Source organism: Dialister micraerophilus, assembly GCF_947090205.1.
Lineage (GTDB): Bacteria > Bacillota > Negativicutes > Veillonellales > Dialisteraceae > Dialister > Dialister micraerophilus.
The window spans coordinates 1-115,343 of record NZ_CAMUNF010000003.1; the positions used below are offsets into that span (position 1 = coordinate 1).

The following is a 115,343-nucleotide window of genomic DNA, read 5'->3' on the forward strand; positions in this document are numbered from 1 at the left end:
ACAAACGTCGAAAGTACTTGGTTGGAAGCGACCTGGGAGGATAGAAAGCCGCTGATTAGAAAAAGCACATGTGATGAACATAGTGCTTTTTTTATTTGTCGTAATTTAAAGGAAAGCAAGCAGAGATGCTTGCTTTTTTGTTCATTATTTTTTATCCGAATATTGTGCAGTTTTTTCTTATTTATTAATATGTTAAAATTATTTTAAGGAGATAACTATGAGAGAATATAAAATTTCATTTTGTGATGAAGGACAAAAGCTGATTAAATTTTTGTTTAAACTTCTTCCAGGAGCATCTAAAAGTTTAATATATAAAAGTTTAAGAAAGAAAAATATTTTGTATAATAATAAGAAAGCAAATGGAAATGAAATTATAAAATCAGGTGATGTTATAGAGATTTGGTTTTCTGATGAAACTTTGGAAAATTTCAGTAAAAAGGAATCTAAAGAAATATTAAAGGGGAATATTGAAAATTTTTCATTTAAAGACATTATTTTGTATGAAAATGAAGATATTATTGTTGTTAATAAGCCTAAAGGCATGTTATCTCAACGAGATATATCAAGGCAAAAATCTTTAAATGATTATCTGTTGGAATATATAAAAAATAGTAATTATTCAGGATTTAAACCATCTATTTGTAATCGTCTAGATAAAAATACATCAGGGACATTAATTTGTGCAAAAACATTTAAAATTGCACGAGAAATAAATGAATTAATTAAAAATCATGTTATAAATAAAAAGTATCTTTGTTTAGTTTTTGGAGATATAAAAGATGATTTATATTTAAAAGATTATTTATTTAAAAATGTTGAAAATAATAAAGCTATTGTATCTAATGAAAAAAAGGAGGGGTTTTTAGAAATAAAAACAAAAGTTCATGTAATTAAAAGTTTTAAATTACATGAATATCCAGTAACTTTTTTGGAAGTAACTTTATTGACAGGTAAATTTCATCAAATTCGTGCACATTTAAGTTACATCGGTCATCCTATTTTGGGAGATAGAAAGTATGGAAATAATGAAAGTTTGGAAATTTCCAAAATCTTAGAAATTGGTAGACAATTATTACATTCGTATTCGATTGAATTTCCGGAAAATCATTGTTTGAAAGAATTATCAGGAATGAAAATAAAGGCACCGATTCCAAAGGATATAATGTGTATATTGAATAAAACAAAAATGCCCACATTATCTTAAAATGTGAGTATTTTTGTTTTCATGTTTTATTTTTAAAATATGTAATTGTTTCAATCAGACCTTTATCCAATGAAATTTTTGGTTTCCAATTTAATTCAGCAACAGCATTTTTATTAGACAAGCAAGATCTGTAAATATCACCGTTTCTAGGTTTTTTATAATGAATCAAATTTTTATCTTTTTTTGAAAGATTAATCATTTTGTTTGCTAATTCATTTAATGTTGTTTCGGTTTCTGTGCTTATATTTAATATTTTTTCATTTCCGTTAGTAATTGCTGCTATGTTTGCCTCGACAATATCATGAACGGAAATAAAATCTCTTGTTTGGTTTCCATCTCCGAATATATTTATCGGTTTATTTTCAGCTAAAGCTTTCGCAAAAATGTATATTACGCCACCTTCACCATTTGCACCTTGTCGTGGGCCATATACATTGCTATAACGTAGTATTGTGTAATGTATTCCGAAATATTCAAAATATAGATTTAAATATTTTTCACTTGTAGTTTTTGTTAATCCATAGAAAGAGGTAGGAAACAAACTTTCGTTTTCAGATAAAGGTAAATTCGAATTGTTTCCGTATACCGCTGCAGATGAAGAAAAAATTATTTTTTTTACACCCGTTTGTCTGCAAGATTCCAATACATTTATTAATCCCATTATATTTTCATCTGCATCTTTATATGGATTTTTTATAGATTCAGGTACAAGTGTTTGTGCCGCTTCATGAAAAACTAAATCAAATTTGTGATTTTTAAAAATGTTGGCTATAGATGAAGTTCTTATATCTGCTTCAATAAATTCAGCTTCAGACGGTACATTAAACTTTGTTCCGGAAGATAAATTATCAATTATAGTAACATTGTGATTAAGTTTTATTAATGCATCTGCCAAATGGGAACCTATAAAACCGGCACCTCCGGTAATTAATATATTCATTAATTAACAAACCTTCTCTCTTAGATATCAATCAATATGAAAACGATATCCGGCACCCCATACAGTCTCAATTTTTTCATATGGTCGTCCTGATACACTTTTCAGTTTATCACGAAGTCTATTTATATGCACTGTAACTGTGGCAGGTTCTCCTATAGGATCTAAACCCCAAATTTGTTCGAAAAGTTGTTCCTTTGAAAATACTTCATTGGGGTGTTCTACAAGAAATAACAGTAAATCAAATTCTTTTCCGGTAATAATAACTTCTTTATTATCTAATAAAATTTGACGAGCTTTCGGACGAATTGTTAATTCACCTATCGTTAAACCGTCTTCTATGCAAGGTTTGTAATTGTTTTTATTAATCAATCTTTTGTGTGTAGCCAGTTGAGCTTTTAAGTGAGCAACTAAGACGGTCCCTCTGAATGGTTTAACAAGGTAATCATCAGCACCCAATCCGAGACCTCTTACTATATCTGCATCATCATCTCTTCCTGTTGCAAAAATAATGGGGGAATCTGTTAAATCTCTTAATTTTCTGCAAAGAGAAAATCCGTCTTCTTCAGGTAAGTTTACATCTAAAATAATGGCATCTACATTTACATTATTCATTATTTTTAGAGCTTCTTCTCCGTTTTTTGCAACATGTGGAATATAACCTGAACCCTCCAAAAAATCACGTTCCATTTCCGCCATGTTTTTATCATCTTCTATAATAAGAATATTAGTCATAAGAATCCTCTCTTTCAATTAAAGGAATACGGGTAATAATAGTAAGTCCATTATCAGATTTAGCCTCATAGGTTCCTTTATGGGCTTCGATAATCTTAGCAACTATTGCTAATCCTAATCCGCTTCCTTGTATAGTTTTTTTTGTTTCAGGATTTCTATAGTATGCTTCAAATAGGTGAGGTAAATTATCTTTTGATACACCCGGACCGTCATCACTGTAAGAAAAAACAGCAAAATTACCTTCTTTATATGTTTTTAAAGTAATTTTTGAAAATTGTTTTTTTCTATAACGTATGGTATTTGCAAGAAGATTTAAAAGTATTCTTTTAAATGCTTTTATATCTAAATTTATATAAAGATTTTCAGCTAAATTCATTGTAATAGAGACATTTTTTAAGGCTAATGAATCTGCTACAGGATTTACTATTTTATGAATCGTTTGGCTGAAGTCTAGAGGCTTGGGATGTAGTAAAGAATTTGTTTTTGATATTTTATTGAATACAGATAAAGTTTCATTAAGTTCACTTAAATCTTCTGCACATGAATAAATACCTGTTATATATTTTTCTTTTTTTTCAGTTGAAAGGTTTTTATTCATTTTTAAAGCTTCAGAATAACCTAGAAGAGTAGTTAATAATGTTTTATTATCATGAATAATACCAGAAAAAATAACTTTTCTTTTTTCATCATTTATATTATTTTTCAATTCTTTTTCTTTTATTTTATCAGATAGAATTTTATAGATTTTACATAATTGTCCAAATTCATTTTCATTATTATAATAAATTTCTATAGGTTTAATTCCGTGATGAATCTGGTGTAATCCCAGTTTAAGTAAATTTGTAACAGCCAATATTTTTTTTATAAAATCGGCATTTTTTTTGTAAATAATAATAAAAAATATACAATGTAATACAAAGAAAAGTGATATTAAATAAACAAAAAAATAATCAGAAAAATTATTATTATTGTATATCTGGTAATATAAAATCATTGAAAACAGTAAAAATAAAGAAATTGAAAATAAAAAAATTTTAATTATTAAACTTTTAAAAAAAGACAATAAATTATCTTTTTTTAAATTATCTTTTTTTGTTTTTTCGTTACATGAACATGAGTTGAAGTTTTTTTCATTCATAGTTTTAAAAACCTTTTAGCAGTCAAAAGTGAGTTCTACGGGACAATGATCACTTCCCTGTATTTCGGGGTGTATTTTTGCATCTTTTATCTTATTTTTAAGTTTGTCGGATACTAAAAAATAATCTATTCTCCAACCGATGTTGCGTTCACGTGATTTTGCAAAATAACTCCACCAAGAATATGCATCTTTCTTATCAGGATATAAATATCTAAATGTATCTGTAAATCCATTTTCCAAAAGTGTAGAAAATTTTTTACGTTCATCATCGGTAAAACCTGCATTTTTATGGTTGGATGAGGGGTTTGCAAGATCGATTTCTTTGTGCGCCACATTTAAATCTCCACATAATATTACGGGTTTACTTTCTGTTAATTTTAATAGGTAATTTTTAAAATCATTTTCCCATTTCATTCTATATTCCAGTCTGGCAAGTTGCCTTTGGCTGTTTGGGGTATAACACACCACCAAAAAATGATTTTCGAATTCAGCTGTAATTAACCGACCTTCTTGATCATGTTCTTCAATATTCATTCCGTATGATATAGATATAGGTTTTATTTTTGTAAAAAGGGCTGTACCGCTATATCCTTTTTTTATTGCACTGTTCCAATATTGGTAGTAACCCGGAATATCTAATTCAATTTGATGAGGTTGTAATTTTGTTTCTTGAAGACAAAAACAATCAGCATTTAAATTTTTAAAAGAATCCAAAAAACCTTTTTTTATACAAGCTCTTAATCCGTTTACATTCCATGAGATATATTTTAAATTATTCATATAAGCTCCTTTTTTATTATAGTCTTAAAACATTTTACACTTATTATCGAATTTAATCAATTATTCAAATAAATAGAAAGAATATTTAAGTTTTAAATATAGCGGTTTATCACATATTACATGTGATGCAATATAATCCGGCTTTTGATACAATTAATAATATATGAATTATCTCATTTTTAATCGATGAAATGGTTGAAGGAGGAGTTATGAAGAAAATTGCAGTTACAGTAATCGGGGCAGATAAAATAGGTATTGTTGCCGGAATAGTAACAGAGTTGGCAGACATGAATATTAATATATTGGATATTTCACAAACAATTTTGGATGGAATTTTCAATATGATTCTTATTTGTGATATGGAAAAGTCTAATGAAGAGTTAAAAGTTGTACAAGAACGTATAGAAAATTTAGGCAAAAAAATGGGTGTTGATGCACGTGCTCAGTTAACGGATATTTTTTATTCGATGCATCGTATTTAGGAGGATATATGCTTGATATAGAAGAAATTTTAGAAACTGAGCGAATGTTTGATCAAAATAAATTGGATGTTCGTACTGTAACTATGGGAATATCTCTCTTGAATTGTGTATCTGATGATGAGAAAAAACTTTGTAGAAATATATATGATACGATTTGTTCAAAAGCTGAAAAATTAACTGGAGTTACGCATGAAATTTCCAGAGAATATGGAGTACCTATTGTAAATAGACGCGTTTCCGTTACACCGATATCCTTGGTATGCGGAGGCCTTAAGTCTTCAAATTATGTATCAATTGCAGAAACTATGCAAAAAGCTGCAGATATAATAGGGATTGATATAATTGGGGGATTTTCAGCATTAGTTGATAGTGGAATCAGTAATTCAGATGAAGTTTTAATTAATTCTATTCCTGAAGCTTTAGCATCTACATCAAGTGTTTGCAGCTCTGTTTCCGTAGGTTCAACAAAAGCAGGAATTAATATGAATGCAGTAAAAAAGATGGGTGAAATAATAAAGAAAACTGCGGAATTGACGAAAGATAATGATGCATATGGCTGTACAAAGCTTGTTGAATTTTGTAATCCTGTAGAAGATAATCCTTTTATGGCAGGTGCATTTCACGGAACTACGTTAGGAGATTCGGCTATACATGTAGGTGTATCAGGTCCCGGTGTTGTAAAGAAAGCATTGGAATCTGTAAGAGGGGAACCTCTTGATGTAGTTGCAAATGTTATAAAAAATACTGCTTTTATGATTACACGTTTAGGTCAATTGGTTGCTAAAGTGGCATCAGATCGTCTTAATACTCCTTTCGGTATTATAGATTTATCATTGGCACCTACTTCAGATGTAGGAGATAGTGTTGCGCAAGTTTTAGAAGAAATAGGATTGGAGAGTTGCGGAGGACCGGGCACAACAGCTACACTTGCATTGCTTAATGATGCAGTAAAAAAAGGCGGATTAATGGCATCATCAAGAGTAGGAGGACTATCCGGTGCATTCATCCCTGTGAGTGAAGATTTAGGAATGATCGAAGCCGTGAAGAGAGGTAGTTTAACTCTTGAAAAATTGGAAGCTATGACTTGCGTATGTTCAGTGGGATTGGATATGATAGCTGTTCCGGGAGATACTTCTGTAGAAACTTTATCTGCCATTTTGGCTGATGAAGCGGCTATAGGGATGATAAATAATAAAACTACGGCAACAAGGCTTATACCTGTACCGGGTAAGAAACCGGGTGATATGGTAAGCTTTGGTGGACTTATGGGATATGCTCCCGTTATGAAAATAAGTAAGTTTAAGGCAGATAATTTTATTAAGCGTGGCGGGCGCATACCGGCTCCGATTAGGTCTTTAACAAATTGATTTGCTATAAAATTAATACCGATTTGATATTTTCTCCTTAAAGTAATATATATAAATTACTTTAAGGAGAATTTTATATATTACTTTATATATAATTAAAATACTTTTTGATATTTTAATGGTATTTTTTAAGTATAAAATGAAATATAAAACTATTTACAAAATGAATTATTATTTGTAATGTTCAAGAAATATAATTTTCGGAAATTATTATATTTTTATAACTGTATTTAAATGTCTAAAATTTGATAGAATAAACATGAAATAGTGATTGTAATAGGTTATACTATAAAATAGTTTATTGAAATATTTGCAGTGTAAGATTTTTAAGATGTATTATATTGGTAGTAAAGTTATGTTTTTAAATAAAATTAAATAATATATGAAATTAATGAATAGGGTAAGCATTATTTGAGTTATAATGTATTTGTAAAGTTGTTTGGATATGTAGTTTTTTAAAAGGTGACAATGATATGAATCAAGATTGTGAAAGTTCAAATAAAAGAGGACATTGGTATTTATGGTTATCTGCTATTACTTTGGTTCCGTTTATATTTGAATTTTTTTTAAGTTGGGTATATGGATCCGCCGGAGGATATGCATTATTTTCCCAAGCAAAGATTTTTTTATTGTTTTTTGAAATTAGTGCCATTACGATTTATTTCATAAAGCATAAAATGAAAAAAGCGGCAATCCATTTATGGATTACTGTTTTGTGTTTAATTCTTTTTTCTTTAATCGTTCCTTATTTATCTACTCATGCAGGTGTTGTACTTGATATGACCGATGTGTCAGGGGAGTTAAGTACACCTTTATATTTATTTTTGTCATGCTTAATTGCTGCATGGGTTTTACCAGGTAAGATAAGATGGGTAATAAGAATAATATGTGTTTTGTTTATGCTGTTGTATATTTTTATTCAATGCACATATGTAGGTTATTTTGAATTGACAAATTCGCTTATATCGGTAAATATGCTACTTGCTCTTGCTCAAACAAATGTAACTGAGTCAATGGAGTATATAAGTGTAAATATTTCATATTTTAAGTTGATTTCGGCAATAATAGGCGTTTTAATAATAGGCGGTTTTGTTTTTTATACAAGTAAATTCAGTTTTAACAGAAAAGGAACATTTTCAAAGAGAATATATTTTTTTGTATTGATGGTATTTTTAGCAAATTGTTTACTTACAGCATGGAGTGTAAGCAATACAAGATTGGCACATGTTCTTTTTGAAACATCCTCAACTTTAAAAAGTTTTGCAGAATATCAGAAAATTTTAGAGTCAAGAAAACATATGAAAATTGAAGACTCAAAATTGTTGAATGAATTAAGAAGTGTACCTGATGGTGTATACGTATTAGTTATTGGTGAATCTTTGACCAGAGATCATATGAATGTATATGGTTATAACAGAGAAAATACTCCATTTCAATCAAAAGCCATTTTAGATCCTCATTATACATTTTTTAATCACGTTTATTCTTGTTATACTCAAACTGTTCAAGTTTTAACGTATGCTTTAACGGAGAAAAATCAATATAACGATATAAGATTGGCAGATGCATTTTCCATTATAGATTTAGCCAGACAGGCAGGTTTTAAAACAACATGGATATCAAATCAATCACGTTTCGGTATATGGGATACACCTATAGGTGCTATAGGTTCTCAATGTGATGATCAATATTGGATTAATAAATACATAGGCACAGGTGTTGTAACCAAAAATTACGATTCTGCTTTAGTTCCTTTTTTGCGTAAAGTGGATCCTACTAATAGAAGACAGTTAATAGTAATTCATTTGATGGGTAGTCATGTAAGTTATTGGGATCGTTATCCGAAAGAGTTTTATTTTTGGCCGGTTGATCAAAGCAAAAAACGTACAAAAGCTGAAATAATGACTGACGAATATGATAATTCCGTTCTTTTCAATGATTATGTAATGTCGCAAATTATGAATGAGGTTACAAATTATATACATGCGGATGGGTTGATTTATTTTTCAGATCATGGAGAATTGGTAGCGGAACGTCCGGGTCATAATGCAGATCAATTTGACTACACGATGGTTCATATACCTTTTTGGGTTTATACTTCCGATAATTATCAAAGAACTCGAAAGGATATTTTTAATAGAATGATTGAACGAAAAAATATGCCTTTTACAAATGACAAAATTTACGATACTTTGATGGGTATGATGGGATTGAAATTTGTACATTACGATGCGAGATATGATTTTTTCTCTGATAAATATGATGAAGATTATTCAGACTTATTAACTATGTATGGTAATATTTGGGTAAGAAATGATAAAGAACAGGTTGGAGAAAACAAGGATATTTTGGATAATGAATGGAATAACAAATATCCTCAGGGTAAATTGGGAGTAACTCCAAATTTAGATTTTAGTGCATATCCTAAAGTATTTATAACGGAAGCTCCTCTTCCGGATATAAAAAACGAAGGTTTAAGTCAAGAAAATAAATAAAATGATAATGTTGTTTAAGGAGGGTTTATGCGACTTCGTAAAAAGCCGTGGATTGAAGAAGCTATTAAAGAATATAAAGAATTTTTATTTTTGGATGAACCTAAAGATAAACGTGAAAAGTGGAGACAATGTTTTAAAAAACCTGAAAATCCGTTACATGTAGAATTCGGCACAGGAAAGGGAAAATTTATATTGGGAATGGCATTAAAAAATCCTGAAATAAATTTTGTAGGAATGGAAAAACAGCAAGGTGTTATTTATTATGCTGGAAAGAAAATTGCTGAATCAGAAACAAAAATAGAAAATGTCAGATTAATTTTGGGTGATGTAAGTGTTATAGAAGAAATTTTCGGCAAAGGAGAAGTTGATTGTATTTATTTGAATTTCAGTGATCCATGGCCGAAAAAAAGACATTTTAAACGAAGATTGACTTATAGAGATTTTTTAAATCGTTATAAAACTATACTTAAAAAAGACGGAAGGATAATTTTTAAAACGGATAATCGTGGTTTATTTGATTTTTCGATATCTGAATTTAAAGAAACAGGATGGAACTTGTCGGATATAACTTATGATTTACATTCAAATCCTGTAGAAGGTGACGTTGAAACAGAATACGAAGAAAAATTCAGCAGGAAGGGGAATTCTGTATGCCGTTTAATAGCACGGCGCCCAAACGAAGAGTAAAATACATTCCTAAGGCTCTTCGGTGGTTGCTTATAATTGTAAGTATCTTAATAGTACTTGGATTTTTTAACATTTACAGTGCAACATACTATATGGATTTACACTCAGGTGATAGTGCTTATTATCATATACTTAATCATAGTATATATTTGATATTGGGTATCATAGGAAGTGTAATAGTATCACGTTGTAATGATGTTTTTATACGTAAGCATTCATTGTTGTGGGTAGGAATAACATTACTATTGTTGCTTGCTGTTGTTGTAGCAGGGCGTACTGTAAACGGAGCAACGCGATGGATTCAAATCGGACCTGTTTCTTTGCAGCCTTCAGAAATAGCTAAGGTTTCAGGTATTATTTGGACGGCTTCATATTTGGCACCTAAATTGGACAAAAAAGAGAAAATAACTATATTTTATAGATTTTTTAAACCTTTTATACATTCAAGAAGTAAAAGAAAATCAGATTCTTTTAGTGCTATGATAGGTTATTTTAAGCCGTTGATTGCACCTTTTATAATGGCGGTTATGGTATTGATGCAACCGGATATGGGCACTGCCGGAATGATTATATTTTTTCCCGGATTTTTATATATAATGTCAGGTATGCCTATAAAAGAAATTATATGGGGAATTACTGCTGCCATAGGTGGATTTTTCTTACTGGCGTTGATAGAGCCGTATAGATGGGATCGTGTAATTGTATTATGGGATCCTTTTTCGCATGCAAGAGATTTAGGATATCAGACAGTACAAAGTTTAATCGCTGTAGGATCCGGCGGTATATTTGGACAAGGATTAGGTCAAGGATTGTCTAAATTTTTATATTTACCTGAACAATATACTGATTTTGCATATGCAGTTTTCAGCCAAGAGTTCGGATTTATAGGATCTGTTTGTATACTTATATTGTATGTAGCATTTTTATGTTGCGGATTTTCAGTGGCACGTCAGTTGAAGTATACATATCATGCTTTATTGGTATATGGGTTGACTATGCTTATATCTATACAAGGAATTATAAATATAGCAATGGTAATAGGATGTTTTCCGGTTACCGGGATACCGCTTCCATTTATTTCGTATGGAGGTACATCTTTATTAATTAATATGTTGGCAGTTGCTTTAATATATAATACTGTTACCAAAAGTCTTTATAGAAGTGATATGGAAGAACGTAGAATGTATATCGCTGCTATGGAAGGTAAGCTTGTATCTTTGGATAAAATTTCAGGCACAGTATTTCATCCGGAAAATAAGTGATTAATAGTATGGAAATTATTTTTTTATTAAAAGGTGAAAAAAACTATAAGATAGTTGAATATTCAAAAATATTTAATATGAATTGTTCTATATTTTCTTATTGTAAAAATTATTATGAAATTTTAAAAAAAATAAATAACAAAGACAATTTTTTTATATATACGAATATATTAGAATGTTTAAGCATATTTGCATATAATTTAAAATGTGAAAAAAAGAACGGATTTATTATTTATGATTCTGGATATAATAATTGGTTAGTTACGGAGTTTAGTGAAAATTATTCTGAATCATATTTTATAAGTCCTTCAGATTTTGCATTTGTGGGAAAAAATTCGAATATTAAATTAATGAAAAGCTGTTATTTGTATTTAAAAGACAAGACAAAATCTATTCATGAAGCTTCAGATTATGTAAGAAAAGAATGTATGAATAATTAAATTTTAAAAATTATTTATGCTATACTTATTTTAATTAAAAAAATGATTTTATGGAGGTATTTTATGTATATAAGTAACAATATATTGTTGTTACCTGTTTGTTTTTTTGGACTTTATTTCATACTTGAGGCAATGGATTGGGGACTTTGTATTGCATCATCATTTATATGTAAAAGTGATGATGAGCGTAAGGTAATTCTTAAATTACTTAGACCTGGGATTGATGGAAATGAATTATGGTTTTTGCTGGGAATAACTGCACTTATTTTTTTTGTTGATTCAGTATATAATTTAAATGAAAGCACAAAAATTTTAACAGGAATAATTATATTAGGATGTATTATAAGATTTATATTCTCATTGGGAATAGATATTTTTAAAAATAAAACTTCCTGTAGATTGATGACTTTATTTTCAATAATGAGTTTATTTTTTATCGGATGCTATTCATTTATGCCTTTATATAAGGAAAGTTATTTACTTTCCTTAGTAGGTGCTTTATCATCTTTTTGGATAATTTTTTCTTGTTTTCAAATCGGATGTATATATGGAGCGGTAAAAACTGTAAATCCGTTATCTGAACGATTTAGGGCAGGCTATTTAGTAAGTAGCTTAGTTTCTGTTTTTGCTTACTTGATATTTTCTTTCTTTTTAAAATCTTATTTCGATGATAATGCTATAAACAGCGGCTATTATTGGATAGGAATAGTCTCAACACTTATATTTTATGTATTATCTTTCTATTTTGTTCGTAGTCGTAATGTTAAAGTGGGACTTGTATTTGCTTATTTTTATTTGATTTGTTCACTTTCAACTTATTTTATTACATACGTATCTAAATTTTCTTGTTGGAAAATTTTAAATGTTATCTTAATAAAAAAAGAACTGGTTAATTTACATATATTAGAAATTTTATTAATTACAGTTATATGGACTTTTGTTTCATTTATATATAAATTAGTAAGGAAAAAACTTGTATATAAGTGGAATGATTATATTTGAAGGAGCTTTTTATGAGTGAAATTTTTAAGACAGAACATACAATTGATGAAATTCTCAATAAAATGGGAGCTAAAATAGTTTTAAATACTGAACTTCTTTCTGATGAGGAAAAAAATAAATTAAAAAAAGAAGGTAAAATTGTTATTTTAGATAAACCTGATGAACATAAAAAATAAAGAAGCAACAGTCATTTTTGATGTGTTGCTTCTTTATTTAATAAATATTTTTAAATAATAGAAGGGATGTGAATTTGTGGATTCGTTTGTTCATTTACATTCTCATACGGAGTACAGTCTTTTTGATGGAATAAGTCGCATAAAAGAATTGGTTTCATATGTAAAAGAATTAGGTCAGCAAGCTATTGCAATAACAGATCATGGTGCAATGTATGGTGCCGTTTATCTTTATAAAGAGTGTATTAAGCAAGGTATTAAACCTATAATAGGATGTGAATTATACGTAACTGCAGATTCAAGATTTAAAAAGGGTAATGCTTTCAAAGAAAAGTTGGGACATTTGATTTTACTTGCAGAAAATAATGAGGGGTATCAAAATTTAATTAAAATTTGTTCTAAAGCTTGGGTTGAAGGCTATTACGTAAAACCTAGAGTTGATCATGATTTATTAAGAAAATATAGTAAAGGGATAATAGCACTGACTTCTTGTATAGGCGGAGAAATACCGCAAGCGATTTTAAATGGAGATAAAGAAAAAGCACGTAAATTAACTGAATTTTATATAGATACATTCGGCAGAAATAACTTTTTTTTGGAATTGCAAAATCATGGAATGCCGGAAGAAGCTATAGTAAGGCAAGAATTGTCTTTAATTGCAAAAGAATATAATTTAGGCTTGGTAGCTACAAATGATTTTCATTATGTGCGCAAAGAAGATGCTAAAAGTCACGAAATAAAATTATGTATTTCTACAGGAAATACTTTAGATAATCCAAATCATTTCGCTTTTGCAAATAATGAGTTTTATTGTAAAAGAGGAGAGGAAATGAAATTGCTTTTGGGTGAATTTCCCGGAGCAATAGAAAATACAAAAATAATAGCTGAAAGATGTAATGTTAAATTAACTTTCGGAAAACATAAACTTCCTTCGTATGATGTGCCTTGCGGTGAAACTGCTGCAACATATTTACGAAAATTATGTTTTGATGCTTTGCCTAAACGATATCCGCATTTTAATGATAAAGAAGAAAGCCGATTGAATTATGAATTGAATATCATAAATCAGATGGGATTTTCAGATTATTTTTTGATTGTAATGGATTTTATACGGTATGCAAAAAATAAAGGAATTCCAATCGGTCCCGGTAGAGGAAGTGCAGCAGGAAGTATAGTTGCATATTTATTGGATATAACAGAAATAGATCCTTTAAGATTTGATTTACTTTTCGAACGTTTTTTGAATCCGGAACGTGTATCAATGCCGGATATAGATACAGATTTATGTTATAGAAGACGTGGAGAGATAATTGAGTACTTAAAGAGTAAATACGGAGAAGAACAAGTTGCTCAAATTATTACGTTTGGAACGCTTGCGGCAAGAGCAGTTATACGTGATGTAGGTCGCGTAATGAGCATTCCGCTTAAAGAAGTTGATAGAATTGCGAAAATGATACCCGGTGGTCCCGGTGTTACTTTAAAATCGACTTTGGAATCTTCACGTGATTTTTTAAATGAATATGAAAATAACAATACGGTACGTACGTTAGTAGATCATTGTATAAAATTAGAAGGATTATCACGTCAATCGGGTACACATGCTGCAGGTGTAGTAATTTGTTCAAAACCTGTTTATGAATATGTACCCATACAATTGACTCAAGATGATTTTATACAAACACAATATGAAAAAGATCTGGATGAAGAATTAGGTCTTTTGAAAATGGATTTACTTGGTTTGAGAAATTTGACAGTTATTCATGATACATTGCAAATGATAAAAGAAAATCGCGGAATAACTGTTAAAATGTCTGAAATTGACGATAGTGATGCAAAAACATGCAATATGCTTTGTATGGGAGATACTGTCGGGGTTTTTCAATCTGAATCCGATGGATTTACAAATTTGTTGATGCAATTACACCCGGAAAGATTTGAGGATTTAATTCCTATGGTAGCATTGTATAGACCGGGGCCGTTGGGAAGCGGTATGGCGGAAGATTTCATTAATAGAAAACACGGAAAAACAAAAGTGGATTATCCTCATCCGTCATTGGAAAAAATTTTAAAAGAAACATATGGAGTTATTCTTTATCAAGAACAAGTTATGCAAATTGCCTCTGAAATGGGAGGATTTACATTAGGCCAATCAGATTTACTTAGAAGAGCAATGGGACACAAAGAACCCGAGATACTTCAAGCACAACGCGAACTTTTCGTAAAAGGTGCTGAGGGTAAAGGTATAGATAAAAGCATATCTAATCATGTTTTTGATTTGATGGTTCATTTTGCAGGTTATGGATTTAATAAATCTCATAGTGTTTGTTATGGACGTATTGCATGGGAAACTGCATATTTGAAAGCTAATTTTCGCCCTGAATTTATGGCATCTATGATGACATGTTATATCGGTGATATAAATAAAGTAAATAGATACATTGAAAATACACGTAAAGCCGGAATAAAAGTTTTGGCACCTGACATAAATAAAAGTCAAGCATATTTTTCAGTAAAAGGTGAAAATATTATTTTCGGTCTTTCAGGAATTCAAAATGTTGGAGAAAATGCTGTAAATCATATTATAGAATCACGTAATAAAAAAGGTGATTTTAAAAATCTTATTGATTTATTGGAAAGAATTGACTCAAAAATTTTGAATAGTCGAGCATGCGAAAGTTTAATAAAATGCGGTGCATTAGACTGTTTCGGTTATGATAGAAGTCAGTTGTTGGCAGTTTTGGATGATGCTATAAATATAGCCGCATCAGGGAGATTTGACAGAGATGCCGGTCAGCAAAATTTATTTGCTGAATCTGAAATAATAAGAGAAATTGATTACCCTGATATAGAACCGATGTCGAAAAAAGAAAAACTTCATTGGGAAAAGAAATTGCTCGGGTTTTATGTAAGCGGGCATCCTTTAGATGAATATTCCGACATGATTGAATCGTTTGTGAAATCAAAAGTTTTTGATGATAATGATATTGATTATGATGGTAGAATTGTGACAATGTGCGGTATAGTTACAAGAGTAAAAAAAACTATTACAAAAAAAGGATTATCAATGGGGTATGCAACTTTAGAAGATTATGACGGAGAATTTGAATGTGTGATATTTCCATCGGTATGGGAAAATAAATTTCAGTATTTAGTTAAAGATAAAGTTATAAAAATAACAGGTAGAGTACAAGCTGATGAAAGAAATTTAAAAATTCTTGTTCAAGATATACGTGATATGGATGAATTGAAAACATCAAGAAATGGTGGGAAATTGCATTTATATGTAGATGAATCACATGAATCAAATTATGTAAGCAGAAGTTTAACGGAAATATTACAAAATAATCATGGAGAAATTCCTATATATTTGCATTTATTGAAAGAAAAAAGAGTAATAGAAATGAATAGGGAATATTGGATAGATTATACCGATTATACAGAATCCGCGTTAAAAAAGCTTTTAGGTAAAAATGCAGTTAAATATATAAAAAAATAGTTATAAGTAGGGGGAAAATATGAATTTTCTTGTTTGTGTAAAAAATGTAGTAGATACATCAAAAATGAGGATTGATCCTATAACCGGAAGATTAGACAGAAATGGTGCAAAAAGCATAATTAATCCGTTAGATTTAAATGCATTGGAAGCCGCACTTTCTTTGCGTAAAGAATTAGGCGGTACTGTGAGTGTTATATCTATGGGACCTCCTCCGGTTGAGGAAATATTAAGGGATTCTTTGGCGCGTGGAGCAGACAAAGCTTATTTGATAACAGATAGAAAATTTGGTGGTGCAGATACATTGGCAACGAGTTATACTCTTGCTGCAGGAATAGAAAAAATAGGTAATTTTGATTTTATTTTTTGCGGACAAGAATCTTTGGACAGTAATACTGCACAGGTAGGACCGGAACTTGCCGGCTTGTTAAATATAGAAAGTATTTGTTCAATTGTAGATTTAAAGTATAAAGGCGAAAATATAGTTGAAGTTAAAAGAAAAATGAATAAAAATGTTGAGATTTTGGAGGTCAAACTTCCGGCATTGTTTACTGTTTCTTCAGAGTTAAATAAACCCGGGTATCCATCAATCAAGGGAATTTTAAATAAGAAAAATTTTGAAATTATTTCATTGACTGCAGATGATTTAAAAGTGGATTCTGAACGTATAGGTATTAAAGGTTCACCTACACAAGTTAGAGGTATAAGGCCGATAATTCCTGTAAAAAAAGAAAATATATCTATAGATACACCGAATATGGAAGAAAGTGTAAATTTATTTTTAAAAGCAATGAAAAAAATTAAAGTTATATAGAGAGGGAATTATGGATTTTTCAAAGTACAAGGGTATATATGTAGTAGCTACATCTGTAAATGGAGAATTTCCAAAAGTTGTAGGAGAACTTATTGGAGAAGCAAAAAAAATTGCCGATAAATTAAACGATCAAGTAAATGTTTTATTTATTGGAAACAAAGTTAAAATTCATGCTGAAACTTTGATTCATTTAGGAGCAGATAATGTATATTTAGTTGAACATGAATTATTTAATTATTACAATGGAAAAGTTTATGAAAAAATATTGGTTGATTTTTTTAAAGAACATTTTCCGTCGGTAATAATTTTTCCGTCAACAGATGATGGACGTGATTTAGCACCAAGAACGGCATCAAAACTTGTCTGCGGAGTAACGGCAGATGTTACGGAAATGTCTGTAGATGAAAAAACAGGTATGGTAATTTGGTCAAGACCGGCAATGGGCGGAAATATTATGGCAGATATTGTAAGTCCCAATTTTAGACCACAAATAGGAACAGTTAGACCCGGAAATTTTTTGTATCCGAATGAAGATACAACACGACATGGTAAGATAATAAATATTGAGTTTAGTTTGAAAGAAAATGAAATAGGAACATTGTTAAAAGACATTATTACGAATTCTATTGAAGACAATCCTGTTGAAGATGCAAAGATTATTGTTGCCGGGGGACGTGGAATAGGTAAAAAAGAAAATTGGAAATATGTTAGTGAATTGGCAAAATTACTTAATGCAGCGATAGGATGTAGTAGACCGGTTTGTGAAATGGGTTGGGAAACGAGTGAGCATCAAATAGGTCAAACAGGGAAAAATGTTTCTCCGAAAGTATATATAGCTTTGGGAATTTCAGGTGCGATGCAGCATATTTGTGGAGTAAAATCAGATATTTTAATTGCAATAAATAAAGATTCTACTGCACCTATAATGAAAGAAGCTGATTATACGGTTGTTGCAGATTTAAATAAGTTTTTACCTATATTAATTAAAGAATTAAAAAAGATAAAAACCGATAAATGAAATTGAAAACAGGAAGTATAGTATTTTACTTCCTGTTTTATAATTTAAGTTTATACTGTGTTATAATAATCTCAAAGTTAATAAGGGAGATAAATATGCGTGCTTTAGGTATAGACCCCGGAACGGGAAGATGCGGTTTCGGTATTGTAGATAAAAAAGGTAATTCAATATCTGCTGTGGACTATGGGGTAATAGAAACAACAAAAGAATATAGTTTATCTGAAAGATTAAACATTATATTTACGGGAGTAAATGAATTAATAGAAATTTATAAACCCGATGTTATGGGTATTGAAACACTATATTTTAATAAAAATATAACAACAGCGATTTCAGTTGCACAAGCACGCGGTGTAATACAATTGGCGGGGTTTCAAAAAAATATAAAAATTTTTGAATGCACTCCGCTTCAAGTAAAACAACAAGTGGTAGGATATGGCAGAGCAGAAAAAAAACAAGTAATAGAAATGATTATGCAAATAATGAATATAAAGAAAAAGATAAGCCCGGATGATGCTGCCGATGCACTTGCCATTGCATTGACAGCAATTTATCGTACTGAATATGAAAATATTTACGGGAGATTATAATATGATAGGGTATATAAAAGGGACTGTAACAACTTTTGAAAAGCAATCATGCTTTGTTGAAACATCAGGAATCGGTTATCGTATTTTTATTTCTGATATAGATAAAGAAAAACTCCGTGTAGGTGAAAATATAAAATTATATACGTACATGGCTGTTAGAGAAGACGCAATACAATTATATGGTTTTATTGAAAAAGAGAGTTATGATTTGTTTTTAGTTCTTATATCGGTGTCGAAGATAGGACCTAAAGTTGCTATGGGGATATTGTCTGCAATAGATATAAATTCATTTTGCAATGCAATTCAAAAAAAATCTATTTCAGTTCTTACGAAGTTGCCCGGAATAGGTAAAAAAACAGCAGAAAGATTGGTACTTGAACTTAAAGATAAAATAGCAGTATCTAATGTGGAAAATGTAGAATCTGATACTGAGTCTTCAACTTCCGAAAAGGTATCGGAAAATGAAGCGGTGATGATTTTAAAATCATTGGGATATCAAGAATATGAGATTATGCCTGTTTTAAAAAGTATAAAAAAGGAATTTAAGGATCCTATGGAATTAGTTCGGGCGGTTTTGTTTGAAATGGGGAAAAAACATTCATGACAGAAAGGGTATCGGTTAAATGAATCAATTTATTAAAAGTGTACGTGATGATATTGATGAAAACAAAGACCGCATGGTAGAAGCTAATGAAATTTCGGGTGATAATTGGCAGCAAACTCTTCGTCCCAAGATATTTGAAGATTATATAGGACAATCTGAGTTAAAGCAAAATTTGAATATATATGTAAAAGCTGCAAAAAATCGTAAAGAAGCTCTTGATCACGTACTGTTATATGGGCCTCCGGGCTTAGGTAAAACAACTCTTGCAGGTATTATTGCTAATGAATTGGGTGTAAATTTCAGGGTTACAAGTGGACCGGCAATAGAACGACCTGGAGATTTAGCAGCATTATTGACAAATTTAAACGAGCATGATGTTTTATTTATTGATGAAATTCATCGTTTAAATAGAAGTGTTGAAGAAATATTGTATCCGGCGATGGAAGATTTTGCACTTGACATAATAATAGGTAAAGGTCCAGGTGCAAGATCCTATCATATGCCGATAGCTCCGTTTACTTTAATAGGAGCTACCACAAGAGCGGGATCATTGGCAGCACCGCTTAGAGATCGCTTCGGTATTATTTTTAGAATGAAATTTTATAATCCTCAGGAATTAAAACAAATAATTATAAGGTCTGCAAATATTTTACAAATTAAAATCGAGACTAAAGGTGCGGAAGAAATCGCTAAACGATCTAGAGGTACACCGCGTATAGCAAACAGATTGTTAAAAAGAGTTCGTGATTTTGCTCAAGTATTAGGTACAGGTGTAATAACCGAAGATATTGCTCAAAAAGCTTTATCGGCATTACATATAGATTGTTTGGGATTGGATGTTACGGATTTAGAAGTTATTCGTACTATTATAACTAAATTTGACGGTGGTCCGGTAGGTATAGATACTATAGCTGCATCGGTGAGTGAAGAAAAATCAACAATTGAAGATGTATATGAACCTTATTTAATGAAAATAGGATTTTTATCCAGAACACCAAGAGGACGTATTGCGACAAAAGCTGCATATAAACATCTTAATATTTCAATGGATGAAGATGAAAATTCGTCTGATTTATTTAATAAATTTTACGAGGACAATGAAAACAATTATGAATAGAAAGAATGTTGTTTTAGCAATGTGCATGGCAGGATTTTTTACAATAATACCTTCCGTAATATCTAATGTTTATGCAACAAATGTAAAGTATGAAAGAATAAATTTGACAAAAAGAATATATACCGAAGTTAAATTAATAAAGAAACCTTTAAAAAAGCATATTACTAAACATAAAAATAAGTCAGGAACGTGGAAACGTCATTTAAAAAAGCAAGAAGAGTTTACTTATGGTATTAAACAGCAAATATTGTCTGCTAAAATGCGAAAAAAATGGAGAGAAGATAATATTTCATATGAAACACAGATAAATTTAAATGATATAAAAAATAATTATACTAATAATAAAGTTGAGAAAAAACAAAAAAATAAAAGTGTCGATTTAGGTGTATCTGATTATAGATTAAATCAAGGTCCGGATGTAGAAGTCGGAATTATTTCAGGTGATCATGAAGTTCAAATTAATGCTATTGACAATTTTAAAATAATTGCCGACGGTAAATTGTTGAAAGAAGATTATAAAGGGGAAGCTTTGTTGTTTTCAAGAGATAACAATAAAGTAAAATTGAACGGCAAACAAGTAGGCTCAACTATATATTTGAAATCAGACGGGGAAGCTCCTTTTTCAGTAAAGGGTAACAGATATAGAGGTATAATGAAAGTAATTCCTGCCAGATGGAATTCGGGATTAACAATAATAAACATTTTACCTATGGAAAATTATTTAAGAGGTGTAATACCTAGAGAAATAATCCCGTCATGGAAAATAGATGCAATTAAAGCACAAGCTGTTGCAGCAAGAACATATGCTATATTTCATAAAAACGGATACCGCTCTGCAGGGTATGATGTAACTGCAGATACAAGATCGCAAATGTATGGAGGATATTCAGCTGAAACGAATTCTACTGATAAGGCAATAAGAGAAACAGAAGGAGAAATTCTTACATATAACGGATCGCCTATAGATGCTGTTTTCAGTGCTAATGCGGGAGGGTATACGGAAAATAGTGAAAATGTTTGGGGTTCAAAAGTTCATTATCTTCGTGGGGTTCCTGAAGTACCATATTCAGTTATTGATACACCGTGGACAAAAGAATTTACATTTCAAACATTTTCTGACAGTTTAAATAAACACGGAATAAATATAGGTAAATTAAAAAATATAAAATTGTCAAAATTAAAAAAAGGTCCTATGTCGGTTAGTGACAGAGGTATATCCGGAAGAGTAAAATATATTGAAGTAGAAGGTGAAAAAGGCACAAAACGCATCACCGGTGAAAATATGCAAATTATCTTTGATTTAGATAGTACTCTTTTTGATTTAAATGTTAAAAATAAAGGTAAAAAAATAGAAATTATCGGATATGGAGATGGTCATGGTTTGGGACTCTCTCAGTGGGGGGCACAAGCAATGGCAGAAAAATATGGTGATGGGAAAAATTATTATAGAAGAATTTTGTCACATTATTTCACTGATACGAAAATAGAAAAAATATATTAATGGAGATTATATGAAACTTGAAAATTTTAATTATGAATTACCTGAATCATTAATTGCACAAGAACCTGTAGAACCGAGAGATTCTTGTAAACTTATGGTACTTGATAAGGAAACCGGTCATTTGAGTCATCATGTGTTTACAGATATATTGGATGAAATAAAAGAGAATGACTTGATAGTTTTTAATAATACAAAAGTCATTCCGGCAAGATTGAACGGATATAGGAAACAAACAGGTGGAAAAGTTGAAGTTTTATTGTTAACTCCCAAAGGAAATGATGAATGGGAAGTTTTAGTAAATCCGGGACGCAAAGCACTTATCGGGCAAGAAATAATTTTTTCAGATAAATTTTACTGTGTCGTTTTAGATAAAACCGATTTTGGAGGGAGACGCGTAAAATTTTATTATGATGGAGATTTTGATTTATTGTTAGATGAAGTTGGAGAAATGCCTATACCTCCATATATTCATAAAAAGCTTAAAAATAAAGAAGAATATCAAACAGTGTATGCTAAATATAAAGGCTCCGCCGCAGCACCGACAGCTGGACTGCATTTTACATCTGAATTGATTAATAAAATAAAAGAAAAAGGTGCTGAAATTTGTTTTGTTACATTGCATGTAGGATTGGGTACTTTCAGACCTGTTAATGAAGAAAATATAGAAGATCATGAAATGCACAAAGAATGGTATGTAATATCGGAAAAAACCGCTGATGCAGTTAATAAAGCGAAGAAGGAAGGACGACGAATTATAGCGGTGGGAACAACTTCTGTAAGAACTTTGGAATCTGCAGGACAAAGTGGAAAATTAAAAGCAGGAGCAAATTGGACAAATTTGTACATATATCCTGGATATAGTTGGAAAATCGTTGATGCTATAATTACAAATTTCCATTTACCGGAATCTACTTTGTTAATGATGATGGCTTCATTTGTGGGTACAGATAAAATTCTAAATGCATATAAAGAAGCTGTGGCTAAAAAATATAGATTTTTCAGTTTTGGAGATGCCATGTTTTTAAGGTGATTTTTTAAAAATAATTGACAATACATCTAAAATTATGTATACTTGATAAGTCATGGTACATAGTGCTTTGACGCAACCGCACGAGAAAAGGTTTCAAATCCATCAGGTACCTTAATTGGCGAGTATAGTTATAGAGGAGGTGCACAATGTACGCAATTATTAAAACCGGCGGAAAGCAGTATTGTGTTGAAGAAGGAAAACAAATTACAATCGAAAAGCTTCCGATTGCTGAAAACGGTGAAGTAGTTTTTGATCAGGTTCTTATGGTATCAGGTGATACAGTAAAAATCGGTCAGCCTTTCGTAGAAGGTGCTAAGGTTACAGCAAAAGTACTTGAACACGGAAAAGATAAGAAAATTAGAATTTTCAAATATAAAGCAAAATCTAATTACCGTCGTCGTCAAGGTCATCGTCAGCCTTTTACAAAAGTTCAGATTGAAAAGATTGAAGGATAATGATTATTGTTAAATTGTCTTATGGTAAAGAAAGTTTATTTTGTGATAAATTCTCTGTTTCCGGTCATGCCGATGCATATTCAGATTCTTTAGGATACGATATAGTGTGTGCATCAGTATCCGCTATTGTGCTTACAACAGCATTGGGATTAAGAGATGTTTTAAAAATAAACGGGCAATTTGATTCTGACATCGGAATTTTAAAAGTTGATTTAAATAAAAAATCGACAAAAGAAAGTGAAATAATAATACAGACTATGTTAGAGGGATTGAGAGAAATAAGTCGTCAATACCCTGGCAGAATAAAGTTGATTGAAAGCAGGGGGTGAATTGAATGTTATTGTTTGATCTTCAGTTATTCGCTCATAAGAAAGGTGTTTCCAGTACAAAAAACGGTCGTGATTCAAATGCACAGCGTTTAGGTACAAAGATGCATGACGGTCAGATTGCGAAATGTGGAAATATTATTGTTCGTCAGAGAGGAACCCATATTCATCCCGGTAAGAATGTTTCTATCGGAAAAGATGATACATTGTTTGCAACAGCAGCAGGAAGAGTATCTTTCGAACGTTTAGGAAGAAATAGAAGACAGGTAAGTGTATATCCTGTTACGGAATAAAAATAAAAAATTCACCTATTGATTTAAATCAATAGGTGAATTTTTTATTTAATTTGAAACTTTAACTTCAATTTCAAATAATCTTTTCCATGGAAATCTGGTTCTTATTATTTTGTTCTTTAATTTAAGTTTTTTGTTTGCAAAATCCTGTAATTGATTGGACATTTCTTTTTCGATATCATCAGTAATGAAATTTTTATTTTTAGAATTTTTCAAAATTAAAGATATTTTTTTTCGGACATTTGCTTGATAAGCCCAGTTATCAATATATTGCTCAGTGAGCATATTGTCATGTTCTTTTTTTGACATATATTGAGAAAGTACAGCTTGTGCAATAGAATACCCTACAGTATTACTTGCAGTATTCCATCCGTTATAGGCACTAATATCATATAATAAATTATTTTTCATAAGACTGTTCATTAAAGTATTATCCGAACCGTTTGAAAAATATACATCTGCGATTGAAACCGGAATATTTTTCGATCTTATAAACTTAATCTTATCTACAAAATTATCTGTACTTGATTTGTTCATACCGAAGTTTATTGTTTCACTTGATTCTACAGTTGATTCAAGCGGTGTATTTACTGCTAAAACAAAGTCAGGTTTTTTATTTGAAACAATATTCCCGCCTATTGCAATAATATGATCCGATACAGTTTTTCCTATAGATTGATTTTCATATCTAGGTATAGTTTCTTCTCCACGACCTAATGGATAGATTACGGCGAATGTGGGGTTAAGTTTATGTAAATCAACATGATATTTAGCTATTAAAAGTAATGCCAATTGATCTGCTCCGGGGAAAGAACCGTAGACTTTAGGAGATAAATTAGCAAATTCATTTTTTAAATAACGTGCTTCGAGTGTGGTTTGAGAATTTTTACTGTTATCATCATATCCTAAACAGTAATAAGCAAATATACCTTTTTTTGCGTTATTAATCATAATTCTGTTTATGGAATCATTTTTTTGTCTTCTTTTAAACCAATCTTGTATATATTCACTAGGAATTGACAGTTTTAATGATAAAAGATTGGAGATTTCAGTTTTTGTTGCAGTACCACTGTCAACTTTATCCTGTAAAATTGATAAGTTATAAATTTTATTACCGTAATTTCCGTAGTAATACGGTTCTACATCATTATCTGATGCGTATGGGGTTCTCATTATTGTTCCGAATGCATAAATAGGGATATTAGGATATTCATTATGTAGTTCATTGATACGGTCGGCACGTAAATATAATTCTTGCATCGAATCATTATGCTTACGAGAGTCTACCAATCCGCCATAAATTAGTGTATCTGTAGATAATACACATGCATCTGCTGATGAAATATTGTTTTTTAACCAATTCCATATTTTATCCGGAGAGCCCTTGCGATTTCTTCCTGATAAATAAGATGTAGGTGGAGTTATTATAGTATATCCTGCTTTTTCTGCAGTAGAAACTGTATACGCAAGACTTACAGGCCGATCATCTTGTGGTATAAGTAATATTTTTTCAGCATATGAGCTAAAACCTATGCTAATTGTAAATGTCAGAAAAAATCCGAAAATAATTTTAGATAACTTCAAAATAAACCTCCTGATAAAATTGTTTAGTTATTAAGTATTATATCATGAAATAGTTGGATTTCTGTTTATAAATAATGAGGTGAATTAATCGAAATAAATTTAATTTTACATTACAATATTTATATAAATTTAAAAAGTAAATTGGAAATAATAAAAAAGTGAGATTTTGAAAATCTCACTTTTTATTATTCGAATTTACGTAAAAAAAGATTCATTGAAAGAAGTATACATAACAAAGTTACTCCTGTATCTGCAAATACTGCAATCCACATATCAGCCATACCAATCAATCCCAAAATTATGACTGCAATTTTTATAAAAATTGCTATGAAAATATTTATTTTTGTAGTAGTTATTGTTTTTTCAGCTATTGATATTGAGGTTGAAATTGCAGAAACATTATTATTTAAAAATACTATATCTGAGGCTTCAATTGCAGCATCGGAACCGCTGCCCATTGCAGCACCTATATCAGCGGTTGCCAGTACAGGTGCATCATTTATTCCATCACCTACGAATAATGTTTTTGAATTGTTTGTAGTGTATTTTTTTAAGATTTTTATTTTGTCTAAGGGTAATAATTCGGAATAAAATTTTTTAATATTTAATTTTTTTGCAATATTTTCAGCGACAGCATTATTATCACCGGTAAGCATAATTATATCTATATTTTTTTTAGTTAATTTTTGTAATCCATTAAATGAATCTTTTTTCAATGCATCAGAAATTTTAATTTTACCTAAAAGCTTCTTGTTTATTGCAACATATATTATAGTTTCAAAATCATTTGAATAATTATTATTATCTATTGTTATACCGTTTTCATTTAAAAGTTTCTTATTTCCTATAATTATATCTTTATTACCTAATTTTGTAATTATACCTTTTCCTGATATTTCATTTATAGCAGAAAATTTTGGAATATATAATTTTTTATCTTCAGCAGCTTGAATTATTGATTTTGCAATAGGGTGTGTTGAGTGAGCCTCTGCACCCGCAACAAGTGCCAAAAGTTTATCTTCGTTTATATTTTGGTATGTTTCAATTTCTCTTATTTTAAAACTTCCTTCCGTTAATGTTCCGGTTTTATCCAAAAGTATAACATTTGTTTTATTTAGTATTTCAATAATATTTCCACTTTTAAAAAGAATTCCGTGTTTGGATGCTACTCCAAGTCCTGAAAAAAATGATAACGGTACGGAAATAACTAATGCACATGGGCAGCTTATAACTAAAAATGTTAAAGCTATGTAAAGCGCATCTTTGTAGGAATTTGTTGTGAAAAAAGGTAAAAATATAATTAAAAAAATTGCAGCAAATACTACTATTGGAGTGTAAATTCTTGAAAATTTAGTTATAAATTTATCGATTGAAGGTTTGCCGGCCAATGCATTTTCGATAGAATCCAAAATACGTGAAACCATAGATTCGGATAATGTTTTTTCAACTTGAAGTTCAATGGTGGAGGATAAGTTTATTGTTCCGGAGTAAACAGAGTCACCTATAGTAACACTTCTTGGAATGGATTCTCCGGTTAATAGCGATGTATCTATTTGTGTTTTACCTTTTGAAATAATTCCGTCAAGAGGGACTCTTTCTCCCGGTAAAATTCTTATTATGTCACCGATATCAACATCTTCAGGGGTTATTGTTTCAATAATTCCATTTTTTAGTTTATGAACTGTTTCAGGGCGTAAATCTATAGTTTCGGTTATTTGTTTTCTACTTTTTTCAATCGCAAAATGTTCAAGATATTCTCCGATTTTATAAAAAAGTATAACACCCGTTGCCTCCGGATATTCTGAAATTGCTAATGCACCCAGTGTTGCAATGGACATTAAGAGGTACTCGTTGAAAACATTTTTATTAATGATATTTTTTATTGCTTTCATCAAAATATCATGCCCTAATAAAAAGTAAGAAATTATTAATAATGAGCTTGTAAGTAGATCCGAAAATTTAATTAAATCATAAAATCCTGATAATCCGATAACGTATAAGAAAAAACCTGTTGAATTTATAAATTTTGAATATTTGTCGGATTTTGATTTATTTTGCTCATTTTTATTGTAATTAATTTTTTTTACTATTTTTGTGCCGGGTTCTATTTTATTGCAAACATTTATAATTTCCGGTAATAATTTATCAGGGTTTTCTGCTGTAATTTTTAATTGTTTTGTGGAAAATGTTACAGTAGCAGAAAATACACCTTGCTGTTGATTTATATTTTTTTCTAATTTTATTGCACATGAAGGACAATTCAGTGTAGGTATTACATATAATTCAGTATTAAGTTTAGTGTTTTGTTTAGGTGGGAGAATATTAATATTTTCATTAAATGTTCTTGATATTTTTGTTATCTCGGGAATTAATAAATCAGGATTATTTTTAGATATAAGTCGTAATTCCTTTTTATTAAAACTTACAGATGCAAAAAATACAGAAGGGATTTTTCTTATTTTACCTTCCATCAATGCTGCACATTGTACGCAATCAAGGTTTTCTATGTGATATAATCCGCGCTTATATTCTTTACCTAAGAAATCACATTTGCAGCTTTCGATTTCTTTGCCGCAATATTCGCAATCTTCCTCAATACAATGATCACAATGGCAGTTTTGTTGATGTCCTGTCAGGACATGAAGATTTTTGTCTATTATATGGCCGAAAGCTCTTCTTTCATCTTTAGAAATTTCAGCTTCATTTTCAAGTACATGGTGAATTTCAATTTTTAAATTATTATCTTTTATATGATGATGTAAATTTTTATTGATTTTCATAAAATAAAACTCCTACATAGTAAATTCTAAATGCATTCTAGCATTGAATTTTTTTGTGGTAAATATGTAGGAGTTTAGACTTTAATAAATCAAGTAACATGTAATAAAAACTTTAAAAAATCAAGTTTTTTTTACCGATGAAGAAGTCCGGGGAGTGGGGGATAACTAAAATTGATTTTTCGTTTGTATAAGATACTCTACCTACTTTTGTATTTGGTATTCTTTTTACATTTTTTATGAATGTGTAATCTACCGTAATTTTTCCGGAATCTTTTCCGCTGCTGTAAAATGCTGCAACAGAAGCCACTTTTTCCAATGTTTCAATCGGTACAATTTGCTTTTCGGTTTTAATAATTACATGAGAACCGGGTATTTGTTTAACATGTAGCCAAATGTCTTCGCTTGATGATTTTTTAAATGTTAAAATTTCGTTTTCTTTACTGTTTTTCCCAATAAAAATTTTAAATCCATCAATACAAAATTGTAAAAAATTGTGATTCAAAGTTTTATTTTTAAATAATTTTTTTTCTATGTTTTTCTTAGCTTTTATACCTAATGTTTCAAGTTCCTTACTTAAAGCATATAATTCTTCATTTGAAGTTATGAGTGTTGAATAATAATATATGTGATTTAAAGCATCAATATTTTCTTTGCAGTTTTCAACTTTTTCTTTTCCTATTTGTATACGTGTTTTCATTTTATTGTATTTTTTAAAATATAATTGGCTATTTGATGACAAAGATTTTTCTTTGTTAATTGGAATTTTGATTTTGTTTTGTTTTGCGTCAAAAATATTGTTTAAAATTATAAAATCTTCATATGGTGTTTTTTCATATGCATGAATTGCCAGTAAATTTCCCCATAATTTGTAAGTATCCATCTTGGATGTTTCTTTCAGCTCATCTTCTATTTTTAATAATTTTCTTTTTTCTTTTTTTATCAGTGAATGAATTTCTTTTTGTAAAGACAAAGAAATATTGTTGCTATTATTTTTATGATTTTGTAAGTAATATAATATAGCATCATTTACAGATAATTTTAAAGGTGTTTTATCATTATTATTTAACTCTAAAGGTGAAAGTAAGTATTGATTGGATGTATCATATAAATTGATTACAGATATTTGTTTTATAGTATTTTTAAAATTACATATTACATCGACTATGAATTCTATATCTTTGGTATTTAACGTACTTGATTTTTTAGTAAGCATAAAACTATGATTTTTAAATATTTCTTGCAATAATAACTCACTGAATCCGTTAAAAAGAGTAAAAATAAGTTCTTTTAAGGTGTTAGAGGTGTTTTTGTTGTAAGTTAATATGTCAAGTAATTCGGATTTTGAAAATTGAGTAAAATCCATTCTGTTTTGACTTCCGGGGAGAATATATTTTTCTTTAGGCGAAATAATGCGGTCTTTTTTATTTCCTTTTAAGCATGCATCTAAAATTAAATTGTTTTCAGTTAAGATTATATTCGGTGCAGATGGGATAAGTTCAATATATAAGTTTTTTACCTTGATTTCTCCGGCAGTTTCAATTCTTGAAAAATTAATTTGTATGACTCTGTCCAAGTTAATTTGTTTTATATCTGTAATTTTACTTCCTTCCAAGTGTTTTCTAAGTGACATGCAAAAGTTTTGTGCAGGAGTATAATTTAAGTTTTTATTTTCATCGTTAATATATATAATTGGTGGATTATAACTTGAAATTATTAATTTTGCGGGAGATGAAGAAGGTTTAAAAATTTCCAAAACCATTGTACGGTTATTTATTTGATGAATTTTTCGTACTTGACCATATATAAGCTCTTTTTTTAGTTCTTTTGTAAGAATGTATATAATTGAACTGTCCAGTTGCATATAGATTCCTCTTTCATTTTTATCATTTGTTTTATAGTATAGCAGACAAATTTGAAATATGTGAAAGTTATTTAATACAATATATGCTCGACAGTTTTTACAAAAATCGTTTATAATATTTGTATTGTTAATTTAAATATTTGTACGAAATATGGTGATTTTAATGTATTTTTCAAAATGGCAAGCTTGCGGTAATGATTTTATTATTTTCAATTCATTTAAGAATAAATTTATTTTTTCTTCTGAATTTGTAAAAAAATTATGTAACAGAAATTTCGGTATAGGAGCGGATGGTATTATTTATGTTCTTCCTTCGTTAGATGCTGATTTTAAAATGCGTATTTTTAATAGCGATGGAAGTGAAGCTGAGATGTGCGGTAACGGAATTCGTTGTTTTGCCAAGTTCGTAGTTAATCAAAAATTGATAAATAAATCTTCATTTTCAGTTGAAACAGGAGCCGGAATTTTATTTCCTGAAATTTTAAAAAACGGGAATGTTTGTGTAGATATGGGAATTCCGAATTTGAATTCTGATGATATTCCTGTAAAAGGATTTTCTAAAAAGGTAGTAATTGATGAATTGTTAAATATTTCTCATGAAAATAAGGCATATAGAATTAATTGCGTATCTATGGGAAATCCTCATTGTGTTATTTTTACTGATAAAATTGACGGTATTAATATTGAAGCTGATGGAAGTATTATTGAAAATCATAAACAGTTTCCCAAAAAAACTAATGTTGAATTTGTACAGAAAATCTCAGATTCAATTTTAAGAATGAAGGTTTGGGAAAGAGGTGCCGGTATTACTTTGGCTTGTGGAACAGGTAGTTGTGCCGCTGTAGTTGCTGCAACATTAAATAATTTAGTAAACAATAAAGCTGATGTTATTTTAGATGGCGGTAAATTAAATATTTTTTGGGATAAAGATAAGACTAATCATGTGTTTATGACGGGTCCGGCTGAAAAAGTTTTTGATGGAAATATAGAGGTTGATTATGAACAGTATGACGGGATACGGTAAAGGGCAGGTAAATTCCGATTTAGGAGAATTGTTAATTGAAATTAAGACTGTAAATAGTCGTTACTTGGAGTTTAATTTTAAATCCGACGGTATATCTCCTCTTTTAGAAGAATTAGTAAAAAGAGAATTGAAAAAAGTTTTATATAGAGGGAAGGTTTCAGTCAGAATAAAATTCATTTCTGACAATTCAAAAAATATAAAATTGTCCGTTAATGAAGCTTTGTTGAATTCTTATATAGAAATTTTTAACGATATAAAAAGGAATAAGCTTAAATCGAATAAATTTGTAAATATTTCAGAATTGTTGAAAGTTCCGGAACCGTGGATTGAGGTAACTTTTGATAAAACTGATGAAGAAAAATTGCAAATTATGGTAAAAGATGCACTGAGTCAAGCAATACCTTTACTTTTGGAGATGCGCAAAGTTGAAGGTTGTAATTTGAAAAGTGATTTATTAAAAAGAGTTGAATTTATAAAGAAGGAATTATCTTACATAAAGGAACGTCAATATTCATTAAATGATCAATATAGGGAAAAGTTGCGAACGAAAATAAATGAATTTATAGAAGAAAATTCTTTTAAAGCAGACGAAAACCGTATATTGCAAGAAGTAGTAATATATTCGGATAAAACTGATTACACTGAGGAAGTCACCAGGTTTGAAAGTCATATTATTCAACTTTTAGAATCTTTAAATAATAAGGGGCCTTTAGGAAGACAATTGGATTTTTTGATTCAAGAAATAAATAGAGAGATTAATACTATTGCATCTAAGACGGATCAAATTGATGTAACGAATTGTGTTATAATAATCAAAACGGAATTGGAGAAAATAAGAGAGCAAATCCAAAATATAGAATAAGGAGATTTTTATGGATTTTTCATTAATAAATATAGGATTTGGAAATATGGCATCTACATCTAGGATAATAGCAATAATAAGTCCTGAGTCCGCGCCTGTAAAGCGTATGATACAGGAAGCCAGAGATAAAGGCTCTCTCATAGATGCAACATATGGACGTAAAACGAGAGCTGTTTTGGTTATGGACAGCAACCAAATTATTTTATCTGCAGTTCAACCGGAAACGATTTCTCATAGAGCAATAAATAAAGAAGTTATTTCTGCAGATTTGGCGGATGAGGATTAATTTTATGAATAATAAAAAAGATGAGGGAATACTTCTTGTAGTTTCCGGACCGTCAGGAGCAGGCAAGGGAACTATTTGTGAGGAAATTCGTAAAATGAATCCTGATTTGTTTTATTCTGTTTCGATGACCACAAGAAGTCCGAGAAAAAATGAAAAAGATGGAATAAATTACTATTTCAGAAGTGTTGAAGAGTTTGAAAAATTAATAAAAGAAGATGCTTTTCTTGAATATGCAAGAGTTTATGATAATTATTATGGAACTTTGAAACAAAATACTTTTGATTTACTCAAACAAGGAAAGTCTATACTTTTAGAAATAGATATTCAAGGTGCTATGCAAGTTAAGGAAAGATATCCGAAGGGTGTTTTTATATATATAGTGCCTCCGTCATTGGAAATTTTATCTGAAAGAATACATAAACGAGGAACAGATAGTGAAGAGTCAATTCGAAAGCGCTTGTCTCAGATAACTAAAGAATTATCGCTAGCTCATAAATATGATTACATAGTTGTTAATGAAGTATTGAAAGATGCTGTTTATAAAACTCAAGCGATATTGGATGCTGAAAAATGTAAGCTTTCGAGAAATGAATGCAGAGTAGAGACTATTTTTAAACAATATATTACTAAGGAGGTATCTTTAAAATGATGTCATTTCCTTCAATTGATGAATTAGTTAAAATTGTTGATACTAAATATACATTAGTTACTTTGGTGGCTATGCGTGCAAGAGAGTTGACAGATAATGAGGCTCAGTTAATAAGAGAAAAAAATAAAAAAGCAGTTACTATAGCACTTGAAGAAATTTATGAAAATAAAGTTGAACCAAAGAAAATCGGAAATATTTAAATATGAGTTTTAAGAATAAAAATATAATTGTAGGTATATGTGGAGGTATAGCATCTTATAAAACTGCCGATTTAGTAAGTAAGTTGCGCCAAAAAGGTGCAAATGTTAAATGTATTATGACATCTCATGCACAAGAATTTGTTAAACCTGTAGTGTTCGGTGAATTAAGTGGAAATCAAGTTTTTACCGATATGTTCGGAGAAATAAAAGAATGGGATGTTGAGCATATATCTTTGGCAATGTGGGCAGATATTTTTGTTATTGCACCTGCTACAGCGAATATTTTAGGAAAATGTTCCAATGGAATTGCCGATGATATGCTTTCTACTACATTGATTGCGACTAAGAAGCCTGTTTTATTTGTACCTTCAATGAATAGCAATATGTTTGAAAATCAAATAGTTCAGGAGAATATAGCAAAATTAAAAAGTTACGGTTATTACATGCTTGAACCTGATATTGGTCACTTGGCTTGTAATGTGACAGGTAAGGGACGTTTTCCTAATACGGAAAAAATTATTGAGAACATAGATAAAATACTTAGCGGGAAAAAATTACTTTCAGGCAAGAAGGTGGTTGTGACTGCAGGTGGTACTAAAGAAGAATTCGATCCTGTAAGATATATAGGAAACTATTCTTCAGGACTTATGGGCTATTCTATAGCAAAAGCTGCAGCGAAAGAAGATGCTGAAGTTATACTTATTTCTACCGAAAATTTTGAAGAAATTTATGAGAATCTGAAAATAAAAAAAGTTAAAACTGCAAATGAAATGCGGAGTGCTTCATTAACGTTATATGATGAAGCGGATGTATTTATTATGGCAGCGGCAGTTGCGGATTATCGGCCTGAGAAAAAGTTTACAAAAAAAGTAAAAAAAGAAAACATTGAGAATTTGTGTATAAATCTTGTTAAAAACCCCGATATTTTAATGGAGTTGGGGAAAAATAAGAAAACACAGTTTTTAGTAGGATTTGCAGCGGAAACAAATAATCTTATAGAAAACGGATTAAAAAAATTGAAAAATAAAAATTTAGATATGCTTATTGCAAATGATGTAACTCAATCAGGAGCCGGATTTGAATCTAAAACTAATATTGTTTCCGTAATTTATAAAGACGGAAAAATAGATTCTTATCCAAAGATGTCTAAAATTGAATTGGGAGAAATCTTAATAAATAAAATAAGTTCAGCTTTAGAATAATACATAGATTTAAATTATCGGGAAATATATATAATAAATTTAGTTGACGTTATAAAAAAATTATGCTAGCATAAAGCTATGCCCAAATAGGGCTATTAGTTATTTGTAGGAGGAATTTCCATGAAAGGTACAGTTAAGTGGTTCAGCGCAGAAAAAGGCTATGGTTTTATTGAAAGAGAAGAAGGCGGCGATGTTTTCGTACATTTTTCTGCTATTCAGACTGAAGGCTTCAAGACGCTGACTGAAGGTCAGAAGGTTGAATTCGATATTATCGAAGGTGCTAGAGGACCGCAGGCTGCTAATGTAGTCATTCTTTGATCACTTACTGAGCGATACAGCGTAGGTTTTTGAATCAGGAATTACTGAAAAAAGACTTGGATTTAAAGTTCAAATTTTGTATTTGTAATTTATCCGGGTCTTTTTTATTTTGAATTGTTTAATAGTTTATTATATAATATATATAGTAGATACATTCTTTGTAGTGTAATAAGGAGGACTATCATGGAATTAAAAATAAGAGGAAAGAATCTTGAAGTCACAAAAGCATTACATAGTTACGTTGAAAAACATACAGGTAAAATTCAAAGATATTTTGATAAACCTATAAAAATGAATGTATTGATGCGTATTTCCAATAAAACTAACACATGTGAAGTTACAGCTTTTGTTGAAGGCGTGATTTTACGTGGTGTAGAAAAATCTGATGATATGTATAAATCAATTGATTTAGTTTTTGATAAAGTTGAAAGACAAATACATAAATATAAAACCAGATTGGCAAGACGCTACAGAGAAGAAAATGTTTTCAGTAAGAAATTCAGAGAAGAAAAAGAAACTTTCGGTGAAGAAGAATTTGAAATTGTAAAAACAAAAAAGTTTAACATAAATCCGATGTCGCCGGAGGAAGCAATTTTACAAATGAATTTGGTAGGGCATGATTTCTTTATGTTCTTTAACTCTGAAACTTCAGATATAGCGGTAGTTTATAAAAGAAATGACGGAAAATACGGATTGATAGAAATGAAAAGATAGTAAATAAAATACCCTCTTTACTGGATAGTCAGTAAGGAGGGTATTTTTATATTAATTTTTTAAAATACGGAATTTTTTTTATAAAATATGTTATAACCGCTCCAAGAAAAAATCCTGATATAATCCATATAAATGCTGCAGTAAGAGGCCAGTTAGGTAAAAATTTTATTAAATATTTTTCGAATATAATACCGGTTAGTCGTCGTGCAATATCGTCGAAGAGCATTATTCCAAATGCCAAAGTGCTTAAGGAAAATATTGCTTTTTTATAAAATTGAGGAATTTTATGATGTATAAAAAACCATTTAAAAAAACAATATATAAATGCGGTGTTTAAAAATAGAAAAGAATCATAAAAGCGTTCTGAAATTGCTTCTGTTAATCCGTTTGCAACAATACCATGATAATATGTCATCAGAGCAGATATTATTGTTCCGCACATAGCTGCGATAAAAAGATAAAGTAAATTCTTTTTTGTCAGCCAATAATCAGGTAGAACATTTTCAATCCAATATCCAATAATAAAATAAAAAGACGGTTCACTTACAGCGAGTAAAGGATTTATAAACCAATTTATTTCAGCTGTTCCTTTGAAAATTAAAAATGAAAAAACAGGAATAAATCCTACAAAAAATAAATTAAGAGATATAAGATAAATAAAAATTTTATTAGTTAAGTTTTTTACTAAAGCTCTCCATATTGGAAGCATAAGTAAAAATGACATATATATATATAGAAAATAGTAAGCGGTTGCAAGTGTTTGTGAGTATAAAAGTGAACTAAAAAGGCTTATATTAAAATTTCTATAATTATATAAATAGTTTATAAAAGAAAATATTATAAGAACTTGAGCAAAACGCCAAATACGTTTTTTAAAAATAACAGATAACGGTTCTTCTTTTTTTAGTAAAAGAGCACCTGAAATCATAAAAAATATGGGAACTGCAGTTTTTATCCAAAACGGAATAATTATGTATAGCGGGAACCAATTTGAATTTATTTTATTTAAATACAAAGAAAATCCGGAAGTTGATGTATGTGTAAACATTACTAAAAATATGCACAATATTCTTAGGAAGTCTATGTGCAATAATCTGGTTTTAGTTTTTATTGATAAGTTCATTTATTATTACCTCTGTGTTATTTTACTTCAATATAATAACATGGATTCAATAATAAAGTGAATTTTATATTTACATATTATTTATATTTAAATTAAAAATAATATATTTTTGTGCTTGATAACATCGAATGTTTTTGGTAGAATTAAAAAGTATGAATACACATGTGCATGGATTTTATATTTGTGCCTTATGGTGGTTATAAAAGTAGAAGTGCACAGAGGTTAAAACAGGAGGATTTTAAAATGTCAGTAGTATCAATGAAACAATTATTAGAAGCAGGTGTTCATTTCGGTCACCAAACACGTCGTTGGAATCCGAAAATGTCCAGATTTATTTTTACAGAACGTAACGGTATTTACATTATCGATTTACAAAAAACTGTAAAAAAAGTTGAAGAAGCATACAATTTTATTCGTGAAGTTGCTGCAAATGGACAAACAATTTTGTTTGTAGGAACAAAAAAACAAGCTCAAAATGCAATTAAAGATGAAGCTTTAAGATGCAATATGTTTTATGTAAATCAGCGTTGGTTGGGCGGTATGTTGACAAATTTCCGCACAATTCAGAATCGTGTTGCAAGACTTAAAGAATTGGAAAAGATGTTTGAAGACGGAACTGTTGAACAATATCCCAAGAAAGAAGTTATTCTTATGAAGCGTGAATTGGATAAGCTTGAAAAGAATCTTGGCGGAATTAAGGATATGAAGAAACTTCCGGGATGTATAGTTGTTATAGATTCAAAGAAGGAAGAAATTGCAGTTAAAGAAGCACGCAAGCTTAATATACCGGTAATTGCTACAGTAGATACCAATTGTGATCCGGATGTAATTGATTTCCCGATTCCGGCAAACGATGATGCAATTCGTGCTGTAAAACTTTTAGCATCAAAGATGGCTGATGCAGTATTGGAAGGACGTCAAGGACAGCAGGAAGAACAAGGTGAACAAGAAGTGGCAGAAGATGTTGCTGATGAACAGGAAGTAACAGAAGAATCAGCTGAATAAGTCTTTGTTTTTATGGAGGTTATATAATGATTACGGCTAGTTTGGTAAAAGAGCTTCGTACACGCTCCGGCGCAGGAATGATGGATTGTAAAAAAGCACTTGTTGAAGCAGACGGTGATATTGAAAAAGCAGTAGATATTCTCCGTGAAAGAGGATTGGCAAAAGCTGCGAAAAAAGCAGGACGTATTGCAGCTGAAGGTATTGTAGGATCTTATATTCATGGAAATGGTCGTATAGGCGTATTGATTGAAGTAAACTGTGAAACTGATTTTGTCGCAAAGACAGATGCTTTCCATACATTGGTAAAGGATATTGCAATGCAGGTTGCTGCTACAAATCCTCAGTACGTGCGTCGTGATGAAGTTCCTGCAGATGTAATCGAACACGAAAGAGCGATATTCCGTCAGGAAGCTTTAAATGAAGGTAAACCTGAAAAGATTGTTGATAGAATGACCGAAGGTCGTTTAGAAAAAATGTATAAAGAAATTTGTTTAGAAGAACAACCGTTTATTAAAGATGGTGATAAAACTATTGAAAGAGTTATTACAGAAGCGGTTGCTTCAATGGGAGAAAAAATTTCAATCAGACGTTTTACCCGTTATCAATTAGGTGAAGGTATTGAAAAGAAACAGGAAAATTTTGCTGATGAAGTTATGAGTCAAATTAACAAATAATAAAATAAGAGAACACATTTGTGTTCTCTTATTTTGTAAATATATAGTATAATTATATAGCGGAGGGAATAAGTGGAACGGAAGTATAAACGTGTAATGCTTAAATTAAGCGGAGAAGCTATGGCTAATAAAAACGGATTTGGAATAGATCCTGAAGTTGTGTCAAGATTAGCAAGAGAAATAAAAGAGGTTTGTGAAAAGAATATACAAGTATGTATAGTTGTAGGTGGCGGAAATATTTGGAGAGGTTTAAAAGGTAGTCAAGGTGGTATGGATCGTGTATCAGCTGATTACATGGGAATGCTTGCAACTGTAATAAATGCTGTGGCACTTCAAGATTCACTGGAAAAACTTGGAGTAACTACACGTGTACAGACATCAATCGAAATGATGCAAGTTGCAGAACCGTATATCAGACGTCGAGCTATAAGGCATCTTGAAAAATCACGAGTTGTTATTTTTGCCGGAGGAACAGGAAATCCTTATTTTACTACAGATACTACAGCAGCGCTCAGATCCGCTGAGGTGGAAGTAGATGTAATGTTAATGGCAAAAAAACAAGTAAACGGTGTGTATGATTCGGATCCTAAAATAAACCCTGATGCTAAATTCTTTACGCATTTAACTTATGGAGAAGTTTTGCAAAAGGAATTAGCAGTTATGGATAATACCGCTATAGCTTTATGCATGAATAATAATATTCCGATAGTTGTATTCAATATAGATAAACCCGGTAACATTGTTAAAGCGTGTCTAGGTGAAAATTTAGGTACTATTATTGAAGGGAAGTAAATATGTATACAGAAAAAATAAATGAACTTAGAGAAAGAATGGATAAATCGATTCAAGCATTAAAAACTGAATTTTCTTCTATAAGAACAGGGCAAGCAAGTCCAAGCCTTTTAGATCGTATTTTTGTAGATTATTATGGTACACAAACTCCAATTTCTCAAGTTGGAAGCATAAGTGTTCCTGAAGCGCGTATGTTGGTCGTACAACCATGGGATAAAAGTGTTTTGAAAGAAATTGAAAAAGCTATTCTTCAATCCGACTTAGGATTGGTACCTATGAATGACGGTAATTTAATTAGAATGGCTATACCTCAACTTACAGAAGAACGTCGTAAAGATTTAGTTAAAATTGCGAATAAAAAAGCGGAAGAGGCTAAAGTTGCAATAAGAAATATTCGAAGAGACGGCAATACTTTTTTGAAGAAAGAAGAGAAAAAAGGCGATATATCTAAAGATATTATTTCTGAAGCGGAAGATGAAGTTCAAGATCTTACAGATATTAAAATTAAAGAAATTGATGCTGTAACTGAAAAGAAAATTAAAGAGATTATGTCTGTATGATAAATGATAACTTATATCCGGGTTTGTTTTGGGATAAATCAACAGAACATAAATTTAAGTTACAATATCCGTTTGCACAAATAATAAAAACTAAAGGTGATCATTATGCATTAGATGAAAATAATTTTTATTTAGTGCGTTTAGGAAAAAAATCTGTAATTATGCCACGAATGGTATATAGCAAAGAGGCCCATGAGGCCTTTCTGCATTTATATGGTGAGGAGTAAATTATGTATGACAAAAAAATAATACCTCAACATGTTGCGATTATATTGGATGGTAACGGCAGATGGGGGAAAAAGCATGGTAGAGAGCGTACATATGGGCATAAATTCGGTGCAGCAAATGTAAAAAAAATTGTTCGTTTTGCAGCTTCTTCGGGTATTAAAAAATTAACATTATATGCATTTTCTACAGAAAATTGGAAACGTCCTAAGTTGGAAGTTAAATTTTTAATGACACTTTTTAAGGAATATCTTATAGAGCAATTGCGTGAATTAACAGAAGATAATGTTCAGGTTCATGTTGTAGGAGATGTTTCAAAACTGTCAAAGTCATTACAAGAAGAAATTAAATCTTGTGAAAATGATACTAAAAACAATGATGGATTAATTTTGAATATTGCTATAAATTATGGAGGACGGCAAGAACTTATACATGCTTTTAGAAAAATTGCATCTGATGTAAAAGCGGGTATTTTGAATCCTAGTGAAATCGATGAAGAGAATATAAAAGATGCATTATATGCATCAGATGCGGATGATGTCGATTTGCTTATACGTACCGGTGGAGAACAACGGATATCGAATTTTCTTTTATGGCAAATTTCTTATAGTGAATTGTATTTTACTTCTGTTTTATGGCCTGATTTTGATGAAAGAGAACTTGAAAATGCAATTAAATGGTTTGTTAATAGAAACAGAAGATTTGGCGGATTGATGGTGAATAAATGAAGACTCGTATTATTACTGCAATTATCGGTATTATACTTGTATTAGGATTAATAATTTTAGGAAATTGGATATTAACTTTTGCAGTATTGGCAATTGCAGGAATAGCATTAACTGAATATGGATGTATGTTGGAACGTTTAGGGATAAAAATACGATTTAAAATCTCGTGTATTTTTTTAGCTTTAATTATTTTATCCGCCTATACCGGAATTTTGAAATTTTTTGTATCGGGATTATTCGGGTCGTTTTTAATTTTATGCTTTTCAATTCTTAAAATTTCAAAAAAATCAATTAACGATTTAATGTATACCGTTTTCGGTGTATTATATTTGGGTATAGGTTTCGGTTCTCTTCTCTTTTTGCGACAGAATAATGAATTTTTCGATATAGGGCTATCTAGTATAAATAATGGAGTTTTCACAATTTTATTTGCTTTAATCGGAACATGGGCAAGTGATTCTTTTGCTTATCTTGTTGGAAAACGATTTGGAAAGCACAAAATGGCACCTCATATAAGTCCAAATAAAACGTTAGAGGGTTTATTTGGTGGAATAGTAGGTACTATTGTACTTTGCAGTATTTTTTCGATATATTTCGGACTTGTATTGTGGAAAGGTGTGCTTTGCGGAGCAATAGTATCTGTAGTTGCACCGATAGGTGATTTATTTGAATCTTATTTGAAACGTGCATGTGATGTTAAGGATTCCGGTAAGCTACTTCCCGGACATGGAGGTATGTTGGATCGTTTTGACAGTATTTTATTTGTATCACCTGCGATGTTGATAGTTTTATATTTAATACAATAGGATAGTGAAATTAGTGAAAAGAATAGCGATCTTAGGAAGTACGGGATCAATAGGCAGACAAACTTTAGAAGTTGTAAGAATGTATCCCGATGATTTTTCTGTGGAAGCAATATCTGCAAACAGAAATGTTGAATTACTTTTAAAACAAGCAAAAGAATTTAATCCGTCTATTATAGCTATAACCGATGAATTTGCAGGAAATAAATTTTTGACCATGTATGAAGGTAATGCTGAAGTTATCATAGGCAAAGATTCAATTTCTGAAATAGTGAAAGCAAGCAGTATTGATTTGGTTTTAATTTCTGTAGTTGGAATTTCAGGATTAAAACCCACGTTGAATGCCATTAATAGTGGTAAAGAAATAGCTTTAGCAAATAAAGAAACTTTGGTTGCAGGCGGTAGCATTGTTATGAATGCTGCAAAAAATAAAAAAATTGTTATTAAACCGGTAGATAGTGAGCATAGTGCTATTTTTCAATGTTTAATGGGACAAGATAAAAGCAGTATTCATAAAATATTACTTACAGCTTCCGGAGGACCTTTTAGAGGTAAAACAAAAGAGGAATTAAAATTTGTAACTGTAAATGATGCTTTGAAACATCCTACATGGAATATGGGGTTAAAGGTTACTTTAGATTCAGCAACAATGTTTAACAAAGGTTTGGAGTTAATAGAAGCTCATTGGCTTTTTAACGTGGACTATGAAAATATAGATATATTGATTCAACCTCAAAGCTTAATACATTCAATGGTAGAATTTAATGATGGTTCTGTTATTGCACAAATCGGCAATCCTGACATGAGAATTCCTATTCAATTTGCATTAACATATCCGGATAGAAAAAATTCACCTTCAAGACAATATGTTGATTGGACAAAATATGGAAATATAATTCTTGAAAAACCGGATGTTGAATTGTTTAAATCATTAAAAATGGCTTATTATGCCGGAAAATCCGGTGGAAATATGACAACTGCATATAATGCTGCCAATGAAGAAGCTATAAAAGCATTTATTGACGGAAAGATTAACTTTTTACAAATATTTGATGTTGTTGAATCTGTTTTAAATAAATGGGATACAAAAATAATGAATTCTTTTGAAGATGTTTTAATTTCTGATAAGAATGCCAGGATAAATACCAAAAAGGAAATAAGCAAGATAAATTTATAGATAACAATATTATGATAATGTTATCTATATATAAAGCTTTATTAATTTATTTTGCTTATATTATTTTAGGAATAATTGTTAATTTATTTATAATAAAACAATATGGTGAAAAATATATGAAAATTACAAGACAGGTAAGGGTCGGAAAAGTACTTGTAGGAGGAGGAGCTCCTATCGCAATTCAGTCTATGAGTACATTTAATCCTGTTGATGTCTCATATGCTGCTGCACAAATTAATGCACTTGGGGAAGCCGGTGCAGATATAGTTAGAATGGCAGTGCCGAACAAACAAGCTGCAGAAGCATTAGCCGATTTAAAAAAAGTAACAAAAGTTCCTCTGGTTGCAGATATACATTTTGATTACAGATTGGCACTTACCGCTATGGAATCAGGGATAGATGCATTGCGTATAAATCCCGGGAATATAGGTAAACGTGAGAATGTAATAAAAGTGGTAAGTATGGCGAAGGAAAAGCAAATACCTATACGTATAGGTATAAATGCAGGATCATTGCCTATGCATATTTTAAAGGAACATGGTGGACATCCTACAGCGGAAGGTATGGTAGCCGGTGCATTAGAACATGTTAAAATTTTAGAAGAAGAAAATTTCTTTGATATAGTTATCTCTGTAAAAGCTACTGATGTGCCTATGATGGTTAAGGCTAATAGAATGCTTTCCGAAAAAACTATATATCCACTGCATTTAGGTGTAACAGAAGCGGGTACTTTGTATAGAGGTACTATAAAATCTGCTATAGGTATAGGAACATTACTTTTAGACGGAATTGGTGATACAATTAGAGTATCATTAACTGATGATCCTCTGAAAGAAGTTAAAGCTGCAAAAGAAATTTTAAGTTCTATAGGTAAACAATTATATGGGCCGGTTATGATTTCCTGCCCTACTTGTGGAAGAACACAGGTAAATTTAATTAAAATGGCGCAAATAGTTGAGGAAAAATTGCAGCAATTTAAAAAACCTATAAAAGTAGCCGTTATGGGTTGTCCTGTTAATGGCCCGGGAGAAGCACGTGAAGCCGATTTCGGTATAGCAGGAGGAAAAGGGTGTGGATTACTTTTTAAAAAAGGAAAAGTTATAAGAAGTGTACCTGAAGCGCAATTGATAGATGCATTAATGGAAGAAATTGAAAAATTTGAAAAAGAAGGAGATATATAAATGAAAGCATCAAAATTATATGCACCAACATTAAGAGAAATACCGTCTGAAGCTGTAGTAATAAGTCATAAATATATGTTGAAAGCCGGTATGATTCGTAAAATTTCAAGCGGGTTTTATTCATATTTGCCATTAGCATGGAGAAGTATAAAGAAGATTGAAAATATTATTCATGAAGAAATGGCTAAAATAGAATCACAAGAAATATTGATGTCGATAGCACAACCTGCTGAAATATGGCAGCAAACAGGACGTTGGGATGTATATGGGGAAGAAATGTTTAGACTCAAAGATCGCCACGAAAGAGATTATTGCCTTGCTCCTACACATGAAGAATTAGTAACTACCTTGGTTCATATGGATACTTTTTCTTATAAACAATTGCCTGTAAGTTTATATCAGATTCAAAATAAATATCGTGATGAAAAAAGACCTCGTTTCGGACTTATGAGAAGTCGTGAATTTATTATGAAAGATGCATATACTTTTGATGTTGATGAAGAAGGTTTAGATAAACAATATCATGATATGTATGATGCATATACAAATATATTTACAAAATGCGGTTTGAATTTCCGTACGGTAATTGCAGATTCAGGTGCAATAGGTGGAAGTTCATCTCATGAATTTGAAGTTCTTGCAGAAGCTGGAGAAGCAGATATTGTTTACGAAGTTGACGGTGAATTTGCAGCAAATGTAGAAGCCGTAATACCTGATACTATATCTTGTAATTTAAAAAACGATTTGGAAAAGGAAATAGTTGCAACTCCAGGTCAAGAAACAATAGAAGATGTATGTAAATTTTTAGGACTTCCTGTTACACAATCAATAAAGGCCGTTATTTATAAATTAGATGATAAAATTGTGCTTGCATTAGTACGCGGTGATCACGAAGTAAATGAAGTTAGATTACAAAACATTTATAATGCCATAAATGTAAGTATGGCAACAGAAAAGGATTTGAAAAAAGTAGGACTGGTTGCCGGATACATAAGTCCGATAGGATTAAAGAAAAACAAAGATTTTGATATTATAGTAGATAAGACTGTTATGGAAATGAAAGATGCATGTTGCGGTGCAAATATTAAAGACAAACATTATATACATGTAAATCCGAAACGTGATTTTGATTCAGTTCGTATAGAAACTATAAGATTAATTGATAAAAATGATGTGTCTCCATGGACGGGAAAAGAAATTGAATTTAAAAAAGGAATTGAAGTTGGTCAAGTATTTAAATTGGGAACTAAATACAGTGAAAGTTTAAATTGCACATATTTAGATAAAAACGGAAAATCCAAACCAATGGTAATGGGATGTTATGGTATAGGTGTAACAAGAACAATGGCAGCTTCAATTGAACAAAATCATGATAAAGACGGTATTATTTGGGCGGTATCAATAGCGCCATATGAAGTTGTTATAATTCCTGCAAATAACAAAAATTCCGAAGTAATGAAAGTCGCAGAAGAATTATATAGAAATATGTCAAAAGAAAATAATGAAATTGTATTTGATGATAGAAATGAAAGAGCAGGAATAAAATTTAAAGATGCTGATTTAATCGGATATCCGATTCGCGTAACAATTGGTAAGAAATGGGAAGAAAACGGAAAAGTGGAAATAAAAATACGTAGAACCGGAGAAGTAATTGAAATTGATTACAAAGATTGCAAAGCAAAGGTTGAATCTATACTTGACGATTTACGTAGTAAAAATTTGTAAAATGATAAATTTAATAAAAACAGTTATTGCATTAAGATTATTATTAAATTAATTTATACCGGAGAAAAATTTATGGATGATTATATTAAAGGAATAGTAAAGGTGGTAATATTTTCGTCAAATGATGAAACATTTTCGGTATTTAAAATTGAAAATGATATTAATAATGATGTAATAACCGTTGCCGGAAAAACAGGTAAACCTTATATTGGTGAACATGTTAAAATCAGAGGATGCTGGAATCGGCATCCTCGTTTTGGTATGCAATTTAAAGCAGAAAGTTTGGAGAGGATAAAGCCTGAAAAAAGTGAAGAAATTTATAATTTTTTATCTTCAGGGCTAATTAAGGGGATTGGTCCTACCGTTGCACGACGAATTGTTAATCATTTCGGTAAAAAAACTCTGAAAATATTTAATGACAATATAGATATGTTATTGACAATACACGGCATAGGAAATAAAACTTTAGAAAAAATTCGTAATTCATATGAAGAGGTAAAAAGTTTGCAAGAAATTATTATTTACCTTCAATCTATAGGTATATCACATAAAATTGCCACACAAATGCATAAGGTTTACGGGGATAATGTTATAGAAGTCATAGAACACGATCCTTATCGTATGATACATGAGATTACAGGATTAAGTTTTGAAAAAATAGATAAAATAGCTTTAGAAAAAGGTTTTGATAAAAACGGGGAAGAACGTATAATCAACGGACTATTTGAAATTTTATTCAGGGCTGGCATACAAGGACATACTTGTTTACCTGAATCTGTTGCGTATAGCGAAACTTCTTGTTTATTGGGCGTAGATGTAAATACGGTAAAAAACAAGATTGAAAGTTCTATAGAATCCGGAGAAATACCATCAATTACATTTAATGGAGAAAAATATTTATATAATATAAGACTTTATGAATCTGAAACTGAAACTGTTCATCATGTAAAAGAACTTTTAAAATTACCTAAATTAAATAACTTGACTTTATCTATAGAACAATTTGAAAAAGAAAATAAAATTAATTTAGATTTATTGCAAAAACAAGCAATTAAAGAATTATCAAATTCCGGATTTTTAATAGTAACCGGTGGACCTGGAACCGGTAAAACCACATTGATTCGTGCATTTATAAAAGCGGCGGAACAAGAAGGACTTAGAATTAAACTTATGGCGCCTACAGGAAGAGCAGCCAAACGAATGTCTATTTTGAGTGGTAAAAATGCTGAAACTATACATAAAGCACTGGAAGCTGAACTTAGAGATAATAATAGAATTTTTTTTAATAAAAATGAAATGAATACTTTGAATTCAGATTTAGTTATTATCGATGAAGCCTCAATGGTGAATATATCAATGTTTTATCATTTATTATGTGCACTAAAACCGTCATGTAGATTAATTCTTGTTGGAGATGTGGAACAATTACCGCCGGTAGGACCGGGAATGCCTTTAAAAGATTTAATTATGTGGGGTAAAGTTCCAGTTATTAAATTGGAACATGTTTTCAGACAAAAAGAAGGCAGCGGAATCATAAAAAATGCTAATTTAATTAAAAAGGGGAAACTGTGTATTGATAATAAAGATGAAGATTTTGAAATTGTTTTTGTAAATAACGAAAATGAAGCATTTAATAAAATAAGTGAATATTGTAAAAAACTTAATTATATAAATTCAGATAATTTGTTAACAATGCAAGTTTTATCTCCGGTATATAAAGGAATTTGTGGAGTTGATTCATTAAATAAATTAATCAGACAATCAATTGTAGAAACTTTTAATTCCGATAAAAAAATTTTTAAAGTTGGAGATAAAGTTATGCAAAGTAAAAATAATTATGAAAAAGATGTATATAATGGTGATATAGGTACAGTTTGGGCAATAAGTGAAAATAAAATATTTGTTAAATTTTTTGAAAAAGAAATTGTTTATGATTCAGATGAAATTAGTCAACTTAAACTTGCTTATGCTATAACTGTTCATAAAAGTCAAGGTAGCGAATATAATACGGTAATTATGATATTATTACCGTCACAATACAATATGCTACAAAGAAATTTATTGTATACCGGTATTACAAGAGCTACAAATAAAACTATTTTAATAACAACAAAATTTGCAATGAAAAAAGCAATTGAAACATATAAATCAAATATAAGATATAGTTTGTTTTTACCATTATGCAAAGGAGATGTAGAATTATGAATTTTTTAAGTTCATTAATTTCTTTGTTGTTTCCTTTCACATGTCCAGAGTGTGGTAAAGCATTAAAAGAAGGGGATTTTTGGTGTGATATTTGCTTAAGGAAAAATTTAAACATTCATTTAATTAATAGTTCTTTTAATGAATATCTTGATGGCTGTTATACGTTGTCGAATTATGATAAAGGTATACGAAGAGCTTTGATACAACTGAAATATAATAACCAAAAAAGCAGAAAAAAATCTATTGAATATATGGTAGAGTCATTCAATTATTGGGATAGATTAAAAAAATATAAATTAGTCGTTCCTATTCCTCTTTCAAAACAAAGATTAGAAGAAAGGGGTTATAATCAAGTGGATTTAATTTTTAAAGATGTTTTTAAACGCAAAAATTTTTTCTATCAGTCAAATTTATTGATAAAAAAAAGAAATACAAAAGTTCAATCAAAACTACGCAAGAAAGATAGAAAAGAAAACATGAAAAATGTATTTATAGTAAATAAAAGATTTAATATAAAGGATAAAAATATTTTGTTGTTGGATGATATATATACCAGTGGAGCAACAATGATGTATGCAGCAAAAGCATTAAAAAAAGCTGGTGCAAAATCGGTTATGGGCTTTGTTGTATCAAGCGGAGCTATATAAAAATGTTAATTTTGAGATGTTTAATAAAAACTTGTTTTAATTCTATTTAACATTAACCGTTTTGACTATAAGAATAGCTTTTGATAAAATAAAACAGATATATTATCAACAAAAATATAAGATTGATTCAACGAGGAGAATTCGATGTTTGATAAATTTTTTGACAGATTATTTAATGGATCAAATGAAAAAGAAATAAAAAAAATTCGTAAAATTGTAGAGAGAGAAATAAACCCATTGGAAGAGTCATTAATGAAATTAAGTGATTCTTCTTTGTCGTCGAAAACGGTTGAGTTTAAAAACAGATTACAAAAAGGCGAAACTTTGGATGATATTTTACCGGAAGCTTTTGCCGTTGTAAGAGAAGCTTCAAGACGTGTTTTAGGTATGCGTCATTTTGACACTCAGCTTATCGGCGGTATAGTTTTACATCGTGGAAATATTGCTGAAATGAGTACAGGTGAAGGAAAAACTTTAGTAGCGACTGCACCTGTATATCTTAATGCACTTGCAGGTAAAGGTGTTCATGTAATTACTGTAAACGATTACCTAGCTAAACGTGACAGTGAATGGATGGGTCAGGTTTATAAGTTTTTAGGATTATCAGTCGGACTTATTATTCATGATTTGGATTTTAATCAACGTAAGATTGCTTATAATTCCGATATTACATATGGAACAAATAATGAATTTGGTTTTGATTATTTAAGAGATAATATGGTTGTCAGTTTGAATCAAATGGTTCAGAGACCTTTGCATTTTTGTTTAATAGATGAAGTAGACAGTATTTTAATAGATGAAGCTCGTACTCCGCTTATTATTTCAGGACCGGGACAAAAATCAACGGATAATTATTATGTTTTAGCTAAATTGGTACCGAAACTTAAAGCTGAAGAAGATTATACAATTGATGAAAAACAAAAAACTGTTGCACCTACAGAAAAAGGTGTTGCAAAAATGGAAAAATTATTAAATGTTGAAAATTTGTATGATCCTGAAAATATTGAATTGAATCATTTGTTTGTACAAGCATTACGTGCACAAACTATGATGATTAAAGATCGTGATTATGTAGTTAAAGATAATGAAGTTATAATAGTCGATGAATTTACAGGTCGTCTTATGTATGGAAGACGTTATTCTGACGGATTACATCAAGCTATAGAAGCAAAAGAAGGTTTACAGGTTGCAAGAGAGAGTCAAACTTTGGCAACAATAACATTCCAAAATTACTTTAGAATGTATAGTAAATTGGCGGGTATGACCGGTACTGCAAAAACAGAAGAACAAGAATTTATAAAAATTTACGGTTTACCGGTTCTCCAAATACCTACAAATAAACCGATTCAAAGAAAAGATTTGCCGGATGTTGTTTATAAAACTCAAAAAGGTAAATATAAAGCTGTTGTAAGAGAAATACAAAGAAGACATGCAACAGGTCAACCAATGCTTATAGGTACTACATCAATAGAACAGTCCGAACAATTAAGTCATATGTTGAAAAATGCCGGAGTTGTTCATAATGTTTTGAATGCAAAATATCATGAAAAAGAAGCAATGATTGTAGCTCAAGCCGGTCAAAAAGGACAAGTAACTATTGCAACAAATATGGCAGGTAGAGGTACAGATATTACATTGGGAGAAGGCGTACCTGAATTAGGTGGATTGGCTATAATAGGTACGGAAAGACATGAGAGCAGACGTATAGATAATCAGTTGCGTGGTCGTGCCGGACGTCAAGGTGATCCCGGAAGCAGCCAATTTTTCTTGTCTTTGGAAGATGACTTAATGAGAATTTTTGGCGGAGATAACATAAAGAATTTTATGGACAAGATGGGATTGGAAGACGATGAAGAAATTAAAAGTAAAATGGTTTCCAATGCAATCAGAAAAGCACAAAAACGTGTAGAAAACCGTAATTTTGATATACGTAAATATGTATTGGAATATGATGATGTTATGAATCAACAACGTAAAGTAATTTATGAACAACGTCACAAGGTTCTTATAGGTGAAAATCTCAAAGAACAAATATTAGCAATGATTGATGGATTAATATCAGATGCTATGAATATTTACGTTGATCCTAAAGTTTATCCGGAAGAATGGGATTTTGAAGAATTAATAAAATATTGTGAAAAATACTTTTTAATTCCCGGAGAAATTACTGTTGAACAAGCAGAAAATTTATCACGTGAAGATGTAGAAAAAACGTTGATTGAATTTGCACATAAAACATATGAAAATAGAGAAAATTCTATAGGTGCTCCTTTGATGAGAGAACTTGAAAAAGCTGTAATGCTTAAGGTTATCGATTCAAAATGGATGGAACATCTTGACGATATGGATATGCTTAAAGAAGGTATCGGATTGCGTTCATATGGTCAGAGAAATCCAATTATCGAATATAAAGTGGAAGCTTTTGATATGTTTGAAGAAATGCAACATGCGATGGTTGAGATGATAATAATGTATCTCTATCATATTCAAGTTCGTGTGGAAAATGATCAAAATAACATAACTAATGTGCCTAAAACGGAAGATCATTTAAAAGATGCCACAGAACATTATGTTGATGAAAATTAATAAAAATAAAAACTCGAAAGAGAGATGATAAATATGTTGGAAGATTTGAAAAAAAACCTTACCGAACTTCTTAATCACGAAAAAGAAATCAGGGATTCACTTTGACTTGCCTAGATTAAAAGAGACAATTAGAAGTTATGATATTCAGATGAGTGACCCGTCTTTTTGGGATGATTCCGAAAAAGCCAGAGCAATATCGCAAAAAGCCACGCAAGCAAAGGATGCATATGAAACGTATACAAAACTGTTTGAACGAGCAGAATCCTTACAAGAGTTATTAGACATGGCGATTGAAGAAGATGATCAAGGCATGGAAGGTGATTTAAAACAAGAGATTGAAGAGCTTTCAGCTATTTTAAATAAAAAAGAAATAGAACTTCTTTTAAATGAAGAATATGATACGAATAATGCCATTATTACCTTTCATGCAGGTGCCGGAGGAACTGAAGCTCAAGATTGGACAGAAATGCTTATACGTATGTATATAAAATGGGCAGAATCTGAAGGGTACGGAATTGAAGAACTTAATATGCTTCCCGGTGATGAAGCAGGTATTAAAAGCGCAGAATATATTATAAAAGGTGAATTTGCATACGGTCTTTTGAAATCTGAAAAAGGAGTTCATAGATTGGTAAGAATTTCTCCTTTTGATGCCGCTAAGCGTCGTCATACTTCGTTTTCTGCGGTTGATGTAATGCCTGAAATCAGCGATGATATAGAAGTAGATTTGAATATGAACGATGTTCGTGTGGATTATTATAGAGCCAGCGGTGCCGGTGGACAGCACGTTAATAAAACAAGTTCCGCCGTTCGAATGACTCATTTACCTACAGGTATAGTAGCTGCATGTCAAAATGAACGCTCTCAAACTCAAAATAAAGAGCAATGTTTACGTATTTTAAGAGCCAAGTTGTTTGAATTGGAAATGAAAAAACATGAACAATTAAAAAAGAATATACAAGGAGAGCAACAAGCTATTGAATGGGGAAGTCAAATTCGTTCATATGTATTTCAACCATATACTCTTGTCAAGGATAATAGGACCGGAGTGGAAACAGGAAATGTACAGGCAGTGATGGACGGCGATTTGAATCCATTTATAGAGGGATTTTTAAAGAGTAAAATTAATAAATAATTCATAAAGGTGAAAGAATAATGAATTTTGTAGAAAAATCTGCATTTAAAATTTTAAGTTTTTTTGTGATAATAGGAATTTTGGCTGCAGCTTTAATATCATTTCAACGATATACCGTTGAAAATAATGCAAAAACTGTCGAGATGGTTTATGACTATAAAAATATTATTGAACGAGCATCAGTAGAAAATACATCTACTGATGATTTGTTTAGATTATATAAAAATAGCGGAATCACATCATTGGCAGTTTATGAAGAAACAGTAGAAAATTTACAAAACAACGGTAAAATTTTTGTTTATAAAGGGAGTCAATTAATAAATCCAGATAATGATAATATAATTGAATCCGATCATATTTATCTTCAACAAGGTACTTCTGAAGATAGCCTAAGTGTATTTGATGATTTAAAAAAATCGCTTAAACTCAGAATACCTTCTGAAAATATTAAAATTATAAATTTGAATAATAAAATAACAATTGATGTAAAGGCAAATTACAGTCAATTCATTCATTTGCCGTTAGGAATATTTAAAACAGATTTGGATTCGGTAAAAAAAGCCGGATTTATGGCTGTAATACGTCCTCTTAATGTTCCTCATATGAGTAAAGAAATAGCGGAACAACTTATTGAAACTATTGATTATTCTCAAAATATCAGTGCTGTATTGTTTCAAGGAAAGCAAGCATTTGGATATAAAGATCAATTATCTTATTTTACAAATGAATTGAAGAAAAGAAATATTCCGGTTGCTTTAATAGAGGCTCAAAATCAATTGGGATTTGAACGTCAAGACGGAATACTTAATATGGCTAAAGATACGAATTATAATATTATTCGTGTTTATGCAATGCCGAAGGATGAACTTATAAAAATTACACCTGATGAAGCGGAATCAAGATTTTATATCAGTGATATAGAACGAAATATAAGAATGAATTTGTTTCCGTCTTATAAGTTTCCAAATAAAGAAAAAACTTTATCCGAGACCAATGCATATTATATCAGCGGAGTAAGAGATAGACTTTTAGAACATGGATTCAATATAGGTAAAGCATCTGTTTTTGATTTTTATTTTCCAAATATTGTTTTGCGTAGTATAGCACTTTTAGGGGCTATTTCATTATGTGTTATTACATCTATTTTTGTATTACCTAAAATTCGTAAATTTTGGTTTATTCTTGAATTACTTATTTTTATAATATTCGAAGCAATGTATGTTATAAAAGGTAGTGTAATTCCCTTGCAAATTGCTGCATTAGGCTCAGCTTGTTCGGTGCCTGTAGTAATAGTAACTTTGTTTATTCAATATTGCTTAAATATAAAAGAAAAAAAAGAAAAAAATTGGTTTAAATTATTTACTGAAAGTTTGATTATACTTTGGATATCAGGGATATTATCTCTTTTGGGTGCTTTATTTGTAAGCGGATTATTAGGTGATGTTCGTTTTTTGGTAGAAATGCAAATATTCAGAGGTGTAAAATTAACATTTATTTTACCAATCATATTAATTTCAATAATTTATATACAAAAATTTCCGTTTTTCGGTAAAACAATTACGAATACGGATGAATTTACAGAATTTTTGAAAAAATTCTGTAATGTACCTATAAAACTAGGAATATTAGGAGTTTTAATGCTACTTGCACTTGCAGCATATATGTTTATAGGTAGAAGCGGAAATAACGGTGCACCTGTATCTAATATAGAAATTCAATTTAGAAGATTGTTGGAAAATTTATTATATGCAAGGCCTCGACAAAAAGAGTTTATGTTTGGACATCCTGCAGTGTTATTGGCATTAGCAGCTGTTTATAGAAGATGGCCTCAAGTTTTACATTACTTGTTCATAGTTGCAGTTACTATAGGACAGGGTTCTATAGTTGAAACATTTGCACATATGAGAAGTCCCTATATATTAAGCCTTATACGTGGATTGAATGGATTATTATTCGGGTCTTTGTCTATTTTTATTATTTCAATTTTATTAATTTTTTTAATTCAAATTACAAAATTTTTCGGAGAAAAATATGCAAATAAGTAATATTGTTATTTCCGGTTATTACGGGTTTAATAATGCCGGGGACGAAGCTATGCTTTTTTCAATACTTCGTTCTTTAAAAAAAGAATATCCTGAAGCCGGAATTACCGTTATATCCGGAAATCCGAAAAATACAACTGATTCTTTTAATGTTAAATCAATTTTCAGATTTAAAATGGTAAGCATTTTTAAAGAATTAATGAAATCACAATTATTAATAAGTGGAGGCGGAAGTTTACTTCAAGATGTAACAAGTTCAAAGAGTATACTGTATTATCTTTCAATTATTTTGATTGGAATTTTATGTAAGTGTAAAGTTTTTTTATATGCTCAAGGAATAGGTCCTGTAAAGAATAGATTTACTAAATTTTTTTTGAAATGGTGTTTATTACATGTAGACGGTATTACTGTGCGTGATCCGGAATCGTATAAATTTTTAAAAAATTTAGGAATTAAAAAGAAATTGTTTCTTACTGCGGATGCCGTGTTATCTCTTGAACCTGTACTTTTAGATAAGGGGAGCGCTATTTTATCTGCTAAAAAAGTTGATTTAAAAGCAAAAAAAATCGGTATATGTGTGAGAAATTGGAATAACTCGGATAATTGGATAAAACAATTCAATATTTTATTAAAAAAACTAAAAGATTATCAAATTATATTCATACCTATGCAATATCCTGAAGATTTTAATATAGGGCATAAAATAGATAATCTTGATTGCAAAAATATTTTTCATTTAGATAGAAATTATACGTCTGAAGAATTAATGTCTATAATAGGTAATATGGATTTATTAATAGGTGTAAGGTTACATGCACTGATTTTTGCAACGATTATGAAAGTTCCTGTGATAGGGATTTCGTATGATCCTAAGATAGATAATTTTTTAAAATCAATTAAAGAAAATTCTATAATTAAACTTAGTAATTTTAATGCCGAAGAAATTTATAGTAAAATTATAAAAAAACTAAGAAACAAAAATGATTATAATATCGAAATCCTAAATTCTCTTAACCAAAAAGCAAATTTAACTGTTAAATTATTAAAACTTGTTACAAGTGAAAGGGGACTTCCTAATGAACACACTAACCTCTGAGGAAATTTTATATTTAGAGGAAAAAGCAAAAGAAATACGAATAAGCATTTTAAAAATGATAACTAAAGCAAAATCCGGACACACCGGAGGATCTCTTTCCATTGCAGATTTAGTAACACTTTTGTATTTCAAAGAGATGAATATTTTTCCAAATGACATACATAATAAATATCGTGACAGACTTGTATTATCTAAGGGACATGCAGCTCCGGCGGTATATGCCGCTTTGGCAGAAAAAGGTTTTTTTGACAAAGAAGAATTAAATCATTTAAGGCAGGTAAACTGCATGTTGCAAGGTCATCCTGATATGAAACATACACCGGGCATTGATATGACAACCGGATCGTTGGGACAAGGATTTAGTGCTGCATGCGGAATAGCATTATCAGGTAAAATTGACAATGGCTCATGGAAAGTATTTTCTATATTAGGTGACGGTGAGCTTGAAGAAGGACAAATTTGGGAAGCCGCAATGTATGCAAGCCATTATAAATTAGATAATTTAATTGGATTTGTAGATAATAACGGATTACAAATAGATGGAAAAATTACAGATGTAATGTCATCTTTGCCGATTAAAGAAAAATTTAAATCTTTCGGTTGGAATACAATTTGTGTTAATGGACATAGTTTTGTTGAATTGCATTCTGCTATTGTGGAAGCTAAAAAAAATAAGAATAAACCAACTATGATTATTATGAAAACTGTAAAAGGTAAAGGAATACAGGAAATTGAAGGATTGGCAAGTTGGCATGGAAAGGCTCCGTCAGAAGAACAATGTGAAAGATTTATTAAAATATTGGAGGGGAAATGATGGCAAAGGCTACTAGAGATGCATATGGTGAAATTTTAAAAGAATTAGGGCATCGAAATAAAGATATTATAGTTTTAGATGCTGATTTATCATCATCAACTAAGACAATAGTTTTTGCAAAAGAATTTCCTAATCGATTTTTTAATACCGGAATTGCTGAACAGAATATGATGGGTGTTGCTGCAGGATTGGCAACTACAGGAAAAATTCCCTTTGCATCTACATTTGCAGTTTTTGGAGCCGGGCGAGCTTATGAGCAAATTCGTAATTCTGTTTGTTATCCCAATTTAAATGTTAAAGTTGCAGTAACTCATTCAGGTCTTACTGTAGGTGAAGATGGTGCAACACATCAAATGCTTGAAGATATAGCATTAATGCGTGTACTTCCAAATATGTATGTAACTGTACCTGCAGATGCTTGTGAAACAAAGGCAATTGTATCTTGGGCAGTTGAACATAAAGGACCTGTTTATATAAGAATGGGACGCTCAAAAGTTGGTGAAGTTATGCCGTCAAACACAGTGTTTGTTCCTGGGAAAAGTACCGTTTTACATGAAGGTAAAGATATTACGGTTATAGCTTGCGGTATAATGGTTGAAAAAGCTGTTCAAGCTGCTGAAGTTCTTGAAAAAGAAAATATTTCGGTAAGGGTTATAAACATGAGTTCAATAAAACCTATTGATAAAGATGCTATTTTAAAAGCTGCAGTCGAAACCGGAGCAATATTGACTTGTGAAGAACATTCTGTCATCGGTGGATTGGGTAGTGCAGTTTCCGAAGTACTATCTCTTGAAAAACCCACTATAATGGATATGATAGGTATTAATGATACATTCGGTGAATCAGGTAAAGCAAATGATTTACTGGAAAAATATGGATTAACATCTTCAAATATAGTTGAAAAAATAAAATTGTTAATTCAAAAAAAATGAGGCACTTATGATTACTTTTGATAATGTATCTATGCAATATGATAGCAAGCATACTGCACTAAGGAATATTAATATAAAAATAGATAAAGGTGAATTTGTATTTATTGTAGGACCTAGCGGTGCTGGAAAATCAACTTTTGTTAAAATGTTGACACATGAACTTACACCTGCAAGCGGAAAAGTTATTGTAGACGGTGTGGATATTACAAATCTTAACAGAAGTGAAGTACCGTATTATCGCAGAAAATTAGGTATAGTTTTTCAAGATTTCAGACTTTTACAAGAAAAAACTGTTTTTGAAAATATTGCATTTGTTCTCCGTGTAACAGGAACAAAAAGTAAAGAAATAAAAGAACGTGTAGCGAAAGTTTTGAGTCTAGTAGGATTGAAAAATAAAGCTAATGATTATCCTTCTAAATTATCCGGCGGAGAACAACAGCGTATAGCTATAGCAAGAGCATTGGTAAATCAGCCGTTGCTTCTGATAGCAGATGAACCTACAGGAAATCTAGATCCTGTTATATCTGAAGAAATCATGGAACTTTTTAATCATATAAACCATATGGGTACCACTATAATTATGGTTACACACAATAAAGAATTAGTTAATTCCATGCATAAAAGAGTTGTGAGTATTGAAGATGGATTAATTGTAAATGATGTAAAGAAAGGTGGCTATGACATTCATGTTTAGTTCTTTAGCTTACTTTTTAGCAGAAACAACAAAGTCGTTGTTTCGAAATAGATTTATGACGATGGCGTCGATTTTAACTGTAACTTTATCCATGTTTATATTAGGAACTTTTTTGTGTGTAGTTTTAAATATTAATCATATGGCATCTTATTTGGAAGATCAGGTTGAAATGAGTGTATATATGAAAGATGGTCTTACCACCTCACAAGTTATGGATATTGGTAAAAAGTTAAAAGCTCTACCTGAATTGAAAGAAATAAAATTTACAAATAAAGATCAAGCAATGGCAGAATTTAGAGAACGTATGGGAGAACAGTCAGGATTACTTGACTCAATAAATGGAAATCCCCTGCCTGCATCATATAGAATATCTTTTTCAAATCCTGAAGCACTTAAAAAATCTGTAGACATTGTAAAAAAATATCCTGGAGTAGACGGAGTACAGTATGGACAGGATATTATTGAGCAATTATATAAAATTGCGCAGATTATTCGTATTAGCGGAATTATTTTAATGGGATTTTTGGCGGCAGCCGAATTATTTATTATTTCAAATACTATAAGATTGACAGTGTTTGCAAGACGTAGAGAAATACAAATAATGAAATATGTAGGTGCAACTAACGGATTTATAAGATGGCCTTTTATTTTCGAAGGAATAGTAATAGGATTTATAGGTTCAGTTATAGCATCAATTATTTTATGGCAAGGGTATCAGTATGTAGTAAATGCTATTTTTAACGCCGGACTTGTGTTTGTTCCGACAATTAATGTTTTTCCTTTTATGTTTTATGTTGCAGGTATAATTATTTTATTTGGAATAATTATAGGTGTATTGGGCAGTGCTATTTCTTTAAGAAAATATATGAAGGTATAATATGAATAAAAGAAAGAAAATATTAATTGCAGTATTAATAGGTTCACTTACATTTTCATCTTCAATGTATAGTGTATTTGCTGATGATTTAGAAAACGAATTATCAACAATACAGAGTCAAATTGATGAATCAAGATCGACTCAAGCTTCTTGGCAATCTATTATTGAGGAAGTAAGTACAAAATTACGTGCAATACAAGCTGAATTGGATAGTGCAACACAAAAGCTTAAAGATATAGAAAAACAAAAAAATCAAATTAATGAACAAATAAAACAAACTGAAAATGAAATACAAAAAGCACAAAATGAATTGGTAAAACGTCAAAATATTTTAAATAAACGTGTACGTGCAATTTATATGAACGGACAATTGAGTTATTTGGAAGTAATTGTAGGATCGAAAAATTTCAGTGATTTTGCCAATCGTGTTGAATTGTTAAAACGAATAATACGTGCAGATTTTAATCTTATAAAAGATATACAACAACAAAAAGCAGGAATTGAAGCCAAAAAATTTGAACTTGAACTTAAACATAATGAGCTTGAAAAATTAGCACAAGAAGCGAAAAAGACTACAGATGAGATAGCAAAGAAAAAGAGTGAACAGCAGGACGTATTAAATGAAGCAAAGACTCATAAAGATGCTGCACAACAATTAGAAAACGATCTTTTGGCACGTAGTGAACAAGTTAGAGAGATGATTAATGAAAGAGTTCGTCAAAGACAAACTCAGTCGCAACAATCAGGCGGTAGTTATACTCAAGGGACAGGTGCTTTGAGTTGGCCTTGTAACGGTCCGATTACATCTCCATTTGGATATCGTGTACATCCTATATTCGGTACGACAATTTATCACTCCGGAATAGATATAGGTGTAGATTATGGAACTCCTATACATGCTGCAGATAGCGGAACCGTTATTTATGCGGGTTGGATAGATGGATACGGAAACACAGTAATTATCGATCATGGAAATAATATTACTACGTTATACGGGCACAATAGTTCACTTGCAGTTAGTGACGGTCAAAGTGTATCTAAAGGTACTGTAATAGCATATGCAGGTTCCACAGGTAATTCTACAGGACCGCATTGTCATTTTGAGGTACAAGTAGGAGGATCGGCAGTAGATCCTATGGGATACCTATAATGATTAAATTTGCAAAAAAATATAATTCTTTATTTAATTTTATTTTAGGAATTTTAGGCGGAATACTAATTTCATTATGTATTATTTTTATCAGTGTAGGTAATCCGAAAGAACTAGTTGAATTTCTGAAAAATTATAATATTATAAAAAGATACTATTATCGAGATGTTTCAGATAAAGAATTATTTGAAGGCGCATTAAAAGGTATGACGAAATCTTTAAATGATCCATATTCAATATTTTTAAATAAGGATGAATATTCAGCTTTATTACAAGAAACAAATGGAGAATATTCCGGAGTTGGAATAATTTTAGGAAAAAATAAAAATGAAGATATTGTTGTTATGGGAGTTCTTGAGAATAGTTCGGCAAAGCAAAATGGTATATTAAACGGAGATATTATTTTAGAAGTAAATCGGAAAAGTATATATAAAAACGATTTGTCACAAGTTGCATCTAAGATAAGAGGTAAAGCAGGAACTGAAGTTTTTTTGACTGTAAAAAGAAACGGTATTGAAAAAGAGATTAAATTAGAACGAAAAGATATAAATTTACCTACCGTAAAAAGCAATATGGCAACTGATACTATAGGATATATACATATTTATTCTTTTGGAACAAGAACATCGGATGAAGTTAAATCAGCACTATCAGATTTAAAAAGTAAAGGTGCTAAAAAATTTATTATTGATTTACGCATGAATCCTGGAGGGATAATAGATTCCGTTGTAGATGTTTCAAATCAATTTCTTCATGAAGGGACTGTTGTAAGTTATTGTCCTAAAAATGGAAATGAAAAAATTTATAAAATAGATGGTGTAAAAACTTTTTATCCTATTGTCGTTTTAATTGATAAATATAGTGCAAGTGCTTCTGAAATTTTTGCAGGTGCAGTTCAAGATAAAAAAGAAGGTATTGTAATAGGAGAAAAAAGTTTCGGAAAGGGAACCGTACAATCTATAATAACCAATTCTGACGGAACAGCACTTAAGGTTTCTATAGCAGAATATAAAACTGCAAAAGGTAGAAAAATTGACAAAATAGGAATTGAACCGGATGAAAAGGTTGAACAAAAGGGAGAAATTTTTAATTTTGAAACTGATTCGGTTTATAAAAGAGCTGTTGAAATTTTAAATAATGAGCCTTAAAAATATAAATAAATATTTTTCTGAAGGTATTCAATGAATATCTTCAGTTTTTTTATATTGATAGCGGAAGTATAGAATATTTGTGATAAAATATAATTATAAGAAGTGATAATAATACATAATTACAATAATAAATATGAAGGAGTTAATAATGTTTATAGATAGAGCACGAATTTTTGTTGTATCAGGAGCCGGTGGAGACGGAATGGTTTCATTTCGTAGAGAAAAATATGTTCCACGTGGAGGTCCTAGCGGTGGAGATGGAGGTAAAGGAGGTTCTGTAATTTTACGAGCTACCTCAAACATAAATACGTTGATGGCATTCAGACGTCGTAAAAAATTTGTTGCCGAACGTGGCGAAAGAGGCGGACCGAAAGATATGTTCGGTAAAATGGGTAAAGATTGTATAATTGAAGTTCCATTAGGAACTGTTGTTTATGATGCAAAAACAAATGAATTGCTTGCAGATATGACTAACGAAGGACAAGAAGCAATTTTAGCTAAAGGCGGTCGCGGAGGAAGAGGCAATTCTCACTTCGCAACAAGTGCCGTACGTGCACCTATGTTTGCAGAAAAAGGTGAACCGGGAGAAGAAAAGGAACTTAAACTTGAGTTAAAAGTTCTTGCAGATGTAGGATTATTAGGATTTCCAAGTGTTGGTAAATCAAGTTTAATTCGTAAAGTTTCAGCCGCGCGTCCTGAAGTTGCAGAATATCATTTTACTACTTTAACTCCTGTTTTAGGTTTGGTAAGTTTGGATGAATCTCGTAATTTTGTTATGGCGGATATACCGGGTTTAATTGAAGGTGCAAGTAACGGAAGCGGATTGGGAGATCAGTTTCTTAAACATATAGAACGCACAAAACTGCTTATTCATGTATTGGATGCTGCCGGAAGTGAAGGTAGAGATCCTTTTGATGATTTTCACATAATTAATAAAGAATTGGCAATGTACAGTTCAGTATTAACAAAAAAGAAACAAATTGTTGCTGCTAATAAAACAGATTTAATTCAAGATAATAAAAAATTGGATGATTTATGTTCAAAAATCAAAGCTGAAGGATATGATATTTTTCCTATTTGTACATTGACCGGAGAAGGTATATCCGAATTGATGGAAGCTGTTTGGAAGATGTTGCAAGAAATACCTGAACAAGAAATACCAGCTCCAAACAGAACAATAGTTTATGAAATTCCTAAAATTGAATTTACAGTGGAATGTGTCGATAATGTATATAAAGTAAAAGGAAAACGTTTAGAAAAATTAGTTTCTATGACAAATTTTGATAATCCTGTATCATTACGTCATTTTGAACGCAGTTGGCATTTTATGGGACTTGACAAATTGCTTATAAAAGAAGGCGTAAAAGAAGGCGATACTGTAGATTTGTATGGATTTGAATTTACATTTTCAGAAAATAATAATGAAGATAAAGAAGGAGAATAAAATGCTTACTGGAAAACAAAAACAGTATTTAAAGGGTATTGCCTCTAAATTTCCGGCGGTAGTACAAATAGGTAAAAACGGTATTGAAGAATCTGTGATTGAAAGTATTTTTAGTGCACTTAAAGCAAGAGAGTTGATTAAGGTAAAAATTAATCAAAATTCTGTAGAAGATATAAATAATACTGCAAAGTTTTTATCTGAAAAATTATCCTGCGAATTAGTGCAAGTTATAGGAAGAAATTGTATTTTATTTAAGCAAAAAAAGGAAAAAAGTCATTATGAACTACCATGATGAATTATCAAGGCAGCGAATAAAAACCAAAAAAAAAATTGTCATTAAAGTTGGAACAAGTTCTTTAACTTATAAAAACGGTAAAGCAAATTTACAATTTATTGATCATTTAGTTTCTCAAATTGTAGATTTAAAAAATAGGGGTAATCAAGTTATTCTTGTATCTTCAGGAGCAATAGGAATAGGTTTACCGATACTCAGATTTGAGAAAAAACCTGATTTCTTACCCTATAAACAAGCTGTTGCTGCAGTTGGACAATGTGCATTAATGGGATTGTATGAAAACTATTTTCATAGATATGGACAAATTATAGGTCAAGTATTAATGACAAAGGGAGATTCTTTAAGTAGTAAAAGATATCTTCACATGAAGGGAACTTTAAGTTCTCTTCTTGAACTTGGTATTGTACCGATAATTAATGAAAATGATGCCGTAAGTGTTGATGAAATAAAAATAGGAGATAATGATACCTTATCTGCAATTGTTGCGAGTATATGTGAGGCGGATTTATTAATCATTCTTTCGGATATAGAAGGTATGTATTCAGAAGATCCTAAAAACAACCCTAAAGCCAAACTGATTCATGAAGTACCGCAATTTACACGTGAATTGTTTAAAATAGCAGGAAGTGCAGGTACCGCAAGGGGAACCGGAGGTATGTATACAAAAATGCAGGCTGTTGAAATTTGTGCACATTCCGGTATAGATACGGTAATAGCAAACAGCCATACAAAGAATATAATTTATAAATTGATGAATGGTGAAAGACTTGGAACGTATTTTATAGCAGATAATGTTCATCCACAATTAAAGCGTAGGAAAATTATAATAGGTTCAGAAATTAAAGGCAAAATACTTATAGATCAAGGATGTTATAATGCACTTATAAATAAAGGTTCAAGTTTACTTCCTGTAGGAATTATAGATGTAATCGGAACTTTTGAAGACGGAGATACTGTATCGGTTTATTTTGGAGAAAAGGAAATAGCCAGAGGAATATCTCATTATACAAGTCATGATATACAACGAATGAAAGGTTTTCATACGGAAGAATTGGATAAAATACTTGGTGAGCCTGCACCATATAATACAGTTATACATCGTGATAATTTGTTGATTATGTATTAAGGAGAAGCCGTATGACTGAAAATGAATTATTTTTAAATTTACAATCAGTTAAGCAAGCGTCTTTACAATTAATAAATCTTAGTGAAGTAAAGAAAAATAAAATACTTCAAGACATAGCGAAATTATTATTATTGAAAAAAGAAACTATATTAAGAGAAAATGCAAAAGATATAGAAAATGCAAAAATAAATGGATTATCGAATGCTATGATAGAAAGATTGGCATTAGATGATGCAAAACTTTCAGATATATCTATGAGCGTGAAAGCATTGATTAAATTATCCGATCCGTGTAAAAAAATTCGTGCACATAGTATTTTGAAAAACGGTATAGAACTTATAAAAACTACCGTTCCTTTTGGAGTTATTTCTATAATTTATGAATCACGTCCGAATGTAACAATAGATTCGGCAGCACTTTGTATAAAAAGCGGAAATGCATGTGTACTACGTGGAGGTAAAGAAGCTCATTATACGAATATAGCTTTAACTGAAATTTTACATGATGCATTAGTAAATCAAAATCTTTCAAAAAATATTGTGTATAGTTTGACTGATTCAAATCGTAAACTTGTACCGATTATTTTAAAAGCTAAAAAATATATTGATTTAGTTATTCCGCGTGGAAGTAGTAATTTAATTAAATTTATTACGGAAAACAGTATTGTACCGGTTATAGAAACAGGTAGCGGCGTATGTCATACCTATGTAGATAGCGAAGCTGATTTGGAAAAAGCGGTAAAAATTATTATTAATGCTAAAGTTCAGAGACCTTCGGTTTGTAATGCAATGGAAACTCTTTTAATACATAAAGACATTGCTGAAAAATTTATTAATAAAGTATTTCCTGAATTAATTAAAAATAATGTAGAAATAAGGGGAGATGAAACTTGTAAAAAGTTATATTCTTCAATTTCCGTTGCTACTGAAAAAGATTGGGAAACGGAATATAATGATTTAATTTTATCGGTAAAAGTCGTAAAATCTATGAATGAAGCTATTGAACATATACAAAAATATACAACTCATCATTCAGAATGTATTGTTACTGAAAATTTAGATAATGCAGCAAAGTTTATGAATAATATTGATGCTGCCGTTATATATATGAATGCTTCCACTAGATTTACAGACGGATTTCAATTTGGATTCGGATCTGAAATAGGTATAAGTACTCAAAAGCTACATGTAAGAGGTCCTGTAGGACTAGAAGATTTAGTAACGTATAAATATAAAGTATTCGGTAACGGACAAATACGAGAATGAAAATCAGTATTTTTACAAAAATAAAAAGTTTAATTCATTACTATATTAATACGGAAAAAGGAAAATTTGAATTATTTCATTATTTTCAGCTGTTTATTTATGGTAGTATAGTTGTAATTTTTATAGAAATGATTATTTAATTATGGAAAAGCGAATAGGTATATTTGGAGGCTCATTTAATCCGATACATATAGGACATTTAATTATTGCAGAAGCCGCATGTCAAAAATTTAATCTTGAAAAAGTGATTTTTATTCCGTCAGGCGATACGCCAAACAAAAGTATGCATAATATAAATAAATTTGTGAGATATGAAATGGTGAAGATTGCAATTGAAGATAACTATAAGTTTGATATTTCACCTATTGAAATTAATCGTAATGGGCCGTCATATACCGTTAATACAATACACGAATTAAAAGATATTATGAAAGAAAAATATAGAATATTTTTTATTGCGGGTTCCGATGCGATAGCAGATTTGCCTAATTGGAAACATAATATGGAATTATTGACATTATGTGATTTTATTTGCGTAGAACGTTCAGGTGATGAAAAATTGCTTTTAAAATCTATAATGTCTTTTGATGAATTGGGAAAAACCAAAATACATAGATTAAGAATACCTAAAGTTGATATTTCATCAACAATTTTAAGAAATATGATAAAAGATAATCGTTCAGTAAAATATTACATACCTGATAAAGTTATTGAGATTATACATAAATTTAATTTATATAAGTAAAAAGGGGATTTTTTCGTTGAATATAGATATTCAAAAAATACAAGAAAAATTGAAAACTAATTTATCTCATAAACGTTATATTCATTCAGTAGGGACGGCTGAAGTTGCAAAAAAATTAGCAATAAAATACAATGCAGATTCAGGAAAAGCTTATTTAGCCGGTTTATTGCATGACAGTGCGAAAGAAATTTCATTGGAGAAAATGAATCAGTTAATTGATTCTAAAGGTATTGCTTTTAATGATTTGGCAAGAAAGAGCAAAGCGATACTTCATGGACCGGCAGGAAGTATTTTAATCGAAGAGGAATATAATATTTTTGATGAAGAAATACAAAATGCAATATTTTATCATACAACAGGAAAGCCCGATATGAGTGTTTTAGAAAAAATTATATTTTTAGCTGATTATATTGAACCTTCAAGAGATTTTCCCGGAGTAGATGAATTAAGAAAAACAGCCGATCAAGATTTAAATAAAGCAGTAATTGCAGCATATAATTCAACAATAAAATTTTTACTGGATAAAAATGAATATATTTATGAATTAACATTTTTTGGGAGAAATTATTTAATTTGTGAACAAGATGATAAATATAAAAAATAGACGTTTAAAAGAAAGAAAAAATAAAAGTAAAATTAAATATAAAAAAATATTTATTTTTTTGTTATGCTTTATAATATTAATTTCAGGAATTTCTTTCGGTGTTTGGAAAGTAAAAGATAAATTATTTTTTTGGGAAAAACAAACTGAAGAAAAGCCGGTTTATTATTTGTTAATAGGTGAAGATGAAAATAAAAATGCTGATGCTATAGCCGTTGTATCACTTATAGATAACTCGGATGGATTTACAATTATTTCATTTCCTTCAAACACAAAAATAAACAATACCAAAGAAGATAAAGATGTTTTATTAAAAGAAACATTAGTTGAAAATGGAGCGGATGGAGTGAAATCTGCGATTGAAAATCTGTTGCATATTAAAATAGATAAATATGCTGTTTTCGATTATAATTCTTTTATTGAAAGTACGAAATTTTCAAAAAATTTTGATTTTTATGTCGAGAAACAGATGGAGCATACAGACTCAGAAGGAAATTATGATATTCAACTTAAACAAGGTTATCAACAATTAAGTAACTCCGAAATGTTGGCTTATATAAGATATATTGATGAACAAAATGAAATTGAGAGAATTCAGCACCAAGAAAGATTGGCAAAATCTTTAATAAGAAAATATGGTAATAATTTTTCATTTATAAATAAAATAGGAGCATATTATTTTTGGAAACCTAAAGAAAGTAATATTTCTTCGAAAGAAGCATCTGATTTTATATTGAAATTAATTAATAGTAAAGAAGAAAATTCAAATTTTGTAATTCTTCCCGGTGAAGAACAATTAATTAATAAAAATAAAGTTTGGATTGTAAATCAAAATGAATTGCAAAAAACTATTGCATTGACTTTAAACAAATGAGGGAGATTTTATGGATCAAATTGTAGAAACTATATGTAAAGCACTTTCTGAAAAAAAGGGTTTGGATATTAAAATTTTTCACGTTACCGATGTAACATCAATTGCCGATTATTTTATTGTTTGTACAAGTATGAATAAAAAACATGGACAATCTTTGGCAGATAATGTAGAAATAAAATTACAAAATGACGTAATACATGCACTCCATAAAGAAGGGTATAAAGAGGGTGATTGGATTTTGATGGATTTCAGTAATGTGATTTTACATATTTTTTCATATGAAGAGAGACAAAGAGTACAATTGGATCAATTATGGCAAGATGCGCCTATTGAAGTTTTTGAAGATAATGACGGTGTAAAATGAATGATATAAATGATTTGAATAAACAAGACTCTATTAAGGAAAATTCTATAGAGTGTCTTGAGGTTGTAAGAAAAAGTGATTTTGGTGCTTTTTTATCAGCCGGAACAGGAAATACATCGGATGATATTTTATTGCATAAAGGTCAACAAACTCGTGATGTTGAAATAGGAGAAAAAATAAAAGTTTTTATTTATAATGATAAACATCATAGATTAACTGCAAGTATGCATTTGCCACAGATTGAAATTAATGGAATAGGATATGTAGAAGTTATTTTAAAAACCAGATTCGGTGCTTTTGTAGATGTGGGTACTGAAAGAGGAATTTTTCTTCCGTTTACAGAAACTGAAGGTAAGATTGAAGTAGGACAGAAAATTTGGGTAAAATTATATTTAGATAAAACAGGCAGATTGGCAACAACTATGCATGTAGATAAAGAAATTTTAAAAATTGCCTCAAAATGTTATGGTATTAAAGTTGGAGGCAAAGTTGAAGGTACTGTTTATAATATTACCGAATCCGGTGCATTTATAATTACAAGGGAAAAGTGGATTGCATTTTTATATAAGGAAAATATGCCTAATGATTTAAAAATGGGACAAAAAATAATCGGTCGAGTAACATATATAAGAGATGATGGAAGATTAAATATTTCAATAAGACCGGTAAAAGAAAAAGCTATGAGCTTAGATGCGGAAAACATTTATGAATTTATGAAAAAAAATAACGGAGAAATGAAATTAACCGATAAAAGCGATCCTGTGATTATTAAATCAACTTTAGGAATAAGTAAAAGTGCATTTAAGCGTGCTATAGGGAATTTGCTGAAAGATAGAAAAATAATATTAAAAGAAGATAAAATTATTTTGTCGGATATGTAAAATCGGATATGTAAAAAAGCTTTTAATAGTAATGAGATTGAATTTATATCTCGTTTATACTATTAAAAGCTTTTTATTATATATTTCTATAAAGTCCGATTACTTTACCTCTTATAATTACATTTCTTGAAATAATCGGTTCATAATTATCATTTTCAGGTTTAAGTAAGACATAATCCGTTTTTTTATAAAAACGTTTTACTGTAGCATCTTCATTATCTACTAAAGCAACAACGATATCTCCATCATTTGCGGTATTTTGTTCAGAAACAATAAGATAATCACCTTCATAAATGCCTGCATTAATCATACTATCTCCACGAACAACAAGTATAAAACAGTTTCCGTTACTTCCAATCATTTCAGCGGGTAATGGAAAAACTGTTTCAATATGTTCATCTGCAAAAACAGGTTCTCCGGCTCGTACTGCACCCACAACCGGCATCGGCAACATTTTTTTTGATTTCCATGATTCGTTATGATCTATCAGTTCAATAGCACGTGAACTTGAGGGGTTTCTTTTTATAACACCAAGTTCTTCCAAGCGTGTTAAATATCCATGTACTGTAGATGTAGATTTTAAACCTACAGCTTGACAAATTTCTCTTACAGTAGGAGGAAAATTTGAGTCTTCAATTTTTCTTCGAATAAAGTCAAGTATACTTTGCTCACGAGAAGTAAGTTTACGCATAGTTTTTGTATTCACAACGACCTCCTATATAAATTATAGTATATTAATAATTATACTATAGTAAAAAAAATAATTCAAACACATGTTCCCGAACAAACATTTCAAAGCATATTGACCAAACAAATATTCTGGTATATAATAATTACAGAATATTTGTTCTGAGAAAATATGTTCTACTTGGAAGTGGTGAATTTCATGAAAAAAATAATAGTTTTTTTATTAATAAGTATATGTTTTTATGGATTTATAGTTAATGCATATACATTGCAAGAAAAGAAATACAAAGAAGTAATGATTGAAGAAAACGAAACTTTATGGGATGTAGCAAAACGTAATGTGGGAACTGATAAGGATATAAGAAAGTATATATATGAAATACAGAAAATAAATAAAATAGAAGATCCGGGAAAGATAATTCCGGGTAAAATTATAAAACTTCCTGAATAGTAAAAAGAACACTTGTTTGTTTGATTGCCGGTAGTGCTAAACAAACAAGTGTTCTTTTTTATGTTTTGTTAAAAATAATGGAAATAGGATTGTTAATAAATAAATCAGCTTCATTTATATAATGACGTACCATTTCAACAGAATGATGACGTGTTTGTTTCATTATTATTCGTTCTTCAATGCCGTTCATTGCCGCAAATGTTGCAAAACCATGTCGTAAACTATGAGCACCATATAATTCTTTTTGTAATCCTATTTTATTTACATATTTTTTTACAATTAAATTTACACTTTTATCACTTAATGCATTATCAGATGTTTTTCCATTTTTCAGTAAACGACGAAACAAGGGTCCTTTAGTGATATGTGCTTCTTTTATCCATAATTTAAGAGCAGAAACGGCACACATATTTTTATCTTCAAGATAGGGTATGCCTATAGTTTGTCCGGCTTTTTCTTGATCGGTTTTAGATTCTTTAACTGTAATTATAATACCTTGAGGAACAAATGTAATATCATTTAATTCTAAAGATGTTAATTCACTTCTCCTAAATGCACCCATAAAACCTAAAAGTAATATCGCTTTATCTCTTATATCGGTTAAGCATGATAAATTCATTGTAACTATTATTTTTTTCAAGTCTTCCCAATAAAGAGGAGTTTTACCTTTTTGCCGTGTACCTTTTTTTCGATTGAGTCCTATTAAAGCTTCCTTTATAATCCAATTTTTACAGGGATTATTTACGTTTATTCCTGAAGCTATAGCAGCATTGTAATTTTCGGAGATTGCACTTACACGTCTTTTTATTGTTGATGATTTCGCATAGTCAGCTAAATCATTTATATAATTAACAACAGTTTCCGAAGTTGCAGGAAAAGCAGAAAATTTATTATAAATACACCAATTGCAAAAGTCATCCCAATCTGATTCGTAAGCATTAATAGTATTTTCAGATTTTGTTTCTGAAAGTGTAGATAAGGATTTATTTGAAAGTAATGTACTGTTTATTATTTTTTTTAAATAGAAATGTTTGTTATTCATATTTTTACCAAGTTATTGTACAATTAGTTCCGATAATTTAAGATTATCGGAACTAATTGTACTTAGAAAGCAAATATTTTGACATTAATGTTCAAATGAATATAATTTTTTTATTACACGTGAAATTTCATAATCTAATTTTTCTGTATCTATAGTTAAAAGTTCTTTATTTTTCATAACAGTTTTCCCATGAATTATAACTGTATTTACATCAAAAGAATTTCCGGCATAAACTAATAGTGAAATATCATTTAAACGAGGCTTCCAATGAAATCCTGTTCGATCTATTAATTGTATATCTGCTAAATAGCCTTCTTTAAGTTCACCTAAATCTGAATATCCTAAACATTTTGCACCATTTTTTGTTGCAAGATTGATAGCTTCTTTTGATGTAATTGCGTACGGATCCAATGTATTCGCTTTATGAATCAAAGCTGCCAATCTCATTTCTGAATACATATCTAATTTATTATTGCTGGATGCTCCATCAGTTCCAAGTCCTACTGTTATTCCTTTTTTTATTATTTTAGTTATAGGTGATATTCCCGATGCTAATTTTAAATTACTGCCGGGATTATGTGCAACTTTTACATTTTTTTTAGATAATATGTTTATATCATTATCGTTTACATATATGCAATGTGCTGCCAGTGTAGGATAATCAAATAAACCTATATTGTTCATTAATTCTATCGGTGTCATACTGTATTGTTTTATACAGTCATTTACTTCATTTAAAGTTTCTGCTAAATGTATATGTATAGGCATATTTTCTTTTTCTGCTACTTTACAAACTTTTTTTAAGTAGTATGGAGGGCATGTATATGGTGCATGTGGTCCTAACATTACTTTAAAACGTCCATTATCTGCATTATTCCAATTTTTATATAATTCTATATTTTCTTGTAAGGCTTGGTCTGCATTTGGGCTTATTCCGGATAGTCCACGTGCAATATTACCTCTTATTCCGGCTTTCTCAGCAGCTTTTGCGCAAGAATCCATAAACATATACATATCGCAAAATGCAGTTGTTCCGCCTCTTATCATTTCGGCAAATGCCAGCATACTTCCCCAATAAACAATATCATTATCTAAATGATCTTCAGCAGGCCATATTTTTGTTTGTAACCAATCCATCAGCGCCATATCATCCGCATAACTTCTAAAAAGAGTCATTGCAACATGTGTATGAGTATTTACAAATCCCGGGATTGCCAACATACCATTACCGTTTATTATTTCATCATATTCAGTTTCATCAGGACTAATTGGGAAATTCTTTATTCTATTATTTTTTATTGCAATATTTTGTTTAGTCTTGATTTTATTATTTACATATATATCTACATTTTTTATTAATATTGACATATTATCTCCCTTTATATATTTTTATTTAAGTTTTAAAAAAGATATATCGTATGGAGGGTACAATATTTCTTTTTCAGTAATAAAACCGGTTATCAGCGTATTATCTGTTACATCAAACGCCGGATTATATACATCAATTTCTTTTGGTGATATTTCTTTATTATTATACTCTTTTATTTCTTTTGAGTCGCGCTCTTCAATTATAATTTGATTTCCGTTTTTTAGATTAAAATCAAATGTAGACGAAGGTGCCGCTATATAAAAAGGTATGTTATGAAATTTTGCTGCTATAGCCAATCCGTATGTACCTATTTTATTTGCGGTATCACCGTTAGATGCAATTCTATCGGCTCCAACTATTACGGCATCTATTTTTTCTTTTTTTAATATAAATGCAGCTGTACTGTCTGTTATAAGTTTACAAGGTACTTTTTCATTATTCAATTCATATGCTGTTAAACGTGATCCTTGTAATAACGGTCGTGTTTCATCTATATAAATACACTTTATTTGTTTATTCAGATTGAGTTTTTTTATAATCCCCAATGCAGTTCCTATACCCTGGGTTGCTAGTGAACCTGTATTACAATGTGTTAAAATTTTTAAATTTGTTTTATTTTTAAATAGTTCAACACCGTTATTTGCAATTTTATCGCATAATATTTGATCTTCTTTATCTATATCGGTGGCTTCTTTTAATAAGATATTTATAATATTTTTTAAATCGCTTTTTTCTGTTAGTTTAAGTATTTTATTTATAACTAAGGATAAATTAACTGCGGTAGGTCTGGTATTTTTCAATTTGTTACCTGCATTTATTATAAAATCTTTTTGTCCGCTTTTAGGAAGTTTTTGTGATTCTATTGCAGCTAATACCATTCCATAAGCGGCAGCTATACCTATTAAAGGTGCACCTCGTACTGATAATGTATATATTGCATCAATTACAGTTTTATATGATTTACATTTTATATAAGATGTTGTTAAAGGTAATTTACGCTGGTCCAAAATAATAAGTTCATTATTGTTCCATTTTATTGCATTCATAATTTAATAACCTCTGCATGTGGAATATTTTTATTTGTAAATTTTTCAGGATTTTCTATATATATATCGGCTATATTTTTTAAGATGTTTTGAAATTTTATGGAGTTTTTATTCATACATTCAAATACTTCGTCTTGTGTTATTATGTTTTTTGAAATTCCTGCAGCAAAATTTGTAATCATACATATGGTTGCATATGCAATACCTGCTTCTCTTGCAAGTTGGCATTCAGGTACATTTGTCATGCCGACAACGGTTGCACCAAATTTTTTAAACATTTTTATTTCTGCAGGTGTTTCAAATCTTGGACCTTCTGTACAAATATAAGTTCCTCCGTTATGTATTGTAATATTAAGTTTATTTGCCTCTTTTAATATTAATTCTCTTATTTCAGGAGAATATGGTTCTGTCATATCTACATGAGCTACTCCATGTAAAATACCATCAAAAAAAGTATTTTCTCTCATTTTAGTCATGTCTATAAATTGATTTATCAATATAAAATCTCCCAACTTATATTTTAAAGTCAAACTACCTACTGCAGATGTGGAAATAATTGCCGTTACACCTAGTATTTTTAATGCATATATATTTGCTCTATAATTAATTTTATGAGGAGGAACAGTATGTTTATTTCCATGACGTGCCATGAAAATTATTTCTTTATTTTTATATATACCAGAAGTATAGTATGAAATTCCGTAAGGAGTTTCAATTTTTTTTTGTTCTGTTTTTTCTAAAATTTTAGGGTCATAAATACCGCTTCCGCCTATAAACGCTAATTTATTCATTGTTATTCTCCGTTTTTATGAGATTTAATATATCATTTTTTGTAAAATTATAATTTTTACCACAGCCATTACATGTAATTTCAATTGCTCCTCTTTTTAACAATTCATTTTGTTCCGACTGTGAAAGAAGTTTTAAAGAAGAAAAAACTTTTTCTCTTGAGCAGGTGCATTTATATTTTATTTTTGTCTCATATATTAATTCAAAATTTTCTTTTTTTATTAGTTCATCTAACGTTTGATTTTTATATAATTCATTTATTTCTTTAAATTTTTTCATATTCCCTTGGGGTAATAATTGAATTAAAAAACCGCTTGCTTTTGTTATTTGTCCATTTATATTCGTGTCGACATTTGTATGAAATTCGGACTCTATTTGTTCTGATTTAATTGTAAAATCTGTAAATATTTTATCAATTGAATTTTCTGTAGTTTTTATAATACTTTTAAAAGGATGTTTAAGTAGTGAGTATTTATTTATTGATAAAATACCTTTATATTTCGCAAGGAATTCTTTTTCGTTTTTTTCTTTTATTAAATTTTCTTGAGAAGTTTTAATATATCCTCTTAAATAATTTACATTATATGCATCTGCAAATATTATTCCTAACGGGCTGTTTGTTTGCCATTGTAATGAAATAGATTCTTTATTTTTAAAGTCTTTTGCCAATAGTACTGTACTTAAAAATACTTTGGATAAAATTGTTGCAGAAAATGCAGATAATTTATGTAATTTTTGTACATTTTGTGTAATTCCCGTAAGATCCGTTGATATAATACGTAAATTGTAAGAGTTTATATAGTGTTTAATATATCCCATGTTTTTCCTCTTTTATAATAAAAAAGACCCTAAACGGATCTTTATATTTTGAGTATGTCTATAGCTTTTTTTCTATCAGGCTTACCGAACACTGCCGATCCTGCAACACAAATATCAGCTCCGGCATCTTTTAACAATTGAATATTTTCTGCTTTGATTCCTCCGTCAACTTCAATCAAAGTATTATATCCGTTATTTTGTATTATTTTTTTGAGTTTTTTTACTTTTTCGAGTGTATAGTATATGAATTTTTGGCCACCGAATCCCGGATTTACACTCATTATTAAAACATAATCCAAAATAGGTAAAATCGGTTCTATGTTATTAATTGATGTTGCGGGATTAATAGCTATTCCTGCTTTTATTTTTCTTTCTTTGATTTCCTGAATTATGCGATCTTGGTGAATACTTGCTTCTTGATGAAATGAAATCATTTGTACTCTGACTTTTTCTAATTCATCTAAATATTTTTCAGGATTAAAAACCATCATGTGTATATCAAATGGTAATTTTGTATGTTTTCTTATAGCATTTATAATAGGTACTCCAAATGTTAAATTTGGAACAAAATGCCCATCCATCATATCTAAATGCAATAAATCAGCACCGCTTTTTTCTATTTCTCTTACTTCTTTTTCTAAATTGGCAAAATCTGCTGATAATAAAGATGGTGCAATTTTCATTTATAAAGCCTCCTCTTATTTTCTTCTATTTCAAGTAATATTTTTTTATAAGAGTTATATCTTAATTTAGAAATTAAATTATTTTTCAATGCATCTAAGACGGCACATTTAGGTTCTGATAAATGTTTACAGTCTGAAAATTTACAGAGTCCGATATAATTATTAAATTCTTTAAATAATGTGTCAATCTTGGAATCTATAAGAGATGTTGTATCTAAGCAAGTAAATCCTGGAGTATCTATAACATAAGTTTCAGAATTTAATTCTACAAGTTCTACATGCCTCGTAGTAGTTTTTCCTCTACCGGTATATGCACTTACTTCTTGAGATTTAAAGTAATCTTTGCCTATTAATTGATTGAGTATAGTTGATTTGCCTGCACCTGACGGTCCTGTAAATGCATTAATTTTATCTGAAAGATTGTATTTTAAGTTTTCAATGCTTTCCGGTACAAATTTTGATATCAATATTGAAGTGTATCCTATTTTTTTGTATAAATTTTCTATTTTCTTTGCATAATCACGTGATAAATCAAACTTATTTATACATATGATAGGTATACTGTTGTTATTTTCAGCTATTGCTATCATTTTATCTAATAGATTTAAATTTATATCAGGATTTTTTATAGCAACAACTAAAACTAATTGATCTATATTTGCCACAGGTGGTCTTTGGAGAGTATTTTTTCTTGGATATATTTTAGTTATGACCGGATTTGAGCCTATTTCCAAGTCATATTCTACAATATCTCCTACCAATAAATTTGTTTTCATTTTTAAATTGCCGCGTGAACGACAAAGTTCTAATTTATCGGTTTTTCCAAGAATTGAGAAATATCCGTTCTCGTTTTTTATAATTATACCTTTCATTACAAATTCCGTTCTTGTACTAAATCATCATTTATATAAACTTGAATTCTTACATCTCCTACACCTGATACGTTTATAGATACGACTTCCCCGGGTGGAACCATATTGTCATATACAGAGTGTTTTCCGTTATCATCAATAGCATAAATTACAACGTGTCGATCAGAACCTGTTTTAGGCATTGAAACACTTACATTTCCGCTCTTTCTTGTGGATTTGGATCTACCGATTACAAGATTTACTACATTTTTATCTGTAAAACCTACAGCCGGATCTTGTGATACTACTATTGAATTCATATCTGATTCTGATGCACCGTCTTGTGATGTAATGCTTCCTAAATTTAATTTTGCATTTGTAAGTGATGCTTTTGCATCTCCTAAAGTCATTCCAACAACACTGGGAACGACAAGTTTTTGTTTCATATTTACTACAACGTTAACTGTTGTTCCTTTATCTACTTTAGTTTTTGCTACCGGATTTTGTGATAAAATCGTATCCGGTTCTTCTTCACTGTCGTTTCCGTTTTCTATTGCACCCAATGATAATCCTAATTTTTCCAATCGTTCTTTAGCTTGTTCTATAGTTAATCCTTTTAAATCGGGAACTAAAATAACTGATCCGCCTTTACTTACAGTTAAATGTATAATTCGTTGTTCTTTGACATTTGTACCGGCCTGAGGTGTTTGTGAGATAACTTCTCCGGCAGGTACTTCATTATCGGATATTTCATCAACGGATACTCTTAAATGTTTATTTTTTAAAATATGTTCGGCAACTTCAACCGGTTTACCTACTACGTTCGGAACCGGTATATTTTCCGTACTCCAAAAATTTCCGAAACTGAAAAATGCCCATGCGAAACAAATGACAAATAACGCTACCATACTTATCCAAATATATTTTTGAGGCATTTGATTCAAAAATTTTAAAAATTTATTTTCTTTTTTTATTTTATTTCTGTTATTTAAATTTGTTTTTAAAATAGGTTTAGTTATAGAATTTAAGTCGTGATCTGCACGTTTATATATCGACATTGTAAATCCTTGTGCTATGCGTAATTCCGAAATAAAATCGGAAATTGTGTCATATCTTTTATCTGGATTTTTTGCAAGTGCAGTCAATAAACATTCTTCCAGCATTGGAGATATTGCCGGATTGAATTTAGTTGGTTTGGGAATATCATTTTGCATATGTTTTAATGCAATACTTACCGCAGTGTCTCCTTCAAATGGAAGATGATGTGTAAGCATTTCATAGAAAACGATACCTAATGAATAGATATCTGTTTTTTCAGTAACTTTATCACCGGCAGCTTGTTCAGGTGATAAATAATGAACAGATCCTAAAATAGATTCTTTGTTCATTATTGTAGATGAATTTACAGCTCTTGCTATACCGAAATCTGTAACTTTTACTTTACCTGATTCAGTAAGCAATATATTATGCGGTTTTATGTCACAATGTATTATTCCGTTTTTATGAGCTTCTTCTAATGCACTACCTATTTCTATAGTAATTCTTACAGCAACGTCAATAGGAATATGCTTATGTAAATTAATATATTGTTTTAATGTTTCGCCTTCAACATATTCCATAACTATATAATGAATAGATTGATCACAACCTACATCATAAATTCCTACTATGTTAGGATGCGATAATTTACCGGCAGATTGTGCTTCGTGGCGGAATCTTACTATAAAATCATTATCTTCAGCGAAATTACTATGAAGAATTTTTACAGCAACAATTCTATCAAGTAAAATATCTTTTGCTTGATAGACATCCGCCATTCCACCGGAACCGATTTTTTTCTCTAATTTATATCTTTCATCAAGAATTTTACCAATCATCATTTTCTCCACAATCAATCATTTTCATAACTAATAAGAATTAGTGATATATTGTCATTTGCACCTGCGTCATATACCAATTCCATTAATTTTTCTGCACAGTTTTTTAAATTTTCATCAGTATTGAATTTGTATTCGGATAAAACTTTATTTATTGTGTAATCTTCCAGCATTCCGGTGAGTCCGTCACTGCAAATTAAAATTACTGAGTTTTTTTCAAGCCTGATTTCTCCTGTATCGACGTCTAAGTCTTCATTTATACCGACCGCACGTGTAATTTCGTTTCTTCTCGGGTGTTTTTTTGCTTCATCTATGGTAATTTTCCCTTTTTTTAAAAGATTCATTACAAAAGAGTGATCTTCAGTAATCTGTTTTAATATTCCGTTTTTAAAATAATATATGCGACTGTCTCCAACATGAGCCCAATATATTTTATCTTTATTTAAGGCAACGGTTATTAAAGTACTACCCATTTGATTTAAATTAGGGTAATCTTTTTTTTGCTCCAAAATTATCTTATTTGCATATAAAATAGACTTCTTCATTACCTCTTCAGAAACAGATACCTGAGGAGTTTCTTTAAAGAAGTCTTTCGCGGATTCTACCGCAATTCTACTTGCTATTTGTCCGCCTTTATATCCGCCCATTCCGTCGGCAAGTATAAAATAAGGATTATTTGAAACATATATATAATCTTCGTTTAATTTTCTGACTAAACCTTTTCTACATTCACCATAAACTCTTATCATGATTTTATTTCTCCGATATGCAGAAACTTAACTTGTTTTCATCTTACCATTTGATATATTTATAGTCAATTTTATCTGTTTTCCAAATATCTTCGTTTTAACTGTCCGCATGCAGCTTGAATTTCATTTCCCATTTGTCTGCGTACTGTAGCACTTTTCCCCATTTTTTCAAGAATTTGTTGAAATTCAAATATTTCTTTTTTTGAAGGTGCAAATAGTTGAATATGTTCAGTTCCATTGACAGGAATCAAATTAATGTGACAATTTAAATTTCCAACTAATTTAGCTAATTCTACAGCATGTTCCGGAGCTGCATTTATTCCCTTTATAAGTATATATTCAAATGTAATTCTTCTACCTGTATTTTCAAAATAATGTTTTGAAGCACGTATAACGTCTTCTATCTTGAAATGCTTACTTGAGGGTAAAATTTCATTGCGAATTTTGTCATTAGGAGCATGGAGGGATATTGCAAGTGTTATAGGTAAATTTTCTTTTTCCAATCTATATATTTGAGGTACTATTCCACATGTAGATAAAGTTATATTTCTATAACTTATATTTAAAATTGAGGAGTCATTACACAATTTTATAAATTTCAAACAATTTTCATAATTTGTTAAGGGTTCTCCCGCTCCCATTAAAACAATTGAATGTACAGAAATGTTTTTTAATTTTTTAAATGCATATACTTGCGATAACATTTCTCCAAATGTTAAATTACGTTCCAATCCATTTCTGGTTGAAGCACAAAATATACACCCCATCGCACAACCGATTTGTGTTGAAACACAAATTGAATTTCCGTACTTATGGTGCATGCAAACAGTTTCTGCCAATGATCCGTCCTTTAATTTAAAAAGAATTTTTGTTGTATTACCGTCATTGGATTGTATACTGTTTATTACTTCAGGTATATAGATACTTGCATTTTCTTTTAACCATTCACGCATATTTTTCGGTAGTTGTTTCATTTCATCAAATGTAAATATGCATCTATGATAGAGATAATCATGTATTTGTTTTGCTCTGAATTTAGGAAAATTGTTTAATGTTATATATTCTTCCAATTCTTTTAATGACTTTCCCCATATGTCCAAACCCATAAATTATCTCCTTTTGAATTTAGCGATAAAAAATCCGTCACTTTTCAGAGTATCGGGCCATAAAGTCAACATCCCGTTTTCAGAATTTATAATATCATTAATAGCTATAGAATCTAAAAAAAATTCTTTCTTTTGATTTAAAAACCAGTCAACAATTTTTTCATTTTCATTTATATTTAACGTACATGTACTGTAGACTAAGGTACCACCTTTTTTTACATATGTTGATGCACATTTCAGTAAATCTTTCTGTGTTGATATTAATGATTCAATAGTTTCTTCCGTTCTACGCCATCTTAATTCAGGTTTATGTCCTAAAACACCTAATCCCGAACAAGGTGCATCTAACAATACTTTATCATATTGTCCAGTTAATGTCGGTAATAATTTTGTTGCATCTTGCAATTTAGGAGTTACTATTTTTACACCCAATCTGTTTATATTTTCTTCTATTAATTTAATTTTATGAGGATATAAATCCCAAGCATCTATAGAACCCTTATTATCCATTAATTGTGCTATTTGAGTTGTTTTACTTCCCGGTGCCGCACACATATCCAAAACTTTTTCATAAGGTTTCGGATCTAATGCATAAGCGGGAATTATGGAAGATATTGATTGTATAAAAATATATCCCTTTTCTAATAAATCTGTTTTAAAAAGATTTACACCATTTTTTATAAGAAAAATATTTGGGAAATTTTCAACACCGGAATATTCAATTTTGTTTTCATCAAATATTTTAATCAGGTCATTTGTTGTAATTTTTAATTCATTACAACGAACAAATAAATTTTCAGGTAAATTAAAAGCTTGTAGAATTTCTTTTGTTTTATTTATACCATAATCTTTGTTCCATTTTTGTATTAACCAAATCGGCTGATTGTAAATCAATGATAATTTTTCAAATTTACTTAACTTGGAAAAATCATTAATTTCAGCTTTTTTTCTTAAAAAATTTCTCAAAATTGCATTTACAAATTTGACATTACCTTGATGTGTAATTTTTTTTGTCAATTTTACGGTTTCGTTTACAGCAGCAGATTCAGGAATTTTATCTAAATATATTAATTGATACAAACCTAAATATAATAAAATTCTTACGCTTTTATGAATTTTATTTATTGAACGATTACTTAATTTTTCAACAATATATTGGAGATAATTGCATTTTCTGCAAATTCCATATACCAATTCAGTTATTAAAGCTTTATCCCTACTAAGTAACTTATGTGATTTAAAAATTTTTTGTAGGCTTAAATTAGCATATGCATCTCTATAAAAAATCTCATATATACACTGATATGCTAATAATCTTTCATTAATTTGTTTAAAATTCGAATTTTTCATTTATTTTTATTTGATATCCATTAATAAAATCACGTGATGACATGCATTTATGATTTTCAGGTTGCAAAGCATAAATTTCTAAAATACCTTTACCTGTAGATACATGAATAATATCATCTTTTAAAGATATTATTGTTCCTGAAGGAATATTTTTATTATCTACATTTTTATAATTTGATTTATGTAATTTTATTCGTTTTTTCCTGAAAAATGTATATGTACCGGGATTCGGATACATTCCACGTATAAGATTATGTATTGTGTTTGCAGGTAAATTCCAATTTATATGTCCGGAAGATTTTGTTATTTTTTCTGCGTATGTTGCTTCTCTTTCGTTTTGAGCTATAGATTCGCTGAGTTTTTTTTCTAAATCATTTAAAACTTTTACAAGTTCATATGAACCTTCTTTTGCAAGAATTTCAAATAAATTTTCTGCAGTTGATTCTTGAGAAATAGGAATTTCCTTTTGTGAAATAATATCTCCTGTATCCATACCTTTATCCAATTTCATAATGGTTATTCCGGTTTTTGTTTCTCCGTTGATTATGGCTCTTTGAATCGGTGCTGCACCTCTGTATTTAGGTAATAATGATGCATGAACATTTATTGCACCATATTTGGGAATTCTTAATATATTTTCAGGTAAAATTTTACCGTAAGCTATGACAACAATAATATCAGGTTTGTATTCACTAATTAATTTATACTGGCTTTCATCTTTTAAAGTTGTCGGCTGGTGTATAGGAATATTTTGTTCTAATGAATATAATTTCACAGGAGAAAAAGTAATTTTTCCGTTTCTTCCGTTTATTTTATCCGGTTTAGTAAATACAGCTATGGGGGTATATTCATTTTTACAAAGCATTTCTAAAGATTGTTTTGCAAATTCCGGTGTACCCATAAAAATTATTTTATATTTATTTTGCAATTATTTGATTACCTCTTGTTTAATGTAATAGCTTTATCAATAAATAAAGTTCCATTTAAATGATCAATTTCATGCTGAACACATCTTGCAAACAATCCTGTTGCTTTTTTCTGTTTTCTTTTACCGCGAATGTCTTGATACTTAACTATTACATGAGCATATCTTTCGACTTCTCCATATAAATCTGAAACTGAAAGACATCCTTCCGTTTCAATTACTTTTGAATCATCAAGCGGTTCCCATTCAGGATTTATATATACATCAAATCCGTCGTTACAGTCTGCAACAAAAATACGTTTTGATAATCCAATTTGCGGAGCAGCAAGTCCTACTCCATTTTCCGCATACATAGTTTTTTTCATGTCTGCAATTAAGTGTTTCATTTTTTTATGTTGCAAAAACTCTTCTTCTGTTACGGGCTTGGCAACTTCTCTAAGTACGGCTTTACCTACTTTTACTACTTCACTCACAATATAACCTCTTTCTTTATAAAATTAACTTTTTAGTTTAATATATAGGATCTACATCTATAATTATATCATTTTCTTCAGAAATAAAAGAATTTCTTATTATTGTTTTTATTGAAGAAAGATTTTTCCCTTTTATTAATATTGAAATATAATATTTGTCTCGAATTTTTTTCAGATTTTCATCATAAGGCGGTACAATTATAACGTCATTTTGATTGTTTTGCGATAAATACTTATATATACGATTAGCTTTATATAATGCTTTTTCATATATTTTATTAAAACTTGATATTTTAATTAATTTTGAAAACGGCGGATAAAATAAAGCTTTTCTATATTCGATTTCTTTTCTGTAAAATTCTTCATAATTATGTTTTGCTATAGATTGTATAACATAATGAGATGGATTATAAGTTTGCAGAATTACTTCTCCTTGTTCTTTATTTCTACCGGCACGACCTGCACATTGAGTAAGTGTATTAAAAGTGTTTTCTGCAGATAAATATCCGGGAGTATTCAACATTCCATCAGCATTTAAAATTCCTACGGTTTTAACATCGGGGATATCATGCCCTTTTGTAACTAATTGTGTACCTAATAAAACATCAAATAATCCTGAACGAAAATCATTTAATATTTGAGCCGAACTTCCTTTTTTTGAAATACTGTCTATATCTAATCGTTTACATTTTAACTCAGGCAAATATTTATGTATTTCATCTTCAATTCTTTGTGTTCCGAATCCTTTATATATCAATTTATTATTACATTTCGGACAAATTGTAATTACATCAAAAAATTTTTCACATGAGTGACATTGTAATCTTTTTTTATCTTTATGATAAACCAATGAAACGTCACAATGTTGACATTTTACAGTATTTCCGCATTTAGTACAAATGAGATATGTAAAAAAACCTCTTCGATTTAAAAAAAGTATAGATTTTTTAGTATTTGTTTTGGTATCTTTTAATTTTTTTAAAAGATATCCGGAGAATAACGAGTAATTTCCTAAAAGGTATTCATCCTGCATATCTATTATATTTATTTTAGGAAGTGGAGTTTTATGAATCCTATAATTAATTTCAAGTAAATCTATTTGTTTATTCTCAACAGAATTATATGTAGATATTGATGGTGTAGCTGCACCTAATATAATTGGGCAATTATGAATTACTGCCAACATTTTGGCTACATCTCTTCCGTGATATCTTGGTCCATCACTTTGTTTGTATGAAAAATCATATTCTTCGTCAACTATAATAAGCTTTAAATTATTAAAAGGCATGAATAAAGCTGAACGAGAACCTATAATAATTCGTGCTTCGCCGTTTTGTATTCTCATCCTGTTGTTATAACGTTCACTTTTATTTAAGTTGCTATGCATAAAAACAATATTCGAACCGAAATATTCAGTAAAGTATGATATGATTTGATCCGTCATTGATATTTCAGGTACAAGTATTAAAACAGTACCGTTATTTAATAATACGTTTTCTGTAGCTCTTAAATAAACTTCTGTTTTTCCGCTACCCGTTACACCTTTTAATAAAATTCCTGAATATTTACTTTCTTTTATTTTTTTTAGTATATTTTTCAGAACATTATTTTGTTCATCAGTTAAAATTTTTTTATCTTTCTTTTTTATTGTATCTTTTATCAAAGAAAACGTTTTTCTGTATTTGTAAAAATATTTTGCTATATTTTTATCACAAACAGCATTTATTACCGAACTTGAAAATCCTTTTTCCTTTAAATTGTCTACAGAAGCTTCTTTGTTTTTATCTAAATATTTTTTTAATTCAAATTGCTTTGGACCGAGTTTAAAATTTATATCGGTATTATTTAATTTTATCCATTTATCTAAAGGACGTTTATATGTAGAATCATAAATTTCTTGAACAGAAAAAAATTGCTTATCTATATATTCTTTAATATTATTTTTTGATAATATCTTTTCTATTGCATCTTTACGTACCGTTTTTACAGAAATATCTATTAGTTCTTTTATTTTGTGATTTTCAGGTATTATGTCCCAATTTATAAAATAACTTATATCTTTTCTTATACCTTTTTTGTCAATTAAAAATAATCTGAGTGCATCTAATAAAGTACATAAATAATATGAAGATATCCAATATGCCAATTGCATCATTGAATCTGAAAACCAATTATATGAATCAATTGTATTTTCAATGTCTAAAACTTTATATGATACTGAATTTTCTTCAATTTCTCTTATTGAAATTACAATACCTTCTTCTTTATGTTTTCCAAAAGGAACGACACATCTCCAACCTATATTTATATAACTTAAATTTTTAGGAATGCGATATGAAAACGTACGATTTAAATGCTTTGATGGTCTGTTTATAAGTATTTCAGCTATAGTTATTTTCATTTTACCCTACTTTTATAAAATAAAGAGATGTAACATTAACTGCTACATCTCTTTATTTTATCACATCTTTTATTTTATACCTGATTCTTTTTTCAATACAGATACTTTATCTAATTTTTCCCACGGTAAATCCAAATCGTTTCTTCCAAAATGTCCATATGCCGCAGTTTGTTTATATATAGGTCTCTTTAAATCAAGCATATCAATAATACCGGCAGGACGTAATTCGAAATTTTTGTTGATTAATTCAACAATTTTTTCTTCAGAAATTTTACCTGTACCGAATGTATCTACTCTTATTGAAACGGGTTTTGCCACACCTATAGCATAAGCTAATTGAATTTCACATTTGTCTGCAATTCCTGCAGCGACAATGTTTTTAGCTACATATCTTGCTGCATATGCTGCAGAGCGATCGACTTTTGTAGGATCTTTTCCTGAAAATGCGCCACCGCCGTGACGTGCCATACCGCCATATGTATCTACTATTATTTTACGTCCGGTAAGTCCTGCATCACCTTGCGGTCCACCGATAACAAATCTTCCTGTAGGATTAATAAAATATTTTGTATCTTTATCAAGATATTTTGCAGGAATAATTTTCTTTACAACATGCTCTATTATATCTTTTTCTATTTTATCATGAGATACTTCCGGACAGTGTTGTGTTGATATTACAACCGTATCAACACGATGCGGTTTATTATCAATGTATTCTACCGTAACTTGTGTTTTTCCATCGGGACGTAAATAATTTAATTCACCGCTTTTTCTTACTTCGGCTAATTTTCTAGCTAATTGTTGTGCCAATTGAATCGGCAGAGGTATAAATTCTTCAGTTTCATTTGTTGCATAACCGAACATCATACCTTGATCTCCTGCACCGATATCATATTTTATTTTCTTGTTTTTCTTTGCCTCTAATGATTTATCAACACCCATTGCAATATCAGGAGATTGTTCATCAATTGATACAAGTACACCGCATGTTTTACTGTCAAACCCATAATCTGAATTTACATATCCTATTTTTTCAATAGTATCTCTTATTACTTTCGGTATATCTATATAACATTTGGTAGATATTTCACCGAAAACATGTACTTGTCCTGTTGTTACAATTGTTTCACAAGCAACACGTCCATCAGGATCTTTTGATAAAATTGCGTCTAATATGGCATCAGAAATTTGATCGGCTATTTTATCAGGATGACCTTCAGTAACTGATTCTGAAGTGAATAATGTTTTATTGGGCATAATAACCTCCATTATTATTTAATAAAAAAACCTCCGCACAGGGAGGAATCTTTCCTCTCATCTGCCAGCTTTTGCTGTTGGAATTAGCACCGTTTCATAATGATGGTTGCCGTAGCTTCATAGGGCCAGTCCCTCTGCTACTCTTGATGAGCGACATAAGTCTCATATTTAATTCAAAATCATTATAAATCTTTATTAATAATTTATCAAGTAAGACTTTTTATAAAACTTGTGAAAGGAAAGCTTTTGTTCTTTTTTCTTTTGGTGATTTAAATAAGTTGTTGGGTTCTCCTTCTTCAACTATAATTCCGTGATCAATAAAAACTGCTCTTGTTGCTACTTCACGCGCAAAACCCATTTCATGAGTAACAACAACCATTGTCATACCTTCGTTTGCAACTTCTTTCATAACATCTAAAACTTCATGTACCATTTCAGGATCCAGTGCCGATGTAGGTTCATCAAATAATAGCGCTTTAGGTTTCATTGCTAAAGCACGTGCAATGGCTACACGTTGCTGTTGACCACCGGAAAGTTGAGAGGGCTTGGCATTTTCTTTATCTTGTAATCCAACTTTTTTTAATAAATTCATACCTCTGGTATAAGCTTCTTCCTTTGATAATCCTCTTACTTTCATAGGTGCAAGCATTAAATTTTTTATGACACTCATGTGCGGAAATAAATTGAAACGTTGAAAAACCATACCAACTTCAGTACGAACAGCGTTAATGTTTTCTTCTCCGTTTAGAGGCATATTGTCAAATGTTATAATTCCGGTAGTAGGAGTTTCCAAACCGTTTATACATCTGAGTAATGTGCTTTTACCTGAACCTGATGGTCCTATAATAACGACAACTTCACCCTCATTGACTTTCAATGATATATCATTAAGAACTGAAGTATTTTCAAATGATTTACTTATATGATTTACATTTATTAAAGTTTTTGTAGCTTCCATTATTTTCTCCGTTCTAAAAATGATACTAACCGAGAAATAGCTAATGTCATAACAAGATATAAAAATGCAACTGTAAGCCAAATCTCAAAAGAACCATACGTTTGTGCAATAATTAATTGTCCTCTACGTGTTAATTCTTCAAATCCAATAACAGAAACAAGTGAAGAATCTTTTAACATTGCAATAAATTCATTACCTAACGGTGGAAGTATATTTCTTAAAGCTTGAGGCAATATTATATGGTACATTGTCTGCCACCATGTTAATCCTAATGATCTTCCGGCTTCCATTTGACCTATATCAATTGATTGTATTCCTGCACGTATGATTTCCGAAACATAAGCACCGCTATTTATACCACATGCAGTAACTGCAGCTAAAAACGGATCAACTCTATGTCCGCTAATCATAGGTAAAGCAAAGTAAATTAAAAATATCTGAACCAATAAAGGAGTACCTCGGATGCAATCAGCATAAATTGTTGCAATAATTCGCAATACACGAATTTGACCGATACGTAATATTCCTATAATCAATCCTATAATCAATCCTATAGCAACGCTTACAGCTGTTATTTCAATAGTTACTCCGGCCCCCAAAAGTAATAATGGGAATGCCTGTTGAATCAATTCAAAATTCATAATTTATCCTATTTTTCCTTTTAAATAAAATTTAAATACAACATGTATAATTTTACATTTAAGAGAATAGTTAGTCAACAATATTATTTAAAAAAATGAACGAAGAGTTATTTACTGAACTCTTCGTTCATTAATTCTCTTAAATAGTTAAACCTTTTTTTAAAAGATTTAAAGTTTTATCTTTACCGAATAAAGAAATCATTGTATATATACCGGGACCCTTTGTTTTTCCTGTTAATGCAATTCGAACAGGTTCAAATGCAAGTTTTCCTTTTATATTAGTCGTTTTCATTGCATTTGTAAAGCATTTCTTTATAAAATCATCTTCAAATAAATCTAATTTTTCAAGATTTTCTATAAAAGCTTGAAGAATTTTTTTACTTGAGTCGGCTTTCATAATTTCTTTATATTCTTCGTTCTTAATTTCTCCAATTGTTCTGTAGAAAATTTTCAGTTCTTCTTCTACTTGCATACCATATGACAATCTTTCTTGAACGTAGCAAACAACTTTTTTAAGCCATTCTTTACGCTCCGGAGAAATCGGTAATGTTTCGTATCCGACTTTAACTATAAAAGGCATCAAAAATTCCAGTAATTGATCGGGTGATAATTCTTTTATATAGCGAGAATTTATCCAGTTCAGTTTTTCAATATCGAAAACCGCATCATTTGATGAAACGCGATTCATAGTGAATTTTTCTATTAATTCATTTCTTGTAAATATTTCTTCTTCACCTTCAGGTGCCCAACCTAACAAAGCAAGGTAATTTACTATTGCATCAGGTAAATATCCCATATCTTTATAAGAAGTAATAGAAGTTGCACCGTGTCGTTTACTCATCTTTTTGTGGTCTGAACCTAGTATCAGTGATATATGTCCGAAAACAGGTGCTTCGTGTCCTAATGCTTGATATATAGCTATTTGACGCGGTGTATTTGATAAATGTTCTTCTGCACGTATTACATGTGTAATTTCCATGTCTATATCATCTATTACTACAGCAAAATTATATACAGGTATTCCGTCAGATTTCATAATTATGAAATCTCCCACTCCTGATGCTTGAAATTCTACATGACCTCGGACCATATCATCAAATTCAAAAACACCATGTGTAGGAACTCTGAGTCGGACAACCGGCTTTCGTCCTTCTTCTTTATATTTTTTTTGTTCTTCAGCTGTTAGATTTTTACAGTAACCTTGATATACAGGAGTTTTTCCTTCTTTGAGTTGTGCTTGTCTACTTGCTTCCAATTCTTCAGCTGTATCATATGCATAGTATGCTTTATCTTCTTTTATTAACTGTTCTACAATTTTTTTATATTTTTCTAAACGCTCAGTTTGTCTATATGGAGCATGAGGACCACCTACATCAATTCCTTCATCCCAATTAAGACCTAACCATTTTAAAGATTCTTTTATATTTTCTTCAGATTCTTTAGTTGAACGTACCGTATCTGTATCTTCAATACGTACGATAAAATCACCATTCATATGTTTGGCAAGTAACCAATTAAATAAAGCAGACCTTGCTCCTCCTATATGAAAAGGTCCTGTCGGACTCGGCGCAAATCTTACTCTAATTTTCTTCTGCATAACAGTGCCTCCTGACAATCAAAGCTGTTGATAATGCAATTATTGCTTTATCGTTTCCTACAGCATCTAATTTTTCATTTGTTTTAGCTTTTATACCTATTTGATTAATTTTTATTTTCAATATTTTTGATATATTAATTTTCATTTCCGGGATATATTTAATAAGTTTAGGTGATTGAGCTATTACAGTTGTATCTATATTTGAAATAACAAAATTTTCTTTTTCTATAATTTCTGAAACTTTTTTTAACATCGTTAAGCTTGAAATATTTTTATATTTAATATCTGTATCCGGAAAATACGTGCCGATATCTGATAATCCTGCTGCTCCCAATAAAGAATCTATTATAGCGTGAATAAGTACATCAGCATCTGAATGACCCTCAAGTCCTTTTTCATTTAAAATTTTAACACCGCCTATGATAAGCGTATTTTTTAAATTTTTTCTATGAATGTCATAGCCTTGACCTATTCTATACATAAGTTTATCTCTATCAATTATCTCACAAAAATGTTCCCAGTCTTCAATTGTTGTAATTTTAAATAATTTTTCATAACCTTTACAAATTTTAACTTTGTAACCTGAATATTCCAATATGGATGAATCATCGGTTATTTCAATATTGTTTGAAGGTATTTTGGATATTGCATCTTTAAATATTTTAGTAATAAAAACTTGAGGTGTTTGAATTTTTATTAAATTATTTCTATTCAAAGTTTTTTTTACAATATTTTTTTCTTTTTCTTTTATTGTATCGCTACAAGACAAAAATGGTATTGCACCAGGCGTATCTTTATCAATATTATTTAATAAAACCTTTATAATTTTATTGTTTATAAAAGGTCTTGCGCAATCATGAATTAATAAATAATCTGATTCTGGATCCACAGACAACAACCCGTTTTTCACGGATTCAAATCGTGTTTTTCCTCCTGACGTAAACTTAACTTTTACAGTATGTCGAATTTTAGAAAGTATATTTTTAAAAATCTTTATTTCAGAATTTTTAACTACTATAATTAATTCATCTATTTGATTTGAAGAAAAAATATTCTCTAAAGTGTATTGCGCCAACGTCTTATTTTCATGTTTTAATAATAACTTATTTAAAGAAAATCCTACTCTACTACCTGCACCTGCACATAGAAGAATCATGCTGTTCATACTTGTTTTTCTCCTATTTTTGCAAAAATCATTTTTCCGGCGGCGGTTTGCAATACAGATGTAACCATAATTGAGACTTGTTTTCCTATTGATTTACTTCCATTTTCAACTACAATCATAGTTCCATCGTCCAGATATGCAACACCTTGACCTTCTTCTTTTCCGTGTTTTATAAGTTGTACAACTATTTCTTCACCTGGAATCAATACAGGTTTTACTGCTATAGCTAAATCATTAATATTTAATACTTCTATTTCTTGTAATTCTGCAACTTTATTTAAATTATAATCGTTAGTTATTATTTTATATTTTTTTTGTCTTGCTAATTTTATTAATTTAGAATCGACTTCATTTACATCTTCAAAATCATCATTTATAATGATAACTTCATCTTCTTGTTTTTTTCTCATTTGATTTAATATATCAAGGCCTCTGCGTCCCCTGTTTCGTTTTAAAATATCAGATGAGTCAGATATTTTTTGTAATTCTTCCAATACAAAAACAGGAATAACTAAAGGTCCTTCTAAAAATCCTGTTTTAAAAATATCTGCAATTCTTCCGTCAATTATAATATTTGTATCTAATAATTTCCCGACCTTTTTATTTTTTGACTCTTTTCCGTGACAAATTATCCATTCCCAAATTTCAGCTTTTTTATTAATTCCCAAGTGCATACCTATATATCCTAAAACTATGCTGAGTACTACGGATATATAAGGCCCTATATAAGGTACACTTCTAAATGCAAGTCCAACTAAATTTGCAATTATCAGTCCGATAAAAAGTCCGGATGTCCCAATTAATAAATCTTGTAATGAATTTGCCGTTAATGATTTTTCGACATGTGATGTTAATTTAAAAAGTTTGTTTATTAAATATGGCGCTATAAAAAAACCTATAAATGCACCTATTATCGCATTTATAATTATTGATGCACCTGATATTATCGTAATTCCTAAAATCATAAAATTTAATATATTTTCGGGTACTATTAACGATAATATAAATGATGTTTGTGTAGATAATGCAATTCCTAATATTGTAAAGAGTATTATAAAAATAACCCTTAAAATTTTTTCTGACATATAAATTCCTCTAATAAATAGTTTATATTGCATACATTAAGTTAATACAATAATTATATTATCACATAAATTAAGCTTTGAGTACAATTGTACTTATTTTATTTGTATTATTATTTTTTTATTAAATTAATTGCATCATTTATATGTGTTATAAAATGTGTATATTTTAATAAATATAATAAATCATTTTCTTTAAAATATTTTTCTACATCTTTTTTGTTACCCATTGGTAAAATAAATTTTTTAAATTTCATTTTTATCGCTTCTTTTATGCGTATTATTATTCCTGAAACAGGTAATATTTCTCCTGTTAAACTTACTTCACCTAAAACAATCATTTCTGCAGATATAGGTATATCGTTATTTATAGAAACTATAGCTAAAGCAACTGCCAAATCTACAGCTGTTTCTCGTACATAAATTCCACCGGGAATATTTATATATACATCATTTCTACTAAATAATTGATGTGCTCTTTTTTCAAGTACAGCAAGTAACATAGTTACTCTATTGTAATCATATCCTACAGTAACTCTGCGCGGCATATTCAAGACTGTTGTTACTGTAAGTGCTTGTACTTCAATGATAACTGCTCTCATTCCTTCTAACAGTGTTGTTGCTATACTTCCGGGAATATTTGATGCTCTTTCTCTTAATAGAAATTCGGAAGGATTATTTATAGCTGAAAGGCCTGTCTTATTCATTGAAAATAATCCTGTTTCATCTGTGGAACCAAAACGATTTTTTACCATTCTGAGCATACGAAATTGATAACTTCGATCACCTTCCAAGTACGCTACAGCATCAACCATATGTTCCAACATTCTAGGTCCTGCGAGGTTTCCTTCTTTTGTTACATGTCCTATTATAATTAGTGCGATATTATCTCTTTTGGCTAAATTTATTAAAATGGATGTCACGTCACGAATTTGTGTAATGCTTCCTATTGACGTATTCGAATTTGCTATAAAAACAGTTTGTATTGAATCTATTATGAGTAATGACGGATTTATTTTTTGTGTTGCGTTTATTATATTTTCTAAATTGCCGTCAGACATTATATAGCAAGAGTCTTCAAACAATCCAATGCGCTCTGCACGCATTTTTATTTGAAATTCGGATTCTTCTCCGCTGCAATATAAAACTTTTTTATTTTTTTGCGCTACAAACTTACAAATTTGCAATATTAAAGTTGATTTACCTATGCCTGGTTCTCCACCGCATAATATCACAGATCCCGGAACGATTCCTCCACCCAAAACTCGATCTATTTCGGGAAATTCTAAATTTATACGTTCATTGCTTTTTGAGTTTATTTCTGATATTTTAAGCGGCTTTTTTAAATCTGATTTTGAACTAAAAAATGTTTTAGGATTTGTAATATTAATTTCACTCTCTTCATGCATACTATTCCATTCATTACATTGCAAACATTTTCCTACCCATTTAGAACTTATATTTCCACAATTACTACAAACAAACTTTGTTTTCTTTATATTCTTTGCAACCATAATATTACCCCAAAATAATAAGACATGAATTCACTCATGTCTTATTATACTACACAAAATTACAACGTATTGAAAACTAATTGTTTTTCATTATTTAAATCAATATTTAATTGACGTTTACCTTTAAGGTCTCCCTTTATAATCATATCTGAAATATTATTTTCAATTTTTTTCTGAATAAGTCTTTTCAAAGGTCGTGCTCCATATTCGAAACTATATCCTTCTTTTATCAGATATTCTTCAGCTTTATCAGATACTGATAATTTAACATGTAAACTATTCATTTTATTTTCAGTATTTTTAAGGAGTAATTTTATTATAGATTTTAATTCTTTTTCTTCAAGCGGTTTAAATACTATCATTTCATCAATTCTATTTATAAATTCAGGTCTAAATGTATTTTTTACCTCTTCAAGAATTTGTGTTTTTTGATTTTCAAATGATATTTCTTTTATATCCTTTCCGGTTATTTCAAATCCTAAAGATTTAATATTTTTATTTAAATATTTAGCACCTAAATTACTTGTCATTATAATGATGCAATTTGTAAAATCAACCGTTCTTCCTTGTCCGTCAGTAAGTCTACCATCATCCAATACTTGTAAAAGAATATTGAAAAAATCAGAATGTGCTTTTTCTATTTCATCAAATAATATAATGCTGTACGGTTTACGACGTATTACATCAGTTAATTGTCCTCCTTCATCATAGCCTACATATCCTGGAGGTGCTCCTATTAAACGGGATACTTCATGTTTTTCCATATATTCGGACATATCAAATCTTACTAAAGCAGATTCATTACCAAACATGTATTCTGCAAGTGCGCGTGCCAATTCAGTTTTTCCTACACCTGTAGATCCCAAAAATATAAATGAACCTATCGGATGTTTCGGATCTTTCATTCCGGCTCTTGCTCTTCTAATAGCTTGAGCTACTGCATGAATCGCTTCATCCTGTCCTATAACTCTTTTTTTCAACTCATCTTCTAAATGTAACAAACGCTCTGAATCGCTCTGTTTTAAACTTTGCAACGGTATTCCTGTCCATTTTGAAACTACTTCTGCTATGTCTTCACCAGTAACAATTAACGGTTTTGGATTATCATCTTTTTTAGCTTTCTTATATTCAGCAATTTTATCTGATAAACTTTTAGCAATATCACGCAATTCGGCAGCTTTTTCAAAATTTTGTGAAGAAACTGCAGCTGTTTTTTCTTTTTGAACAGATTTCAATTTATTTTCCAATGACTTTATATTGTCAGGTGATAATGAAGCTTGAATTTTTACTTTTGCTGAAGCTTCATCTATCAAATCTATTGATTTATCCGGTTGAAATCTATCATTTATATATTGGGTTGATAAATCTACTGCATTTAAAATAGCTTCATCAGTAATTTTGGCATTATGAAATGCTTCATATCTATCTCTTAAACCCTTAAGAATTTTTATTGTATCTTCACGGTTTGGTTCTCCGATTATTACAGATTGAAAACGACGTTCCAATGCGGCATCTTTTTCAATATATTTTTTATATTCATTAAGAGTAGTTGCACCTATACAACGTAATTCTCCTCTTGCAAGAGACGGTTTCATTATATTAGCGGCATCCATCGATCCGCTTTCTCCGGATCCTGAACCTGCACCTACCAGGGTGTGAATTTCATCAATAAATAAAATCCAATCTTTATGTTTTTTTATTTCATCTATTATCTTTTTTAATCGTTCTTCAAATTCACCCCTATATTTTGTACCTGCAACAATAGAAGCAATATTTAAAGATATAATTTTACAATTTTTCAACATTTCAGGTACATCTTGAGTTATTATTCTTTGTGCAAGACCTTCAGCAATTGCAGTTTTTCCTACACCCGGTTCTCCAATTAATACCGGATTATTTTTATTTCTTCGCATTAAGATTTGAATAACACGATTTATTTCATCTTGTCTACCTATAACAGGGTCTATTTTACCTTCTTTTGCACGTTCATTTAAATCAATTGCAAATTCGCCGAGTTCACCTAATGATGAATCTTTCTTGTTATATGAATCTTCTGATAAAACTTTGTTAAATGCATCTATTATTTTTTCTTGTGTAACATTGAAATAATCCATAATTTGCATTATGAAGTTATCACCTTCATGAAGTATAGCCAGAAGAAGATGTTCCGTTCCTACATATTGCATATGCATTCTATTTGCTTCTTCTACAGAAGTAACTAAAATACGTTTAGTTTGCGGAGCTACATATAATTCATCAGATGAAAGAATTGAATGTTTTTTATAGCTTTTTAAAATTTCTAATAAGTTTTCTTCCGTTATTCCTACAATAGATAAAATTTTACTACCGGCATCGTCTTTTTCATGTGCAATACCGACCAAAAGATGTTCCAACCCAATGTATTCGGAATTTAAACTCGATGCAATTTTTGCCGAGTATTTCCATGCATTTTTTACGCCTTCAGTATATCTGTCTTCCATTAGTATCACTCCTTAATTTTAATTTTCTTTATTTTTCAATTTAATTTTGTCACGAATAACTGCAGCGCCTTCGTAATCTTCAACTTCGACAGCTTTTTTTAATTTTTCTTTTAAAATATCAATATCTGATTTTTTTTCTTTTGAATCCAACTTCTTTGTAAATAAATCAGATATATTTTCAGTATATCTATCTTTTTTTATTAAACTTGAAATTTTATTATCTATCCTAAAATAATTTGACATATCATCAACATCTTCAAATTCATAAAAACTGTTATCTAAAAATTTATTCACCATGTAAAATGGATCTTGAATTCCGCTAATTTGGAAATTTTCTTTATTTGCACAAACATGACATAAATTATATTCAGTTCTATTTCCGTTTATTATAAGAATTTTATGTATTGAAGCTCTATTTTTACCACATTTTTCACAATTCATAATTCATCCCTCCAATATAGTTTTTACCCTTTTTGTTAAAGTATTTATTCCTTTATTAATTTTAGAATCAGGACAATAATCAAGAAATGTATGTACAGCTGTCATAAATAATGAAAATTGTACATCATCAAAAATATTACTTTCTTGTAAATCATTTAAAAGTTTATTTAATATTTCTTTTTCATTTATCGGTTTTACGATAACAGGATAATTTTTAACGGAAGAAATTTTTATATATCCCCCATTACCACGTCTTGATTCAACTATAAAATTTTGATTATCTGAAAATCTTGTATTTATTACATATGTTATTTGCGATGGAGCACATTCCAATTCATTTGCCAATTCTCTTCTTTTTAAAATAATTCCTTCATCTTCTCTGCTACGTAACATTTCCAGAATTATTTTTTCAATTTGATCTGATAAAATGTTATTCATATTTTACTCACCTCTTACTAAATTAAGTATAAAACTCAAAAGTCAAAAAGTCAATAGGTTTAAAAGTCAAAAAAACAGTCGTGTTAATCCGACTGTTTTTTTAGATTTAATTTATATATTATTTTTTGAGGAAAACCTTTTCTTGCTAAAAAAATAATTAATTTATCAGGATTATTTTTATATAAATTTGAAATTTTAAACTTCAAATTTACTATTTTTTTTGCAGCATTTAATTCTTCAGTCTCCGATAAATCCAAATTAATATAAAGTCCTTTTTGTTTTAACTTTTGATGAATCATTTTATTACTTAATAAGTTTTGATTTTTATAATAATTAAATAATTCTATTGATAATTTTTCGTCATTTATATAATTTAATTTTTTTAACTTTTCAATAGTTTTATTTATTTCTTCATTGGTATATCCTCTATTTTTAAGTTTATAAGTTATTTCATATTCACTTTGGGATTTATAGTTAAGAAGCCTTAAAGCGGCTTGATAAACATCTTTTTTATTTTTCATCATCGTTTCCGGCAATTACTTCATCATTAAATGTTTCAGGCTCAACCATTAGAGTATCTCTTATTATTTTATCGATTTCTTTAGCAATTTCAGTATTATCATGAAGATACTTTTTTGCATTTTCACGTCCTTGACTTATTCTTTCACCTTTATAAGAATACCATGCACCGCTCTTTTTTATAATATCCATATTTACTGCAATATCTAATAATGTACCTTCTCTAGATATACCTTCTCCGTACATAACATCAAATTCAGCTACTTTAAATGGCGGTGCAACTTTATTTTTTACAACTTTAGCTCTTGTACGATTTCCTACAACATCAGTACCGTTTTTTATAGCTTCTCCACGCCTTACTTCTATACGAACTGATGAATAAAACTTTAATGCTCTTCCACCTGTTGTAGTTTCAGGATTACCGAAAACTATTCCCACTTTTTCTCTTATTTGATTTATAAATATAACGATAGTGCGAGATTTACTGATTATACCTGTTAATCTTCTCATAGCTTTACTCATTAATCTCGCTTGTAATCCTACAGATTGATCGCTTATATCGCCTTCAATTTCTTGTCGTGGTACTAAAGCCGCTACTGAATCTACCACTATTATATCTACAGCTCCGCTTCTTACTAAAGATTCACAAATACTTAAAGCTTGTTCACCGCAATCAGGTTGAGAAATTAATAATGCATCTGTATTTACACCCAAATGATGTGCGTAAATAGGATCCAATGCATGTTCGGCATCTATAAAAGCTGCCACGCCTCCGATTTTTTGTGCTTCTGCTATAGCGTGTAATGCCAATGTTGTTTTACCTGAAGATTCTGGACCGTAAATTTCTGTTACTCTACCTCTCGGATATCCTCCTACACCTACTGCTATATCTATAGCTAAAGAACCGGTTGATATAACTTCGATATCCAATTTACCGCGCATATCACCTAATCTCATAATTGCACCGGCACCAAATTCTTTGGTTATTTGGTTTAAAGCACTTTCTAAAGCTTTATTTTTTTCTTGTTCTATAGCGTTTTTTGACATACAAAGCTCCTTTCTAAAATTTCATTGTTAATATATTTAATTAAATATTCTATTGCTTTTTCAGTAACTTTAATTCTTATTTGATTTCTGTTTCCATAAAAAAACTCTTTATATACCTTAACGCCTTTTTTGCTTGAAATTCCTATAAAAACCAAACCTGTAGGCTCATTTGAATTCATAAGATGTGGACCGGCATATCCTGTAGTTGATATTGAAAAATCCGAACAATATAATTTACGCACATTTTGCGCCATTTCTTTAGCTACAGGTTCACTTACAGCAGTAAATTTGTTTATTAAATCTATAGGTATATTAAGAATTTTCTCTTTTGCAGTATTTTGATATGTAACAACTCCACCCACAAAATAATTTGAACTTCCGGGAATATCTGTAATTGTTTTTGATACTAATCCGCCTGTACAAGATTCGGCAACAGATATTAAAAATTTGTTTTCTAATAATACTTTTTTTAATTCTTTTAATTTAATATCTATAGCATTTTCCATTTTAATCAATTCTTTCTGCTATTAAATCATATGAATACCCATCTATTATTTTTGTTTTTATGAAATCACCGGGGCAAGCATCACCGAAATTATAAATATATGTATTACCATCAACATCAGGTGCTTGAAAAGAAGTTCTTCCCTTAGCTATTAATTTTTCTCCATCTTTAATTATATCTTCTATTAAAACTTCTGCTTCTTTACCTATAAGTAATTCATTATTTTCTTCAGAAATACCTGCTTGAATTGACATAAGTTTATCATATCGTTTTTCTTTAACATCTTCAGAAATTTGATTTTGCATGAGTGCTGCAGCGGTACCTTCTTGTGGCGAAAATTTAAATGCCCCCATATTATCGAATTTAATTTTTCTTATAAATTCGCACAAATCCTCAAAATCAGATTCTGTTTCTCCGGGAAATCCTACCATTAATGTTGTTCGTATTGTTATATAAGGAATATTATTGCGAATTTTATTTAATAATTTAAGAATACTTTCACTTGTATCTTTTCTGTTCATTCTCTTGAGAACATTATCACTTATATGTTGCAATGGTATATCTATATATTTACAAATTTTTCTTTCTTTCGAAATTAAATCAAGTAATTCATCAGTAAAATTTGTAGGGTATAAATAAAATAATCTAATCCACTTTACTTCAGGTATTTTTACTAATTGTTTAAGTAATAAAATTAATGAAGTTCCGTCTCTTAAATCTTGACCATAACAACTTAAATCTTGTGCAATTAAATTAAATTCACTAACACCTTGCTTAGCCAAATTTCTTACCTCAGACAATATTGATGAAATAGTTCTACTTCTCATGGGTCCACGTACAAAAGGTATGTAACAAAAAGTACATCCTTTATTACAACCTTCAGATATTTTTATATAAGACATATATGACGGTGTTGTTAACTTACGCGGAATAAGTTCTTCAGATGCACATGGTGTGCAATTAAATTCATATATTTTTTCATTTTCTTTCTCATAAGATTTTTGTACGGCTTTTAATATATTTCTCCATGAATCTGTTCCGATAAATATATCTATCTCAGGTATTTCTTTAGCTAAAGCTTCTTTATATTGTTGTGTAAGACATCCGGCAGCCACAAGACGTTCACATTTACCGGTTTTTTTGTAATTTGCAATTTCTAAAACAGTTTCAATAGACTCTTGTTTTGCGGGATCTATAAATGTGCATGTATTAACAATAATTACATGTGCTTCTGATAAATCATTTGTCAATTCATATCCTGCATTTTGCAAAATCCCTACCATCATTTCAGTATCCACAAGATTTTTTGAACAACCCAAACTTATAAATCCCAACTTTTTAGCTTTCACCAGCTAATTCCTCCCAAATCTTATTTTTTCTACCCATAAATCCAATAAAGTTTTCTTACCCTCATCACTATAATTTTTTTCTAAATCCCAAAATATAAGATCCTTTCCGAATTTATCCGAATTAACTTTCATATCATTACTATAAAGATAATAATTTTTATTATCTTCCATATTCTTTTTATAATTTGAAGAATCTAAAATCCAATTTATAAATTCAATACTTTCTTCACTATTATTTTCTTGTAAACTTGCTATACCATATAAATACCATGCAGTTCCATCAATTGGATATGAAATGATAACGGGAAGTCCTTCTTTTTCTGTTCGTTTAGCTTCATTATAATCAGAAATTCCTATATCACATTTATCCATTGCTGCCATACGAGAAGGTGTAGACAGATATTTTCCGTATTGAATTACATGTTTATTTGCAATCCATAATCTATCAAAAATACCATCTTCTCCAAAATGCTCTGTCATTGACATCAATAAATCTTTTGTTATATCTGATGCAATAAAATCCGTCATACTTAATCTGATATTTATATGGTTAAAAATTTCATCCCAACTATATACAAAATCAGGATTATTATCTGCAAATTTTTTATTTACTATAAAAATAGTAGGATTAATCCAAATTCCTGTCCAAAAACCATCTTTATCTTTAAAAATATTAAGAACTGTATCTGTTTTTTCTGAAGTAAATTTATAAATTTTCCGCATAGATTTTAATTTATTTAAATTTTCTTGAGATGTTATAATTATATCACTTTTTTTCAATATAACAGGATCAATATTTTTTAAATCAACAGTATTTATATAATTAACTTCAACATTTATTTTTTTAGAATTATAAAAGGATTTCTTAACCGGTTCAAACATATCAGATGGTAAGTCTGTGATAACTACAACTTTTTTTGCATCTGCAATTACTTCTTGTTCCTTTTTCTTATGTTCATCAGCATAATAAAAAATATAAAAACATGCCGATAATGTAATAACTAATAAAAGAGCAATGGCAAAAATTCTTTTCACAATTATCCTCTTTCTAAAAATCAAGTATTTTTCAACTTAATTTCCAATTCATTTTTAGAAATTAAAATTTCTCTTGGCTTTGCACCATCTGCACCCGAAACAATCCCCATTGCTTCCATGGTATCCATTAATCTTCCTGCTCTAGTATATCCTATTCTAAATCTTCTTTGTAATGCTGATACTGATGCACGTTTAGTATCTAAAATCCATTCTGCAGCTTCCCCTAAAAGTTCATCTTGTTGTGATTCAAATGGAACAATTTCTTTTATTTCCGGTATTGATAAATCAATTGGTTTGTTATCAAGTTTAATTAACCCTGATGAATTTTCTTTGATGAAATTTGTTATGTTTTCTACTTCTTTATCTGTTATAAAAGCTCCTTGTACACGTATAGGATAAGCAACACCTGAAGGATCAAACAACATATCACCCTTTCCAAGTAATTTTTCAGCGCCGGCTCTGTCTAGAATTGTTCTTGAGTCAATTTGAGATGATACAGCAAACGAAATTCTACTTGGAATATTGGCTTTTATAACACCTGTTATAACATCTACCGACGGTCTTTGTGTCGCCAAAACTAAATGAATTCCTGCAGCACGTGCTTTTTGAGCAAGTCGACATATAGAATCTTCTACGCTATCGGATGCAACCATCATTAAATCTGCCAATTCGTCTATTATTATAACCATATAAGGCAATTTCAATTCAGGTTTTGCTATATTAAAACCTTTAATATCTCTAACTTTATTTTCCGAAAATAATTTATATCTGTGTTCCATTTCTCTGACAGCCCAATTTAATGCTCCTGCTGCTTTTTTAGGATCTGTAACTACATCAATTCTTAAGTGTGGAATTCCATTATAAATTGAAAGTTCCACTACTTTAGGGTCTATCAAAATCAATTTAACATCGTCCGGAGAACTATTATACAGAATACTGGTAATCAAAGTATTTATGCATACACTTTTTCCGCTACCAGTTGCTCCTGCAATTAAAAGATGAGGCATTTTAGACAAATCGGCAACTACAGCATTACCTGCTATATCTTTCCCCAATGCTACTAAAATATTTCCTTTCCCACGTTTAAATTTATTATCTTCAAGAACATCTCTTAATGCCACTTCGGAGTTTTTTTCATTTGGAATTTCTATTCCAACAGCAGATTTACCGGGAATAGGTGCTTCTATACGAATTTGAGTGGCAGCTAATTGAAGTGCAATATCGTCAGATAAATTTTCAATTTTTCTTACTTTTACTCCTGGTGCAGGTTCTATTTCAAAGCGTGTTACGGACGGACCTATACTTATATTAATAACTTTTGCGGAAACACCGAAACTTTTTAATGTTTTTTCTAATAAATCCGCTTTTTCTTTGGCTATATCAAAATAATTTTCTGAAATTTTGATACTTTTATGAAGTAATTCAATAGGAGGAAATTTATATCCTGAGCATGTTTTTATCTCTTTAGAATCATCTTTATCTAGTTCTTCATTTTTATCATTTAATGTTTCATTAATAGATTTTTTTACAGATTGATTTTTAACTTCAGAAATTGATTTTTCTTTTATATGTTTTTTCTTAGACGATTTATATAAAAAATCATTTGATTCTTCTTCATTTTCAGAAAAAAATTCAGGTTTTTTTAAAGTTTGACTTTTCTCCTTAATTGTCTTTTTCACTAAAATTAATTTTTCTTCAGTTTTTTTACTTATTTTTTGAACGCCTGAAGAAAGAGACCATTTTGTCAAAAACAATATATCTATTACTAATAATAAAGTTATTAATATTGTTGTTCCAATTTCGCCAATCATCCATCTGAATGACCATGTTATTGAACTTCCAATTATTCCACCATATTCCGTAATATATTTCATATCAAACTCATATTCAGTAGGAACCATAATATGTGTATAAAGTGTAGCTATTAAAAAATATGAAAAAAAAGCAAGAAGTAATTTTCTATTCCATGAAAAATTACTTGCTTTTAATGTATAATATCCTCCCCACACAACTAATCCTATTGCCGGAATTATTGATAAAATTCCAAACAGTACAGAAAAAGCTTGTGTAATAAGATCACCTATAACTCCCGTATTAAATCCCAATATTGAAATTATTACAAAAACTCCTAAAAATAACAAAAATAATCCTGTTAATTCATAAGATAATTTGCTTTTATTTTTTTTTCTTTTTATTACAGAACTATGATTCTTTTTATTATTCATAAAATCTCCTTAGTCGTGTTTATCATTAGTAAAAGAAATCCATTCTTTATATAATTTTTTTTCTTCACCTTTAAGTATAGGTTTATAATAAATATCTTGTTTTAATGTCTCCGGAAGATATAATTGATTTACCCAACCTCCAAAATCATGTGGATATTTATATTCTTTTCCATATCCCATTTTTTCAGCACCTGAATAATGAGAATCTCTTAAATGGATAGGTACTTCTCTGATTTTTGTTTCTTTTTCTCGCTTTTGTGCTATGTTTATAGCTTTATATGCACTATTACTTTTAGGAGAAAGACAAATATATATAACAGCTTCTGATAAAATTATTCTTGCTTCAGGAAATCCTACTCTATCTGCCGCTTCAGCTGCAGATGTTGCCAATAACAAAGCGTTTGGATTGGCAAGTCCTACATCTTCTGCCGCAGATATAATTATTCTTCTTGATATAAATTCCGGTTTTTCTCCACTTTCTATCATTCTTGATAAATAATGAAGTGCAGCATTTACATCACTGCCTCTCATACTTTTTATAAATGCTGAAGCTACATCATAATGATTGTCACCTTTCTTATCATATAAGAATATTTGTTCTCCGGCAACTTCTTTTACTAAATTTTCTGTTATTGTTCCGTTCGGAGCGACTAATGATGTGACTTGTTCTAATAAGTTTAATGCAATTCTTGTATCGCCATTAGCAAAAACTGCTATTTCTTTTAAACTTTTTTCATTATATTCATAATTATATTTTCCTAAACCTTTGTCTTTGTTTGTAAGAGCATTTTTTAAAATAGATATTATATCGTCTATTGATAATTCTGTAAGTCTTACTAATCTTATTCTCGAAAGTAATGCTCGATTCAATGAAAAATAAGGATTCTCAGTAGTTGCTCCAATAAGTGTTAAGGTGCCGTCCTCTGTATATGGAAGCAATACATCTTGTTGAGATTTATTAAATCTATGAATTTCATCTATAAAAAGAATTGTCCTTTTATTATAAAATTTTAAATTTTCTTCAGCTTTTATTGCTATTAATCGAATTTCTTTAATTCCATTTTCAGTAGCATTAAACTTTATAAAATTTGATTTTGTAGTACTTGCTATAACTTTTGCAATAGTTGTTTTACCGCATCCGGGTGGTCCGAATAATAATAAAGACGGTACTAAATCTTTACAAATCATTTTATATAAAAAAGATTGACTTCCTATTGAATTTTTTTGACCTACAATATCTTCAAGTTTATCGGGACGCATTCTGTCTGCAAGCGGAATATAAGTATTATCTTGTTTAATATCAAATAAAGAATCCATAATTGCCTCTATAAAAACAAGCCGCTAAGTTCCCTTAGCGGCTAATAATTCATAATCCCCACCATGTCGTTGATGCTGTATTTTGAGTCTGCATAATTGCAGGTGGGTGTTCTCCTGAAACATTTTGTTAGTCCCCTTTAAGGGGCTTTAACGCCACAATTCAACTTGAACTCCCTAAATAAAGGTGTTGGTTCAAAATATAAAGCTGCACGTGCACAGCAGGGGTTTTCTTAATTTCAGTTTATCAAAGGTATGTTTTTTTTTCAAGTATACGCACCAAAACGTTTACCGATTAAAATAAATCTTTTTCTGTTTTTATTGATGTTTTTATGTGCAGTTCTCTCAACTGTTTATCAGATACTCCTGAAGGCGCCTGAGTCAACGGATCAATTGCACTTTGCGTTTTAGGAAACGCAATAACATCTCTAATTGACTTACATTTAAGCATTAACATAACTAAACGATCCAATCCGAATGCTATACCTAATTCAGGCGGTGCTCCGTATTGGAAAGCTTCTAATAAGAAACCGAATCTTTCTTCAGCTTCTTCATCACTTAATCCTATTGCCTCAAATACTTGTTTCTGTAATTCAGGTTGATATATACGCAAACTACCTCCACCGATTTCAGTTCCGTTAAGAACCATATCATAAGCTTTTGCATATACTTTCGAAGGATCTGTTTTTAAATATTGTATATCTTCATCTCTAGGTGCGGTAAACGGATGATGTTCTGCTACATAACGTTTTTCATCTTCATTATATTCGAACATCGGGAAATCCGTAACCCAACGGAAGCAAAATTCATTTTCATTTATGAGATTTCTTCTACGAGCCATTTCCAATCGTAACTCTCCCAATGCATGTGCAACAATCTTGGGTTTATCAGCGATTAATAATAACAAATCACCTTCTTCGGCTTCACAGAATCTTCCAATTTCTCTAACTTTTTCTTCACCTAAGAATTTGGTTACTTGGCATTTTAATTTTCCGTCTTTTTGGAATCCCATCCAAACCATGCCCTTAGCACCATAACGACCTACATAATCAACAAGATCATCTAAATCACGTCTAGGTATATCTGAATATCCTTTAACATTGATTGCTTTAATAACACCACCGTTATCTACAATCGAACGGAAAACTTTGAAATCACATTCACGCAATAAATCTGTCACATCATAAAAATGCATGTCAAATCTTAAATCAGGTTTATCAGAACCATAAAGATTCATAGCATCATCCCATTTAATTCTCTTAAATGGAACCGGCACATCTATATTTAATATTTCTTTAAATAACTGCTGCATCATACGTTCCATCAATGAAAGAATGTACTCTTGATCTTCAAATGAAACTTCTATATCCAATTGAGTAAATTCAGGTTGTCTGTCCGCACGAAGATCTTCATCTCTAAAACATCTTGCTATTTGGAAATATTTTTCAACACCTGATACCATTAACAATTGTTTAAAAAGTTGTGGAGATTGCGGTAATGCAAAAAATTCTCCGGGATTTACTCTGCTGGGAACTAAATAGTCACGAGCACCCTCAGGTGTACTCTTAGTCAATATAGGTGTTTCAATTTCTAAATATCCATGCTTGTTCATATATTCTCTTATATTATGAACAATTTTATGTCTCATAATTAAATGATTAAGCATTTCAGGACGTCTTAAATCAATATAACGATGTTTTAAACGTATATTCTCATCTACATCAATTCCATCCTCTACGTAAAAAGGAGGTGTTTTTGATTTGTTTAAAACTCTCATTTCAGATACAACTACTTCAATATTACCGTTTTTCATCTTTTCATTTATTGTATCTTCACTTCGTTCGCGAACAACACCTTTTACAGCAAGTACATATTCGGAACGAACATCTTCCGCTTTATGGAAAGCTTCTTCACCATGTTGTGGACTGAATACCAATTGAACTATACCGGAACGATCTCTAAGATCTATAAAAATTAAACCGCCATGATCACGTCTTGTTTGAACCCAACCTGCCAATGTAACTTCTTTTCCGCATTCAGCAATAGATACATTGCTACATTCACAAGATCTACGCATGCCTGTCATTGTTTCCATGTTTTGCACCTCTCAATATATTTATTAATAATAATATCCTTTAGTTAATTCTTTTGCAAGAAAATATCAAAATTCAAAATTATTATATACACATTTTAAGTACGATAATAATTTTAATTTTAGTGATATTAAATAAATCGCATCATTTAGATTAAAATAACATAAACATTTTACTACATTATGTAAAATGTTGTAAATAATCATAATCAAACAGTAATTATTCGTTTAAAGCACAATATTCACAATATCCATAAAATTTAAGTTGATAGTCGACAATATTAAATCCTGTTTCGCTCTTAATCTTATGTTTTACATCATCCATAAAATCTCTGGAAAATTCAAAAACTTTTCCACAATTCAAGCAAATTAAATGATAATGTGAATTTGCTAAATTATGATCATTTAATTCATAACGGCTTCTACCGTCACCAAAATCAAGTTTTTTTAATAAATCCAAAAAAGTAAATAATTCCAAAGATCTATATATTGTTGCCAATCCTATTTCAGGATTAGATTTATGTACTATTTCAAACACATCTTCTGCACTTAAATGATTTTCAGAACTATCAAGAAATGCTTGTAATATAGTTTGTCTTTGTGTTGTAAATTTAAATTTGTGTTCACGAATTTTCTTTTTTAAAATATTCATGGCCGTAGATTTTTTCATAATTACACTTCCTTTAGAATTATTTGTAACGTTCATAAAACCACATATGCCTTAATACAATTTGAAGTACAGCTATAAACGGCACAGAAACCATCATTCCTATTACACCGTATAATTGTCCTCCTATTAATACTCCGGCAATAATTACTATAGGATGTACTTTGATTATAGATCCCATTAATTTAGGCATAATTAAATGTGCATCTAATTGCTGTACAAAAATATAAAATATAGTAACTTGAATCGCTGTAGATGTACCTTGAAGAAGTCCTAAAACTATAGGTGGTAATGCTCCGATAATAGGTCCTACAATAGGTATCATCTCAAGAACACCTGCCAATAAACCTATAACCAAAGGGTATGGTATGTCAAACATACTCATTCCTATACAAACAAATATAGTCATAATTGCAGAAAGCAATAATTGTCCTCTTATATAAGCATGCAAAACATTATATATTTCTGAAAATAAAATATTTAAACGATTACTATACCTTTCAGGAAATAAAGAAATAAATAAATCTTTAAACACACTACCTTTTTTCATAAAATAAAAAGTTATAAAAGGAACGACAATCAATTCAAGTAATGTGCTTGCAACGCTAAACACTGCAGATATACTGAATTGTGCCAATTTTAATGTATACTCACCTATATTTTGAATTACTCTTGCTATAACCGTTTTAACTTCAGGAGGTAAAAGACTTAATGAGTAATTCTTTTCTAAAGACATCATAAGCTGTTGTAATGCATTTAATGTGTCAGGAACACTTTTTATAAATGCTCTTAATTCATTAATAAAGGGTACAAAAATATGAACTCCGATAGAATATACAATCGTAATAAAAACTATAAAAGAAATAATTATCGAAAAATCATATGGAAACCATTTAATTTTAAGCTTTAATATATTTTTTTGTATAAATTTAGCAAGCGGATTTAACAGTATGGCTAAAAATAGTGATATTCCGAAAGGGAATACAACAACAGGAGCAAAAAATAATAAAATACCCAAAAAAACAACTATTGTTACTCTAAGCCAAAACTCGGTTCCTTTTCTCATACTAAGTACCTCTTACAAACGGATTATTTTCACGTTCAAATTTAATAGAAGTTGTAATTCCATGTCCGGGCATAACATCTGTATTATCAGGTAATATAAACAATCTATTTACTATACTGTTAACAAGTTGTATAAAATTACCACCTGGAAAATCTGAGCGTCCTATTGTTTTATAAAACAAAGTATCACCTGTAAATAATATATTTTCAGATTTTATATAATAACAAATACTTCCTATTGTATGACCCGGTGTTGTTATTATTTCAAATTCGACATTTCCAAAATTTAATTTTTCTCCATCTTTTAGTAAAAAATCTACTTTATCATAAATTAACGTTCCTGGAAATAAATATGATAAATTAAAATTCGAATTTAAAAGTGTTTTTTGTTCTTTTTCTCCCATATAAACTTTTGCATCAGGAAAACTTTCTTTTATTTTTAAAATTCCGGCAATATGATCTATATGTGCATGTGTTAAAAGTATAGCTTTAATTTTTATGTTTGATTTTTTAATTTCAGACAAAATATTTTCAACATCAAAAGAAGGATATATTACCTAAAACATTTTTTGACTATCTAAAAGTATAGTTACAGGTCCATCATTTTCTAAAGATACTTTCATATCTGTTTGAAATTTACCGGTTCCTACTTTAACATATTTTGAACACATTTCCACAGTCTTTTCATATAATTCATTAGCACGGTCAGGTAATTCAGCTTCTATAAATCCCGGTCTCCTACCATGTCTTACATCTCCATATAATGTGAATTGTGAAACTAATAATAATTCTCCACCACTTTCAAGTAATGATTTATTCATTTTTCCGTTTTCATCTTCAAAAATTCGCATATTAATAATTTTATTGCAAATATATTCACAATCCTTTTCCGTGTCGCCCTTTTTTACACCTAATAATACCAACATACCCTTACTTATTTTTGAAGTTTCAACCCCATCATTTACTACACGAGCCCAATTACATCTTTGAATTACCGCACGCATATTTACTCCTTTATTTTGAATGAATACGTCTTACAAAACGTACACCTTTTATTCTACGTATTTTTGTCATAATATATTCTAATTGTTGCAAATCTTTTACTTGTATTCCCAAATCCATTTTTGCAACACCGTTTTCATTTACATTTACATTGGCAGTAGAAACTGACATTTTCAATTCGGTAAATACAGATAATACCTCTGACATTAGTCCACTTCTGTCATAACTTATTACTTCTATATTAACTAAGAATTTACTTACTATTTGATTAGACCATTCTACATAAATTCTACGACCTTGTTCAAACAGATTGAGTGCATTTGAACAATCGGCACAATGTACCGATACTCCACGGCCTCTTGTTACATACCCTATAATTGGATCACCAGGTACCGGATTACAACATTTTGCCAATCTTACGAGTAAATCTTTTTCACCTTTTACTAAAATACCGTTGCTATGTGTTTTATTTTTATTATTTTCCTTTAAGCCTTCAAGTGTTTTTAGTGTTTTTTGCTTTAATATTTTATCTGGATTCAAATCTTTTTCATAAAAATCTATTATTTTTAAAATAACACTTCGTGAAGATAATCCTCCGTAACCGATAGATGCCATCATATCATCTACAGATGAATTGGAATATATTTTAGCCGCTGAATTTATACAATCATGTGTATAAATTTTTTTCCAATCATAGCCTAACTTAGTTGCTTCTGCTGTAAGTAACTCAATTCCTCTACGTATATTTTCTCCACGGTTTTCACGCTTAAACCAATTGCGTATCTTTGACTTACTTTCTGTTGCACAAACCATATTCAACCAGTCATAACTCGGTTTGCCTGTTTTTGAAGTTACTATACTTACAATATCACCGTTTTTTAATTTTGTTTCCAATGGAACAATTTTATTATTGATCTTCGCTCCTACACAATGATTGCCTACATCAGTATGTATACGATATGCAAAATCAATAGAGGTAGATCCTTTAGGTAGATTTATTACATCTCCTTTAGGTGTAAATACAAATACTTCATCAGAAAATACGTCTAATTTAACAGCATTCATAAGTTCTTTGGGATTTTCGGTGTCTTGCCATTCCAAAATTCTGCGCAACCAACCTATTTTAGAGTCAAATTTTTGTGAATTATTTGAATTTCCTTCTTTATATCTCCAATGTGCAGCAATACCGTATTCAGAAACGTGATGCATTTCCCATGTACGTATTTGAATTTCTACAGGTTGTCCTTTAGTACCTATGATAGTTGTATGCAAAGATTGGTACATATTAGGTTTGGGTACCGCAATATAATCTTTAAATCGTTTCGGTAAAGGTTTCCACAGAGAATGTACTATACCTAATACTGCATAGCATTGCGGTATAGTATCTACAATTACACGAACTGCATAGAGGTCATAAATTTGTGATAATTCTCGATTATCACGCTTCATTTTTTTATATATACTATAAAAATGTTTAGGTCTTCCTGTAATAACTGCTTTTATATTTGTTTCATCAATTTTTTCCTTTAAAACATGCATTGTATCTTCTACAATAGCTTCACGAACTTGTCTTTTTTCTCGCATTTGGCTAACTAAATCATAATAGTCTTCAGAATATAAGTAATGAAAACATAAATCCTCAAGTTCCCATTTTATATTATATATTCCTAATCTATGTGCAAGAGGTGCATAAATTTCTATTGTTTCTTTAGCAACACGTTGTCTTTTTTCTTTACGAAAAACCCAAAGTGTTCTCATATTATGTAATCTGTCGGCAAGTTTAATAATAACTACACGAACGTCTTCTGCCATAGCCAAAAACATTTTTTGGAAATTTTCAAGCTGCTGATCTTCTTTATTTTTATACTTGAATTGCGAAAGTTTTGTAACTCCATCAACCAGAAATGCTATTTCTTTACCAAATTGATTCTCTATATCTTCTAAAGTTGTATCCGTATCTTCAGCTACATCATGTAATAATGCCGCCACAATTGCATTTCTATCTAATTCTAACTCAGAAAGAATATATGCAACTGATAAAGGATGAAATATATACGGCTCTCCTGTTGCGCGTTTTTGCCCGGAATGTGCTTTATTTGCCAATTCAAATGCTTTTTTTATAAAATTTATATCATCTTGATTTGAAATATACTTTTTAACTCTATTAATTAATTTTTTATATGCATCTTCAATTGCTTTTTCATAATAAGTTTCAGAAAGATTTTTATTATTTTCACATTTTTGATTATGTCGCATCAAAAAATCTGCAAGTTTTGATGCAGATGCATCCGTATATATAGTTGTATCTACTAAATCATTAGCTATTAAATTTTTGTCTTCATTCAGAAATAAATTTTTATTCATTAAATCACCTTAGCAATTATTATATTTTTTATATGTTTCAGAATCTTCAAGATTAAATTTTTTATTAAAGAAATTCAATTTATAAAAAAGCTCATATTTTTTATAAAAAATCGATAAAATTCCTAATTCAACGAATACTTTCAAACCCAATTTTATTACAACTTTATTGATAGAATAATTAACATCTTCAAAAATGAATTCAACTAATTTATTTTCGTTTAAATCTCTTATATTACATTTTCTTAAACTATTATATATTTTAACCAAAATATCTCTATTTAATGTAGATTCATACGAAATTTCAATATCTTTACAATTTAATTGTACATGTTCACCATACCAATTATGAATTTCAGGTTCATAAACTACATCAATCAATTGTCCTTGATTGCAAAATGAATTATCTTCGTAATTCCAAAAAACACCTTCTATTTCTTCTTTATTATTAAAAGTACTGAATTTAAAATGCTTATTTTCATTTCCTATTCTACGTGTCTTATTTACAAGAATTTCTTTACTCAAAAATAAAGGTTTAGGATTATCACACCCAAAAGGCTCCAATATATCTAATGAACGAATAAAATCTAATGTAATTTCATTTAAAGATATATTCTCTTCAATTTCAAGTATAGGAATACAATCTTCATCCGTTATTTTTTCATTTGTATACTTAATCATTCTTTCTTCAAACAGTTTAATATTTTCTTCTTTTATACTGAATCCTGCAGCCATTTTATGTCCGCCAAATTGTAATAATATATCAGAATGTGCTTTTAAAGCTTCATAAATATTAAATCCCGGAATACTTCTACAAGAACCTTTACCTACACCGTCCTTAATTGATATTACAAAAGAAGGTTTATTGTAAGTATCCAAAAGTCTTGATGCTACAATTCCTATTACTCCCGGATGCCAATTTTCACCTGCAATAACAATAGTTTTTTCTTTGGACAAATCTTTCTTTTTCACAATATCTTGAGCATATCCGTAAATTTCACGTTCTATTTTTTGACGTTCAGAGTTTATTTCACAAAGTTTTTTCGCCAACTCTTTTGCTTTACAATCATTTGTTGACGTAAGAAGTTCAACCCCGATTTTTGCATGATTTATTCTTCCCGCCGCGTTTAATCTCGGTGCAATAATAAATGATATATTTTCTGAACGTATCATTTTTTTCTGATTTTCTTCATTTTCTTTTAAAATTCCTGTTTCATATAATAATGCTTTAAGGCCTTTATTTTCAGTATTTATTAAACGTTTTAATCCTTCTTTTACAAATATTCTGTTTTCGTCTGTTAAAGAAACTACATCGGCAATTGTACCTAATGCAACTAATTCTATATCGTTAAAATAATCTTTATTGAACTTTTTTAAATAAATAGCTCTACATAAAGAATAAGCAACTCCACAACCTGCCATTTCACTAAAATGATATTCACAATCTTTTTGATGCGGATCTATTACTGAAATAACATCCGGAAGCTCATCAGGAGGCATATGATGATCTGTGACAATTACATCTATATCTTTTGATGCTTCTTTAAAAATTTTGGCAGCGGCTATACCACAATCTACCGTTATAAGTAAATCATATTTTTTTGCTAAATTATTTATCGCATTAACATTAGGTCCATACCCTTCAGTTTCTCTATCAGGTATGTAATAACCTACGTTTACACCTAAATTTTTAAAGAAACGATATAAAATAGATGTTGAAGTAATACCATCAACATCATAATCTCCAAAAATTACAATATTTTCATTTTTATTTATTGCAATTAAAATTCGATCAACTGCACTTTTCATTCCTTTCATTACAAATGGATTTTCAAGTTCATTTAAACTTCCATGAAGAAAGGGAATCAGTATATCTTCACTGTTTATACCTCTTCTTATCATTATTCTTGCCAATGCATCGGAAATATTTTCTTTTTTAAAAAAATCAGGTATTACTGCCACTTCTTTATTTTTTTCTTCTAAATTCCATTTATACTTAGACATGATTTTAACTTTCCTTATAATTATTTTCTTATTTTATTTTAGCACGTTTAATTCTCACTTTCTATATTTTGTTATCATTTAAAAAGCAACTCTTTTCAGAGTTGCTTTTTCGTTTAGTCCCAAATTTCTTTCATTATTTTTTTAAATTCTTCTTGTAAGTGATCAACTATTACTTCTAAAATCACCCAAATAACTTCTGCATCAAATCCATCTTCAGTACATGGTATGCATGCATCTAAAAATACTGAACCATCTTCAGATACTACATATTTAAAAACCTTATAGCTTCTATTCAATTTATTCAAATATTCCAATATTTCAGATTTATTATCATCTTTTACAACAGATGGAATAAGTTGAACTCTTATAATACTGTACAATGTATTATCTGTAATAATAACTGTCGGCAATCTTTGTCCTTCAGTTTCTATGAAAGAACGAAATATTTTTGTATTATTAGCGTCCGTTCCTTCTTCAACAGAGAAAAATTTAATCTCTTTTTCTTTTAAGAATTTTTCAAATTTTTCACCTTTTAAATTTTTGCGATTTTCTTTTTCCATAAATATACCTCTCCATAATATTTATTCTATTTTCTTTTATTGTACATCGTTATTTTAAAATAATCCAGTACAAGTTCTTTTAAGGATATTATTTTTTCACTTATTGTTGCAACTAAAACATTATGCTATCATTTATTTGATTATAAAAATCTAAATATAAATAGAGGCTAATTATGAATGATAAAGATTATATGACACTTGCTATCCAAGAAGCTAAAAAGGCCTATATGAATAATGAAATGCCTATAGGCGCAATAATAACTTATAAAGATATTATTATTGCAAACAGTTATAATGAATGCGAAAAAAACAAAAATATTTTTGATCATGCAGAGATACTTGCCATAAAAAAAGCTTCTAAATTACTAAACACCTCTCGTTTGACGGGTTGCACTCTTTATGTTACCATAGAGCCATGTCCTATGTGTGCCGGTGCTATTATGCACTCACGCATTGATCGATTAGTTTTCGGTGCTTTTAATAATTTATATGGCGGAATTATCTCAAAATATAAAATAGGTAAAGATTCATATATGAATCATACTTTATCTGTCATATCAGGAATTGAAGAAAACACTTGTAAACAATTGGTATGTGATTTTTTTAAAAACAAAAGACGTTAAATATGGAGCGGTATCGAAGTGGTCATAACGGGGCTGACTCGAAATCAGTTGTACCTTAGGGTACCGTGGGTTCGAATCCCACCCGCTCCGCCATTCACTTTTTACAAAGTAACATAAAGTTCAAACAAGTAGATAAACGTTATAAGCTCGCATTGTTGCGAGCTTTTTTATTATATTATTTGTAACATCAAGGTGGGTAAAGTTATCTAAGTTTGCCCCTTTTTTGCCCCCCTTTTTTCGTTTTGCCCCCTTTTTTATTATTTTGCTATTAAAGCTATTGCAAATACTGCTGTTGCGAGTTGCCATATATGCTTTTGTCGCTTTTCTGATTTAATCTTTGCTTGAATTTCTTTCTCGTACTCGTTTAAGTGTTGATTGACTTTCACTAATGATTTCTCCGTCTTTTCGTTCGATGCTTGTAATATCTTTATTTGTTCGTTCGCT

The 115,343-nt window shown here is 29.9% G+C and carries 110 protein-coding genes, 1 tRNA gene, 1 other RNA gene and 1 riboswitch (1 of these 113 running past the window's edge); of the genes, 62 read left to right on the forward strand and 50 right to left on the reverse strand.

Annotated elements, in window-relative coordinates; genetic code table 11:
* The first annotated feature begins 217 nt into the window (after window positions 1–217).
* On the forward strand, window positions 218–1,204 hold the full coding sequence (locus P6922_RS02520; protein WP_007554661.1) for an RluA family pseudouridine synthase: 987 nt from the start codon (window positions 218–220) through the stop codon (window positions 1,202–1,204).
* A gap of 19 nt (window positions 1,205–1,223) precedes the next feature.
* Here the strand turns inward: P6922_RS02520 and P6922_RS02525 are convergent, their stop codons facing one another.
* From P6922_RS02525 to P6922_RS02540, 4 genes are read right to left on the reverse strand one after another with little or no spacing between them, the layout of a single operon-like run.
* Window positions 1,224–2,144 (reverse strand): NAD-dependent epimerase/dehydratase family protein, encoded by a 921-nt coding sequence (locus tag P6922_RS02525; protein ID WP_276873989.1) that lies wholly within the window; start codon window positions 2,142–2,144, stop codon window positions 1,224–1,226.
* A 27-nt stretch (window positions 2,145–2,171) separates the two neighbouring features.
* Entirely contained in the window at window positions 2,172–2,876 is a 705-nt protein-coding gene (locus tag P6922_RS02530) for a response regulator transcription factor (RefSeq protein WP_007554671.1), read from the reverse strand.
* The gene (locus P6922_RS02535; protein ID WP_276873990.1) at window positions 2,869–4,014 is read right to left on the reverse strand and encodes a sensor histidine kinase; all 1,146 of its coding nucleotides are present in this window, start codon (window positions 4,012–4,014) and stop codon (window positions 2,869–2,871) included. Before P6922_RS02535 ends, P6922_RS02530 begins: the two co-directional genes overlap by 8 nt.
* A gap of 15 nt (window positions 4,015–4,029) precedes the next feature.
* The gene (locus P6922_RS02540; RefSeq protein WP_276873992.1) at window positions 4,030–4,794 is read right to left on the reverse strand and encodes an exodeoxyribonuclease III; all 765 of its coding nucleotides are present in this window, start codon (window positions 4,792–4,794) and stop codon (window positions 4,030–4,032) included.
* A 209-nt stretch (window positions 4,795–5,003) separates the two neighbouring features.
* Here P6922_RS02540 and P6922_RS02545 point away from each other — a divergent pair, with 209 nt between their 5' ends.
* The 19 genes from P6922_RS02545 (at window position 5,004) to rpmA (ending at window position 23,943) form a co-directional block, all read left to right on the forward strand.
* Window positions 5,004–5,276, forward strand: a complete 273-nt coding sequence (locus tag P6922_RS02545; RefSeq protein WP_007554655.1) for an ACT domain-containing protein — start codon at window positions 5,004–5,006, stop codon at window positions 5,274–5,276.
* Window positions 5,277–5,284: 8 nt separating this feature from the next.
* Window positions 5,285–6,643, forward strand: a complete 1,359-nt coding sequence (locus tag P6922_RS02550) for a PFL family protein (protein ID WP_276873994.1) — start codon at window positions 5,285–5,287, stop codon at window positions 6,641–6,643.
* Window positions 6,644–7,116: 473 nt separating this feature from the next.
* Window positions 7,117–9,138 (forward strand): phosphoethanolamine transferase, encoded by a 2,022-nt coding sequence (locus P6922_RS02555; RefSeq protein WP_276873996.1) that lies wholly within the window; start codon window positions 7,117–7,119, stop codon window positions 9,136–9,138.
* Window positions 9,139–9,165: 27 nt separating this feature from the next.
* On the forward strand, window positions 9,166–9,825 hold the full coding sequence (gene trmB, locus P6922_RS02560) for a tRNA (guanosine(46)-N7)-methyltransferase TrmB (RefSeq protein ID WP_007554678.1): 660 nt from the start codon (window positions 9,166–9,168) through the stop codon (window positions 9,823–9,825).
* On the forward strand, window positions 9,789–11,087 hold the full coding sequence (locus P6922_RS02565; protein ID WP_276873998.1) for an FtsW/RodA/SpoVE family cell cycle protein: 1,299 nt from the start codon (window positions 9,789–9,791) through the stop codon (window positions 11,085–11,087). Before trmB ends, P6922_RS02565 begins: the two co-directional genes overlap by 37 nt.
* A gap of 8 nt (window positions 11,088–11,095) precedes the next feature.
* Window positions 11,096–11,527 carry a hypothetical protein gene (locus tag P6922_RS02570; RefSeq protein WP_276874000.1) on the forward strand — a complete coding sequence of 144 codons (432 nt, stop codon included), beginning with the start codon at window positions 11,096–11,098 and terminating at the stop codon, window positions 11,525–11,527.
* 63 nt (window positions 11,528–11,590) lie between these two features.
* Window positions 11,591–12,529 (forward strand): cytochrome d ubiquinol oxidase subunit II, encoded by a 939-nt coding sequence (locus P6922_RS02575; RefSeq protein WP_276874002.1) that lies wholly within the window; start codon window positions 11,591–11,593, stop codon window positions 12,527–12,529.
* 11 nt (window positions 12,530–12,540) lie between these two features.
* A complete protein-coding gene (locus P6922_RS02580; RefSeq protein WP_007554668.1) occupies window positions 12,541–12,705 on the forward strand; it encodes a hypothetical protein in 165 nt (54 codons plus the stop codon).
* Window positions 12,706–12,781: 76 nt separating this feature from the next.
* The gene (locus P6922_RS02585) at window positions 12,782–16,198 is read left to right on the forward strand and encodes a DNA polymerase III subunit alpha (protein ID WP_276874004.1); all 3,417 of its coding nucleotides are present in this window, start codon (window positions 12,782–12,784) and stop codon (window positions 16,196–16,198) included.
* Window positions 16,199–16,217: 19 nt separating this feature from the next.
* Window positions 16,218–17,009: an electron transfer flavoprotein subunit beta/FixA family protein gene (locus tag P6922_RS02590; RefSeq protein WP_276874006.1), complete on the forward strand. Its 792-nt coding sequence runs from the start codon at window positions 16,218–16,220 to the stop codon at window positions 17,007–17,009.
* Window positions 17,010–17,019: 10 nt separating this feature from the next.
* Window positions 17,020–18,027 carry an electron transfer flavoprotein subunit alpha/FixB family protein gene (locus P6922_RS02595; protein ID WP_276874008.1) on the forward strand — a complete coding sequence of 336 codons (1,008 nt, stop codon included), beginning with the start codon at window positions 17,020–17,022 and terminating at the stop codon, window positions 18,025–18,027.
* 95 nt (window positions 18,028–18,122) lie between these two features.
* A complete protein-coding gene (ruvC, locus tag P6922_RS02600) occupies window positions 18,123–18,617 on the forward strand; it encodes a crossover junction endodeoxyribonuclease RuvC (protein WP_276874010.1) in 495 nt (164 codons plus the stop codon).
* Between the two features lies 1 nt (window position 18,618).
* On the forward strand, window positions 18,619–19,221 hold the full coding sequence (ruvA, locus tag P6922_RS02605) for a Holliday junction branch migration protein RuvA (protein ID WP_276874012.1): 603 nt from the start codon (window positions 18,619–18,621) through the stop codon (window positions 19,219–19,221).
* Between the two features lie 19 nt (window positions 19,222–19,240).
* Window positions 19,241–20,338 carry a Holliday junction branch migration DNA helicase RuvB gene (gene ruvB, locus P6922_RS02610; RefSeq protein ID WP_276874013.1) on the forward strand — a complete coding sequence of 366 codons (1,098 nt, stop codon included), beginning with the start codon at window positions 19,241–19,243 and terminating at the stop codon, window positions 20,336–20,338.
* The gene (locus P6922_RS02615; RefSeq protein ID WP_276874016.1) at window positions 20,319–21,839 is read left to right on the forward strand and encodes a SpoIID/LytB domain-containing protein; all 1,521 of its coding nucleotides are present in this window, start codon (window positions 20,319–20,321) and stop codon (window positions 21,837–21,839) included. The genes ruvB and P6922_RS02615 overlap by 20 nt, the downstream gene beginning before the upstream one ends.
* Before the next feature lie 10 nt (window positions 21,840–21,849).
* Window positions 21,850–22,869, forward strand: a complete 1,020-nt coding sequence (gene queA, locus P6922_RS02620; protein ID WP_276874019.1) for a tRNA preQ1(34) S-adenosylmethionine ribosyltransferase-isomerase QueA — start codon at window positions 21,850–21,852, stop codon at window positions 22,867–22,869.
* Between the two features lie 146 nt (window positions 22,870–23,015).
* A complete protein-coding gene (gene rplU, locus P6922_RS02625) occupies window positions 23,016–23,324 on the forward strand; it encodes a 50S ribosomal protein L21 (protein WP_007554677.1) in 309 nt (102 codons plus the stop codon).
* Entirely contained in the window at window positions 23,324–23,653 is a 330-nt protein-coding gene (locus tag P6922_RS02630) for a ribosomal-processing cysteine protease Prp (RefSeq protein WP_007554669.1), read from the forward strand. The genes rplU and P6922_RS02630 overlap by 1 nt, the downstream gene beginning before the upstream one ends.
* A 5-nt stretch (window positions 23,654–23,658) precedes the next feature.
* Window positions 23,659–23,943 (forward strand): 50S ribosomal protein L27, encoded by a 285-nt coding sequence (gene rpmA / locus P6922_RS02635; protein WP_007554659.1) that lies wholly within the window; start codon window positions 23,659–23,661, stop codon window positions 23,941–23,943.
* A 48-nt stretch (window positions 23,944–23,991) separates the two neighbouring features.
* Here the strand turns inward: rpmA and P6922_RS02640 are convergent, their stop codons facing one another.
* From P6922_RS02640 to P6922_RS02650, 3 genes are all read right to left on the reverse strand, one after another.
* Entirely contained in the window at window positions 23,992–25,527 is a 1,536-nt protein-coding gene (locus P6922_RS02640) for a DUF4127 family protein (RefSeq protein ID WP_276874022.1), read from the reverse strand.
* A 185-nt stretch (window positions 25,528–25,712) separates the two neighbouring features.
* Complete coding sequence (locus tag P6922_RS02645; RefSeq protein ID WP_276874024.1) at window positions 25,713–28,307, reverse strand: heavy metal translocating P-type ATPase; 2,595 nt, start codon at window positions 28,305–28,307, stop codon at window positions 25,713–25,715.
* Between the two features lie 112 nt (window positions 28,308–28,419).
* Complete coding sequence (locus P6922_RS02650; protein WP_276874027.1) at window positions 28,420–30,168, reverse strand: Rqc2 family fibronectin-binding protein; 1,749 nt, start codon at window positions 30,166–30,168, stop codon at window positions 28,420–28,422.
* 163 nt (window positions 30,169–30,331) lie between these two features.
* Between P6922_RS02650 and dapF the strand changes: the two genes are divergently transcribed.
* The 8 genes from dapF to hpf all read left to right on the forward strand — a co-directional run bounded on the left by dapF (window position 30,332) and on the right by hpf (window position 35,423).
* Entirely contained in the window at window positions 30,332–31,192 is an 861-nt protein-coding gene (gene dapF / locus P6922_RS02655) for a diaminopimelate epimerase (protein ID WP_276874030.1), read from the forward strand.
* Window positions 31,167–32,054: a YicC/YloC family endoribonuclease gene (locus tag P6922_RS02660; protein ID WP_276874033.1), complete on the forward strand. Its 888-nt coding sequence runs from the start codon at window positions 31,167–31,169 to the stop codon at window positions 32,052–32,054. The genes dapF and P6922_RS02660 overlap by 26 nt, the downstream gene beginning before the upstream one ends.
* Before the next feature lie 10 nt (window positions 32,055–32,064).
* On the forward strand, window positions 32,065–32,340 hold the full coding sequence (gene remA, locus P6922_RS02665; RefSeq protein ID WP_007555361.1) for an extracellular matrix/biofilm regulator RemA: 276 nt from the start codon (window positions 32,065–32,067) through the stop codon (window positions 32,338–32,340).
* 4 nt (window positions 32,341–32,344) lie between these two features.
* The gene (gene gmk / locus P6922_RS02670) at window positions 32,345–32,989 is read left to right on the forward strand and encodes a guanylate kinase (protein WP_276874036.1); all 645 of its coding nucleotides are present in this window, start codon (window positions 32,345–32,347) and stop codon (window positions 32,987–32,989) included.
* On the forward strand, window positions 32,986–33,189 hold the full coding sequence (gene rpoZ, locus P6922_RS02675) for a DNA-directed RNA polymerase subunit omega (RefSeq protein WP_007554516.1): 204 nt from the start codon (window positions 32,986–32,988) through the stop codon (window positions 33,187–33,189). The genes gmk and rpoZ overlap by 4 nt, the downstream gene beginning before the upstream one ends.
* Before the next feature lie 2 nt (window positions 33,190–33,191).
* A complete protein-coding gene (gene coaBC / locus P6922_RS02680; RefSeq protein WP_276874038.1) occupies window positions 33,192–34,391 on the forward strand; it encodes a bifunctional phosphopantothenoylcysteine decarboxylase/phosphopantothenate--cysteine ligase CoaBC in 1,200 nt (399 codons plus the stop codon).
* Between the two features lie 120 nt (window positions 34,392–34,511).
* Window positions 34,512–34,709 (forward strand): cold shock domain-containing protein, encoded by a 198-nt coding sequence (locus P6922_RS02685; RefSeq protein WP_007554589.1) that lies wholly within the window; start codon window positions 34,512–34,514, stop codon window positions 34,707–34,709.
* A gap of 183 nt (window positions 34,710–34,892) precedes the next feature.
* Window positions 34,893–35,423: a ribosome hibernation-promoting factor, HPF/YfiA family gene (gene hpf / locus P6922_RS02690; RefSeq protein WP_007554575.1), complete on the forward strand. Its 531-nt coding sequence runs from the start codon at window positions 34,893–34,895 to the stop codon at window positions 35,421–35,423.
* A 46-nt stretch (window positions 35,424–35,469) separates the two neighbouring features.
* Here hpf and P6922_RS02695 read toward each other — a convergent pair whose 3' ends face one another.
* Window positions 35,470–36,546, reverse strand: coding sequence for an acyltransferase (locus P6922_RS02695; RefSeq protein ID WP_276874041.1), 1,077 nt, complete (start codon window positions 36,544–36,546; stop codon window positions 35,470–35,472).
* Window positions 36,547–36,789: 243 nt separating this feature from the next.
* Here P6922_RS02695 and rpsB point away from each other — a divergent pair, with 243 nt between their 5' ends.
* The 31 genes from rpsB to P6922_RS02850 all read left to right on the forward strand — a co-directional run bounded on the left by rpsB (window position 36,790) and on the right by P6922_RS02850 (window position 68,340).
* The gene (rpsB, locus tag P6922_RS02700; protein WP_276874043.1) at window positions 36,790–37,551 is read left to right on the forward strand and encodes a 30S ribosomal protein S2; all 762 of its coding nucleotides are present in this window, start codon (window positions 36,790–36,792) and stop codon (window positions 37,549–37,551) included.
* Window positions 37,552–37,574: 23 nt separating this feature from the next.
* The gene (gene tsf, locus P6922_RS02705; RefSeq protein WP_218015475.1) at window positions 37,575–38,225 is read left to right on the forward strand and encodes a translation elongation factor Ts; all 651 of its coding nucleotides are present in this window, start codon (window positions 37,575–37,577) and stop codon (window positions 38,223–38,225) included.
* A gap of 96 nt (window positions 38,226–38,321) precedes the next feature.
* Entirely contained in the window at window positions 38,322–39,017 is a 696-nt protein-coding gene (gene pyrH / locus P6922_RS02710; RefSeq protein ID WP_420864486.1) for a UMP kinase, read from the forward strand.
* 2 nt (window positions 39,018–39,019) lie between these two features.
* Window positions 39,020–39,577 carry a ribosome recycling factor gene (gene frr, locus P6922_RS02715; RefSeq protein ID WP_007554513.1) on the forward strand — a complete coding sequence of 186 codons (558 nt, stop codon included), beginning with the start codon at window positions 39,020–39,022 and terminating at the stop codon, window positions 39,575–39,577.
* Complete coding sequence (locus P6922_RS02720; protein ID WP_040013941.1) at window positions 39,574–39,804, forward strand: hypothetical protein; 231 nt, start codon at window positions 39,574–39,576, stop codon at window positions 39,802–39,804. The genes frr and P6922_RS02720 overlap by 4 nt, the downstream gene beginning before the upstream one ends.
* 3 nt (window positions 39,805–39,807) lie before the next feature.
* A complete protein-coding gene (gene uppS, locus P6922_RS02725; RefSeq protein WP_276874045.1) occupies window positions 39,808–40,530 on the forward strand; it encodes an undecaprenyl pyrophosphate synthase in 723 nt (240 codons plus the stop codon).
* On the forward strand, window positions 40,527–41,336 hold the full coding sequence (locus P6922_RS02730; RefSeq protein ID WP_276874048.1) for a phosphatidate cytidylyltransferase: 810 nt from the start codon (window positions 40,527–40,529) through the stop codon (window positions 41,334–41,336). Before uppS ends, P6922_RS02730 begins: the two co-directional genes overlap by 4 nt.
* 13 nt (window positions 41,337–41,349) lie before the next feature.
* Window positions 41,350–42,510 (forward strand): 1-deoxy-D-xylulose-5-phosphate reductoisomerase, encoded by a 1,161-nt coding sequence (locus P6922_RS02735; protein ID WP_276874051.1) that lies wholly within the window; start codon window positions 41,350–41,352, stop codon window positions 42,508–42,510.
* A 116-nt stretch (window positions 42,511–42,626) separates the two neighbouring features.
* Window positions 42,627–43,691: a flavodoxin-dependent (E)-4-hydroxy-3-methylbut-2-enyl-diphosphate synthase gene (gene ispG, locus P6922_RS02740; protein WP_276874053.1), complete on the forward strand. Its 1,065-nt coding sequence runs from the start codon at window positions 42,627–42,629 to the stop codon at window positions 43,689–43,691.
* Window positions 43,692–45,416, forward strand: coding sequence for a proline--tRNA ligase (locus P6922_RS02745; RefSeq protein ID WP_276874056.1), 1,725 nt, complete (start codon window positions 43,692–43,694; stop codon window positions 45,414–45,416). It begins immediately after the preceding gene.
* A gap of 72 nt (window positions 45,417–45,488) precedes the next feature.
* Window positions 45,489–47,621: an SF1B family DNA helicase RecD2 gene (gene recD2, locus P6922_RS02750; protein WP_276874058.1), complete on the forward strand. Its 2,133-nt coding sequence runs from the start codon at window positions 45,489–45,491 to the stop codon at window positions 47,619–47,621.
* The gene (locus tag P6922_RS02755) at window positions 47,618–48,268 is read left to right on the forward strand and encodes a ComF family protein (protein ID WP_276874060.1); all 651 of its coding nucleotides are present in this window, start codon (window positions 47,618–47,620) and stop codon (window positions 48,266–48,268) included. The genes recD2 and P6922_RS02755 overlap by 4 nt, the downstream gene beginning before the upstream one ends.
* Before the next feature lie 144 nt (window positions 48,269–48,412).
* Window positions 48,413–50,854: a preprotein translocase subunit SecA gene (secA, locus tag P6922_RS02760; RefSeq protein WP_007554603.1), complete on the forward strand. Its 2,442-nt coding sequence runs from the start codon at window positions 48,413–48,415 to the stop codon at window positions 50,852–50,854.
* A gap of 33 nt (window positions 50,855–50,887) precedes the next feature.
* Window positions 50,888–51,989 (forward strand): peptide chain release factor 2 gene (gene prfB, locus P6922_RS02765; RefSeq protein ID WP_276324378.1). Its coding sequence is split into 2 segments (ribosomal slippage): window positions 50,888–50,956 and window positions 50,958–51,989, totalling 1,101 coding nucleotides; the frame shifts between segments, so codons are not numbered across the junction.
* Between the two features lie 20 nt (window positions 51,990–52,009).
* Window positions 52,010–54,034, forward strand: a complete 2,025-nt coding sequence (locus P6922_RS02770) for a DUF5693 family protein (RefSeq protein ID WP_276874063.1) — start codon at window positions 52,010–52,012, stop codon at window positions 54,032–54,034.
* Window positions 54,021–55,127: a polysaccharide pyruvyl transferase CsaB gene (gene csaB / locus P6922_RS02775; protein WP_276874066.1), complete on the forward strand. Its 1,107-nt coding sequence runs from the start codon at window positions 54,021–54,023 to the stop codon at window positions 55,125–55,127. The genes P6922_RS02770 and csaB overlap by 14 nt, the downstream gene beginning before the upstream one ends.
* A complete protein-coding gene (locus tag P6922_RS02780) occupies window positions 55,108–55,941 on the forward strand; it encodes a transketolase (protein ID WP_276874069.1) in 834 nt (277 codons plus the stop codon). The genes csaB and P6922_RS02780 overlap by 20 nt, the downstream gene beginning before the upstream one ends.
* Window positions 55,941–56,873, forward strand: coding sequence for a transketolase family protein (locus P6922_RS02785; RefSeq protein ID WP_276874071.1), 933 nt, complete (start codon window positions 55,941–55,943; stop codon window positions 56,871–56,873). The genes P6922_RS02780 and P6922_RS02785 overlap by 1 nt, the downstream gene beginning before the upstream one ends.
* Before the next feature lie 7 nt (window positions 56,874–56,880).
* A complete protein-coding gene (gene ftsE, locus P6922_RS02790) occupies window positions 56,881–57,567 on the forward strand; it encodes a cell division ATP-binding protein FtsE (protein ID WP_007554567.1) in 687 nt (228 codons plus the stop codon).
* Window positions 57,560–58,444, forward strand: coding sequence for a permease-like cell division protein FtsX (ftsX, locus tag P6922_RS02795; protein ID WP_007554582.1), 885 nt, complete (start codon window positions 57,560–57,562; stop codon window positions 58,442–58,444). Before ftsE ends, ftsX begins: the two co-directional genes overlap by 8 nt.
* A gap of 1 nt (window position 58,445) precedes the next feature.
* Window positions 58,446–59,594: a murein hydrolase activator EnvC family protein gene (locus P6922_RS02800; RefSeq protein ID WP_007554577.1), complete on the forward strand. Its 1,149-nt coding sequence runs from the start codon at window positions 58,446–58,448 to the stop codon at window positions 59,592–59,594.
* Window positions 59,594–60,742 carry a S41 family peptidase gene (locus P6922_RS02805; RefSeq protein ID WP_276874072.1) on the forward strand — a complete coding sequence of 383 codons (1,149 nt, stop codon included), beginning with the start codon at window positions 59,594–59,596 and terminating at the stop codon, window positions 60,740–60,742. The genes P6922_RS02800 and P6922_RS02805 overlap by 1 nt, the downstream gene beginning before the upstream one ends.
* A 151-nt stretch (window positions 60,743–60,893) precedes the next feature.
* Entirely contained in the window at window positions 60,894–62,189 is a 1,296-nt protein-coding gene (obgE, locus tag P6922_RS02810; protein ID WP_276874074.1) for a GTPase ObgE, read from the forward strand.
* Between the two features lies 1 nt (window position 62,190).
* On the forward strand, window positions 62,191–62,481 hold the full coding sequence (gene yhbY / locus P6922_RS02815) for a ribosome assembly RNA-binding protein YhbY (protein ID WP_276874076.1): 291 nt from the start codon (window positions 62,191–62,193) through the stop codon (window positions 62,479–62,481).
* Window positions 62,468–63,610, forward strand: coding sequence for a glutamate 5-kinase (gene proB, locus P6922_RS02820; protein ID WP_007554550.1), 1,143 nt, complete (start codon window positions 62,468–62,470; stop codon window positions 63,608–63,610). Before yhbY ends, proB begins: the two co-directional genes overlap by 14 nt.
* A gap of 11 nt (window positions 63,611–63,621) precedes the next feature.
* On the forward strand, window positions 63,622–64,875 hold the full coding sequence (locus tag P6922_RS02825; RefSeq protein ID WP_276874077.1) for a glutamate-5-semialdehyde dehydrogenase: 1,254 nt from the start codon (window positions 63,622–63,624) through the stop codon (window positions 64,873–64,875).
* A gap of 142 nt (window positions 64,876–65,017) precedes the next feature.
* Window positions 65,018–65,620 carry a nicotinate-nucleotide adenylyltransferase gene (gene nadD / locus P6922_RS02830; protein WP_276874079.1) on the forward strand — a complete coding sequence of 201 codons (603 nt, stop codon included), beginning with the start codon at window positions 65,018–65,020 and terminating at the stop codon, window positions 65,618–65,620.
* A 16-nt stretch (window positions 65,621–65,636) separates the two neighbouring features.
* Complete coding sequence (gene yqeK, locus P6922_RS02835; RefSeq protein WP_007554573.1) at window positions 65,637–66,224, forward strand: bis(5'-nucleosyl)-tetraphosphatase (symmetrical) YqeK; 588 nt, start codon at window positions 65,637–65,639, stop codon at window positions 66,222–66,224.
* A complete protein-coding gene (locus P6922_RS02840) occupies window positions 66,205–67,095 on the forward strand; it encodes an LCP family protein (protein ID WP_276874247.1) in 891 nt (296 codons plus the stop codon). Before yqeK ends, P6922_RS02840 begins: the two co-directional genes overlap by 20 nt.
* A 10-nt stretch (window positions 67,096–67,105) precedes the next feature.
* Complete coding sequence (rsfS, locus tag P6922_RS02845) at window positions 67,106–67,459, forward strand: ribosome silencing factor (RefSeq protein WP_276874082.1); 354 nt, start codon at window positions 67,106–67,108, stop codon at window positions 67,457–67,459.
* Complete coding sequence (locus P6922_RS02850; RefSeq protein WP_276874084.1) at window positions 67,456–68,340, forward strand: CvfB family protein; 885 nt, start codon at window positions 67,456–67,458, stop codon at window positions 68,338–68,340. The genes rsfS and P6922_RS02850 overlap by 4 nt, the downstream gene beginning before the upstream one ends.
* A 76-nt stretch (window positions 68,341–68,416) precedes the next feature.
* Here the strand turns inward: P6922_RS02850 and lexA are convergent, their stop codons facing one another.
* Window positions 68,417–69,046, reverse strand: coding sequence for a transcriptional repressor LexA (gene lexA / locus P6922_RS02855; RefSeq protein WP_276874086.1), 630 nt, complete (start codon window positions 69,044–69,046; stop codon window positions 68,417–68,419).
* Between the two features lie 180 nt (window positions 69,047–69,226).
* Between lexA and P6922_RS02860 the strand changes: the two genes are divergently transcribed.
* A complete protein-coding gene (locus P6922_RS02860; protein WP_276874090.1) occupies window positions 69,227–69,478 on the forward strand; it encodes a LysM peptidoglycan-binding domain-containing protein in 252 nt (83 codons plus the stop codon).
* A gap of 58 nt (window positions 69,479–69,536) precedes the next feature.
* Here the strand turns inward: P6922_RS02860 and P6922_RS02865 are convergent, their stop codons facing one another.
* The 40 genes from P6922_RS02865 to P6922_RS03060 all read right to left on the reverse strand — a co-directional run bounded on the left by P6922_RS02865 (window position 69,537) and on the right by P6922_RS03060 (window position 114,276).
* Window positions 69,537–70,520: a site-specific integrase gene (locus P6922_RS02865; protein WP_276874092.1), complete on the reverse strand. Its 984-nt coding sequence runs from the start codon at window positions 70,518–70,520 to the stop codon at window positions 69,537–69,539.
* Window positions 70,521–70,604: 84 nt separating this feature from the next.
* Window positions 70,605–71,888 carry an amidohydrolase gene (locus P6922_RS02870; protein ID WP_276874094.1) on the reverse strand — a complete coding sequence of 428 codons (1,284 nt, stop codon included), beginning with the start codon at window positions 71,886–71,888 and terminating at the stop codon, window positions 70,605–70,607.
* A 21-nt stretch (window positions 71,889–71,909) separates the two neighbouring features.
* Complete coding sequence (gene mtnA, locus P6922_RS02875; protein WP_276874096.1) at window positions 71,910–72,935, reverse strand: S-methyl-5-thioribose-1-phosphate isomerase; 1,026 nt, start codon at window positions 72,933–72,935, stop codon at window positions 71,910–71,912.
* Window positions 72,932–73,726, reverse strand: a complete 795-nt coding sequence (gene mtnP / locus P6922_RS02880) for an S-methyl-5'-thioadenosine phosphorylase (protein WP_276874098.1) — start codon at window positions 73,724–73,726, stop codon at window positions 72,932–72,934. Before mtnP ends, mtnA begins: the two co-directional genes overlap by 4 nt.
* Window positions 73,719–74,543, reverse strand: coding sequence for an Hsp33 family molecular chaperone HslO (locus tag P6922_RS02885; protein ID WP_276874100.1), 825 nt, complete (start codon window positions 74,541–74,543; stop codon window positions 73,719–73,721). Before P6922_RS02885 ends, mtnP begins: the two co-directional genes overlap by 8 nt.
* Window positions 74,544–74,584: 41 nt before the next feature.
* Entirely contained in the window at window positions 74,585–75,226 is a 642-nt protein-coding gene (rpe, locus tag P6922_RS02890; RefSeq protein ID WP_276874102.1) for a ribulose-phosphate 3-epimerase, read from the reverse strand.
* The gene (rsgA, locus tag P6922_RS02895) at window positions 75,223–76,098 is read right to left on the reverse strand and encodes a ribosome small subunit-dependent GTPase A (RefSeq protein ID WP_276874104.1); all 876 of its coding nucleotides are present in this window, start codon (window positions 76,096–76,098) and stop codon (window positions 75,223–75,225) included. Before rsgA ends, rpe begins: the two co-directional genes overlap by 4 nt.
* Entirely contained in the window at window positions 76,098–77,954 is a 1,857-nt protein-coding gene (gene pknB, locus P6922_RS02900; RefSeq protein WP_276874107.1) for a Stk1 family PASTA domain-containing Ser/Thr kinase, read from the reverse strand. Before pknB ends, rsgA begins: the two co-directional genes overlap by 1 nt.
* A gap of 14 nt (window positions 77,955–77,968) precedes the next feature.
* Window positions 77,969–78,703 carry a Stp1/IreP family PP2C-type Ser/Thr phosphatase gene (locus P6922_RS02905; RefSeq protein ID WP_007554541.1) on the reverse strand — a complete coding sequence of 245 codons (735 nt, stop codon included), beginning with the start codon at window positions 78,701–78,703 and terminating at the stop codon, window positions 77,969–77,971.
* A 71-nt stretch (window positions 78,704–78,774) separates the two neighbouring features.
* Entirely contained in the window at window positions 78,775–79,809 is a 1,035-nt protein-coding gene (gene rlmN / locus P6922_RS02910; protein ID WP_007554592.1) for a dual-specificity RNA methyltransferase RlmN, read from the reverse strand.
* 3 nt (window positions 79,810–79,812) lie between these two features.
* Window positions 79,813–81,159, reverse strand: a complete 1,347-nt coding sequence (gene rsmB, locus P6922_RS02915) for a 16S rRNA (cytosine(967)-C(5))-methyltransferase RsmB (RefSeq protein ID WP_276874110.1) — start codon at window positions 81,157–81,159, stop codon at window positions 79,813–79,815.
* Window positions 81,140–82,087: a methionyl-tRNA formyltransferase gene (fmt, locus tag P6922_RS02920; protein WP_276874112.1), complete on the reverse strand. Its 948-nt coding sequence runs from the start codon at window positions 82,085–82,087 to the stop codon at window positions 81,140–81,142. Before fmt ends, rsmB begins: the two co-directional genes overlap by 20 nt.
* A gap of 8 nt (window positions 82,088–82,095) precedes the next feature.
* Window positions 82,096–82,557: a peptide deformylase gene (gene def / locus P6922_RS02925; RefSeq protein ID WP_007554606.1), complete on the reverse strand. Its 462-nt coding sequence runs from the start codon at window positions 82,555–82,557 to the stop codon at window positions 82,096–82,098.
* A 37-nt stretch (window positions 82,558–82,594) separates the two neighbouring features.
* Window positions 82,595–84,958 (reverse strand): replication restart helicase PriA, encoded by a 2,364-nt coding sequence (priA, locus tag P6922_RS02930; protein ID WP_276874115.1) that lies wholly within the window; start codon window positions 84,956–84,958, stop codon window positions 82,595–82,597.
* Between the two features lie 69 nt (window positions 84,959–85,027).
* Window positions 85,028–86,215 carry a methionine adenosyltransferase gene (metK, locus tag P6922_RS02935; RefSeq protein WP_276874116.1) on the reverse strand — a complete coding sequence of 396 codons (1,188 nt, stop codon included), beginning with the start codon at window positions 86,213–86,215 and terminating at the stop codon, window positions 85,028–85,030.
* 54 nt (window positions 86,216–86,269) lie between these two features.
* Window positions 86,270–86,368, reverse strand: a riboswitch (SAM riboswitch).
* Between the two features lie 67 nt (window positions 86,369–86,435).
* Complete coding sequence (locus tag P6922_RS02940; protein ID WP_276874119.1) at window positions 86,436–87,173, reverse strand: amino acid ABC transporter ATP-binding protein; 738 nt, start codon at window positions 87,171–87,173, stop codon at window positions 86,436–86,438.
* Entirely contained in the window at window positions 87,173–87,814 is a 642-nt protein-coding gene (locus tag P6922_RS02945; RefSeq protein WP_007554601.1) for an amino acid ABC transporter permease, read from the reverse strand. Before P6922_RS02945 ends, P6922_RS02940 begins: the two co-directional genes overlap by 1 nt.
* A gap of 139 nt (window positions 87,815–87,953) precedes the next feature.
* The gene (gene gltX / locus P6922_RS02950) at window positions 87,954–89,411 is read right to left on the reverse strand and encodes a glutamate--tRNA ligase (protein WP_276874121.1); all 1,458 of its coding nucleotides are present in this window, start codon (window positions 89,409–89,411) and stop codon (window positions 87,954–87,956) included.
* Complete coding sequence (gene ispD, locus P6922_RS02955) at window positions 89,395–90,576, reverse strand: 2-C-methyl-D-erythritol 4-phosphate cytidylyltransferase (protein WP_276874123.1); 1,182 nt, start codon at window positions 90,574–90,576, stop codon at window positions 89,395–89,397. The genes gltX and ispD overlap by 17 nt, the downstream gene beginning before the upstream one ends.
* Window positions 90,573–91,661, reverse strand: a complete 1,089-nt coding sequence (locus tag P6922_RS02960; RefSeq protein WP_276874125.1) for a PIN/TRAM domain-containing protein — start codon at window positions 91,659–91,661, stop codon at window positions 90,573–90,575. Before P6922_RS02960 ends, ispD begins: the two co-directional genes overlap by 4 nt.
* 110 nt (window positions 91,662–91,771) lie before the next feature.
* On the reverse strand, window positions 91,772–93,172 hold the full coding sequence (gene radA, locus P6922_RS02965; RefSeq protein WP_276874128.1) for a DNA repair protein RadA: 1,401 nt from the start codon (window positions 93,170–93,172) through the stop codon (window positions 91,772–91,774).
* Window positions 93,173–93,231: 59 nt separating this feature from the next.
* A complete protein-coding gene (locus P6922_RS02970; RefSeq protein ID WP_276874130.1) occupies window positions 93,232–95,652 on the reverse strand; it encodes an ATP-dependent Clp protease ATP-binding subunit in 2,421 nt (806 codons plus the stop codon).
* A gap of 18 nt (window positions 95,653–95,670) precedes the next feature.
* A complete protein-coding gene (locus P6922_RS02975; protein WP_276874132.1) occupies window positions 95,671–96,093 on the reverse strand; it encodes a UvrB/UvrC motif-containing protein in 423 nt (140 codons plus the stop codon).
* A 3-nt stretch (window positions 96,094–96,096) separates the two neighbouring features.
* Window positions 96,097–96,531, reverse strand: coding sequence for a CtsR family transcriptional regulator (locus tag P6922_RS02980; protein ID WP_007554536.1), 435 nt, complete (start codon window positions 96,529–96,531; stop codon window positions 96,097–96,099).
* Between the two features lie 83 nt (window positions 96,532–96,614).
* Window positions 96,615–97,052 (reverse strand): regulatory protein RecX, encoded by a 438-nt coding sequence (locus tag P6922_RS02985; RefSeq protein WP_007554600.1) that lies wholly within the window; start codon window positions 97,050–97,052, stop codon window positions 96,615–96,617.
* Window positions 97,042–98,097 (reverse strand): recombinase RecA, encoded by a 1,056-nt coding sequence (gene recA, locus P6922_RS02990; RefSeq protein ID WP_007554543.1) that lies wholly within the window; start codon window positions 98,095–98,097, stop codon window positions 97,042–97,044. The genes P6922_RS02985 and recA overlap by 11 nt, the downstream gene beginning before the upstream one ends.
* The gene (locus P6922_RS02995) at window positions 98,079–98,603 is read right to left on the reverse strand and encodes a CinA family protein (RefSeq protein WP_276874250.1); all 525 of its coding nucleotides are present in this window, start codon (window positions 98,601–98,603) and stop codon (window positions 98,079–98,081) included. Before P6922_RS02995 ends, recA begins: the two co-directional genes overlap by 19 nt.
* A gap of 1 nt (window position 98,604) precedes the next feature.
* Window positions 98,605–99,951 carry a 30S ribosomal protein S12 methylthiotransferase RimO gene (rimO, locus tag P6922_RS03000; protein ID WP_276874134.1) on the reverse strand — a complete coding sequence of 449 codons (1,347 nt, stop codon included), beginning with the start codon at window positions 99,949–99,951 and terminating at the stop codon, window positions 98,605–98,607.
* Window positions 99,952–99,954: 3 nt separating this feature from the next.
* Window positions 99,955–100,986, reverse strand: coding sequence for an ABC transporter substrate-binding protein (locus P6922_RS03005; protein WP_276874135.1), 1,032 nt, complete (start codon window positions 100,984–100,986; stop codon window positions 99,955–99,957).
* Window positions 100,987–101,006: 20 nt separating this feature from the next.
* Window positions 101,007–103,127, reverse strand: a complete 2,121-nt coding sequence (locus P6922_RS03010) for an FtsK/SpoIIIE family DNA translocase (RefSeq protein WP_276874252.1) — start codon at window positions 103,125–103,127, stop codon at window positions 101,007–101,009.
* 93 nt (window positions 103,128–103,220) lie between these two features.
* Window positions 103,221–104,528, reverse strand: a complete 1,308-nt coding sequence (locus tag P6922_RS03015) for a replication-associated recombination protein A (RefSeq protein WP_007554581.1) — start codon at window positions 104,526–104,528, stop codon at window positions 103,221–103,223.
* Between the two features lie 51 nt (window positions 104,529–104,579).
* Window positions 104,580–104,756, reverse strand: a non-coding RNA gene (ssrS, locus tag P6922_RS03020) — 6S RNA.
* 64 nt (window positions 104,757–104,820) lie between these two features.
* Window positions 104,821–106,620: an aspartate--tRNA ligase gene (aspS, locus tag P6922_RS03025; RefSeq protein WP_276874137.1), complete on the reverse strand. Its 1,800-nt coding sequence runs from the start codon at window positions 106,618–106,620 to the stop codon at window positions 104,821–104,823.
* 217 nt (window positions 106,621–106,837) lie between these two features.
* Window positions 106,838–107,287 carry a Fur family transcriptional regulator gene (locus P6922_RS03030; RefSeq protein ID WP_007554531.1) on the reverse strand — a complete coding sequence of 150 codons (450 nt, stop codon included), beginning with the start codon at window positions 107,285–107,287 and terminating at the stop codon, window positions 106,838–106,840.
* Window positions 107,288–107,306: 19 nt separating this feature from the next.
* Window positions 107,307–108,350, reverse strand: coding sequence for an AI-2E family transporter (locus P6922_RS03035; RefSeq protein WP_276874139.1), 1,044 nt, complete (start codon window positions 108,348–108,350; stop codon window positions 107,307–107,309).
* A 1-nt stretch (window position 108,351) separates the two neighbouring features.
* A complete protein-coding gene (locus tag P6922_RS03040) occupies window positions 108,352–108,873 on the reverse strand; it encodes an MBL fold metallo-hydrolase (protein WP_276874141.1) in 522 nt (173 codons plus the stop codon).
* Between the two features lie 33 nt (window positions 108,874–108,906).
* Window positions 108,907–109,353: a D-aminoacyl-tRNA deacylase gene (gene dtd, locus P6922_RS03045; protein ID WP_007554604.1), complete on the reverse strand. Its 447-nt coding sequence runs from the start codon at window positions 109,351–109,353 to the stop codon at window positions 108,907–108,909.
* A 10-nt stretch (window positions 109,354–109,363) separates the two neighbouring features.
* Window positions 109,364–111,715 (reverse strand): RelA/SpoT family protein, encoded by a 2,352-nt coding sequence (locus P6922_RS03050; RefSeq protein WP_276874143.1) that lies wholly within the window; start codon window positions 111,713–111,715, stop codon window positions 109,364–109,366.
* Between the two features lie 9 nt (window positions 111,716–111,724).
* Entirely contained in the window at window positions 111,725–113,716 is a 1,992-nt protein-coding gene (recJ, locus tag P6922_RS03055) for a single-stranded-DNA-specific exonuclease RecJ (RefSeq protein WP_276874146.1), read from the reverse strand.
* Window positions 113,717–113,829: 113 nt separating this feature from the next.
* Window positions 113,830–114,276, reverse strand: a complete 447-nt coding sequence (locus P6922_RS03060; protein WP_276874148.1) for a YbjN domain-containing protein — start codon at window positions 114,274–114,276, stop codon at window positions 113,830–113,832.
* Window positions 114,277–114,449: 173 nt separating this feature from the next.
* Between P6922_RS03060 and P6922_RS03065 the strand changes: the two genes are divergently transcribed.
* Window positions 114,450–114,899, forward strand: coding sequence for a nucleoside deaminase (locus P6922_RS03065; RefSeq protein WP_276874150.1), 450 nt, complete (start codon window positions 114,450–114,452; stop codon window positions 114,897–114,899).
* A 4-nt stretch (window positions 114,900–114,903) separates the two neighbouring features.
* Window positions 114,904–114,992, forward strand: a tRNA-Ser gene (locus P6922_RS03070).
* A gap of 164 nt (window positions 114,993–115,156) precedes the next feature.
* On the opposite strand, the gene P6922_RS03075 is transcribed toward P6922_RS03070, so the two are convergent.
* Window positions 115,157–115,343 carry the 3' portion of a hypothetical protein gene (locus P6922_RS03075; RefSeq protein ID WP_276874152.1) on the reverse strand. 230 nt of this gene lie beyond the right edge of the window, so only the last 187 of its 417 coding nucleotides appear in the window; its start codon lies beyond the right edge, outside the window — the gene reads right to left on this strand; the stop codon is at window positions 115,157–115,159.

Excerpts from the sequence above, each read along its gene's own strand:
- rplU (WP_007554677.1), top strand. The coding sequence starts at position 23,016 with ATGTACGCAATTATTAAAACCGGCGGAAAGCAGTATTGTGTTGAAGAA.
- P6922_RS02685 (WP_007554589.1), top strand. The coding sequence starts at position 34,512 with ATGAAAGGTACAGTTAAGTGGTTCAGCGCAGAAAAAGGCTATGGTTTT.
- P6922_RS02870 (WP_276874094.1), bottom strand. The coding sequence starts at position 71,888 with ATGTCAATATTAATAAAAAATGTAGATATATATGTAAATAATAAAATC.
- P6922_RS02970 (WP_276874130.1), bottom strand. The coding sequence starts at position 95,652 with ATGGAAGACAGATATACTGAAGGCGTAAAAAATGCATGGAAATACTCG.
- P6922_RS02825 (WP_276874077.1), top strand. The coding sequence starts at position 63,622 with ATGACTGAAAATGAATTATTTTTAAATTTACAATCAGTTAAGCAAGCG.
- ruvA (WP_276874012.1), top strand. The coding sequence starts at position 18,619 with ATGATAGGGTATATAAAAGGGACTGTAACAACTTTTGAAAAGCAATCA.
- P6922_RS02985 (WP_007554600.1), bottom strand. The coding sequence starts at position 97,052 with ATGAAAAATAAAAAAGATGTTTATCAAGCCGCTTTAAGGCTTCTTAAC.
- P6922_RS02865 (WP_276874092.1), bottom strand. The coding sequence starts at position 70,520 with ATGAATAACAAACATTTCTATTTAAAAAAAATAATAAACAGTACATTA.
- P6922_RS03065 (WP_276874150.1), top strand. The coding sequence starts at position 114,450 with ATGAATGATAAAGATTATATGACACTTGCTATCCAAGAAGCTAAAAAG.
- P6922_RS03050 (WP_276874143.1), bottom strand. The coding sequence starts at position 111,715 with ATGAATAAAAATTTATTTCTGAATGAAGACAAAAATTTAATAGCTAAT.
- P6922_RS02525 (WP_276873989.1), bottom strand. The coding sequence starts at position 2,144 with ATGAATATATTAATTACCGGAGGTGCCGGTTTTATAGGTTCCCATTTG.
- P6922_RS02540 (WP_276873992.1), bottom strand. The coding sequence starts at position 4,794 with ATGAATAATTTAAAATATATCTCATGGAATGTAAACGGATTAAGAGCT.
- yhbY (WP_276874076.1), top strand. The coding sequence starts at position 62,191 with ATGCTTACTGGAAAACAAAAACAGTATTTAAAGGGTATTGCCTCTAAA.
- P6922_RS02860 (WP_276874090.1), top strand. The coding sequence starts at position 69,227 with ATGAAAAAAATAATAGTTTTTTTATTAATAAGTATATGTTTTTATGGA.
- P6922_RS02755 (WP_276874060.1), top strand. The coding sequence starts at position 47,618 with ATGAATTTTTTAAGTTCATTAATTTCTTTGTTGTTTCCTTTCACATGT.
- recJ (WP_276874146.1), bottom strand. The coding sequence starts at position 113,716 with ATGTCTAAGTATAAATGGAATTTAGAAGAAAAAAATAAAGAAGTGGCA.
- queA (WP_276874019.1), top strand. The coding sequence starts at position 21,850 with ATGAAACTTGAAAATTTTAATTATGAATTACCTGAATCATTAATTGCA.
- csaB (WP_276874066.1), top strand. The coding sequence starts at position 54,021 with ATGCAAATAAGTAATATTGTTATTTCCGGTTATTACGGGTTTAATAAT.
- P6922_RS02630 (WP_007554669.1), top strand. The coding sequence starts at position 23,324 with ATGATTATTGTTAAATTGTCTTATGGTAAAGAAAGTTTATTTTGTGAT.
- metK (WP_276874116.1), bottom strand. The coding sequence starts at position 86,215 with ATGCCCAATAAAACATTATTCACTTCAGAATCAGTTACTGAAGGTCAT.
- priA (WP_276874115.1), bottom strand. The coding sequence starts at position 84,958 with ATGAAAATAACTATAGCTGAAATACTTATAAACAGACCATCAAAGCAT.
- P6922_RS02940 (WP_276874119.1), bottom strand. The coding sequence starts at position 87,173 with ATGGAAGCTACAAAAACTTTAATAAATGTAAATCATATAAGTAAATCA.
- gmk (WP_276874036.1), top strand. The coding sequence starts at position 32,345 with ATGAATAATAAAAAAGATGAGGGAATACTTCTTGTAGTTTCCGGACCG.
- P6922_RS02535 (WP_276873990.1), bottom strand. The coding sequence starts at position 4,014 with ATGAATGAAAAAAACTTCAACTCATGTTCATGTAACGAAAAAACAAAA.
- ftsE (WP_007554567.1), top strand. The coding sequence starts at position 56,881 with ATGATTACTTTTGATAATGTATCTATGCAATATGATAGCAAGCATACT.
- P6922_RS02595 (WP_276874008.1), top strand. The coding sequence starts at position 17,020 with ATGGATTTTTCAAAGTACAAGGGTATATATGTAGTAGCTACATCTGTA.
- ispD (WP_276874123.1), bottom strand. The coding sequence starts at position 90,576 with ATGAACAGCATGATTCTTCTATGTGCAGGTGCAGGTAGTAGAGTAGGA.
- rpe (WP_276874102.1), bottom strand. The coding sequence starts at position 75,226 with ATGAAAATTGCACCATCTTTATTATCAGCAGATTTTGCCAATTTAGAA.
- P6922_RS02545 (WP_007554655.1), top strand. The coding sequence starts at position 5,004 with ATGAAGAAAATTGCAGTTACAGTAATCGGGGCAGATAAAATAGGTATT.
- pknB (WP_276874107.1), bottom strand. The coding sequence starts at position 77,954 with ATGATTGGTAAAATTCTTGATGAAAGATATAAATTAGAGAAAAAAATC.
- P6922_RS02980 (WP_007554536.1), bottom strand. The coding sequence starts at position 96,531 with ATGAATAACATTTTATCAGATCAAATTGAAAAAATAATTCTGGAAATG.
- ruvC (WP_276874010.1), top strand. The coding sequence starts at position 18,123 with ATGCGTGCTTTAGGTATAGACCCCGGAACGGGAAGATGCGGTTTCGGT.
- P6922_RS02550 (WP_276873994.1), top strand. The coding sequence starts at position 5,285 with ATGCTTGATATAGAAGAAATTTTAGAAACTGAGCGAATGTTTGATCAA.
- rpmA (WP_007554659.1), top strand. The coding sequence starts at position 23,659 with ATGTTATTGTTTGATCTTCAGTTATTCGCTCATAAGAAAGGTGTTTCC.
- P6922_RS02960 (WP_276874125.1), bottom strand. The coding sequence starts at position 91,661 with ATGTCAGAAAAAATTTTAAGGGTTATTTTTATAATACTCTTTACAATA.
- rsgA (WP_276874104.1), bottom strand. The coding sequence starts at position 76,098 with ATGAAAGGTATAATTATAAAAAACGAGAACGGATATTTCTCAATTCTT.
- frr (WP_007554513.1), top strand. The coding sequence starts at position 39,020 with ATGTATACAGAAAAAATAAATGAACTTAGAGAAAGAATGGATAAATCG.
- P6922_RS02730 (WP_276874048.1), top strand. The coding sequence starts at position 40,527 with ATGAAGACTCGTATTATTACTGCAATTATCGGTATTATACTTGTATTA.
- P6922_RS02885 (WP_276874100.1), bottom strand. The coding sequence starts at position 74,543 with ATGGGATATATTAAACACTATATAAACTCTTACAATTTACGTATTATA.
- P6922_RS03060 (WP_276874148.1), bottom strand. The coding sequence starts at position 114,276 with ATGGAAAAAGAAAATCGCAAAAATTTAAAAGGTGAAAAATTTGAAAAA.
- P6922_RS03030 (WP_007554531.1), bottom strand. The coding sequence starts at position 107,287 with ATGAAAAAATCTACGGCCATGAATATTTTAAAAAAGAAAATTCGTGAA.
- trmB (WP_007554678.1), top strand. The coding sequence starts at position 9,166 with ATGCGACTTCGTAAAAAGCCGTGGATTGAAGAAGCTATTAAAGAATAT.
- P6922_RS02745 (WP_276874056.1), top strand. The coding sequence starts at position 43,692 with ATGAAAGCATCAAAATTATATGCACCAACATTAAGAGAAATACCGTCT.
- P6922_RS02780 (WP_276874069.1), top strand. The coding sequence starts at position 55,108 with ATGAACACACTAACCTCTGAGGAAATTTTATATTTAGAGGAAAAAGCA.
- P6922_RS02565 (WP_276873998.1), top strand. The coding sequence starts at position 9,789 with ATGCCGTTTAATAGCACGGCGCCCAAACGAAGAGTAAAATACATTCCT.
- ruvB (WP_276874013.1), top strand. The coding sequence starts at position 19,241 with ATGAATCAATTTATTAAAAGTGTACGTGATGATATTGATGAAAACAAA.
- uppS (WP_276874045.1), top strand. The coding sequence starts at position 39,808 with ATGTATGACAAAAAAATAATACCTCAACATGTTGCGATTATATTGGAT.
- ispG (WP_276874053.1), top strand. The coding sequence starts at position 42,627 with ATGAAAATTACAAGACAGGTAAGGGTCGGAAAAGTACTTGTAGGAGGA.
- gltX (WP_276874121.1), bottom strand. The coding sequence starts at position 89,411 with ATGCAGAAGAAAATTAGAGTAAGATTTGCGCCGAGTCCGACAGGACCT.
- P6922_RS02720 (WP_040013941.1), top strand. The coding sequence starts at position 39,574 with ATGATAAATGATAACTTATATCCGGGTTTGTTTTGGGATAAATCAACA.
- ftsX (WP_007554582.1), top strand. The coding sequence starts at position 57,560 with ATGTTTAGTTCTTTAGCTTACTTTTTAGCAGAAACAACAAAGTCGTTG.
- proB (WP_007554550.1), top strand. The coding sequence starts at position 62,468 with ATGAACTACCATGATGAATTATCAAGGCAGCGAATAAAAACCAAAAAA.
- P6922_RS02945 (WP_007554601.1), bottom strand. The coding sequence starts at position 87,814 with ATGAATTTTGAATTGATTCAACAGGCATTCCCATTATTACTTTTGGGG.
- P6922_RS02555 (WP_276873996.1), top strand. The coding sequence starts at position 7,117 with ATGAATCAAGATTGTGAAAGTTCAAATAAAAGAGGACATTGGTATTTA.
- rpsB (WP_276874043.1), top strand. The coding sequence starts at position 36,790 with ATGTCAGTAGTATCAATGAAACAATTATTAGAAGCAGGTGTTCATTTC.
- P6922_RS02645 (WP_276874024.1), bottom strand. The coding sequence starts at position 28,307 with ATGAAAATCAATAAAAATTTACATCATCATATAAAAGATAATAATTTA.
- P6922_RS02770 (WP_276874063.1), top strand. The coding sequence starts at position 52,010 with ATGAATTTTGTAGAAAAATCTGCATTTAAAATTTTAAGTTTTTTTGTG.
- mtnA (WP_276874096.1), bottom strand. The coding sequence starts at position 72,935 with ATGAATGCAATAAAATGGAACAATAATGAACTTATTATTTTGGACCAG.
- P6922_RS02840 (WP_276874247.1), top strand. The coding sequence starts at position 66,205 with ATGATAAATATAAAAAATAGACGTTTAAAAGAAAGAAAAAATAAAAGT.
- P6922_RS02615 (WP_276874016.1), top strand. The coding sequence starts at position 20,319 with ATGAAAACAATTATGAATAGAAAGAATGTTGTTTTAGCAATGTGCATG.
- P6922_RS02580 (WP_007554668.1), top strand. The coding sequence starts at position 12,541 with ATGAGTGAAATTTTTAAGACAGAACATACAATTGATGAAATTCTCAAT.
- P6922_RS02660 (WP_276874033.1), top strand. The coding sequence starts at position 31,167 with ATGAACAGTATGACGGGATACGGTAAAGGGCAGGTAAATTCCGATTTA.
- dtd (WP_007554604.1), bottom strand. The coding sequence starts at position 109,353 with ATGCGTGCGGTAATTCAAAGATGTAATTGGGCTCGTGTAGTAAATGAT.
- P6922_RS02575 (WP_276874002.1), top strand. The coding sequence starts at position 11,591 with ATGTATATAAGTAACAATATATTGTTGTTACCTGTTTGTTTTTTTGGA.
- P6922_RS02530 (WP_007554671.1), bottom strand. The coding sequence starts at position 2,876 with ATGACTAATATTCTTATTATAGAAGATGATAAAAACATGGCGGAAATG.
- P6922_RS03015 (WP_007554581.1), bottom strand. The coding sequence starts at position 104,528 with ATGGATTCTTTATTTGATATTAAACAAGATAATACTTATATTCCGCTT.
- P6922_RS02995 (WP_276874250.1), bottom strand. The coding sequence starts at position 98,603 with ATGGAAAATGCTATAGATATTAAATTAAAAGAATTAAAAAAAGTATTA.
- P6922_RS02570 (WP_276874000.1), top strand. The coding sequence starts at position 11,096 with ATGGAAATTATTTTTTTATTAAAAGGTGAAAAAAACTATAAGATAGTT.
- remA (WP_007555361.1), top strand. The coding sequence starts at position 32,065 with ATGGATTTTTCATTAATAAATATAGGATTTGGAAATATGGCATCTACA.
- pyrH (WP_420864486.1), top strand. The coding sequence starts at position 38,322 with ATGCTTAAATTAAGCGGAGAAGCTATGGCTAATAAAAACGGATTTGGA.
- P6922_RS02695 (WP_276874041.1), bottom strand. The coding sequence starts at position 36,546 with ATGAACTTATCAATAAAAACTAAAACCAGATTATTGCACATAGACTTC.
- P6922_RS02905 (WP_007554541.1), bottom strand. The coding sequence starts at position 78,703 with ATGATAAGAGTTTATGGTGAATGTAGAAAAGGTTTAGTCAGAAAATTA.
- coaBC (WP_276874038.1), top strand. The coding sequence starts at position 33,192 with ATGAGTTTTAAGAATAAAAATATAATTGTAGGTATATGTGGAGGTATA.
- mtnP (WP_276874098.1), bottom strand. The coding sequence starts at position 73,726 with ATGAATAAATTAGCGTTTATAGGCGGAAGCGGTATTTATGACCCTAAA.
- P6922_RS02975 (WP_276874132.1), bottom strand. The coding sequence starts at position 96,093 with ATGAATTGTGAAAAATGTGGTAAAAATAGAGCTTCAATACATAAAATT.
- rsmB (WP_276874110.1), bottom strand. The coding sequence starts at position 81,159 with ATGAAAAATTCGAATTTTAAACAAATTAATGAAAGATTATTAGCATAT.
- recD2 (WP_276874058.1), top strand. The coding sequence starts at position 45,489 with ATGGATGATTATATTAAAGGAATAGTAAAGGTGGTAATATTTTCGTCA.
- secA (WP_007554603.1), top strand. The coding sequence starts at position 48,413 with ATGTTTGATAAATTTTTTGACAGATTATTTAATGGATCAAATGAAAAA.
- recA (WP_007554543.1), bottom strand. The coding sequence starts at position 98,097 with ATGTCAAAAAACGCTATAGAACAAGAAAAAAATAAAGCTTTAGAAAGT.
- P6922_RS02590 (WP_276874006.1), top strand. The coding sequence starts at position 16,218 with ATGAATTTTCTTGTTTGTGTAAAAAATGTAGTAGATACATCAAAAATG.
- P6922_RS02785 (WP_276874071.1), top strand. The coding sequence starts at position 55,941 with ATGGCAAAGGCTACTAGAGATGCATATGGTGAAATTTTAAAAGAATTA.
- P6922_RS02800 (WP_007554577.1), top strand. The coding sequence starts at position 58,446 with ATGAATAAAAGAAAGAAAATATTAATTGCAGTATTAATAGGTTCACTT.
- rpoZ (WP_007554516.1), top strand. The coding sequence starts at position 32,986 with ATGATGTCATTTCCTTCAATTGATGAATTAGTTAAAATTGTTGATACT.
- rsfS (WP_276874082.1), top strand. The coding sequence starts at position 67,106 with ATGGATCAAATTGTAGAAACTATATGTAAAGCACTTTCTGAAAAAAAG.
- rlmN (WP_007554592.1), bottom strand. The coding sequence starts at position 79,809 with ATGGGTTTGGACATATGGGGAAAGTCATTAAAAGAATTGGAAGAATAT.
- P6922_RS02805 (WP_276874072.1), top strand. The coding sequence starts at position 59,594 with ATGATTAAATTTGCAAAAAAATATAATTCTTTATTTAATTTTATTTTA.
- hpf (WP_007554575.1), top strand. The coding sequence starts at position 34,893 with ATGGAATTAAAAATAAGAGGAAAGAATCTTGAAGTCACAAAAGCATTA.
- P6922_RS02850 (WP_276874084.1), top strand. The coding sequence starts at position 67,456 with ATGAATGATATAAATGATTTGAATAAACAAGACTCTATTAAGGAAAAT.
- aspS (WP_276874137.1), bottom strand. The coding sequence starts at position 106,620 with ATGGAAACAATGACAGGCATGCGTAGATCTTGTGAATGTAGCAATGTA.
- P6922_RS02650 (WP_276874027.1), bottom strand. The coding sequence starts at position 30,168 with ATGCAACTGGACAGTTCAATTATATACATTCTTACAAAAGAACTAAAA.
- P6922_RS03035 (WP_276874139.1), bottom strand. The coding sequence starts at position 108,350 with ATGAGAAAAGGAACCGAGTTTTGGCTTAGAGTAACAATAGTTGTTTTT.
- dapF (WP_276874030.1), top strand. The coding sequence starts at position 30,332 with ATGTATTTTTCAAAATGGCAAGCTTGCGGTAATGATTTTATTATTTTC.
- obgE (WP_276874074.1), top strand. The coding sequence starts at position 60,894 with ATGTTTATAGATAGAGCACGAATTTTTGTTGTATCAGGAGCCGGTGGA.
- P6922_RS02520 (WP_007554661.1), top strand. The coding sequence starts at position 218 with ATGAGAGAATATAAAATTTCATTTTGTGATGAAGGACAAAAGCTGATT.
- radA (WP_276874128.1), bottom strand. The coding sequence starts at position 93,172 with ATGGTTGCAAAGAATATAAAGAAAACAAAGTTTGTTTGTAGTAATTGT.
- nadD (WP_276874079.1), top strand. The coding sequence starts at position 65,018 with ATGGAAAAGCGAATAGGTATATTTGGAGGCTCATTTAATCCGATACAT.